General features: G+C 66.7%; 99 protein-coding genes and 5 pseudogenes. 55 read left to right on the top strand and 49 right to left on the bottom strand.

Annotated elements, in window-relative coordinates; translation table 11 throughout:
* The 5 genes from D000_RS0109245 to D000_RS0109225 form a co-directional block, all read right to left on the bottom strand.
* Positions 1-258: transposase family protein (locus D000_RS0109245; RefSeq protein ID WP_018873251.1), on the bottom strand; the 258-nt coding region annotated here is incomplete at its 3' end.
* A gap of 559 nt (positions 259-817) precedes the next feature.
* On the bottom strand, positions 818-1,492 hold the full coding sequence (locus D000_RS0109240; RefSeq protein WP_051074958.1) for a 2OG-Fe(II) oxygenase: 675 nt from the start codon (positions 1,490-1,492) through the stop codon (positions 818-820).
* 188 nt (positions 1,493-1,680) lie between these two features.
* Positions 1,681-2,424 carry a molybdopterin-binding protein gene (locus tag D000_RS0109235; protein WP_018873249.1) on the bottom strand — a complete coding sequence of 248 codons (744 nt, stop codon included), beginning with the start codon at positions 2,422-2,424 and terminating at the stop codon, positions 1,681-1,683.
* A gap of 14 nt (positions 2,425-2,438) precedes the next feature.
* Positions 2,439-3,533 carry a ferrochelatase gene (hemH, locus tag D000_RS0109230; RefSeq protein WP_018873248.1) on the bottom strand — a complete coding sequence of 365 codons (1,095 nt, stop codon included), beginning with the start codon at positions 3,531-3,533 and terminating at the stop codon, positions 2,439-2,441.
* Between the two features lie 113 nt (positions 3,534-3,646).
* Positions 3,647-4,228, bottom strand: a complete 582-nt coding sequence (locus D000_RS0109225; protein WP_018873247.1) for an HNH endonuclease — start codon at positions 4,226-4,228, stop codon at positions 3,647-3,649.
* 334 nt (positions 4,229-4,562) lie between these two features.
* Here D000_RS0109225 and D000_RS0109220 point away from each other — a divergent pair, with 334 nt between their 5' ends.
* From D000_RS0109220 to D000_RS0109185, 8 genes are all read left to right on the top strand, one after another.
* Entirely contained in the window at positions 4,563-5,696 is a 1,134-nt protein-coding gene (locus D000_RS0109220; protein WP_038047713.1) for an NAD(P) transhydrogenase subunit alpha, read from the top strand.
* Positions 5,693-6,004, top strand: a complete 312-nt coding sequence (locus tag D000_RS0109215; protein ID WP_018873245.1) for an NAD(P) transhydrogenase subunit alpha — start codon at positions 5,693-5,695, stop codon at positions 6,002-6,004. The genes D000_RS0109220 and D000_RS0109215 overlap by 4 nt, the downstream gene beginning before the upstream one ends.
* Complete coding sequence (locus tag D000_RS0109210; protein ID WP_018873244.1) at positions 6,001-7,389, top strand: NAD(P)(+) transhydrogenase (Re/Si-specific) subunit beta; 1,389 nt, start codon at positions 6,001-6,003, stop codon at positions 7,387-7,389. The genes D000_RS0109215 and D000_RS0109210 overlap by 4 nt, the downstream gene beginning before the upstream one ends.
* 398 nt (positions 7,390-7,787) lie before the next feature.
* On the top strand, positions 7,788-9,992 hold the full coding sequence (locus D000_RS0109205; RefSeq protein WP_018873243.1) for a primosomal protein N': 2,205 nt from the start codon (positions 7,788-7,790) through the stop codon (positions 9,990-9,992).
* 74 nt (positions 9,993-10,066) lie between these two features.
* Positions 10,067-11,830 (top strand): arginine--tRNA ligase, encoded by a 1,764-nt coding sequence (gene argS / locus D000_RS0109200; protein ID WP_018873242.1) that lies wholly within the window; start codon positions 10,067-10,069, stop codon positions 11,828-11,830.
* Between the two features lie 3 nt (positions 11,831-11,833).
* The gene (locus tag D000_RS0109195; protein WP_018873241.1) at positions 11,834-12,424 is read left to right on the top strand and encodes an SPOR domain-containing protein; all 591 of its coding nucleotides are present in this window, start codon (positions 11,834-11,836) and stop codon (positions 12,422-12,424) included.
* Positions 12,425-12,426: 2 nt separating this feature from the next.
* Complete coding sequence (gene hrpA / locus D000_RS0109190) at positions 12,427-16,353, top strand: ATP-dependent RNA helicase HrpA (RefSeq protein ID WP_018873240.1); 3,927 nt, start codon at positions 12,427-12,429, stop codon at positions 16,351-16,353.
* Positions 16,354-16,378: 25 nt separating this feature from the next.
* A complete protein-coding gene (locus D000_RS0109185) occupies positions 16,379-17,635 on the top strand; it encodes an FAD-dependent oxidoreductase (RefSeq protein WP_018873239.1) in 1,257 nt (418 codons plus the stop codon).
* Between the two features lie 64 nt (positions 17,636-17,699).
* On the opposite strand, the gene D000_RS0109180 is transcribed toward D000_RS0109185, so the two are convergent.
* Genes D000_RS0109180 through D000_RS0109170 form a run of 3 tightly spaced genes read right to left on the bottom strand, consistent with a single transcriptional unit; the run spans position 17,700 to position 20,099 of the window.
* Positions 17,700-19,034, bottom strand: a complete 1,335-nt coding sequence (locus D000_RS0109180; RefSeq protein ID WP_018873238.1) for an ATP-binding protein — start codon at positions 19,032-19,034, stop codon at positions 17,700-17,702.
* A 25-nt stretch (positions 19,035-19,059) separates the two neighbouring features.
* Entirely contained in the window at positions 19,060-19,776 is a 717-nt protein-coding gene (locus D000_RS0109175; RefSeq protein WP_018873237.1) for a response regulator transcription factor, read from the bottom strand.
* The gene (locus D000_RS0109170) at positions 19,773-20,099 is read right to left on the bottom strand and encodes a PepSY domain-containing protein (RefSeq protein WP_018873236.1); all 327 of its coding nucleotides are present in this window, start codon (positions 20,097-20,099) and stop codon (positions 19,773-19,775) included. Before D000_RS0109170 ends, D000_RS0109175 begins: the two co-directional genes overlap by 4 nt.
* Before the next feature lie 95 nt (positions 20,100-20,194).
* Between D000_RS0109170 and D000_RS0109165 the strand changes: the two genes are divergently transcribed.
* Both D000_RS0109165 and D000_RS0109160 read left to right on the top strand, forming a co-directional pair.
* Positions 20,195-20,506 carry a DUF2288 family protein gene (locus D000_RS0109165; protein ID WP_018873235.1) on the top strand — a complete coding sequence of 104 codons (312 nt, stop codon included), beginning with the start codon at positions 20,195-20,197 and terminating at the stop codon, positions 20,504-20,506.
* 11 nt (positions 20,507-20,517) lie between these two features.
* On the top strand, positions 20,518-20,919 hold the full coding sequence (locus D000_RS0109160) for a DUF3775 domain-containing protein (RefSeq protein WP_018873234.1): 402 nt from the start codon (positions 20,518-20,520) through the stop codon (positions 20,917-20,919).
* Between the two features lie 19 nt (positions 20,920-20,938).
* Here D000_RS0109160 and D000_RS0109155 read toward each other — a convergent pair whose 3' ends face one another.
* A complete protein-coding gene (locus D000_RS0109155) occupies positions 20,939-21,247 on the bottom strand; it encodes a PilZ domain-containing protein (RefSeq protein ID WP_081616658.1) in 309 nt (102 codons plus the stop codon).
* 222 nt (positions 21,248-21,469) lie between these two features.
* Between D000_RS0109155 and D000_RS0109150 the strand changes: the two genes are divergently transcribed.
* Positions 21,470-21,781 carry a c-type cytochrome gene (locus D000_RS0109150; protein WP_018873232.1) on the top strand — a complete coding sequence of 104 codons (312 nt, stop codon included), beginning with the start codon at positions 21,470-21,472 and terminating at the stop codon, positions 21,779-21,781.
* Positions 21,782-21,798: 17 nt separating this feature from the next.
* Complete coding sequence (locus tag D000_RS0109145) at positions 21,799-23,094, top strand: FCSD flavin-binding domain-containing protein (protein WP_018873231.1); 1,296 nt, start codon at positions 21,799-21,801, stop codon at positions 23,092-23,094.
* A gap of 316 nt (positions 23,095-23,410) precedes the next feature.
* Here D000_RS0109145 and D000_RS0109140 read toward each other — a convergent pair whose 3' ends face one another.
* Entirely contained in the window at positions 23,411-23,611 is a 201-nt protein-coding gene (locus D000_RS0109140) for a YdcH family protein (RefSeq protein ID WP_018873230.1), read from the bottom strand.
* 143 nt (positions 23,612-23,754) lie between these two features.
* Between D000_RS0109140 and D000_RS0109135 the strand changes: the two genes are divergently transcribed.
* Positions 23,755-24,528 (top strand): S9 family peptidase, encoded by a 774-nt coding sequence (locus D000_RS0109135; protein ID WP_018873229.1) that lies wholly within the window; start codon positions 23,755-23,757, stop codon positions 24,526-24,528.
* 114 nt (positions 24,529-24,642) lie between these two features.
* Here D000_RS0109135 and D000_RS0109130 read toward each other — a convergent pair whose 3' ends face one another.
* Positions 24,643-25,383: a ferredoxin--NADP reductase gene (locus tag D000_RS0109130; protein WP_018873228.1), complete on the bottom strand. Its 741-nt coding sequence runs from the start codon at positions 25,381-25,383 to the stop codon at positions 24,643-24,645.
* A gap of 118 nt (positions 25,384-25,501) precedes the next feature.
* Between D000_RS0109130 and D000_RS0109125 the strand changes: the two genes are divergently transcribed.
* A complete protein-coding gene (locus tag D000_RS0109125) occupies positions 25,502-26,083 on the top strand; it encodes a thioredoxin family protein (RefSeq protein WP_018873227.1) in 582 nt (193 codons plus the stop codon).
* A 69-nt stretch (positions 26,084-26,152) separates the two neighbouring features.
* Positions 26,153-26,683, top strand: coding sequence for a hypothetical protein (locus tag D000_RS0109120; RefSeq protein ID WP_018873226.1), 531 nt, complete (start codon positions 26,153-26,155; stop codon positions 26,681-26,683).
* A gap of 297 nt (positions 26,684-26,980) precedes the next feature.
* Here the strand turns inward: D000_RS0109120 and D000_RS0109115 are convergent, their stop codons facing one another.
* Positions 26,981-27,337 (bottom strand): hypothetical protein, encoded by a 357-nt coding sequence (locus tag D000_RS0109115; RefSeq protein ID WP_018873225.1) that lies wholly within the window; start codon positions 27,335-27,337, stop codon positions 26,981-26,983.
* Positions 27,338-27,708: 371 nt separating this feature from the next.
* Here D000_RS0109115 and D000_RS0109110 point away from each other — a divergent pair, with 371 nt between their 5' ends.
* The gene (locus D000_RS0109110) at positions 27,709-27,915 is read left to right on the top strand and encodes a hypothetical protein (protein ID WP_018649187.1); all 207 of its coding nucleotides are present in this window, start codon (positions 27,709-27,711) and stop codon (positions 27,913-27,915) included.
* An 88-nt stretch (positions 27,916-28,003) separates the two neighbouring features.
* Here the strand turns inward: D000_RS0109110 and D000_RS0109105 are convergent.
* From D000_RS0109105 to nadA, 3 genes and pseudogenes are all read right to left on the bottom strand, one after another.
* Positions 28,004-28,344: pseudogene (locus D000_RS0109105) on the bottom strand (DUF86 domain-containing protein).
* A 4-nt stretch (positions 28,345-28,348) separates the two neighbouring features.
* Positions 28,349-28,660, bottom strand: coding sequence for a nucleotidyltransferase family protein (locus tag D000_RS0109100; protein ID WP_026279885.1), 312 nt, complete (start codon positions 28,658-28,660; stop codon positions 28,349-28,351).
* Positions 28,661-28,704: 44 nt separating this feature from the next.
* Complete coding sequence (gene nadA / locus D000_RS0109095; protein WP_026279884.1) at positions 28,705-29,787, bottom strand: quinolinate synthase NadA; 1,083 nt, start codon at positions 29,785-29,787, stop codon at positions 28,705-28,707.
* Positions 29,788-29,924: 137 nt separating this feature from the next.
* On the opposite strand from nadA, the gene D000_RS0109090 reads away from it, so the two are divergent.
* From D000_RS0109090 to D000_RS0109065, 6 genes are all read left to right on the top strand, one after another.
* The gene (locus tag D000_RS0109090) at positions 29,925-30,356 is read left to right on the top strand and encodes a hypothetical protein (RefSeq protein ID WP_018873221.1); all 432 of its coding nucleotides are present in this window, start codon (positions 29,925-29,927) and stop codon (positions 30,354-30,356) included.
* Entirely contained in the window at positions 30,353-30,892 is a 540-nt protein-coding gene (locus D000_RS0109085) for a protein disulfide oxidoreductase (RefSeq protein WP_018873220.1), read from the top strand. The genes D000_RS0109090 and D000_RS0109085 overlap by 4 nt, the downstream gene beginning before the upstream one ends.
* Before the next feature lie 232 nt (positions 30,893-31,124).
* A complete protein-coding gene (locus tag D000_RS0109080) occupies positions 31,125-31,379 on the top strand; it encodes a type II toxin-antitoxin system Phd/YefM family antitoxin (RefSeq protein WP_026279883.1) in 255 nt (84 codons plus the stop codon).
* A gap of 262 nt (positions 31,380-31,641) precedes the next feature.
* On the top strand, positions 31,642-31,896 hold the full coding sequence (locus tag D000_RS0109075; protein ID WP_018873218.1) for a Txe/YoeB family addiction module toxin: 255 nt from the start codon (positions 31,642-31,644) through the stop codon (positions 31,894-31,896).
* Positions 31,897-32,099: 203 nt separating this feature from the next.
* Entirely contained in the window at positions 32,100-32,342 is a 243-nt protein-coding gene (locus D000_RS0109070) for a type II toxin-antitoxin system Phd/YefM family antitoxin (protein ID WP_018873217.1), read from the top strand.
* Entirely contained in the window at positions 32,342-32,722 is a 381-nt protein-coding gene (locus D000_RS0109065; RefSeq protein WP_018873216.1) for a type II toxin-antitoxin system VapC family toxin, read from the top strand. Before D000_RS0109070 ends, D000_RS0109065 begins: the two co-directional genes overlap by 1 nt.
* A gap of 326 nt (positions 32,723-33,048) precedes the next feature.
* Here D000_RS0109065 and D000_RS0109060 read toward each other — a convergent pair whose 3' ends face one another.
* A complete protein-coding gene (locus D000_RS0109060) occupies positions 33,049-33,915 on the bottom strand; it encodes an SUMF1/EgtB/PvdO family nonheme iron enzyme (RefSeq protein ID WP_018873215.1) in 867 nt (288 codons plus the stop codon).
* A gap of 205 nt (positions 33,916-34,120) precedes the next feature.
* Here D000_RS0109060 and D000_RS0109055 point away from each other — a divergent pair, with 205 nt between their 5' ends.
* From D000_RS0109055 to D000_RS13890, 7 genes are all read left to right on the top strand, one after another.
* Entirely contained in the window at positions 34,121-34,648 is a 528-nt protein-coding gene (locus D000_RS0109055; protein WP_026279882.1) for a GspH/FimT family pseudopilin, read from the top strand.
* Between the two features lie 166 nt (positions 34,649-34,814).
* Positions 34,815-35,303 (top strand): GspH/FimT family pseudopilin, encoded by a 489-nt coding sequence (locus tag D000_RS0109050; protein WP_018873213.1) that lies wholly within the window; start codon positions 34,815-34,817, stop codon positions 35,301-35,303.
* Positions 35,304-35,343: 40 nt separating this feature from the next.
* Positions 35,344-35,826: a type IV pilus modification protein PilV gene (gene pilV / locus D000_RS0109045; protein ID WP_038047707.1), complete on the top strand. Its 483-nt coding sequence runs from the start codon at positions 35,344-35,346 to the stop codon at positions 35,824-35,826.
* Positions 35,823-36,857 carry a PilW family protein gene (locus D000_RS0109040; RefSeq protein ID WP_018873211.1) on the top strand — a complete coding sequence of 345 codons (1,035 nt, stop codon included), beginning with the start codon at positions 35,823-35,825 and terminating at the stop codon, positions 36,855-36,857. The genes pilV and D000_RS0109040 overlap by 4 nt, the downstream gene beginning before the upstream one ends.
* Before the next feature lie 17 nt (positions 36,858-36,874).
* Positions 36,875-37,354: a PilX N-terminal domain-containing pilus assembly protein gene (locus D000_RS0109035; protein ID WP_051074956.1), complete on the top strand. Its 480-nt coding sequence runs from the start codon at positions 36,875-36,877 to the stop codon at positions 37,352-37,354.
* Positions 37,355-37,392: 38 nt separating this feature from the next.
* The gene (locus D000_RS0109030) at positions 37,393-40,851 is read left to right on the top strand and encodes a pilus assembly protein (protein ID WP_026279878.1); all 3,459 of its coding nucleotides are present in this window, start codon (positions 37,393-37,395) and stop codon (positions 40,849-40,851) included.
* Positions 40,852-40,934: 83 nt separating this feature from the next.
* Complete coding sequence (locus tag D000_RS13890; RefSeq protein WP_038047701.1) at positions 40,935-41,348, top strand: type IV pilin protein; 414 nt, start codon at positions 40,935-40,937, stop codon at positions 41,346-41,348.
* Between the two features lie 157 nt (positions 41,349-41,505).
* Here D000_RS13890 and D000_RS13885 read toward each other — a convergent pair.
* Positions 41,506-41,764 (bottom strand): annotated as a pseudogene (locus tag D000_RS13885) (GTP-binding protein TypA); the annotation flags it as partial.
* 300 nt (positions 41,765-42,064) lie between these two features.
* Here D000_RS13885 and D000_RS0109020 point away from each other — a divergent pair.
* A complete protein-coding gene (locus D000_RS0109020; RefSeq protein ID WP_018873207.1) occupies positions 42,065-42,862 on the top strand; it encodes an NF038132 family protein in 798 nt (265 codons plus the stop codon).
* A gap of 262 nt (positions 42,863-43,124) precedes the next feature.
* Here the strand turns inward: D000_RS0109020 and typA are convergent, their stop codons facing one another.
* The 3 genes from typA to speA form a co-directional block, all read right to left on the bottom strand.
* On the bottom strand, positions 43,125-44,945 hold the full coding sequence (gene typA / locus D000_RS0109015; RefSeq protein WP_018873206.1) for a translational GTPase TypA: 1,821 nt from the start codon (positions 44,943-44,945) through the stop codon (positions 43,125-43,127).
* Positions 44,946-45,364: 419 nt separating this feature from the next.
* Positions 45,365-45,613, bottom strand: a complete 249-nt coding sequence (locus D000_RS0109010; protein WP_018873205.1) for a YcgL domain-containing protein — start codon at positions 45,611-45,613, stop codon at positions 45,365-45,367.
* Positions 45,614-45,617: 4 nt separating this feature from the next.
* Positions 45,618-47,522 (bottom strand): biosynthetic arginine decarboxylase, encoded by a 1,905-nt coding sequence (gene speA, locus D000_RS0109005; protein ID WP_026279877.1) that lies wholly within the window; start codon positions 47,520-47,522, stop codon positions 45,618-45,620.
* Between the two features lie 107 nt (positions 47,523-47,629).
* Here speA and speE point away from each other — a divergent pair, with 107 nt between their 5' ends.
* From speE to D000_RS0108990, 3 genes are all read left to right on the top strand, one after another.
* Positions 47,630-48,481 carry a polyamine aminopropyltransferase gene (gene speE, locus D000_RS0109000; RefSeq protein WP_018873203.1) on the top strand — a complete coding sequence of 284 codons (852 nt, stop codon included), beginning with the start codon at positions 47,630-47,632 and terminating at the stop codon, positions 48,479-48,481.
* 186 nt (positions 48,482-48,667) lie between these two features.
* Positions 48,668-48,895 carry a ParD-like family protein gene (locus D000_RS0108995; protein WP_012981615.1) on the top strand — a complete coding sequence of 76 codons (228 nt, stop codon included), beginning with the start codon at positions 48,668-48,670 and terminating at the stop codon, positions 48,893-48,895.
* 22 nt (positions 48,896-48,917) lie between these two features.
* Entirely contained in the window at positions 48,918-49,190 is a 273-nt protein-coding gene (locus D000_RS0108990) for a type II toxin-antitoxin system RelE/ParE family toxin (protein WP_026279876.1), read from the top strand.
* A gap of 79 nt (positions 49,191-49,269) precedes the next feature.
* On the opposite strand, the gene fetB is transcribed toward D000_RS0108990, so the two are convergent.
* From fetB to folB, 6 genes are all read right to left on the bottom strand, one after another.
* Positions 49,270-50,076: an iron export ABC transporter permease subunit FetB gene (gene fetB / locus D000_RS0108985; RefSeq protein WP_018873201.1), complete on the bottom strand. Its 807-nt coding sequence runs from the start codon at positions 50,074-50,076 to the stop codon at positions 49,270-49,272.
* Positions 50,067-50,687: an ATP-binding cassette domain-containing protein gene (locus D000_RS0108980; RefSeq protein ID WP_018873200.1), complete on the bottom strand. Its 621-nt coding sequence runs from the start codon at positions 50,685-50,687 to the stop codon at positions 50,067-50,069. Before D000_RS0108980 ends, fetB begins: the two co-directional genes overlap by 10 nt.
* Positions 50,688-50,915: 228 nt before the next feature.
* Positions 50,916-52,169: an ammonium transporter gene (locus D000_RS0108975; protein ID WP_018873199.1), complete on the bottom strand. Its 1,254-nt coding sequence runs from the start codon at positions 52,167-52,169 to the stop codon at positions 50,916-50,918.
* A gap of 35 nt (positions 52,170-52,204) precedes the next feature.
* Positions 52,205-52,543 (bottom strand): P-II family nitrogen regulator, encoded by a 339-nt coding sequence (locus D000_RS0108970; protein ID WP_012981610.1) that lies wholly within the window; start codon positions 52,541-52,543, stop codon positions 52,205-52,207.
* A 67-nt stretch (positions 52,544-52,610) separates the two neighbouring features.
* Positions 52,611-53,324 (bottom strand): TorF family putative porin, encoded by a 714-nt coding sequence (locus D000_RS0108965; protein WP_018873198.1) that lies wholly within the window; start codon positions 53,322-53,324, stop codon positions 52,611-52,613.
* A gap of 244 nt (positions 53,325-53,568) precedes the next feature.
* On the bottom strand, positions 53,569-53,931 hold the full coding sequence (gene folB, locus D000_RS0108960; protein ID WP_018873197.1) for a dihydroneopterin aldolase: 363 nt from the start codon (positions 53,929-53,931) through the stop codon (positions 53,569-53,571).
* Positions 53,932-54,042: 111 nt separating this feature from the next.
* On the opposite strand from folB, the gene D000_RS0108955 reads away from it, so the two are divergent.
* Together D000_RS0108955 and D000_RS0108950 are read left to right on the top strand one after the other, a co-directional pair.
* Positions 54,043-55,035, top strand: coding sequence for an amidoligase family protein (locus tag D000_RS0108955; RefSeq protein WP_018873196.1), 993 nt, complete (start codon positions 54,043-54,045; stop codon positions 55,033-55,035).
* Between the two features lie 43 nt (positions 55,036-55,078).
* The gene (locus D000_RS0108950; protein WP_018873195.1) at positions 55,079-55,843 is read left to right on the top strand and encodes a gamma-glutamyl-gamma-aminobutyrate hydrolase family protein; all 765 of its coding nucleotides are present in this window, start codon (positions 55,079-55,081) and stop codon (positions 55,841-55,843) included.
* Positions 55,844-56,061: 218 nt separating this feature from the next.
* On the opposite strand, the gene msrA is transcribed toward D000_RS0108950, so the two are convergent.
* The 13 genes from msrA to def all read right to left on the bottom strand — a co-directional run bounded on the left by msrA (position 56,062) and on the right by def (position 70,135).
* Entirely contained in the window at positions 56,062-56,703 is a 642-nt protein-coding gene (gene msrA, locus D000_RS0108945; RefSeq protein WP_018873194.1) for a peptide-methionine (S)-S-oxide reductase MsrA, read from the bottom strand.
* Between the two features lie 30 nt (positions 56,704-56,733).
* Entirely contained in the window at positions 56,734-57,894 is a 1,161-nt protein-coding gene (locus D000_RS0108940) for a PQQ-dependent sugar dehydrogenase (protein WP_026279875.1), read from the bottom strand.
* 18 nt (positions 57,895-57,912) lie between these two features.
* Complete coding sequence (locus tag D000_RS0108935; protein ID WP_018873192.1) at positions 57,913-58,767, bottom strand: DNA-formamidopyrimidine glycosylase family protein; 855 nt, start codon at positions 58,765-58,767, stop codon at positions 57,913-57,915.
* A gap of 13 nt (positions 58,768-58,780) precedes the next feature.
* Positions 58,781-59,758, bottom strand: coding sequence for a lipid A biosynthesis acyltransferase (locus tag D000_RS0108930; protein WP_018873191.1), 978 nt, complete (start codon positions 59,756-59,758; stop codon positions 58,781-58,783).
* Positions 59,755-60,102, bottom strand: a complete 348-nt coding sequence (locus tag D000_RS0108925) for a tetratricopeptide repeat protein (RefSeq protein WP_018873190.1) — start codon at positions 60,100-60,102, stop codon at positions 59,755-59,757. Before D000_RS0108925 ends, D000_RS0108930 begins: the two co-directional genes overlap by 4 nt.
* Before the next feature lie 40 nt (positions 60,103-60,142).
* Entirely contained in the window at positions 60,143-61,597 is a 1,455-nt protein-coding gene (locus D000_RS0108920) for a TrkH family potassium uptake protein (protein WP_018873189.1), read from the bottom strand.
* Positions 61,598-61,606: 9 nt separating this feature from the next.
* On the bottom strand, positions 61,607-62,986 hold the full coding sequence (trkA, locus tag D000_RS0108915) for a Trk system potassium transporter TrkA (protein WP_018873188.1): 1,380 nt from the start codon (positions 62,984-62,986) through the stop codon (positions 61,607-61,609).
* A gap of 23 nt (positions 62,987-63,009) precedes the next feature.
* Positions 63,010-64,389, bottom strand: a complete 1,380-nt coding sequence (locus tag D000_RS0108910) for a sigma-54 dependent transcriptional regulator (RefSeq protein WP_018873187.1) — start codon at positions 64,387-64,389, stop codon at positions 63,010-63,012.
* Positions 64,386-66,596 (bottom strand): ATP-binding protein, encoded by a 2,211-nt coding sequence (locus D000_RS0108905; RefSeq protein ID WP_051074955.1) that lies wholly within the window; start codon positions 66,594-66,596, stop codon positions 64,386-64,388. The genes D000_RS0108910 and D000_RS0108905 overlap by 4 nt, the downstream gene beginning before the upstream one ends.
* Before the next feature lie 113 nt (positions 66,597-66,709).
* Positions 66,710-67,285: a DUF4390 domain-containing protein gene (locus tag D000_RS0108900; RefSeq protein WP_018873185.1), complete on the bottom strand. Its 576-nt coding sequence runs from the start codon at positions 67,283-67,285 to the stop codon at positions 66,710-66,712.
* Positions 67,285-68,643, bottom strand: a complete 1,359-nt coding sequence (rsmB, locus tag D000_RS0108895; protein ID WP_018873184.1) for a 16S rRNA (cytosine(967)-C(5))-methyltransferase RsmB — start codon at positions 68,641-68,643, stop codon at positions 67,285-67,287. The genes D000_RS0108900 and rsmB overlap by 1 nt, the downstream gene beginning before the upstream one ends.
* Complete coding sequence (fmt, locus tag D000_RS0108890; protein ID WP_018873183.1) at positions 68,643-69,608, bottom strand: methionyl-tRNA formyltransferase; 966 nt, start codon at positions 69,606-69,608, stop codon at positions 68,643-68,645. Before fmt ends, rsmB begins: the two co-directional genes overlap by 1 nt.
* A complete protein-coding gene (gene def / locus D000_RS0108885) occupies positions 69,608-70,135 on the bottom strand; it encodes a peptide deformylase (RefSeq protein ID WP_018873182.1) in 528 nt (175 codons plus the stop codon). Before def ends, fmt begins: the two co-directional genes overlap by 1 nt.
* 141 nt (positions 70,136-70,276) lie before the next feature.
* Here def and D000_RS0108880 point away from each other — a divergent pair, with 141 nt between their 5' ends.
* The 17 genes from D000_RS0108880 (at position 70,277) to D000_RS0108800 (ending at position 86,363) form a co-directional block, all read left to right on the top strand.
* Complete coding sequence (locus tag D000_RS0108880; protein WP_018873181.1) at positions 70,277-71,437, top strand: LysM peptidoglycan-binding domain-containing protein; 1,161 nt, start codon at positions 70,277-70,279, stop codon at positions 71,435-71,437.
* Positions 71,438-71,458: 21 nt separating this feature from the next.
* Entirely contained in the window at positions 71,459-72,598 is a 1,140-nt protein-coding gene (gene dprA, locus D000_RS0108875) for a DNA-processing protein DprA (RefSeq protein ID WP_018873180.1), read from the top strand.
* Positions 72,595-73,080 (top strand): DUF494 family protein, encoded by a 486-nt coding sequence (locus tag D000_RS0108870; RefSeq protein ID WP_018873179.1) that lies wholly within the window; start codon positions 72,595-72,597, stop codon positions 73,078-73,080. Before dprA ends, D000_RS0108870 begins: the two co-directional genes overlap by 4 nt.
* A gap of 141 nt (positions 73,081-73,221) precedes the next feature.
* Positions 73,222-75,771: a DNA topoisomerase I gene (locus D000_RS0108865; RefSeq protein WP_018873178.1), complete on the top strand. Its 2,550-nt coding sequence runs from the start codon at positions 73,222-73,224 to the stop codon at positions 75,769-75,771.
* Positions 75,758-76,351, top strand: a complete 594-nt coding sequence (locus D000_RS0108860; protein WP_018873177.1) for an L-threonylcarbamoyladenylate synthase — start codon at positions 75,758-75,760, stop codon at positions 76,349-76,351. The genes D000_RS0108865 and D000_RS0108860 overlap by 14 nt, the downstream gene beginning before the upstream one ends.
* 16 nt (positions 76,352-76,367) lie before the next feature.
* Complete coding sequence (gene hemF / locus D000_RS0108855; protein WP_018873176.1) at positions 76,368-77,297, top strand: oxygen-dependent coproporphyrinogen oxidase; 930 nt, start codon at positions 76,368-76,370, stop codon at positions 77,295-77,297.
* Between the two features lie 35 nt (positions 77,298-77,332).
* On the top strand, positions 77,333-78,349 hold the full coding sequence (gene hemB / locus D000_RS0108850; protein ID WP_018873175.1) for a porphobilinogen synthase: 1,017 nt from the start codon (positions 77,333-77,335) through the stop codon (positions 78,347-78,349).
* Positions 78,346-79,203 carry a shikimate dehydrogenase gene (gene aroE / locus D000_RS0108845; RefSeq protein ID WP_018873174.1) on the top strand — a complete coding sequence of 286 codons (858 nt, stop codon included), beginning with the start codon at positions 78,346-78,348 and terminating at the stop codon, positions 79,201-79,203. Before hemB ends, aroE begins: the two co-directional genes overlap by 4 nt.
* A gap of 103 nt (positions 79,204-79,306) precedes the next feature.
* Positions 79,307-79,969 carry an OmpA family protein gene (locus D000_RS0108840; protein WP_018873173.1) on the top strand — a complete coding sequence of 221 codons (663 nt, stop codon included), beginning with the start codon at positions 79,307-79,309 and terminating at the stop codon, positions 79,967-79,969.
* Between the two features lie 174 nt (positions 79,970-80,143).
* Complete coding sequence (gene aroQ, locus D000_RS0108835; protein WP_018873172.1) at positions 80,144-80,584, top strand: type II 3-dehydroquinate dehydratase; 441 nt, start codon at positions 80,144-80,146, stop codon at positions 80,582-80,584.
* 9 nt (positions 80,585-80,593) lie between these two features.
* Positions 80,594-81,055: an acetyl-CoA carboxylase biotin carboxyl carrier protein gene (gene accB / locus D000_RS0108830; protein WP_018873171.1), complete on the top strand. Its 462-nt coding sequence runs from the start codon at positions 80,594-80,596 to the stop codon at positions 81,053-81,055.
* A 49-nt stretch (positions 81,056-81,104) separates the two neighbouring features.
* Positions 81,105-82,451, top strand: coding sequence for an acetyl-CoA carboxylase biotin carboxylase subunit (accC, locus tag D000_RS0108825; RefSeq protein WP_018873170.1), 1,347 nt, complete (start codon positions 81,105-81,107; stop codon positions 82,449-82,451).
* 24 nt (positions 82,452-82,475) lie between these two features.
* The gene (gene prmA / locus D000_RS0108820) at positions 82,476-83,357 is read left to right on the top strand and encodes a 50S ribosomal protein L11 methyltransferase (protein ID WP_018873169.1); all 882 of its coding nucleotides are present in this window, start codon (positions 82,476-82,478) and stop codon (positions 83,355-83,357) included.
* Positions 83,358-83,411: 54 nt separating this feature from the next.
* Complete coding sequence (locus D000_RS0108815; RefSeq protein WP_018873168.1) at positions 83,412-84,131, top strand: DUF3426 domain-containing protein; 720 nt, start codon at positions 83,412-83,414, stop codon at positions 84,129-84,131.
* 3 nt (positions 84,132-84,134) lie between these two features.
* Entirely contained in the window at positions 84,135-84,947 is an 813-nt protein-coding gene (locus D000_RS0108810; protein ID WP_018873167.1) for a hypothetical protein, read from the top strand.
* 94 nt (positions 84,948-85,041) lie between these two features.
* On the top strand, positions 85,042-86,034 hold the full coding sequence (gene dusB / locus D000_RS0108805) for a tRNA dihydrouridine synthase DusB (RefSeq protein ID WP_018873166.1): 993 nt from the start codon (positions 85,042-85,044) through the stop codon (positions 86,032-86,034).
* Complete coding sequence (locus D000_RS0108800) at positions 86,031-86,363, top strand: helix-turn-helix domain-containing protein (protein ID WP_018873165.1); 333 nt, start codon at positions 86,031-86,033, stop codon at positions 86,361-86,363. Before dusB ends, D000_RS0108800 begins: the two co-directional genes overlap by 4 nt.
* Before the next feature lie 254 nt (positions 86,364-86,617).
* Here the strand turns inward: D000_RS0108800 and D000_RS0108795 are convergent, their stop codons facing one another.
* A complete protein-coding gene (locus D000_RS0108795) occupies positions 86,618-87,379 on the bottom strand; it encodes an inositol monophosphatase family protein (RefSeq protein ID WP_018873164.1) in 762 nt (253 codons plus the stop codon).
* A 162-nt stretch (positions 87,380-87,541) separates the two neighbouring features.
* Here D000_RS0108795 and D000_RS0108790 point away from each other — a divergent pair, with 162 nt between their 5' ends.
* Positions 87,542-87,859, top strand: coding sequence for a DUF2322 family protein (locus tag D000_RS0108790; protein ID WP_018873163.1), 318 nt, complete (start codon positions 87,542-87,544; stop codon positions 87,857-87,859).
* A gap of 13 nt (positions 87,860-87,872) precedes the next feature.
* Here the strand turns inward: D000_RS0108790 and D000_RS0108785 are convergent, their stop codons facing one another.
* The 3 genes from D000_RS0108785 to D000_RS0108775 are packed head-to-tail and all read right to left on the bottom strand — an operon-like array spanning position 87,873 to position 89,412.
* On the bottom strand, positions 87,873-88,457 hold the full coding sequence (locus tag D000_RS0108785) for a histidine phosphatase family protein (protein WP_018873162.1): 585 nt from the start codon (positions 88,455-88,457) through the stop codon (positions 87,873-87,875).
* A complete protein-coding gene (gene ampD / locus D000_RS0108780; RefSeq protein ID WP_018873161.1) occupies positions 88,454-89,032 on the bottom strand; it encodes a 1,6-anhydro-N-acetylmuramyl-L-alanine amidase AmpD in 579 nt (192 codons plus the stop codon). The genes D000_RS0108785 and ampD overlap by 4 nt, the downstream gene beginning before the upstream one ends.
* A complete protein-coding gene (locus D000_RS0108775; protein WP_018873160.1) occupies positions 89,029-89,412 on the bottom strand; it encodes a thioredoxin family protein in 384 nt (127 codons plus the stop codon). Before D000_RS0108775 ends, ampD begins: the two co-directional genes overlap by 4 nt.
* Before the next feature lie 86 nt (positions 89,413-89,498).
* On the opposite strand from D000_RS0108775, the gene D000_RS0108770 reads away from it, so the two are divergent.
* Positions 89,499-91,550, top strand: coding sequence for a UvrD-helicase domain-containing protein (locus tag D000_RS0108770; protein ID WP_018873159.1), 2,052 nt, complete (start codon positions 89,499-89,501; stop codon positions 91,548-91,550).
* Positions 91,551-91,622: 72 nt separating this feature from the next.
* On the opposite strand, the pseudogene D000_RS14395 reads toward D000_RS0108770, so the two are convergent.
* The 4 genes and pseudogenes from D000_RS14395 to D000_RS0108750 form a co-directional block, all read right to left on the bottom strand.
* Positions 91,623-92,264: pseudogene (locus tag D000_RS14395) on the bottom strand (methyl-accepting chemotaxis protein); the annotation flags it as partial.
* Between the two features lie 24 nt (positions 92,265-92,288).
* A complete protein-coding gene (locus tag D000_RS14390) occupies positions 92,289-93,503 on the bottom strand; it encodes a methyl-accepting chemotaxis protein (protein WP_018873157.1) in 1,215 nt (404 codons plus the stop codon).
* A gap of 110 nt (positions 93,504-93,613) precedes the next feature.
* Entirely contained in the window at positions 93,614-94,015 is a 402-nt protein-coding gene (locus D000_RS0108755) for a rhodanese-like domain-containing protein (protein ID WP_018873156.1), read from the bottom strand.
* 366 nt (positions 94,016-94,381) lie between these two features.
* Positions 94,382-96,103, bottom strand: a complete 1,722-nt coding sequence (locus tag D000_RS0108750; RefSeq protein ID WP_038047691.1) for a potassium/proton antiporter — start codon at positions 96,101-96,103, stop codon at positions 94,382-94,384.
* Between D000_RS0108750 and D000_RS0108745 the strand changes: the two genes are divergently transcribed.
* A complete protein-coding gene (locus D000_RS0108745) occupies positions 96,102-97,151 on the top strand; it encodes a lipid A deacylase LpxR family protein (protein ID WP_026279872.1) in 1,050 nt (349 codons plus the stop codon). The two genes, D000_RS0108750 and D000_RS0108745, sit on opposite strands and share 2 nt — an antisense overlap.
* 18 nt (positions 97,152-97,169) lie before the next feature.
* On the opposite strand, the pseudogene D000_RS13470 reads toward D000_RS0108745, so the two are convergent.
* Positions 97,170-97,595 (bottom strand): annotated as a pseudogene (locus D000_RS13470) (MBL fold metallo-hydrolase); the annotation flags it as partial.
* 287 nt (positions 97,596-97,882) lie between these two features.
* Positions 97,883-97,992 (bottom strand): annotated as a pseudogene (locus D000_RS14200) (MBL fold metallo-hydrolase); the annotation flags it as partial.

The raw sequence follows: 97,992 nt of genomic DNA, 5'->3' as shown, positions 1-97,992 counted from the left end.
GCAGTGCTCGCACCACACCCGGCGACGCGGCACCACCAGCACCACCCGGTACTCGAACAGGGGAAGATCCCGAACCCGCCGCAGCGTCGTCTCGTGCACCTGACGCGTCCGGTGCCCGCAGCGTTCGCAGTGCATCCACTGCCGCGTCGGCTTCAGGTGCAGCTCCAGCGTGCCGCCGGCCTCCTCCGGCCACACCGCACGTTCCAGCCGATAGCCTTCCCAACCGCCCAGCTTCTGCAACGTCTTCTTGTCCAGCATCCCGCTCTCCCGCGTCCAATCCGGCTCCACGCGAGATTACGATGCCATTCAACGCTCGAATACCTCCCCGGTATCCTTCGATGAACCAAAAAAATGGCCTCACCCTCCCAGCACGCTCGCGACGATCGCCCAAATCCGACAGACTCCTAGGGAGACGCTCGAGTCACTTTTGCGTGCGAACAAGGCGCGGTGACTGCCGTGCAGTCATTCTGCACAAGGGAACCGCAACGCAGTTCCCACGCCCGTTTTTGATCAACAACGGGCGGCCGAGCCCCTGCTTTCAATAGCTTGTGGGGTTGGTGCCCCCCCGATTCTGAATGAATATAGCCCGATCCTGCGTTGCGCCGCTTGCGGGTAGAACCACTACCCGCTGTACGACGCGCCTTGTCTCGGAAAACAGGGGGCACCAACGCGGACGTGCGATTAAATCAGTGTCTCCCTAGCACTTCGAGTAGCCGCAGTCGCGGCAGGTCGGGCAGACGTCGATGATCTCCAGGTGGCCATCGCAATGCCAGCGGCTGTGGCCACCACGGGCCGCCAGCGCGTGGCGAGATCGGCGTCAGAAGCGGTCGAGCCCGGCGAGAGGGTTGGCAAGCTCGCGCACGCGCATCCAGGAGGCGATGCTGGCGCGCCAGCGGTGGGTGGGCAGGACCGCGTGCGGCACGGTCTGGCTGAGGAACATAACAAGCGTGCCGGCCGTGGGCTGGATGCGCTGGCATTCGCAGCCCGCATCGTCATAGATCGCGAGCTGGCCGCCGTCCTGCTCGCGCCAGTCGCGGTTCAGGTAGAACACCAGTGACAGCCGGCGGCAGTTGCCGGCCTGGAAGGCATCCACATGCCGGGCGTAATGGGTGCCGGGCGGGTACAGGGCAAAGTGCGATTCGGTCTCGAACAGGCCCGGGATCAGCGACCGGCTCACCTGCAGCCGAATCTCTTCCAGGCGAGCCATGAACGCCTGTTGGGCCGGGCTGGCGCCATCCAGCCAGTGGATCCAGTCACCGCGAGTCGCCCGGTCGCGATGGCGCTCGCCACCACGACCAATCCGCGCCTGCGCCAGCTGCGCGGCATCGCGCAGGGCGTAGACCTCGTCGTGCAGCGCATCGACCGTGTCCGCCGGCAGGAAGTCGGGCCAGATCAAGCGCTGATCACGCGCCAGCGCATCCTGCCAGTCTGTCGGCTCGAAGGTCCCCAGGGGCGGATATTCACTTCCGACGGGATGTTTTGCACCCGGCAGGTCCGACACGAGGGCCGAAACCGTTTCGACAGCGTCCGGCGAGGCGAGACCGGGAACAGACGGATTCACTTGAAGATGTCTTCCATTCAGGCCGCCATGGCGGCGCTCAGGCGATTGGCTGCGATCCAGCAATATACCGCGGCCGCGCCGCCGCGCAAGCACTTTCGGAAAGCGTTTTTCGAACCCGGTCAGCGACCGAGAAAACCACCAGATATCAGGTGCTGGCGCAGCGCCGACTGGGCCTCGGTCACGCGGGCACGGGGACCGCGCAGGCCCAGCTCGACGCGGGGGCCGCTACGCTCCATGCGCGGCAGGCAGGAGATGCGCAGGTCGGGGAAGGCCGCCTCCATCGCCTCCAGCACCGGCACCAGGGCACTTTCCGCGGTGTTCTCCAGCACCAGGCTTTCCTCTACCGCGCCGGCCTCGGCATTGCGACCGGGGAAACGCTGTTCCAGCACCCAGCGCACCATCGGCTCCGCCATCGCCGGAAACCCGGGTACGCAGTGGTGACGCGCGCAGCTGAAGCCGGGGATGCCATTGACCGGGTTCGGGATCAGGCGGGCGCCTTCCGGCAGTTCGGCCATGCGCACGCGGTGGGGCCGGGCCTCCGCACCAAAGCGCTGCTCGAGGATGGCCATGAAATCCGGGTGCGGTCGCAGCGGGCGGCCCTGAGCCTCGGCCAGGCAGGCGCGGGTGCGATCATCCGGCGTCGCGCCGATGCCGCCAAAGCTGAACACCTCCGCCCCGGTGGCCAGCGTCTCGCGAAAGGTCTGTGTCAGGCGCCCGGCGTGGTCGCCGACGATGCGGATCCAGGCCAGCTCCAGCCCCTTCTCCGCCAGGGCCGCGGTGAGGTGTTCCTGATGGCGGTCACGGCGCTTCCCGCTGAGCAGCTCGTCACCGATGATGACCGCGCCGATCTCGATTTCCTCCATGGGGCCAGTCCGGGCTACTGCTCGGCCCCCAGGGCCAGGGCGCGTTCGCGCGCGGCGGCACGGGCCTCGGGCGCATTGTCCGGGTCATGCAGCCACGGCGCCAGATGCTGGTGCAGCAGTCCGGCCAGGAAGTCGAGGTGATCGTCGCGGTCGTTCAGCGCCGGGATGTAGTGGAAGCGCTCGCCACCGGCCTCCAGGAAGATCTCGCGATTCTCGTCGCCGATCTCCTCGATCGTCTCCAGGCAGTCGGCGGAGAAGCCGGGGCAGATCACATCCACCGAGCGCACGCCCTGCCCCGGCAGGGCCTCCATGGTCTTGTCGGTGTAGGGCTGCAGCCACTCCTCGCGCCCGAAGCGCGACTGGAAGGTGACCTGCCACTGATCTTCGTTCAGCCCCAGGGCCTGCGCCAGCTTGTGCCCGGTGGCATGGCACAGGCAGTGGTAGGGGTCGCCCTGCAGCAGGTAGCGCTTGGGGATGCCGTGGAAGGACATCACCAGGCGGTCGGCCTGGCCGTATTCCTGCCAGTGCTCGCGCACGCTGCTGGCCAAGGCCTCGATGTAGCCGGGCTGGGCGTCGTAGGCGGCAATGAACTGCAGGTCCGGCACCCAGCGCCAGCCCTTAAGCACGTCGGCCACGGCATCGAAGGTGGAGCCGTTGGTGCTGGCCGAATACTGCGGGTACAGCGGCAGCACCACCACGCGGCGCACGCCCTGGCGGCGCAGCTCGTCCAGCCCCGCGGCGATCGACGGGTTGCCATAGCGCATGCCCAGCGCAACCGGGATCTCCTCCCCTGCCTGCTCGGCCAGGCGGCGGCGCACACCCTCGGCCTGGCGCTTCGAGATCGCCAGCAGCGGCGAACCTTCGTCGGTCCAGACGGTGGCGTACTTGGCGGCCGAGCGCTTCGGGCGGATGTTGAGGATGATGCCGTTGAGGATCAGCCACCAGATCGGTCGCGGAACCTCGACCACGCGCGGGTCCCAGAGGAACTCCTTCAGGTAGCGCCGCAGCGCCGGGGCGGTCGGCGCATCCGGAGTGCCCAGGTTGGTCAGCAGGACGCCGACGCCGCGCGCCTGGCCGTGACGATAATCCGCTTCTCCGAAATACTTCATGCTGCTCCTTGCCGACAAGAGGGGACGCTGACCTCCTGTCGGAGTGGCGCAGCGCCATTTGGTTCAGCGGTCAAGGATAGCGCGGCGGCGGCCCGGGGGCAGCCAGCGCCGGTTCAGCCCAGACGGCCGCGCAGGGGGCTGGTGCGCGGGAAGTGCGCCTGCAGGAATTCCATCTGGTCGGCCAGCACGCGTTTGCCCTTGAGGAAGATGTATTCGGCGTGGGTTGGCGTGAACGGGATTGCGAGCAGCTGCATCCCGGCCTCTTCCGGCGTGAACCCGGCCTTGTGGTTGTTGCAGCGCTTGCAGGCGGTGACCACGTTGGTCCACGTGTCCTCACCGTTCTGGCTGATGGGGGTCACATGGTCGCGCGAAAGCTCTCGCTCGCAGAAGTGCTGGCCGCAGTACAGACAAAGATGAGCATCGCGGCGGAACAGGGTGGTGTTGTTGAGCGGTGGAATGTAGTCGTTGAAGCGGGACTGGCGAGTGCCGTGGGTCGCGATGATCGAGTTCACCTCGACCCGGGACTGCTGTCCGGTGCGCGCGTTGATGCCGCCGCGCATGCGGTACAGCGGACTGCCACAGGTGTAGGCCACCTGCTCGGTGTAGTAGAGGCGCACGGCCTGCTCCAGGCCGATCCACTCCAGCGGCATGCCAGCGGCATCCGTGCGCAGGACTTGATGCTCGGTCGGCAACATGACCTCGTCCCGTCTCAAGGAAACACGGATTTGCTCACGCGGTATGCGAGTGAACAAATCCATGCCCCCTCAGGCGCTTGAAAGACAATAAACAGCCTGCAGGAACAAAGCAATTACAACGCCATGACGCGCGGTGTCGTAAGCTGCCCCGGTTTGTGAACGCCACCCGGCGCGCTGGACACGGTTTATGCACGGGGCCGATTCCGCTACACTCGCGGGTCGTTTTTTGTGCGGCATGGCCGGATTTTGCGTGCCGTATCCGATTTCACCACCCGCGAGCGCGGCTGATCGTCCTGCCACGAGCATGGGGACGCTCGGCCCGGGGAGAGAGCGCATGGCAATCAAATTATCCGTTCCCAAGGAGTCTGCCAGCGGCGAGCGTCGCGTGGCGCTGGACCCAACGGTGGCGGCCAAGTTCAGCGATCTGGGCGTGACCGTACAGCTGGAGAAGGGTGCCGGCTCCGAGGCCCATTTTCCGGACGCCGCCTACGAAAAGGCCACCGTCGTCGACACCGAGACGGCCTACGGCCAGTCGGACCTGATGGTCCGCGTGGCGCCGCCGACGGTGGAAGAGGTCAACCAGCTGCCGGAAGGCTCCACCGTCGTCAGCCTGTTCCACGCCCACCGCAATCCGGACGTGGTCAAGGCGATGCAGGAACGCAAGATCCTGAGCTTCGCGATGGAACTGATCCCGCGCATCTCGCGCGCCCAGAGCATGGACGTGCTGTCCTCGCAGGCGGCCGTGGTCGGCTACAAGGGCGCGATCATGGGTTCGGATCTGTCCTGCCGCTTCTTCCCGATGCTGACCACCGCGGCCGGCACCATCCGCCCGGCCAAGGTCATCGTGATCGGCGCCGGCGTGGCCGGGCTGCAGGCGATCGCCACGGCCAAGCGCCTGGGCGCGATGGTCGAGGCCTACGATGTGCGCTCCGCGACCAAGGAGCAGGTCGAGTCGCTGGGCGCGAAGTTCCTGGATCTGGGCGTCTCCGCCGAGGGTGAGGGCGGCTACGCCCGCGAACTAACTGCGGAAGAGAAACAGCAGCAGCAGGATGCGCTGAGCGAGTTCATCGCCAAGGCCGACGTGCTGATCACCACCGCCGCGATCCCGGGTCGCCCCTCGCCGAAGCTCGTGCCCAAGACCATGGTCGAGGGCATGAAGCCGGGTGCGGTGATCGTGGATCTCGCGGCCGAGGGCGGTGGCAACTGCGAACTGTCCAAGCCGGGCAAGACCAGCAAGCACAAGGGCGTGGTGATCCACGCGCCGCTGAACGTGCCCTCGCAGGTGCCGCTGCATGCCTCCGAGATGTATGCCAAGAACCTGCTCAATTTCCTCACGCCGATGATCGCCGAGGGCGGCGAGTTCCAGCCCGACTGGGATGACGAGGTCATCGCCAAGAGCGTGCTGACCCGCGACGGCGAGATCGTGCACGAGGCCACCCGCGAGGCCCTGAAGGGAGCGAACTCATGATCATCGAAGGCTTTATCGCGCTGTACATCTTCATGCTCGCGGCCTTCACCGGCTACGAGATCATCTCCAAGGTGCCGGTCATCCTGCATACCCCGCTGATGTCCGGTTCCAACTTCGTCCACGGCATCGTGCTGGTCGGGACCATGGTCGCACTGGGCCATGCCACGACCCCGCTGGAACAGGCCATCGGCTTTGTCGCCGTAGTCCTGGCCGCGGGCAACGCCGTGGGTGGCTACGTCGTCACCGAACGCATGCTGGAGATGTTCAAGACCAGCAAGAAGGACGACAAGAAGGGAGATAACGCATGAGCCTGATCATCAACCTCGCCTACTTCGCGGCGGCGGTGCTGTTCATCGTCGGCCTCAAGCAGATGTCTTCGCCGACCACCGCGCGGCCGGGCATCATCTGGGCCGGCGTGGGCATGGTGATCGCCACGCTCGTGACCTTCGTGCACCCGGAAGTCTCCGGGGGCGTGAACTACACCCTGATCATACTGGGTATCGTGATTGGCGGCGGCCTCGCCTGGTGGAGCGGCAAGAAGGTCGCGATGACCGACATGCCGCAGATGATCGCGCTGTACAACGGCATGGGCGGCGGTGCCGCAGCCGGTATCGGTGCGATCTACCTGCTGCAGGCCACGCCGGAAACGGTCAGCAACACCGGCCTGGCGATCGCCGTGACCGGCTCGCTGATCGGCTCGGTGGCCTTCTCCGGCTCGCTGGTCGCCTACGCCAAGCTCGAAGGCCTGATGAAGAAGACCTTCACCTTCGGCGGCCAGCAGATCGTGAACATCGCGATCTTCGCGATCACCGTGATCCTCGGCTTCATGCTGGCGACCGGTGGCGGCGAGATCGGCTCGGCCACCCTGCTGCTGTTCTTCGTGCTGTCCCTGGCCTTCGGCATCCTGATGACCCTGCCGATCGGCGGTGCCGACATGCCGGTGGTCATCTCGCTGTACAACGCCCTGACCGGCCTCGCGGTCGGCCTCAAGGGGATCGTGCTCGACAACCCGGCCCTGATGATCGCCGGTATCGTCGTCGGCGCGGCCGGTACGCTGCTCACCCAGCTGATGGCCAAGGCGATGAACCGCCCGATCAAGAACATCCTCTTCAGCCAGTTCGGCAGCTCGTCGGGCGGGGCCGAGGAAGAGATCGAAGGCACGATGAAGGAGATCCAGGCCAACGATGCCGGGATCATGATGGCCTACGCCGAGAAGGTCATCATCGTGCCGGGCTACGGCATGGCCGTCGCGCAGGCGCAGCACAAGATCTGGGAATTCACCCAGCTGCTGCAGAAGCGCGGCGTGGACGTGAAATTCGCGATCCACCCGGTCGCGGGCCGCATGCCCGGGCATATGAACGTGCTGCTGGCCGAGGCCGGCGTGCCCTACGACATCATCTTCGATCTCGACGAGATCAACGAGGAGTTCAAGACCGCCGATGTCGCGATGGTGATCGGCGCGAACGACGTCGTGAACCCGGTGGCCCGGACCAATCCGGACTCGCCGATCTACGGCATGCCGATCCTGAACGCCGACCAGGCCCACAACGTCATCTGCGTGAAGCGCGGCAAGGGCGCCGGGTTCTCGGGTATCGAGAACCACCTGTTCTATGCCGACAACAACCAGATGCTGTACGGCGACGGCCAGAAGGTGGCCGCCGAACTGGTGGCCTCGGTCAAGGCGCTCGGCTAGGCGCCTCGACCCGCGAGGCCGCCTGGCGGCCTCGCCTGCAAGACCCGGTTCCGCTCGTCGGCGGCCCGGGTCTTTTTTTGTTCGCGGCCGCCCCCGCACCGCGGGTATCCGCGGTAATTTCTATACACACCCTGTACAGACTACCCACAAGAGACACCACAAGGCCGTGCTTAGAACAAATAGCGCCTATACGGTTTTACAAAGTAATCGTAAGTTACTGTTTTTTTGATAGTAAATGAATATGGTCGATTCTTGGCCAATCCAAGAGGCCCCTAGCAGTTACAGGCAGTTAGGGCCTCTCGGGGCTATTCACCCACAGAGTTATCCACAGCTTTTGTGGATAACCCGTGACCCCGCAGGCCAGCCCTGCACCCGGCCCAAAACAGTAGACTGTGGGCATGCCCGCCACGCCCCGTATCGCCCTCGTCGCCCTGGACCGCCCCCTCGACTGGCTGTTCGACTATCGCCTGCCCGAAGCACCGGACCTGCAACCGGGCCAGCGCGTTCGCGTACCCTTTGGCCGCGGCACGGCCATCGGCGTGGTAGTCGAGCTGACGACCTCCAGCGAGGTGCCCTCCGGGCGACTGCGCACCATCCAGGAGGTGCTCGACCGCGAACCCCTGCTCGACCCGCGCCTGCTCGAGTTGCTGCAGTTTGGCGCCCGCTACTACCATCACCCGATCGGCGAGGCCCTGGTGGGCGCCCTGCCGCCGGCGCTGCGCCACGGCGCCCCCCTGCCCGCGCTGACCCCCGAGACCCTGTGGCGACTTACTGCGCCCGGGCGTGAAGCCCTCGACGGCCACACGGTCCGCGGGCGGCGCCAGCAGGCCGTCCTGCGAGCCCTGGAACATGCCGGCGCCGACGCGGCCCTGGATCGTGCCACCCTCGCGGCAGCGACCGGGCTGCAGCTCGCCCCGCGCGAGCTGCGCGGCCTTGCCGAACGCGGCTGGCTGGAAGCGACTACCCCCGATCCCGAACACCCTCTACCGCCGACCTCCAGCGACCATGTGCTCACCCCCGAACAGCGCAACGCGGTGGCCGCGCTGGACCCGGACCATCCGACGCCACTGCTGCTCCAGGGCGTGACCGGCAGCGGCAAGACCGAGGTCTACCTGCAGATGGCGGAACGCGTCCTGGCGCAGCACCGCCAGGTCCTGTTCCTGATCCCCGAAATCGCCCTGACCCCGCAGCTCAGCGCCCGCATCCAGCAACGCTTTCCCGGACAGGTCGCTCTGCTCCACTCGGGGCTGGCCGAAGGCGAACGCCTGCGGGCCTGGGAGGCCGCACGGCGCGGCCTGCGCCGCATCGTGGTCGGGACCCGCTCGGCACTGTTCACGCCACTGCCGGATCTCGGGCTGATCATCGTCGACGAGGAACACGACGCCGCGTTCAAGCAGCAGGACGGGTTCCGCTACAACGCGCGCGATCTCGCAATCAAGCGCGGCCGCGTCGAGGGCGCCGCCGTCGTGCTCGGATCGGCCACGCCCACCCTGGAGACCCTGCATGCGGCCACCTGCGGGCGCTACGCCCAGGCGCGTCTGGACAACCGCCCCGATGGCAGCCACCCGCCACCTGTGGAGACCATCGACACCCGCGTGCATCCGGCCGACGAAGGCCTGACCGCGCCACTGCTGGACGCGATGCAGCAGACCCTTGCCGCCGACCACCAGTGCTTCCTGCTACTGAACCGCCGCGGCTTTGCCCGCGTCCTCTCCTGCGACGGCTGCGGCTGGGTCGCCGAGTGTCCCGACTGCGACGCGCGGCTGACCGTCCATGCCCATAACCCGCGCGCCGTGTGCCATCTCTGCGGCCATCAGGAGACCCGCCCCCAGCGCTGCCCCGAATGCGGCGAGCCCCTGGCCCAGCGCGGGCTCGGCACGCAGCGCCTGGAACAGGCCCTTGCGCGGCATTTTCCGACCACTCCGCTGATCCGCCTGGACCGTGACAGCATCCGCCACAAGGGCGCGCTGGAGGAGGCCCTGGAGCGCATCCGGCATCTGGGCGCGGCGATCGTGGTCGGCACCCAGATGCTGGCCAAGGGCCACGACTTCCCGCAGGTCGGCCTGGTCGGCGTCATCGACGTCGATCAGGGCCTGTTCTCGGTGGACCTGCGCGCGACCGAAAACACCCTGCAGCTGATCGTGCAGGCGGCCGGACGCGCCGGGCGCGGATCGGGTGGCGGTCGCGTACTGCTGCAGACCGGTCACCCGGATCACCCCCTGATCCGCAGCCTGGATGCCGAACAGTACCCGGCGATGGTCGCGCCCCTGCTGGAAGAGCGCGCCGCGGCCGGCATGCCGCCGCATGGATACCTCGCCCTGGTGCGGGTCGAAGCAGGCGCCGCCGAAGTCGCCCGCCACCATGCCGAGCGCGTGGCCGCTCACCTGCTGAGTGCCGCCACGGATGGCCTGCGCGTGCTGGGCCCGGCACCCGCCCCCCGACACCGCGTCAATCGGCGTTTCCGCGAACAGATCCTGCTGCAGTCCACCCGCCGCGCCCCCCTGCACGACACCCTCGGCCGCGCGCGTCACGCCTGGCAGGCGGACGAGCTGCCGCGCACCATCCGCATCGCCATCGACATCGACCCGGTATCCCTCGCCTGAGGAAAAGGCGAGGCGGCACGCGCAGGCCTGACGGGTTAGAATGCGGCCCTTTTTACACGACGGACCGGACCCCCTTGAAAGACGCCCTTGCCCAGGCCCTCGCGGCCGCCCTGGAGACCCTGGTGGCCGATGGCCGTGTACCCGCCGATCACGGTGTCGTGGTGCAGGTCACGCGTGCCCGCGACCGCGAGCACGGCGACTTTGCCAGCAACCTCGCCATGCAGCTCGCGCGCCCGGCGAAGAGCAAACCGCGTGACCTCGCCGAGGCCCTGTGCGCCGCGATGCCGGCCGTGCCCGGCCTGGCCGCCACCGAGATTGCCGGCCCCGGCTTCATCAACTTCCGCCTGGCCGCGGATGCCCGCACCCTGGTGCTGGGCCGCATTGCCACCCAGGGTGCCGACTTTGGCCGCTCGAGCGTCGGAAACGGCCGCCCGGTGCAGGTGGAGTTCGTCTCCGCCAACCCCACCGGCCCGCTGCATGTCGGCCACGGCCGCGGCGCGGCCTTCGGCGCCACCGTCGCCGACCTGCTGGATTTCTGCGGCTTCGATGTCACCCGCGAGTACTACGTAAACGACGCCGGGCGGCAGATGAACATCCTCGCCGCCAGCGTCTGGCTGCGCTATCTGGAACAGCACGGCGTGCAGGTCCCGTTCCCGGCCAACGGCTACCAGGGCGACTACATCTACCCAGTGGCCGAGGCCCTGACCGCGCAGATCGGCGAACAGGGCGTGCACCCGACCGAGGCCGTGACCCGCGACCTGCCGCCGGACGAGCCGGCCGGCGGCGACAAGGAGGTCTACATCGACACGGTGATCGCCCGCGCCCGCGAGCTGCTGGGCCCGGAGCTGTACCGCACGGTGTTCGACTGCGGCCTGAACGCGATCCTCGAGGACATTCGCGACGACCTGCGCGAGTTCGGGGTCGAATACCAGTGCTGGTTCTCCGAGCGCAGCCTGGCCGACTCCGGCGCGATCGATGCCGCGGTACAGGATCTCGAGGCACATGGTGCGCTGTACGAGAAGGACGGGGCGCTGTGGTTCCGCTCGACCGACTACGGCGACGACAAGGATCGCGTGGTGCGCCGCGAGAACGGCGACTACACCTACTTCGCCTCCGACATCGCCTACCACCGCGAGAAGTTCCAGCGCGGCTTCGAGCGCGTGATCAACATCTGGGGCGCCGACCACCACGGCTACGTCCCGCGGGTGCGCGCCGCCCTGCAAGCCCTGGGCCTGGAGGCCGACCGCCTCGACGTGCTGCTGGTGCAGTTCGCGATCCTCTACCGCGGCGGCGAGCGCCTGCCGATGTCCACCCGCGCCGGGCAGTTCGTGACCCTGCGCGAGCTGCGCGACGAGGTCGGCTCGGATGCCGCGCGCTTCTTCTATGTGCAGCGCCGCTGCGACCAGCACCTGGACTTCGACCTGGACCTGGCCAAGTCGCAGTCCAACGACAACCCGATGTACTACATCCAGTACGCGCATGCGCGTATCGCCAGCGTGCTGCGCACCGCCGCCGAGCGCGGCCATACCGCCAGCGCGCTGGACGACGCCGGCCTGTCCGCGCGCCTGACCGAGCCGCAGGAAGACGACCTGCTGGATCGCCTCGACCGCTTCCCCGAGGTGATCGCGGCGGCCGCCGAGGCCTGCGAACCGCACCAGATCGCCCAGTACCTGCGCGAGCTGGCCGCCGGCTTCCATACCTACTACAACGCCGTGCCGTTTCTGAATATCGAGGACGCCAACGTTATCGGCGCGCGCCTGGCGCTGCTGACCGGGGCCAAGCAGGTACTGCACAATGGGCTCCGCCTGCTCGGCGTCACCGCCCCCGAACGGATGTAGCCCATGGCCCAGGCCCGCCGCAAGCGCCGCAAGACGACCACCGCCCGCGCCTCGCGACCGATCCCGGGCTGGGTGTGGATGCTGATCGGCCTGCTGATCGGCCTGGGCATTGCCGCCGTGCTGTACCTGCAGGGGGCCGACCGCTCACCGGACCTGGGCGCGCTGTTCGGAGACCCCGAGACCGAGACCGCCGCTCCCGCCCCGACCCCGGCCCCCGTGGAGCGCGACACCGTACCGTCGGACGACGAACCGCGGTTTCGCTACTACGAGCTGCTGCCCGAGGACGAGATCCGCGTACCGGAGTCCGAGCGCGACACCCCTGCCCCGACCCTGCCGCCCGCCGCACCCCCCAGCGAGGGGGAGCCGGTGGTCCTGCAAACCGGGTCGTTCCGCCGCTTCGCCCAGGCCGACGAGATGAAGGCCCGCCTGACCCTGCTGGGCCTCGACCCGCAGGTGCACGAGGTCGAGATCCAGGGTGATACCTGGTACCGCGTTTACCTCGGCCCGTTCAGTGATGAGGACCGCGTGCGCCAGGCGCTGGAGCGCCTGCGCACCGAGAACATCGAGGCCCTGCGTCTGCGCTACCAGGGCTGACCGTGGAACCGGCCCCCGCACCGGATTTCGACGCCCTCGCCGCCCGCATCGAGGCGCTGCCCACCGGCCCCGAGCGCAAAGACCTCGCGGACCTGCTGCGCCGTGCCCGGCAGCGCCAGAAGCGCGGGCAGCCCTGCGACCGCTTGGCCCGCACCCTGACCGAACGCCTGGACCACGCCGAGGGAAGCAGCGACGAACGCGCCCGCCTGCGCCCGCAGCCCGTCTACGCCGGCGACCTGCCGATCCACGCCGAGCGCGAGCGGATTGTCGCCGCGATCCGCGAACACCCGGTGCTGGTGCTGTGCGGCGAGACCGGTTCCGGCAAGACCACCCAGCTGCCCAAGCTGTGCCTGGAGGCCGGGCGCGGCGAGGCCGGGCTGATCGGCCACACCCAGCCCCGCCGGATCGCTGCGCGCTCGGTGGCCAGCCGCATCGCCGAGGAGCTGGGCACCACGCTGGGGGGCGACAAGACCTCCACCGTCGGCTTCAAGGTCCGCTTCTCCGACCAGACCGGACCGAACAACTGGGTCAAGCTGATGACCGACGGCATGCTGCTGGCGGAGCTGGCGCATGACCCGGAGCTGCGCGCCTACGACACCCTGATCGTCGACGAGGCCCACGAGCGCAGCCTGAACATCGACTTCCTGATGGGCGTGCTCAAGCGCCTGTCGAAGAAGCGCCCGGAGCTGCGCATCATCATCACCTCCGCGACGCTGGACCCGGAGCGGCTGTCCGCGTTCTTCGACGACGCCCCGATCCTGACCGTGGCCGGGCGCACCTACCCGGTGGAGCTGCGCTACCGCCCGATCGAGCCGGAAGACACTGGCGAGGACGAAGACGCAGGCCGCGGCGAGCGCGACCTGTTCGACGGCATCCGCGACGCGGTCGCCGAATGCGAACGTGCCGGACCCGGCGACATCCTGGTATTCCTGCCCGGCGAGCGCGAGATCCGCGACGCCCACAAGGCCCTGCGCGGCCAGGTGCGCGCGGACACCGAGGTCCTGGCGCTGTACGCGCGCCTGTCCGCGCGCGAACAGTCGCGGGTGTTCCAGTCGCACCCGGGCCGGCGCATCGTGCTGGCCACCAATGTCGCCGAGACCGCGCTGACCGTCCCCGGCATCCGCTTCGTGATCGACTCGGGGCTGGCCCGCGTCTCGCGCTATTCCTGGCGCTCGCGGGTCCAGCGCCTGAGCCTGGAGCCGATCTCGCAGGCCGCCTGCGACCAGCGCGCCGGACGCTGCGGACGGCTGGGCCCCGGCATCTGCATCCGGCTGTTCGCGGAGGACGACTACCAACTGCGCCCGCCCTTCACCGACCCGGAGATCCAGCGCTCCAACCTCGCCTCGGTAATCCTGCAGATGGCCGCGCTGAAGCTCGGCCAGCCGCGCCAGTTCCCGTTCGTGGACCCGCCCGACCCACGTCTGGTCAAGGACGGCTACCGCCTGCTGGAGGAGCTGGGCGCGGTGGATGCGCGCGGGCGTATCACCCCGCGCGGCCGCCAGCTGGCGCGCATGCCCATAGACCCGCGCCACGGTGCGATGCTGCTGGCCGGGGCCGATCACGGCTGCGTAACCGAGACCGCGACCATCGCCGCCTTCCTGTCGCTGCAGGACCCGCGCGAACGCCCGGCCGAGGCCACGCAAGCGGCGGACCAGGCCCATCGGGAGTTTCAGGTCGAGGGCTCCGACTTCATGGGCATGCTGCGGCTGTGGGAGGCCTGGCACACCGCGCGCGAGGATCTTGGCTCGAATGCGCTCAAACGCTGGTGCCGCGAGCACTTCCTGAACTTCCTGCGCATGCGCGAGTGGCAGGAGCTGCGCGTGCAGCTGCTGCGCCAGGCCCGCGAGATGGACCTGAAGCCGAACCACCAGCCCGCCGACGCCGAGCCCGTGCACCGCGCGCTGCTGACCGGGCTGGTCAGCCAGATCGGACAGAAGACCGAGCGCGGCGACTACCTCGGCGCGCGCAACCGCCGCTTCCAGATCCATCCCGGGTCGGTCCTGGCGAAGAAGAAGCCGGCTTGGGTGATGAGCGCGGAGATCGCCGAGACCACCCGCGTCTACGCCCGCGACAACGCCCGCATCGAGCCCGACTGGATCCTGGCCGCGGCGCCGCATCTGCTCAAGCACCATATCTTCGAGCCGCACTTCCAGCGCCGCAGCGGGCGCGTCGGGGCCTTCGACCGCATCACCCTGTACGGCCTGGTCGTCGCCCCGAAAAAGCCGGTGGACTTCGCGAAGCACGACCCGGCCGAGGCGCGGCGCATCCTGATCCGCGAGGGCCTGGTCGGTGGCGAACTGCGCACCCGCTCCAAGGGGGTGCAGGCCAACCGCGAGGCGGTGGCCGAGATCGCCGAGCAGGAGGCGCGCGGGCGCCGGCGCGACCTGCTGGTGGAAGAGGATCGCCTGTTCGACTTCTATGATGCCCTCCTGCCGGCGGAGACCACCGACGGCACCCGCTTCGAGACCTGGGCGCGCAAGGCCGAGAAGCGGGACCCCGACGCCCTGCGGATCGACCGCGCGGAGCTCCTGAACGAGCCGGACACCACACTCCCGCAAGGGGCCTATCCCGACTACCTGGAGCTCGAGGGCCTGCGCCTGCCGCTCGCCTACCGCTTCGAGCCCGGCCAGCCGGACGACGGCGTGACCGTGACCATCCCGATCGCGGCGCTGAACGCGGTGCCCGACTGGCTGGGCGACTGGCTGGTGCCGGGGCTGCTGGAGGAGCGCGTGACCGGTCTCTTGAAGAGCCTGCCCAAGGGCCTGCGCCGCCAGTTCGTGCCCGCGCCGGACTTCGCGCAGGCGGCGCTGGCGCGCATCGAGCACCGCCAGGGCCCGCTGATCCCGGCGCTGGCCGAGGCCCTGCGCGCGATGACCGGCACCGAGATCCCGCTGGATGCCTGGCGCCCGGAGAACCTGGAGCCGCACCTGGTGATGCGCTTCCGCATCCTCGACCCGGAAGGCCAGGAGCAGGCCAGCGGCCGCGACCTGTCCGCGCTGAAGCGGCGGCTGGGCGACAGCGCCGAGGCCCACTTCGACGCCAGCCGCCCGGACGAGATCACCCGCGAGGGGATCACCGAGTGGGACTTCGGCGCGCTGCCGGAGAGTGTCGAGTTCGACCACCAGGGGGCGCAGTTGCGCGCCTTCCCGATCCTGGTCGATCGCGGCGACGCCGTCTCGCTGGAGCTGGAACCCGATCCGGGCCGGGCCGAACGCGCCCACCGCGCGGGCCTGCGCCGGCTGTTCCTGCTGGGCGCGCGCAAGACCGCCCGCGACCTGCGCCGCCAGCTCCCGGAGATCGAGCGCGCCTGCCTGAACTACTCGACGCTGGGCAGCTGCGAGGCCCTGCGCGACCAGATCCTGGAGGCCGCGGCCGACCGCGTGTTCCTGGCCGAGCCGTGGCCGCGCGATGCCGAGGCCTTTCAAGAGCGTCTGGAGGCCCGCCTGCCCGAGTTCTCGCCCACGGTGATGGAGCTCTCGCGCCTGGCCGCCGAGATCCTGCGCCACTGGCACGACCTGCGCACCCGGCTGCAGGGGGATCTGCCGCTGTCCTGGATCGAGGCCGCACGCGACATCCGCGGACAGCTCGAGGCCCTGGTCCCGGCCGATTTCCTGCTGCGTACCCCGCACGACACGCTGCCCGAGCTGCCGCGCTACCTGCGGGCGATCGACAAGCGACTGGAACGCCTGACGCAGGCGCCGGACAAGGACCGCGCCCGGCGCGTGGCCGTGGAACCGCTGTGGCAGCAGGCGCAGGAGCTGATCGCGCGGGCACCGGACCACCCGGATGTGCTCGCCTTTCGCTACCGCATCGAGGAGTTTCGCGTCTCGCAGTTCGCCCAGGAACTGGGGACCCGCGAGAAGGTGTCGCCGAAGCGGCTGGAACGCGAATACGCGGACGTGATCCAACGACTGGCCAGTGGCACATGAGCGTTCTTGATAGGGGAAGCAGCGGATGCGCGTAGTCGTGATCGGGGCCGGAGTCATCGGCGTGACCACTGCCTGGTACCTGCAGGAGGCCGGGGCCGAGGTCGTACTAGTGGACGCCGGCCCCGCCCCCGCCACCGGCTCCAGCCAGGCCAACGGCGGCATGCTGCATGCCAGCCACGCCGAACCCTGGAACACCCCCGGCGTCGGGCTGGATCTGCTGCGCTTTCTCGGCCGCACCGAATCGCCGCTGCTGCTGCGCCCGCGCGCCCTGCCGGGGCTGGCCGGCTGGGGCCTGCGCTTCCTGTGGCACAGCCGGCGTTCACTATTCGAGCAGCACACCCGCCTGAATGCCCGCCTGGCCGCGTTCTCGCTTCGGGAGATCGACCGCCTGCAGCGGGAACTGGCGAGCGAGGGGCTGAACTTCGACTTTCGCCGCTGCGGCATCCTGAAGCTGTTCCAGGACCCGGCCAGCCAGGCCCACAACCGCGCCGCCAGCGAGGCGATGCGTGATGAGGATGTCCGCTTCGAGGACTGGGACGTGGAGCGCATCATCGCGGAGGAGCCCGCCCTGGCGCCGGTGCGCGACCACCTGTGCGGCGGGCTGTTCTTCCCCGGGGATGCGATCGGCGACGCGGCACGCTTCACCGAGCAGCTGCTCGCGATCGGCCAGCGCCGGGGCATCCGCTACTACCCGAACGTCACCGTGCGGCGCCTGCGAACCCACCGCGGCCGCATCGACGCGGTAGAGACCTCCGAAGGGCCGATCGCGGCGGATGCCTGCGTGGTCGCCAACGGCTACCACGCGCCGGACCTGCTGCGCCCGCTGGGGTTGCATCTGCCCGTCGCCCCGGTAAAGGGCTACTCGCTGACCCTGCCGATGGACGCCGACTGCCGGCTGAACCTGCCGCTGATCGATGACGCCAACAAGGTGGTGATGACCCCGCTGGGAGAGCGCCTGCGCCTGGCCGGCACTGCCGAATTCGCCGGCCGCGACCGTCACTTGAACACCAAGCGCGCGGCCAATGTACTCGATCAGTGCCGGCGCACCCTGACCGCCCTGCCTGCAACCTTCGACCCGCAGACGATGGCGCCCTGGACCGGGCTGCGCCCGATGAGCGCTCGCGGCACGCCCATCCTCGGGCCGACCGCCATCAACGGGCTGCACCTGAACACCGGGGCCGGGCACCTGGGTTGGACCTTTGCCTGCGGGGCGGCGGCACTGGTGAGCGCAGGGATACTGGGCGAATCACCGGCACTACCGATGCGGGGGCTGGGTCTCTGATCCGGCCCGGGTCGGGCGCGGCGCGCTGTTCAACGCGCCATCGGGTGGCGACGGGCCACCGCGTTTACGAAGCCGGGAACACCATGCGGATGCGGGCGCCGTGCAGCTCCGGGGCTTGTTCGATAAACAGGGTGCCGCCGTGGTCCGTCACCAGGGTATGGATAATGCTGAGACCAAGCCCCTGCCCTCTGTCTCCTTCGCTGTCCTGCCCGCTGCGGGTATCCGCGCGCTGACCGCGCTCCAGTACCCGCGCGCGATCGGCCGGGGGGATGCCCGGGCCATCGTCGTCGATGATCAGCATCACCTCCCCCGGCTGGCAGCGGGTGGTAATCCGCACCCGGCTGGTCGCGTGGCGAATCGCGTTGTCCAGGGTGTTGCCCAGCAGCTCGAAGATGGCGCCGCTGTCCATGCGCAGGGCACAGTCCGGGGCCAGATCGGTCTCCAGCGCCACGCCCTCCTGCGCCGCCAGCCGGCCCAGGGCCTGGCCGGTTCGTTCGATGATCGGCGCCAGCGGCTCGCGGGCCTGAAACGGAGCCGGCCCCAGCCGCTGCGCCTGGTTCAGCTGGTGCTGGACGATCCCCTGCAGCCGGTCCACCTGGCGCTCCATGTCATCGCTGTCCGGGCGCGCGCTCTCCAAATTCAGGCGCAGCGCGGCAATCGGGGTTTTCAGGCTGTGGGCCAGATCCGCCAGGGCATTCTGCTGGCGCGCCAGCCGGGCGCGTTCGAATTCGACCAGGTCATTGATGCTCCCCGTCAGCGAGCGGACCTCGGTGGGATAATTCCCCTCCAGCCGCGCGTGATCGCCATGACGCAGGGCATCCAGGTCGCGGCGTACCTGGCGCAGGGGCCTAAGCCCCCAGAACCAGAGCGCCAGGGACAGCACCAGGATCATCGACACGGACATGGTCATCAGTCCCTGCCACAGACTGATGCGGTACTGTTCCACCTGCTCGTTGAAGGCCTCGCGGTCCTCCAGCATCTGGAAGGTGAGCCCGACCTGCGTGCCCTCCAGCTCCCACTGCACCGGCAGGGTGAAGCTGAAGTACTCGTCCTCCGACCAGCCGCGCAGCGACACCCCCACCGCCGAAGGCGACCGCCACAGGGTCTGCCCGTCGCCCCCCAGGATGCGCGCGTACAGGCCGCTGACCGGCAGCTGCAGCCGGCTTTCCGGCAGCATCTCGGGCACCCGCACGTCCGCCGGCCCGATCACCTCGGCCAGCCCCATCAGCAACAGGACCTGCGCCTCCAGACGGGTTTCCACGGCATCCGCGGCGTTGTCACGGAAGGCGGCCTCCAGCACCCAGGCCGTCAGCAACGAGAAGATCAGCACGGTGACCGCGGTGACTGCGGCCAGGCGCAGGATCAGGCTGCCCCGCAGCTTGCGCAGCCGGGAGCTCATGCCCGCCCCACCGCCAGCGGGCGGATCATCCGGATGTCGCCCCCCCGCCGTCCGGCGTGGCATCGGGCGTGCGCGCGAAGCGGTAGCCGCGGCCGCGCAGGGTCTCGATCAGCCCCAGACTGCCATCGGCGTCCAGCTTGCGCCGCAGGCGTCCGATCAGGACCTCGATCACATTGGACTCGCGGTCCTCGTCGTGTTCGTAGAGATAGTCGGCCAGCACTTCCTTGCTCAGCACGCGCCCCGGCTGTCGTACCAGCGTCAGCAGCAGGCGGTACTCGAAGGTGGTCAGGCTCACCGGCTCGCCATGCAGCCAGACATCGTCGCCTGCGGTGTCGATGACCAGCGGCCCGAACTGCAGGCGCTCCTGGCCCGACTGCAGGCTGCGCCGGGCCAGCGCGCGCAGACGGGCCACCAGTTCCTGGATATGGAACGGCTTGGCCAGATAGTCGTCGCCCCCGGCCTCCAGGCCCTCGACCTTGTCCTGCCAGCGGTCGCGCGCGGTCAGGATCAGGATCGGCAGGCGCGGCTTGGACTCGCGGGCCTTGCGGATTACGTCCAGCCCGTCCATGCCGGGCAGTCCGAGGTCCACCACTGCGATATCGCAGTGGTACTCGGTCAGCAGATACAGCCCGGTTTCGCCATCCGAGGCGGTGTCCACGCGACAGCCGCTGCGATCCAGTTCCTCGGCGATCTGGTTACGCAGGGCGACGTCGTCTTCGATCAATACCACCCGCAGGTTCATTCCGGCAGCTCCACCTCGGTTCCTTCCTCGATCCGGAGGGTACGCACCTGCTGGTCGTTCGTCAGGATGCGGATCACGAACAGGCGCGCACCGTACTGGCTCACGTCCTCGCGCGCATGGAGCACCCGTCCGGGATAATGGGCCTCGATCTGGGCGACGGCCTCGTCGAGATCCCAGACCGCGGCCTCCGGGTCATCCGTATTGAACTGGGCCTGGGCCGACAGTACGAACCCCAGCAGGACCGCCAGCACCAGCAGCGCACGCCGCGCCCGGGCGGGGGCCCGTCTGCCGCATCCGAACTGCAGATCCGGTGTCGGTCGCATATCGGTTCGTCTCCGGGGCGCGTGACTGGAAAAATCTTGAAGATGCAAGGGTATCGGCCTAGCCTGAACCATATCTGAAACCGAAGGAAACCGTCATGCACGACGCACCGGCCGAACAACCCGATGTCCCGCTGGAGGAAGAGGCTGGCCCGCTGCCCTGGAAGGATCTGATGCCGCATTTTGCCCGCGGCGTGGTGATCCGCGTGGCGCCGGAGCTGGACTTGATCGAGGTGGCACGCGCCTTCCGCGACGACGCCACCCACCAGGTCAGCGAATGGCTGGCGAACGACCAGGTGGCTCGGGCCTCGGATGACGATGCGCGCCGCTGGGCCGCGAACGACCCAATCTTCACCGCCATCGTGGCCGCGCCCTGGGTTCTTGCCCAGGAGCGGACCCGCGCCCACTAGCGATCGCGACGATGGCCACCTCCCTGGGTATCGACGACGCGACCATGGAGCGGCTGATACATGCCGCGCGCGAGTTCCACGCCAAGGAAGACGTGGTGTTCCCGGACACCGGGGCCGAGGGCAGTGACGATGACTGGGCGATGCAGATCCTGGCCGACCATGCCAGCGACCTGACCCTGCAGGAACTGGAGGGCACCCTGCGCGACCTGGGCCCCGAACAGCAGGCGGAACTGCAGGCGCTGAGTGGGATCGGTCGCGGCGACTACGCCGCCGGAGACTGGGACACGGCGCTAGAGGAAGCGCGCGAGGACTGGAGCCCGGACACCGTGCGCTGGCTGCTCACCAACCCGATCATCGCCGACGAATGGGCAGCCGGTCTGGAACAGCTGGAACGCGAGGGCAACACGGACTGAACCGTGCGGTCGCGGCCGGCTACTCCAGATCTTCTGGGTCGAAACGCACGGCGATACCGCCTTCCATCACGCGCACGACCTGAGCCTTGACCCGCGGCGCCTCGCCGCCATCTCCGAGCATCCCGAATACCTGCAGCATCAGCTCGTCGTCCGATGCGAGCTTCATCAAGTGCCCCACACAGGCATTGTCCGGATCGTCCCACTGCAGGAAGGCGCCACCGCCGGAGATATCGTTGGTGGTCAGGGTGATCTTTTCACCGTCCTCGATCTCGCACATGACCTCGACCGTCATCGGAATCCGTGGATGACGTCGTCGCTCCCCTGTCATGGCGCTCCTCCTGATCGCAGATGCCTTTTAGATGCATCGAAAAGGCCGGTTGTCTGTGCTATACGAAACCCATGATCGTTCCTTTATGCGATCAGGCGCAACTACCGGGCTCGAACCCGGTGGCGCAAAGACAACCCGGACTCTCGCACCGGGCCAGAGGATGAAGGCAGTACTCCACAGCTGTCGCTCGCAAAGCCACTTCCAACGGAGGAGTCCGTTTCAATGAAGAAATCGCATTTGTACCTGGTGGGGTTCGTAGCCTCGCTCGCGATGGCGGGCACAGCTACCCAGGCCATCGCCGACGACGAGATCACCCGGGGCCAGCTGATGGCCGCTTCCTGCAAGGCCTGCCACAACGCGGCCGGTGCCGATCAGGGCGTGACCGACCTGACCCGTCTTCCCGCTGAAGTCATCGCAAGCCAGATGAGGGCATTCCGCGACGGTGACCGTGACGCGACGATCATGGATCGTCACGCCAAGGGCTACACCGACGAGGAAATCGACGCGATGGCCGGCTACTTCAGCCGCTTCTGATCAGGGGGAACAACATCATGCATGACTTTTCGCGACGCAATTTCCTGAAGGTCGCCGGCATCACCAGTGCCGCCGCCTTCACCGGCATCGGCTGCGCAACCAACGGCATGCGCGGAGCCGACAAGGCCCATGTGGTCGTAGTCGGCGGCGGCTCCGGCGGGGCTACCGCGGCCAAATACATCAAGCAGTTCTCGCCCGGTATGCGCGTGACGCTGATCGAGCCGAACGCCACCTACTACACCTGCTACGGCAGTAACTGGGTGATCGGCGGCTTCGCCGGCATGGACGACATCGCGCAGGGTTACGACACCCTGCGCGACGAGTACGACATCGAGATCGTCCAGGACCGCGTCACCGCGGTGGATGCCTCCGCCCGCAGCGTGCGTCTGGAAGGCGGCGACAGCATCAGCTACGACAAGCTGGTGATGTCTCCGGGCATCGACTTCCGCTACGACGACATGCCCGGCATCTCGGAATCCGATGCCGACCGCATCCCGCACGCCTGGAAGGCCGGCTCGCAGACCGAGCTGCTGCGCTCGCAGCTGCGCGACATGCCCAACGGTGGCGTGTTCGTCATGGTCGCCCCGCCGAACCCGTTCCGCTGCCCGCCCGGGCCGTACGAGCGCGTATCGCTGGTGGCGCACTACTTCAAGCAGGAAAAGCCGCGCTCCAAGATCATCGTCCTCGACCCGAAGGACAACTTCTCCAAGCAGGGGCTGTTCGAGGAAGGCTGGGCCGAGCACTACGGCGACATGATCGAATGGCGTGCCGGCTCCGCAGGCGGCCGCGCCGAGGAGATCGACGTCGGCAACATGACCGTGCTGGCCGATAGCGGCTTCGAACGCGTCCGCGCCGACGTGCTGAACTTCATCCCGCCCCAGCGCGCCGGCCAGATCGCGCACGACGTCGGGCTGACCAACGACGAAGGCTGGGTCCCGGTGGATCAGCTCACCTTCAAGTCGGAGATGGACGACAACATCTACGTGCTCGGGGATGCCAGCGTAGCGGGGGCGATGCCCAAGTCCGGCCACTCGGCCAACAACCAGGGCAAGATCGTCGCCGCGGCGATCGTGCGGGAGCTGTCCGGGCATGACCCGATCAACCCCTCCTCGGCCAACACCTGCTACAGCCTGGTCACACCGGAATACGCCATCAGCGTGGCCGCGGTGTACCAGTACAAGGATGGTGCACAGGCGGGGGTCGAAGGTGCCGGCGGCGTCAGCCCGTCGGGTGCCAGCTCCAGCTTCCGCCGCCGCGAGGCGGGGTACACCCGCGCCTGGTACGACGGCATCACCCACGACATCTGGGGCTAGCACCCCGGCGTTCCATTAAGGAACACATTCGAACGGCGCCTCCGGGCGCCGTTTTTTTGTTCACCACAAAGCACACGAAGGCACGAAGAAGGTCAAGGTCAAGAGCGATTCACAGGAAGGTTGGAAGATCGGGAAGAAAAACAGATATTTCTATCAGGTGGCCGTGAGCCCCAGAGCTGACCGACGGGTAAACGCTTAACAGAACGATCTGGGCCCAAGGCCGATAGCCTTGCCTTTCTTCCTGCCTTCTAATCTTCCTGTCACGCGCTTTGCTCTCATGCGTGTCCCCGTGAGCTTCGGGGTGAAGACACCCGGGTCAGGCGTTGAGGTCGGGGATCAGCCGGCTGCGCAGGCGCTGAATGGAGTCTTTCAGCTGCAGCTTGCGCTTTTTCAGGCGCTGGATCGCAAACAGGTCCGGCGAGGACTGCTCGTGCATCACGCCAATCGCTGAATCCAGGGCCCGGTGCTCGGCCTCCAGCTCGGCCAGGCGTGCGCGAATCTGACTCTCGGTTTCCAAGTCGCCCCCTAACTACGTATGACCGTGAACGTATGGCCGTGATCTCGCGAGGCGACCCGCTTGGCCATCTGGATGCTCAAACCCGTATGATCGCAGACCGTCCCCTTCGGGACCATAGGAACCCGCGATCCGGAGCCCGGCCGATGCCCACCCAGACCACACCGCTGACCATCAAGACCCCGCGCGGGGTACACCTTGGCGGTGTTCTGGTCACGCCCGCATCGACCGATGCGATCCGCGGTCAGGCCTGCATCGCCCATTGTTTCGCCTGCTCCAAGGACTTCCCCGCTACGGTGCGGCTCGCGCGCGCACTGGCCGAGGAAGGCATCGCCACCCTGCGCTTCGACTTCATGGGGCTGGGCGACTCCGACGGCGAATTCCGCGACAGCACACTGGATACCTACTGCGAGGATCTGCATTCCGCACTCGAGGCTCTGGAGACCCATACCGGGAACCACACCAACCTGCTGATCGGGCACAGCTTTGGTGGCGCCATGGCCATCTACGTGGGGGCGCAACGCGAATCTCTCGACGGCATCGTGACCATCGCCGCCCCCAGTCGCCCGGGTCACGTGGCACACCTGTTCGGGGATACCACGGACACGATCCGGAACGAGGGCGCAGCCCGTATCAACATTGGCGGACGCCCGGTGGAGATCGGCCGCGCGTTCATCGAGTCGATCGAGGAACCCACGCTGGATACGGCACTGGAGACCCTGGAACGCCCCCTGCTGCTGCTGCACGCGCCGGGGGATACCGTGGTCAGCGTGGATCACGCCCGCAAGATCTTCCAGCAGGCCCGGCACCCGAAAAGCTTCGTGGCCCTGCATCAGACCGACCACCTGCTCTCGCGCCCGGAGCACACCCGTTACGTCGCCGGGCTGATCCGCGCCTGGTCGGCAAACCTGCTGGACTAGGCCCGGCGCGGCAGTAGCAACCACGGTGGGAGCCTGAGCGCAGGCGAAGCCCCGGCCAGCGCCCGATATGCGCAGGGATTTCGCCCGCAATCAGGGCCCGGCATGGACCCCGGCCTACCAGTAGTTCTCGGTGGTGATATGCCCGGGCTTGCGCCGCCGGTTCTTCTCCAGGCCACGCTCCTTCAGGATGGCGGTCGTGTCCTGCACCATCGCGGGGTTACCACACAGCATGACCTGCGAGTGCTCCGGCGTGATCTTCAGGCCCGCGTGGTGCTCCAGACGCCCCTCGGCAATCGCGGCCGGGACCCGGCCTTCCAGCCCCCCGGGAAATGGTTCCCGACTCACAAAAGGGATGTACTGGAACTGCTGCGGCGCGCGCTCCTGGAACTGCTGGATCGTGTCCTGGTAGGTCAGCTCCTCCGCCTGCCGGACCGCGTGGATCAGACGGATGTTCTCGAACCGCTCCCAGGGGGCCTCCGTCTTCAGCATGGAGAGAAACGGCCCCAGTGCCGTGCCGGTGGAAAGCAGCCAGAGATCGCGGCTATCCGGCAGCTCGTCCAGCGTGAAGAAGCCCGTGGCGCGCGGCATCACCTCCACCGTATCGCCGGGCTCCAGCGCGGCCAGGCGATTGGACAGCGGGCCGTTCGGCACCGTGATCAGGTAGAAATCCAGCGGCCGCTCGCCCGGCGCGTTCACGTAGGAATACGGCCGCCCCACCATCTCTCCGTCGACCTCCAGACGCAGGCGATTGAACTGCCCCGCCTTGAACGGCTCGACCGCGGCATCCACGCGCAGCGAGAACAGCCGGTCCGTCCACTGTTTGCGCTCCTGTACGACACCGGTTACCCAGCCCATATTATTCCTTACTCCATTACTCGGTTATTATGCGAAAGAGTGCTGGCGGGGCCGAAAGGTTTCAAGCACCCCCGGTCGGCACCGTATAATTCGTTCAAACTCGACCCCTGGAGCAGTCATGGCCCGAACCCCCTCGCAGATGATCGAACTCGGCACCGAGGCGCCGAACTTCTCCCTGCCGGACGTCGTCTCCGGCGACACCATCAGCCTGGACAGCTTTCCCGACGCGAAAGGCTACATGATCGCCTTCATCTGCAATCACTGCCCGTTCGTGCAGCTGATCCGCCACGAATTCGCGCGCTATGGCCGCGAATACTCGGGCAAGGGCATTGCGGTAATCGCGATCAACTCCAACGATATCCAGGCGGTACCGGACGACGCCCCGGACAAGATGCGCGACGACGCCCGCCGCTTTGGCTACAAGTTCCCCTACTGCCTGGACGAGGACCAGTCCGTGGCCAAGGCCTACCAAGCCGCCTGCACCCCGGATCTGTACCTGTTCGATGCCAACCGCAAGCTGTACTACCGCGGCCAGTTCGACGAGACCCGCCCCGGCTCCGACACCCCGGTCACCGGGCGCGACCTGCGCGCCGCCAGCGATGCCCTGCTCGCCGGCCAGCCGGCCCCCGAGCCGCAGCACCCGAGCCTCGGCTGCAACATCAAGTGGCGCCCGGGCAACGAACCGGACTACTACAGCTGACCCCGCCACGGCCGCGGACCCGCGGGGGCCGGCCGTATACTGCCCCGAAACCCCTTGGGATCGTCGCGCATGCCGCCCAGCAACATTGTTGAAGGCCCCCAGGTCGCCGACTGGCGCTGCCCGTCCTGTCAGGAGAAGGTCCCGCGTCTGCTGCCCAATGGCGAGCGCAACCGGATCGGCCTGTCACCGGAGCGCACGGCACTGCCCAACGAGACCATCCGCCTGGCCTGCGAGCGCGTGCAGGGGCTGCGCGCGCCGGAGATCTGCTACGCCTGCGATCAGGCCTACCAGGAGCTGCTGGGCACCCTGGTGCGCCCCCCGGCCGAGCTGGGCGATGCCCGCGGCGAACCCGGACTCAACGACACCGGCATCATCGGCGCCCTGCTGCCGATCGTCGACCAGGGCACGCAGATCCTGATCTTCAACGTCATCAGCGAAGAGCTGCGCTGTACCGAGATCGAACGCCTCACCAGCTTCAACCCCGACCGCCTGACCTACCCCGGCTCGCGCGGCGCAATCGCCCCGCGCATCTGGGCCCTGTACGAAGACCACCTGGCTCAGCTGCACGCCCGGGCGCCTGTCCCGTACCACCCCGAATAGCTCCGGCACCGCGCGGCACCCAGCGCCACCGCGATCTCCCGCAATCTCCCGGGAGCACGCCAATCGCGTGCCCCTCTCGATGTCATCCCGGAAACCGCGCAGCGGTTATCCGGGATCTCGGGCGTTGGTGCCGGGCAGGCGGTTGGGGCTTCCTGACGCCGTGGATCCCGGCTCTCCGCTGCGCTGCGGCCGGGATGACGATGGCAAGGCACGCACCGGCGCCGCGCGGGGACAGGGATGCGGGGCACTTCGGCCGGAATGACGCAGGATGCGCACAAACCGGAAGAACACAGCGCCTCAGGCGTCGTCTTCGGCGTCCACCCGCGCCAGCATGCGCATACCGCCGACCATACAGCGCAGTGCCTCCAGGGTCTGCAAGTCAAAGTCCGCCGCGGTCTCGCCGGGCAACTGCCAGTACTTCGGCCGGCAGGTCGCGGGGCGCTGCGCGGGCATGGCGCGTGCGGCGGCCGTATCGAGCGCCACCAGCAGATCGGCCCAGGCCAGATCAGCGTCCGCCACTGCGGCCATCGCACGCGCCGGGCGCACCTCGATCCAGTCCTCGAATTCGGCCGCCGCGGCCAGCTCCGCCACACGTGCGGCACGCCCGTCCGGACGTTCCGCCGCCACCAGCAGCCGCGCACGACGCTTATACATCTCCGCCTCCAAGGGAAACACTGATTAATGTACACGCTCGCGCTCGAGTCGCTTTTGCGTGCGAACAAGGCGCGGTGACTGCCGTGCAGTCATTCTGCACAAGGGAACCGCAACGCCGTTCCCACGCCCGTTTTCGACAACAACGGGAGGCCGAGCCCCTTCGGGGTTGGTACCCCAGGTTCCCCGATCCTGCGTTGCGGCCCTTGCCGGTAGAACCACTACCGGCTGCGCACCGCGCCTTGTCTCGGAAAACCTGGGGTGCCAACGCGAGTGTGTACATTAATCAGTGTTTCCCTGGTAGGTGCTTTTGAATGACACCGCCAACCGGCGGCAGGCTGTAACGCAATGGATCACAACGGAGAACGGACGGCATGGCCCACCTCGACTGGTCGCATTATCCGGTAAATGAACTCAAGCTCGTCTACAGCACGCTGCACGCGCAGCTGACGCTGGCGCCGGAGCTGATGGATTCCGAACTGATGGCCGACCTGCAAACACACCTGCAACAGGCCGCGAAGGCCGACGGCGTAGACGTCTCCACCCACTCCCAATGGGCCGCCTGGCTGAACGACCGCTGAGCCCCAAGGGCATCAGTGCGCACAAGTGCCCGACTGGCCGGAGGGCTGGCCCCCTACAACGGGGCCCGCCACGGAAAAGCACTGTCCACTACAACGCTCGCTGCATGTTCTCAAGGCGGCAGACCAAAGCGGGCAGGTGCTCATCTACCAGGTTCCAGATCGTGTCGCTGTCGATACCCAGATACGCGTGAATCAACCGGTTTCGGGTCGCGACAATCATGCGCCAGGGGATATCCGGGTGCGCCTCCCGCGCTTCGGAAGGAATATGCCCGGCCGCCTCACCGATCAGTTCGAGGTTTCGAAGCACCGCATCGTAGACCAGCTCGTTCTGTACGAACGCATCACGATCAAGGCCATCCGTATAAGCCATGGCCTTGCGTGCAAATCGAATCATGTCGTCAAGAAGAAGTGCCACTCGCGCACCGCCATTGAGTCAGACACGAATCGCCTCGCGCTCGACGTACGGACGCAGCTCGGCGCGCAGGGCCTTTTCGGAGATCAGATCCACCGGGTGTCCTAACAGGTCTTCAAGATAGAACTGAACGCCAAAATACTGCTGGGCTGAGGCCGGACCGTCGTAGCCGACAAGAATATCCACATCACTCTGCTCGCCGGCTTCGTCACGGGCCAGCGATCCGAACAACGCCAGCCCACGTACACCGAATTCACGCTCGAGATGGGCCCGATGCTCCCGTAGCGCCTGCAATACGGCAGAACGACTCAGCCTGCGAGATGGTTGATCCATTGCCTCGTCCTGTTGTTGCACAGCGGTCTTACCCATTCAAATATTCAGGCGTCGCCTTCGGTGGCCTTGCGGTGTTCGGCGGCGAAGTCGAGCATGCGCTGCGTGGCCACCAGGGCCTTCTGACGCGCAGCCTCGTCAACGAAGATCTCGTTTTTGGCTGGCTCGGCGTTGTCTTCCAGCGTCTCGGCCAGCGAGACCAGGTCGTTCATGGCCATCCACGGGCAGTGGGCGCAACTGGTGCAGGTCGCGCTGTGGCCGCCGGTGGGGGCCTCGATCAGGGTCTTGCCCGGGGCCGCCTGCTGCATCTTGTAGAAGATGCCCTTGTCCGTGGCGACGATAAATTCCTGTTCCGGGCGATTCTTGACCGCCGCGATCAGCTGGCTGGTGGAGCCGACCACATCGGCCTGATGGATGACCTCGCGCGGGGACTCCGGATGCACCAGCACCGCCGCACCAGGGTGGCGGCCGCGCAGGTCCTCCAGCGCCCAGGCGCGGAACTCGTCGTGCACCACGCAGGAGCCATCCCACAGCACCATGTCGGCACCGGTGGTGCGGCGGATGTAGTCGCCCAGGTGCTTGTCCGGGGCCCACAGGACCTTCTTGCCCTGATCGCGCAAGTGCTCGACCAGCGGCACGGCAATGCTGGAGGTGACGACGTAGTCGGCCTGCGCCTTCACGTCCACCGAGGTATTGGAGTACACCACCACCGTGTGGTCCGGATACTGGGCGCGGAACTTTGCGAACTCGTCGGCCGGGCAGCCGAGATCCAGCGAGCACTCGGCCTCCAGCGTCGGCATCAGCACGCGCTTCTCCGGGCTAAGGATCTTGGCCGTCTCGCCCATGAAGCGCACTCCGGCCACCACCAGCGTCTCGGCCGGGTGCTCCTTGCCGAAGCGCGCCATCTCCAGCGAGTCGGCCACGCAGCCGCCGGTCTCGTCCGCCAGGCGCTGCAGCGACTCGTCCACGTAGTAGTGCGCCACCAGCACCGCGTTGCGCTCGATCAGCAGGCGCTTGATGCGACGCACCATTTCGTCGCGCTGGGCATCGGTCAACGCATGCAGCGAGGCCGTCACGCGGGCCGTGGTCGGCACGTGAAAGATCGGCTTGTCGGCTACCGGTGCATTCATGGATTCCTCGCTCTCCGAGGCCATCGGAGGAGAATTACGGGTTGCTTATGGTACGACAGCCCTGCGCGCGGTGTCGTTCCTGCAGATTGTGGGGGCGCGGGACCCCAATCCGGTCATCTCCCTATAATGCCCACCCGATGGATGAACTTGCCCGCCAATACAAGGCGCTCTCCTTTGAAGCGCGCATGGACCTGGCCCTGTCCGCGGACCTCGAGGCGCACTGGCGCCCGCTGCTGGTGCGTGATCAGCACGCCCAGGTAAAGGCCTACTTCTCGCGCCGCATGGACCTGACGCCCGAGGAAGTCGCCCTGCTGCTGGCCGACCCCAACCAGACCGTGCGTCTGAACTGCGCCAAGCGCCCCGACCTGACACCGGACCAGGTCGAGGCCTGCGTGAACGATCGCGATCCAAACCTGCGCTATTTCGTCGCCCGCAACCCGCTCTTGACGCAGGCCCAGCGGGAACGTCTGATGGATGACGAGGACGAACTGGTGCGCATTGCGGTGCGCAAGGGCCCGAAGAAACGCGGGACCCGCGCCCGCCCCGGACAAGCCGAGATGATCCGTTGACCGATACCCGCCCCGAAAAACCGAAACGCCCAAAGCCTTCCCGGCGCCGCCGCGCCCTGAGCTGGGGCATCCAGATCGGGCTCGCACTGGTGATCTTTCTCGCCGTGCGCGCCTGGATGGCCCGCGACATGGTCGAGGGCCCGGCGCCCGAATTCGACGCCTACCTCCTGGATGGCACACCAGTCACCCTTGCCGACTATGCCGACCGGCCCATGCTGCTGCACTTCTGGTCCACCTGGTGCCCCATCTGCCGCCTGGAGGAAGGCGAGATCGTGCGCCTGTCGCAAGGCCACCCGGTCCTGACGATAGCCATGCAGTCCGGCACACCGGAGGAGGTGCTGGAGCACCTGAACGAACGCGAGCGCGAGCTGGCCGTCGTCAACGATCCCCAAGGCACCCTGGCCGCGCAGTACAACGTCCGCGGTGTGCCGGCCACGTTCATCATCAACCCCGACGGCGAGATCGTCTTCCGCAAGCAAGGCTACGCCCCGCCTCTGGAGCTGCGCCTGCGCCTCTGGCTCGCCCGCTGGCTGTAACAGCCTCCAGCAAACGGTGCAGTTCGCTGCGCTCAGTGCATCCTGCGCGCCGCAATCCAACCGTAGGATGCGGTTGAACGGAGCGACACGCATTACCCCCCAATGTGCGCCCCGGCTGGTACCGAGCAGCTCCCATAAGCGTCCATCAACGATGGTCCGTTCGCTTGCTATGGCTCACGCCGAATCGTACATTATCCCGTACATGTACAGATCCGGACCCAAGGGGTACTCCATGGACGCCATTAGCTACACCGCAGCGCGGAACAATCTGGCCAAGACGATGGAACAGGTCTGCGAAGACCATTCCACGATTATCATCACCCGCAACAAAGCCCCCTCCGTGGTCATGATGTCACTGGAAGACTTTGAGGCGCTACAGGAAACGGCCTACCTGCTTCGGGCACCAGAGAATGCTCGGCGCCTGCTTGCCTCGGTCGCCGAACTGGAGCAAGGGGGAGGCAAGGAACGGAGGCTAGGGGAACACTGATTAGTGTACACACTCGCGTTGGCACCCCAGGTTTTCCGAGCCAAGGCGCGGTGCGCAGCCGGTAGTGGTTCTACCGGCAAGGGCCGCAACGCAGGATCGGGGAACCTGGGGTGCCAACCCCGAAGGGGCTCGGCCGCTTTTGCGCGCGCACGGCGTTGCGGCTCCCTTGTGCAGGATGCTGCACGGCAGTCACCGCGCCTTGTTCGCACGCAAAAACGACTCGAGCGCGAGCGTGTACACTAATCAGTGTTCCCCTAGAGGAGTGAGGCTACTCTTTGCCGAACTTGCCTGGGAGGACTATCTCTACTGGCAACGACACGACAAGAAAACCCTTCGCCGCGTGAACGAGCTCATCAAGGCCATCCAGCGCGACCCGTTTACGGGCATCGGGAAGCCCGAACCCCTCAAGCACAACCTTGCCGGCTACTGGTCCCGCCGGATCGATAGCGAACACCGCATCGTCTACAAGGTGGACGACGGGACCCTGCTGATCGCCCAGATCCGCTACCACTACTGACCGGAAACATCGGACGCGCCACCGTTCGCGACCAAGCGAACGGTGCAGTTCGCTCCGCTCAGTGCTCCCTACGCCCAGGAAGCCCCTCGTAGGATGCTGTTGAGCGCAGCGAAACGCATCAAAATGATCGTGGCCGGCAACCCAGCTTCTTGACCACCAACGCACTTTAGTTACACTTCAAAGCGTAACCAGCGGAGGCCGTCATGGAAGCCACCACCAAGGACATGCGCCTACACAGCCGCGAACTGCTCGCCGCCGTGGACCGGGGCGAGGAGATCGAAATCACGTATCGAGGTCGCCTGCGCGCCAAATTGGTCCCATACCGAAGCACCTCGGCCCCGCAAACGCGCGCCGACCATAATCCTCTGTTCGGGCTTTGGCGGGACCAGCAAGGCTCGGTTGACGATCACGTCCGACGAATCCGGCAACCCAGGAACTTCAAGTAATGCTAGTGGACACGGATGTCCTGATCTGGAATCTGCGCGGAAATCAGCGAGCCAGCGAATGGCTCGACAGCTCGCCGGGATTCACAGTGTCCGCAGTAACCTACATGGAACTCGTCCAGGGGCTGCGCGACCAGTCCGAATTCCGCGCGCTGCGCCAGGCCGTCCAGTACTGGGATGCCCGCATCCAACCGGTAAGCGAAGCCATCTCGAACCGCGCAACCTTCCTTGTTGAGACCTACGCCCTCAGCCACAACATGCAGATGGCCGATGCGCTGATTGCGGCGACCGCCACACAGCTGGGCCTGCCACTCGTCACGGCCAACGATCGGCACTATCGGCACATCGAGGGCCTGGAGATCCACCTGTTCCGACCCGAATAGCGGCCCCCTTCACCCCGACCGTAGGATGCCGTTGAGTGAAGCGAAACGCATCGCTCCTACGAAAACTCGGTAAGGGTGCCCGGCCTGTGATTGTTCACCACAGAGGACACGGAGGGCACGGAGAAACCCTTCGACATTGCATTTCCCCGAAGATGGGGAGAGCGAAAGCAGGTGATGTTCGAGGGGGACAGTCGCCACCTCCTGATCCTGATCCGTTTCGTGTGGCTAGACGTGCCCCCCTTTGAAACCCGCCCTGCGATCTTCTCCGTGCCCTCCGTGCCCTCTGTGGTTCATCCCGACCCTGCAGGCCGCCGGGAAGCCGTGCCTCAATCGTCCAGCTCGCGCAGGACGCGGAATCCCAGGTTGGTATCCATCTCGTCGATATTGCGGCGACGCCGGGCAGCGCTGCGGGTGTTCACCGCCGGATCGAACCAGGAACCGCCCTTGGCGACCACCCACTCGTTGTCCGGATCGCGACGGTAGACGCCATCGCGCGGCAGGCTCGCATGGCTGTCATGCCATGGCGTGGAGGTGAACTCCTGCACATTGCCGTGCATGTCGTACAGCCCCCACAGGTTGGGCTGGAAACTGCCTACATCCAGCGGCCGCGACAGCGGGAAACACGCCGGGATGTACCACTTGCGCCGCTGGCGCCGCTCCTCGTACGGGAACAACGAATTGAAGTGCACGTCGCGACACCCCACCACTTCTCCGAAGGCAAACGGCGTGCGAGTACCGGCCCGGCAGGCATATTCCCACTCCGCCTCGGTCGGCAGGCGATAGCGCTTGCCCGTCTCCTCGCTCAGCCAGTCCAGGTACTGCTGGATGCTGTCCGGCTTGATATTGAAGATCGGCATGCGCGGCGTGCTGGGCCAGACCAGCCATTCCCAGGGCTCCCAGCCCGTCGCGGCCTGGAACGCCTCCCACTCCTCGCGCGTAATCGCATACCGCCCCAGCGCGAAGGACCGCTCCAGCGCCACGAAGCGCCGCGGCCCCTCGTGTGGCTGATGCCCGTATTCCGAGGCATCCGAACCCATCTCGAACTCCCCGGCCGGGATCACCCGCAGCTCCGGCGTCAGCGCGCCGGAACGCGCCTCGTCACGAAAACCGACGTCCAGCCTTGCGGCACGCGCCGCCTGCTGCTGCAAATCCAGCAGATCCGCCTGATCCATCCGCTGCACATCCGTCACCATGGGACTGCACACCTCCAGTTCCTGACCGTTGCCGGCGCTCGCCGCCTTCCGACTCCCGTCGTCGCACGCCGCCCGTATTAACAAGCCTGTAGGCAAGCGTTAGCGCCCGAGGTTCGCCACAGCCCGTTGTGGCTTGCGCAGGCCGCGAGGCCATTTTACGCTCCGATCCTTGTTTGGGCTCAGGGAGGAGTCAAACATGGAGCACATGGAGCGCTCGCGCGGCTTCACCCTGGTGGAGCTGATGGTCACCCTGCTGGTGGCCTCCATCCTGCTGGGGATCGGCGTGCCAGCTTTCGGCAGTCTCGTCGAGCAGACCCGCCTGACCACATCCACCAACCAGTTCCTGACCACCCTGCACATGGCTCGCAGCGAGGCCATTCGGCGCGGCCATCTGGTCACACTCTGTACCTCCAACGACGGCAACACCTGCACCAGCGGCGCGGACTGGGACGCCGGCTGGATCCTCTACGCCAATCCGGCGCGGACCGAACAACCGCCCGATCCCGCGAGCATCCTGCGCGCAGGCAACGCCTGGACCGACTCCAATGTGGCGGTGGCCGGCAACCAGCCGGTCAGCCAGCACATCTCCTACAACGCCCTCGGCCAGTCCGAGCGCCTGTCGGGTGCGCTGCTCATGGGCACGGTCACGGTTTGCACCGGCAACGGCGAGGGCCGCGCGATCATCATCAGCAGTACCGGTCGCCCCCGCGTCGACACCGCCGACTGCGCCTAGACCATCGGGCCCGGCCGATCCCGGCGCAGCGCCACGGCACCCCAGCGGATGCGACGGCTGCAACCGCTCGTCCGCGCGATTCGACCACTAACCCAATCGGACCTTGCAGTACAACCGCCGCGCGTTTATCTCTGAAATCACGAAACCCCAGAACGGCTGACGCTCAATGACCCGACTCCGCGGATTCACGCTCGTCGAACTGATGGTCACCATTGCGGTGTTCGCAGTGCTGGCGTCGATCGCCGTGCCCAGCTTTCGGTTCATCATCGAAAACAACCGTGTCACTGCCGCAGCCAACGAGCTGACCACCGCCTTTAACTATGCGCGAAGCGAAGCCGTCAGGAGAGGCTTGCCGGTATCCGTATGTCCGCTGGGTGACGGATGGGCAGACGGCTGGCAAGTCGTTCGCAGCGAAGGCTGCGGCGGAGACCAGCTTCGCGAGTGGACCGAGCTCCCGGCGCGGGTAACCATCGCCGCTTCGGGGGAAGATGACTTCCTAGCATTCGATGCCCTCGGCGGACGGATGGACACGGATGACGACGACGCCGAATTCACCTTCGTCATTCAACCCGAGGACTGTGCCGGAGGCGAGCGCGCGCGCGAAATATACGTCGGCCCCGGTGGCCGAGCATCCGTGCAGCGCATCGCCTGCTAGCAGCGCCCCGCACAACCGAGATTCAACCAGGGCCTTCTTGATGGACCGAGCACATAACAAACCGATACCCCCCCGCCACTCTACCGGTGTCACCTTGATTGAGGTACTGGTGGCCCTGCTCGTGCTATCCATCGGGCTCATCGGCGTAGCCGCCCTGCAGGCCAACGCGCTACAGGCCAACCATGGCTCCCAGATGCGATCGCAGGCGACCAACCTTGCCTACGACATTGCAGACCGGATGCGAGCAAACCGCCAAGAAGCCCTTAATAATGCATACGTCGGCCAATTTGACGCACTGGAATGCCCCGACGCCACCGAAGACATTCCGGAAACGACCGGCAATGTAACGGCAGACGATATTACCGAATGGCGTATTGCCCTTGCGTGCGGATTGCCAAACGGCCGCGCCCAAGTCAGCCGTAGCGGAGATGAATTCGTCATCCGTATCCGCTGGGACAACGGCCGCCTCGCCGAAGACGAGAGTCAAGAAGTCGAAGAATTCGTCACCAGGACCGAAATATGAGCACCCGCCGAACCCCGACAATTTCTCTTTCCCCTGTGGTCCGCGGTCTGACGTTGGTGGAGCTGATGGTCGCCATGCTCATCGGGCTGCTCCTGATCGGGGGCACGATCAGCATATTTATCAGTACCCAGCAGACCTATCGCACGCAGGAAGCGATGTCGCGCGTTCAAGAGTCCGGTCGCTTTGCGATCGAGCGTATCGCGCGTGATGCCCGCGAAGCCGGACATGTTGGCTGCCCCGGGGGGAACATCAACAACATTTTGAACGTGAACGACGCAGGCTATGATGCCTCTATTCACGATGACGTTCAGGCATTCGCCGCGGCGCCCAGCACGCTGCCTAACCGATATGTTAGAGGGGATTTCCTGACGATCAATCGCATGACTTCGTCTGGGCGAGACCTTGTTGCGGCTGGAAACGGCGCTGGAAACGTCCCACCCATCGTGCTTGATGGCTCCGAGGCTGGCATTCCAATGGGCACGATCGTCTTGGTTGTTGACCAAACCGGCAGCAGTTGTGAGCGATTTCAGCACAACGCCAATGAGAATGCTGCCAACCTGAACCGGTCCCAAAGTCCAGGCGGGCCGGGCAATCTGCCTCCACAGTCCGCAAATTACACGGAATTTTCAGGCCCCATTGACTTGCTGAGCCTGTCCACCACATCGTATTTCATAGGCGAAAGCACCGCTGATCCAGACCGAACGAGCCTCTTTCGAATGAACTTGTCAACAGGTGCACCACCCCGGGAAATTGCCGAAGGCGTCCACGATATGCGGATCGATTACGGCCTGGATGACAACGGAGACCGGCGGGTGGATCGATACGTAGCCGCAGATGACATGACGACCAATGACTGGCCAAACGCTGCGGCCGTCCGTGTTCATCTGCTGGTACACAACGGGGCCGAAGACAACGTGGTCGAACAGCCTCGAACAAATCTCTATTTTGGTAGCAGCTTGTTCGACGCGCCGGACCGGCGCCTCTACCAGACTTTCACCACCACCATCGCCGCGCGCAATCGACTCGAGTGACGCGAGGGATCAATCCTATGGCTTTTAATCATATTGGCAATCGTTCAGCAGGCTCCGACCGGCAAGGAGGCTCCGCTCTCATTGTTGCACTCATCCTGCTTTTGGTGATCACTCTTTTGGCCGTTGCAGGCATGCAGAACACCGTCCTGCAAGAGCGCATGGCTGGCAATATGCATGACCGCAACATCGCCTTTCAACAAGCAGAGCGGGGCCTCCGAGATGCACAGAGGGGACTACCCGGCAACACAAGTCCGATGGTGGACTTTCCCTCATGGGTTGCCTCGGAGTGGGACGAAGAATTATCCGCTTCCCCGCAGAGTTTCGCTTACTACGTGGAGCGCCTCGAGATCACTGGCGCCGAGTGCCCGCCAGGGCAAGTCTGTCCTGAAGACTTCGGCGCGGTGGTTACGGGGAATGCGTATAGGATCACCTCCAAAGGTGTCGGTGGCAGCCCAGAAGCGATCGTCATCCTGCAGGCCGTAATCCGATCAAACTAGTGCCACGGGCGTGATCCCGTCAAACAGAGAACAAAGCCATGGCTTCATATCGAACCAACACCCCACCGGCCCGTCCGCTTCGGCTCGCCCGCAGCCGCATCACCATTGCGGTTGCTGCAGCCACCATGGCGTTTTCGGGGACAGCACATGGCATTAACCTGGCCAATACGCCCCTGTTCCTGCAGGACTCCGCATTGCCACCGAACATCCTGTTCATTCCGGATACGTCCGAAAGCATGCAGGAAAGTCCCGACGGGCGTCTGGCCATGGATCAGGACAATCCGCTCTGCCAGCCGGGCCCAGATCTCGAACCGGATATCGACTACAACCGCGCCCCGGAAGATGACGTTTGCCCCGCAGGTGCCAGGCACCCCAACAGTAAGGGCAGTATCGTTAAGCGCGTGGGCCTCAACCTCGTCAATCAGTACGAAGGCCAGGTGAATCTGGGCCTGATGTCCTATCAACAGATGCCCGCCAGTAACAACCGCAACGCCTTTAACGCGGGCGGAACCGTGCGCTGGCGATTGGTGGAGCGTGCGATTGACACCCGCTTCAGCACTGACCCGGAACCGGACTGGTACGACCCGGACTTCGAAGGGGCTTGGGATTCCAGCACCAAGCGCTTTCGCGCACCTCACCCGACGCGTGACAACATCTGGATATTTTTCAACGATGGCGTCCCAGGATATTTCTGGGACACGGGTGATGGTTCTTTCGGGACCCCAACATCGGACCAAACTGAGTATCGGTGGTACACAGGTAACACGTCTCAAAACAACCCGCCCGATGGATTCCAGAACAATCGCTACGCAGACCTCCGTACATTCGGCGGCACACAAACATTCTTGGACCCAGACAGTGGGCTGTATTTCGCCAGTCCCACAGGGACAATTAACACTTTTCTGGTCGACAGCCAGCGGCAGCGAAATATCACTAGCTGGGGACAGCGTGCGGTGTTTTTTCAATATAACCAGCTAGAGTGGCGAAACACGCAATCACCCGGACTCGGATATCTGCACGTTCCCGTTGGCGGCCTGAACGAAGACGGAAGCATCGACAGCGACCATTGGGAGGCCATTCGCACCAAGCTGCAACCGCAGCGCCATGACTGGGATGGCACGGGCAACCCGATGTCCGACCCATCGTGGCCACTAATTGCATCAGGCCTGACGCCGCTCGAAGGCACCATGCAAACGGCTCGGGATTACTTCCTGCAGTTCGTGCACCCGGATGAAAGCGGAGACATGACGGGTACTCCCGGTAGCGCGCTGGGGAACAACCAAGGATCCGACAACGCGGCACAGATGCCGAGAAGCTGCGGTGTAAACGCGGCCATTTGGGTTACGGATGGTTTGCCTTCTGTGTCCGCCGATGGAATTGGCTTGGGCGCGGACCTGCCGCAGGCCCTCGAAGATGCCCAGCAGGCTGTTGCCAACTTCCATAACGACACGGGAGTGAGCACATACATTGTGGGGTTTGCCCTGCCTCCTGGCGTGTCTGGCATCCCGGGAATGCCTGAAAATCCACTGAACTTGCTGGCCGAGGCCGGCGGCACAGGCACGGCGTTCGATGCAACCGACGAGGAAGGCCTTGATCTCGCGATGAGCCAGATCTTCGAGGCCATCATCGCCGAGGCTACCGGCAGCGCATCCTCTGTGGCGGCCGCGTCAACCACCTACCAACCTGACGGGACCAACCTGGTGTATCAGGCCTCGTTCAACTCGGCCGATTGGTCGGGAGACCTTCGAGCCTTTGATTTCTTGCTGGACCAAGGTGTCTTCTCTGAACAGTGGGTCGCGTCCGAAGCTCTGCCTCAACCACAGAATCGCAACATTTTTTCCTATGACGGTAACGAGGGGATTTCCTTCGATTGGAACAACCTGAGTGCCACACAGCAACAAATCCTTTCCGACGCTCCGGTACTCTCTGGCGGGTCGAATCTGACCGGTCCCGACCTACTGGCATACCTGCGAGGCGATCCAAGCCACGAACTCCAAAACGGAGGCGAGTGGCGTAATCGCTCGAATCCCCTGGGCAACTTCATCAACTCGAGCCCGGCTGTCCAGACCCCTAATCTGAATTTCGGGTACTCACAGATGGACGGCTACACGCAGTTCCGGTCCGATAACCAGACTATCCCCGAGGTTGTCTACGTGGGAGGCAACGCCGGGATGCTCCACGCGTTTGACGGACAGACGGGAGAAGAACTTTTTGCCTTCGTACCCAACGCGGTGTTTGACAAGCTTCCGGATCTGGCCGATCCCAACTACAGCCACCAGTTCTTCGTGGACGGCCAGCAGACCATCGCTCACGCGCAGATCGACGGCTCGTGGCGCACGGTACTGGTCGGCACACTCGGCGCCGGGGGGCGCGGTATCTACGCACTGGACGTCACCGACCCCACCAGTTTCTCTGCCGACAACATCCTCTGGGAGTTGTCAGGCGACGACATTAGCGCACTGGGACATACGTTCGGGGCGCCAACGGTCGCCCAAACGGCCAACGGGCAGTGGTCAGCCCTCTTCGCCAATGGTTATGGGAGCGACGCCGACGAGGCGATCCTGATAGTTGCCAACCTGGCATCGGGCAGCGTTTTCGAGCTGGGAACTGGTGCCACTGGTGGCAATGGCCTATCCGAGGCGACCTTTCGGGCCAACGCGGAAGGCGTGATCCAGGACGGCTTCGCCGGTGATCTGCAGGGCAACCTTTGGAAGTTCGATATCAGCAACACGAACACGACCAACCAGTGGGGTGCCAACCTGCACTTTCAGGCAACGGCTCCAAATGGCGAGACGCAACCGATCACCGCCCGGCCGACGGTAGGCACCCACCCTGGTGGCGGGTCGATTGTGCTGTTCGGAACCGGCAAATACCTAGAAAACGCCGACAACCAGGTACCGAGCCCCGCACCGGTCCAGAGCTTCTACGGTATCCGCGACTATGACAGCATCTCGACCCCGGTGAGCCGCAACAACCTGTACCGCAATGAATTCATCGGTGAGGGTGTAATCGAAGGCTTCAATGTGCGCGCGACTTCCTCCGGTGAGGGCTTCGATTCCAGTGTGCATGAAGGGTGGTATATCGACCTGGATTATCCGAGCCCAGAAGGTGAACGTGTCGTTGAACGCGCCCAGATCGTTGGCGGGCGCGTTGAGTTCGTCACACTCACCCCTTCGGACGATCCGTGCGCAGGTGGCGGATCATCTTCGCTCGTTGCGCTGGATGCCGCGACTGGCGGCCGACCCAACGACCCGGTTTTTGACCTGAACAATGACGGCGACTTCGGTGTGGGCGACATGATTAACATTGATGGCGAAGACATTCCCGTCAGCGCCGTGGACCCCGGAATCGGGATCATGGCCACCCCAACCGTTGTGCAGAGCCCCGACGGAACCATCACTCGGATTCTTGGCGGCACTGACGCGGACGGCCCGGAAGAGCTCGCCGGCCCCGGGACTGGAACCATCCGCCCGCGTTCGTGGATTCAGCTTCGCTGATCTAGGGTTGCATAAATCAAGCCCGAGACCGACTCAGGCACGGACGGCCGGAGAACAGAACCGGCCTATAGGAGTATCGCGAAATGTACGCCCTACCAAGCGCACGCAGAGGCTTCACTCTGATCGAACTAATGATCGTGGTTGCGATAATTGCAATACTTGCTGCAATCGCTTATCCCGCCTATCAGCAATACGTGATCAACTCCTACCGCACGACCGCCGGCGCCTGTCTGACCGAGCTCTCTCAGGCGCTTGAGCGACGATACACGAGCACTATGAGCTACTCGGGTGCGCTACCTAATCGAGGCTGCATGAACGAAGGGGACATGAACAATCGATACGACTTTTCCCCTGACCCGATACCGAATACGCAGACCTTTACATTGACCGCATCCCCATTAGGCGCCCAACAAAATGACCGGCGCTCCTGCGGCGACCTCACACTAAACGAACGCGGCCAAAAGGGTGCCGAGGGTGACGTCAGTGACTGCTGGTGACTCGTAAAACCCTTGTTCTCACGAGCGCACGCGCGGGGGCAAACCTTGCCTTTTGCCTGACAGAAACACCGCCTACAAATAGAAAAAGTGCCAGACAGCAGGTGCGACCGGGCGCTTCTGGTCGCTTGGCCCACTGGCGGGGTGCTTGCGTCGATCATTACGCCGAGGCGGCGCGGACGGGCTTCTTTGAGTCGTGTTCGAGCTGGGACTTATGGCGAATGCGGATGTTTTCTAGAGCAATCTCGACCAGTTCGTCGTCGCCGATGAACTCGATAGCCTGCTCCAGCGTCATGTCGGATCGGCGGGGTCAGCTGGATGTTCTCGTCGCTACTGGCGGCGCGAATATGGGCTACCTGCTTGGCCTTGAGTGCGTTCACGACCAGGTCGTTCTCGCGCGAGAGCGGGCCGATCACCATACACGCAGGCGGATGCGGCGCGCTCTCGGCGCCGCATCCGCCAATTCGGTCATTTCAAAAGAGCGCTCTGTCAGTATGACCGGTTTAGCCGCTCGCCAAGACGACCCGCGCGGTATTTAGGCGCTGCTCCGGCTGTCGGCATTTTTTACAAAAGAGTAGCTGAGCGCTCGACCGATCGATTCTTTTTTATTTTATATCAATTATTTAAATTAAACCGGCATAACCTTTGCATATGATCCAGGCCATGGACGGAAACTGCCCGTCCTCGTCACAGACACCTGGCAAAGCAAAGGATAGGCAATGAAAACTTCGAGAAAGCTCCTGGTCATCGCGGGCGCACTCAGCCTGATGGGATGGGCCCACAGTGCACACAGCTCCCCGATCGACATCTCCGGCTGGACCTGCGAGGGCAACTGCGGCACCTCCGCCGCCGACGGGGACGTGACGCTCTCGCCCTTCGGCAGCTCCGAATACGGCTGGATTTCTACCGCCAATGGCATCGACACCGACGGCCTCGGTGTGGGATCTGAGACCACCGGAACGACAATCACATCGCCCCTGTTTCAGGCCAATCAGGGTGACGAGCTGAACTTCTTCTTCAATTTCGTCACATCGGACGGTGGTGGCTTCACCGACTATGCCTGGGCCCTGCTGCTGGACAGCAACATGGAGCCAACGCTCCAGCTCTTTACCGCCCGCGCCACCCCGGAGGGCGACACGGTGCCCGGGTTCAACCTTCCGGAACCGGACGCCGAGGTGTCGCTGAACCCGGCAGAAACCCCCGTCATTGCCGGCGCGCCGGAGTGGTCGCCGCTGGGCGCCAGCTCCGGGACCTGCTGGGACGACGGTTGCGGCTATACCGACTGGATTGAAAGCAGCTTCAGCTTCGACGAGGCCGGCACCTATGCCCTCCAGTTCGGCGTGGTGAACTGGTCAGATGAGGCCTTCCAGTCAGGGCTCGCCTTTGACGGCGCGACTATTGCGGGTCAGGACATCGGCGGCGACCCGACCGAGGTCCCCCTGCCGGCGACACTCGCGCTCTTCCTGACCGGACTGGTCGCCATGCTGGGTATCCGTCGCAAGCTCACGGCGCGGTAACCCTCGCGCTAAAACCCCGGCTCAGGCAATCGCCAGACCTCACGCCCGCCACACAACCTCTGGCGGGCGTTTTTTCTGCCCGCAAACGCGCCAGTTACTATGTGAGTCGCGGGGTCCGATCCTGTCTTTTGAACTCTGCGCATGCAGAGTTCGCCTCTGGCTTTTGCCTGCACACCGCCCATATACACAAAAAGCGCCCGGCGGATGATCCGACCGGGCGCTTTTTTGCCTTGCCCCTTGTGAGGGACGCGGGCGTCAGCCCTTACGCCGAGGCGGCGCGGGAGGCCTTCTTGCGTTCGTGCTCGAGCAGGAACTTCTTGCGGATGCGGATGTTTTCCGGGGTGACCTCGACGAGTTCGTCGTCGTCGATGAACTCGATGGCCTGCTCCAGCGTCATGCGGATCGGCGGGGTCAGCTGAATGTTCTCGTCCGTGCCGGCGGCGCGGATGTTGGTCAGCTGTTTGGCCTTGAGCGCGTTGACGACCAGGTCGTTCTCGCGCGAGTGCAGGCCGATCACCATGCCCTCGTAGACCTCGTCGCCGGGGCCGATGAACAGCTTGCCGCGATCCTGCAGGTTGAACAGCGCAAAGCCCAACGCCTTGCCGGCGGCATTGGCGATCAGCACGCCGTTCTGGCGCGAGGCGACTGCACCCGGCTGGTAAGGGCCGTAGTGGTCAAAGATGTGGTGCAGGATGCCGGTGCCGGATGTCGCGGTCATGAACTCGGTCTGGAAGCCGATCAGCCCGCGCGACGGGATGATGAAGTCCAGGCGCACGCGGCCCTTGCCGTCGGGCACCATGTTGGTCATGTCGCCGCGGCGTTCGCCGAGCTTCTCCATGATCGTGCCCTGGTGCTGCTCCTCGACGTCGACGGTGACGGCCTCGTAGGGCTCCTGCTTCACACCGTCCACTTCCTTGATGACCACTTCCGGGCGCGAGACGCCCAGCTCGTAGCCTTCGCGGCGCATGTTCTCGATCAGGATGCCCAGGTGCAGTTCGCCACGCCCGGAGACCCTGAACTTGTCGGCGTCGTCGGTCTCTTCCACGCGCAGGGCGACGTTGTGCTTGAGCTCTTCCAGCAGGCGGTCGCGCAGCACGCGCGAGGTCACGTACTTGCCTTCGCGCCCGGCGAACGGCGAAGTGTTGACCTGGAAGGTCATGGTCACCGTCGGTTCGTCCACGGTCAGCGGCTCCATCGCCTCGACGTTATTCGGATCGCACAGGGTGTCGGAGATGTACAGCTCGTCCATGCCGGTGAAGGTGATGATGTCTCCGGCACGGGCCTCCGCGACCTCGACACGCTCCAGGCCATGAAAGCCCATGATCTGCAGCATGCGGCCGTTACGTACCTTGCCTTCGCGGTCCACTACCTTGACCGGGGTGTTCGGCTTGATGCGCCCGCGCTTCACGCGGCCGATGCCGATCAGGCCCTGGTAGGAGTTGTAGTCCAGCGAGGAGACCTGCATCTGGAACGGGCCGTCGACGTCCACGTTTGGCGGCGAGACATGCTTGACGATGGTCTCGAACAGGCAGGTCATGTCGCCTTCGGTCACGCTGGAATCCATGCCGGCGAAGCCGTTCAGCGCGGAGGCGAACACGATGGGGAAGTCCAGCTGCTCGTCGGTCGCGCCGAGGCGGTCGAACAGGTCGAACACCTGGTCCACGGCCCAGTCCGGGCGGGCGCCGGGGCGGTCGACCTTGTTGACCACCACGATCGGCTTGAAGCCCATCGCGAAGGCCTTCTGGGTCACGAAGCGGGTCTGCGGCATCGGGCCGTCGACCGCGTCCACCAGCAGCAGCACGGAGTCGACCATGGACAGCACCCGCTCGACCTCGCCACCGAAGTCGGCGTGCCCGGGGGTGTCGACGATGTTGATGCGGTAGTCCTGCCATTCGATGGCCGTGTTCTTGGCCAGGATGGTGATACCACGTTCTTTCTCGATCGCGTTCGAATCCATGATCCGCTCGCCGTGGTCGCCACGCGCATCAAGCGTGCCGGACTGGCGCAGGAGCTGGTCGACCAGCGTGGTCTTGCCATGATCGACGTGGGCGATGATGGCGATGTTGCGAAGCTTCTCGGTCATGGAATACAAACTCTGGATACTGGCAAAAGGGCCGACACTATACAGACTTATTCATGACCGCGCTGCGACTCCCCTGTTTTATGCGCAGGCTCCTTCGCCGCCACGCGCCGCCAGCGCAGCAAAGCGGCCACCTGCCCTGCATCAGTAACCGGCGCCCCCGGCCGCAACCGTTTCGCCTCGTTACCCCTCCCACACACACCCACCCGCCCCGGTCATCCCGGCCGCAGCGCAGCGAAGAGCCGGGATCTCCAACACCGGATCAGCCCCAGGGCTTGGGAATGCTCCGACGCATGAGATCCCGGATAACCGCTGCGCGGTTTCCGGGATGACCGGGTGGAGGCTTCGAGGGGACGGGATGACCCGAGCAGGGGTCGGCTCTATGAGCCTGGCGGCGCGATGGGTGGCGACCGCGCGGGAGATCAGGTGCCGGGTTCGTCTTCCGGGGGCGGGAGCTGGAGGTGGAAGCCCTGCTCCTTGAGGTTGGCCAGGACCTTTTGCGGGTCTTCCTGGGCCAGGGCGCGCTCCGGGGTCAGTTCGAACTCCAGGGCGAACTCGAGGCGACCGAGTGCGCGGGTCAAGCCGTCGGGGAGCTCGGAGAAGTCGTCCTTCTGCGGCAGGTAGACGTAGGTATCGGCGCGCCGGGTCGCGCGGTAGACATAGCACTGCATGGGTTCAGTCCTCGAGATAGGTGTAGCCGGTCAGCCCCTGTTCCAGCTCGGCCAGCAACCGGCCCGCGGCCTCGCCGCGCAGGCCGGCGGCGTCGATCTTGGCGCGGAAGGCGCGGCGCAGGTCATCCGGGGCAAAGTGCACATAGGACAGCAGCTCGTCCACGGTATCGCCGCGCTCCGGGTCCACCAGACGGTAGCCACCCTCCGGCAGCAGCTCCACGTTTACGGTGTCGGTGTCCCCGAACAGGTTGTGCAGGTCTCCCAGGATCTCCTGGTAGGCACCGACCAGGAAGATGCCGAGGTAGTACGGCTCGCGGTCGTTCCACGGGTGCAGGGCGAGCGTGGTATGCGTGCCCTCGCGCTCCACGTAGTGTTCGATGTGGCCGTCGGAATCGCAGGTCAGGTCCTGCAGCACGGCGCGCCGGGTTGGCTGCTCGTCCAGCCGGTGCAGCGGCATGATCGGGAAGATCTGGTTGATCGCCCAGGTGTCCGGGATCGACTGGAACACGGAGAAGTTGCAGAAGACCTTGTCCGCAAGCTTGTCGGTCAGTTCCGCGTGGATCTCCGCCGGCAGGGCCTCCGGCCGCGCCAGCAGGCGCTGGCACAGGGCAAAGTAGATTGCCTCGGCACGGGCGCGGTCGGCCAGCGACAGCATCCCGCGGGCGAAGCGCGCCTGTACCTCGGACAGGCCATAGGCGGCATCGTGGTAGATCTCGGAGGCCGGGCGCTCACCATCCTCCAGCAAGGCGCGCATGGCGGCGATCTCCGGCAGCTCGCCATCTTCTGCGGGCGGCACGTTGCCATCCCCCGGGGCCGGCTCGCAGTCGATCACGTTGGTGATCAGCACCGCGTGGTGCGCGGTCAGGGCGCGGCCGGACTCGCTGAAGACCTCCGGCATGACCAGGCCCTGCTCCTCGCAAATGCGCTTGAGCGGGCGCAGGATGTTCAGCGCGTACTCCTCCACCGAATAGTTGATGGAACACTCGTTGCGCGAACGCGAGCCCTCGTAGTCGATTCCGAGACCGCCGCCGACATCCACCACCCGCAGGGCCGCACCGGCCTCGGTCAGCGCGGCGAAGTAGCTGGCCGCCTCGCCCATGCCATTCTGGATGTCGCGGATGTTCGCGATCTGCGAGCCCATGTGGAAGTGCAGCAGTTGCAGCCGGTCCAGCCAGCCAAGGCCCCGCAGGCGCTCGAGGATGCCCAGCACGTCCGCCGCCGACAGGCCGAACTTGGCCTTCTCGCCGCCGGTGTTCTGCCACTTGCCCTTGCCGATCGAGGCCAGGCGCACGCGCAGGCCCAGCAGCGGCTCGACCTGCATGGCCTCGGCCTGACGGATCACCTCCTCCAGCTCGGAGGGCTTTTCGATCACGATATACACGCGATGCCCGAGCTGCCGGCCGATCAGCGCCAGGCGCACGTATTCGCGGTCCTTGTAGCCGTTGCAGATGATCGCCGCACCCGGGCGCGACTGCGCCAGTACGGCCATCAGCTCCGGCTTGGAGCCGGCCTCCAGCCCCACGCGCGGGGTCAGGCCCCCGGCATCCGGCTGATCGCCGGCCGCCAGGATCTGGTCCACCACGCTGCGCTGCTGGTTGACCTTGATCGGGTAGATCGCGGTAAACGCGCCTTCGTACTCCAGCTCGCGCGCGGCGGTGTCGAAGGCCCGCGCCAGGCGGCGCACCCGGCCGTCCAGCACATCCTGGAACCGCACCAGCACCGGCGGGCCCACATGCTCCTCGCGCAGACGCCCCGCCAGTTCGTACAGGTCCACGCCGGGGTGATCCGGCCAGTCCGCGCGGCGCATCGCCACGTGGCCCGCGGCGTTCACCTCGAAGAAGCCACCGTTCCAGTGATCGATCCCGTAGGTGGCGCGGGCCTCATCCAGATTCCAGGGCGTGACAGACATGGCGATCCCGGGGTTGCGCATGAGTGTGACCAGTTGCCCGCAGCGTGCGGGGCACTATCATAGCGGCGCATCATACCGTCCACCGCACCGGCAAGGGGAGCCGCCCAATGGCACTCGACAACAACTGGTTCAGCGAACCGCACCAAGACATGGCGCTGTCCCTGCGCATCAAGCAGAAGCTGCACGAAGAACAGACCCCGTACCAGAAGATCGAGATCTACGAGACCGAGGCCTTCGGCAACCTGATGGTGATCGACGACTGCGTGATGCTCACCGGCCGCGACAACTTTATCTACCACGAGATGATGTCGCACCCGGTGCTGTACTCGCACAGCGCCCCGAAGAACGTGGTCATCATCGGCGGCGGCGACTGCGGCACCCTGCGCGAAGTGCTAAAGCACGACGAGGTCGAGCACGCCGTACAGGTGGATATCGACGAGCGCGTCACCCGCCTGTCCGAACAGTACTTCCCGGAGCTGTGCGACGCCAACGACGACCCGCGCGCCGAACTGCTGTTCGATGACGGCGTGCAGTACCTGAAGGACGCCGCCCCCGGCTCCATCGACGTGATCATTGTCGACTCCACCGACCCGGTCGGCCCGGCCGAAGGCCTGTTCTCCACCGCGTTCTACAAGGACTGCGTGAAGGCCCTGGGCCCGGACGGCCTGCTGGTGCAGCAAAGCGAATCGCCGCTGCTGCACACCGACAGCATCATCCGCCCAATGCACGACAGCCTGCGCGCGGCCGGCTTCATCGACGCGCTGACCCTGCACTTCCCGCAGGCCACCTACCCCTCCGGCTGGTGGACCTGCACCATCGCCGCGAAGGACGCCCCGGTGTCGTTCCTGCGCGAGGAGGCGGCCGAGGAGCTGCCGTTTGTCACGCACTACTATAACGCCGCGATCCACCGCGCCGCCGGTGCCACGCCGGAGTTCTTCCGCCGCAAGCTGTTCGCCTGATCGCGCGCCAGCACCGGGGCCACTCACGGAGAATCGCCACGGCGCGGCGCGCCTCGCGATGACGGGCACCACAAACTCCGCAGGGTGCATTGAGCGCATGCGAAATGCACCAATCCGCGCGTTTTTCTTGCTGGCAATTCGGGTGCGGGCTACAATTACTACAATTGTAGCAAAAAAGAGCAGGCCATGAGTTTGCCCGTCCGCATTGATGAAACGCTCTACCAGCAGGCTCGCGCCCACGCGAAGGCCGAGCACCGGACCATCGCCGGCCAGATCGAGTTCTGGGCCGAGGTCGGGCGTACCGCCATGGACAACCCCGACCTGCCCATCGACTTCATTTGTGAACTCCTGATCGCACGGGCCGAAGGCCGGGAGCTGGCCACGCCATTTACTCCCGAGGGCCAGCGCGACTGATGGCCCCCGAGAATTGAACGGCGTGGATGTGCTGCAAAGCACCCGATTCCGACGGGCTTACAAGCGCCTGCACCCCGCCCAGAAGGCCGACGTAGACGATGCGGTCGCCGAGATCATCCGCGACCCCGAGCTGGGCACCAGCAAGAAAGGGGACCTGGCGGGGGTCATGGTTTACAAGTTCAAGTCACGCGGGCAACTGATGCTGCTCGCCTATGAGTACGATCCCCGCACGCGCCACCTCCTCCTGCTGGGCACACACGAGAACTTCTACCGGGACCTGAAACGCGATTCTTAACGCCCGCACGTGTGTCTGGCCGATGCGGTTGGCAGCGCTCAGCGCATCCTACGGGGCATGGGTGCCCGGCTACGTCTCCCTAGGTGTGGCGGCCGGCCTTGAGGCGGTCGAGGCGCAGGCGCTCGCGGGTGTCGAACAGGCGGCGGGAAGCAAACCAGACCGCGCCCAGGGTGCCGAAGCCGGTACCGGCGGTGATCAGGAACATGATCAGGATCTGGTACTTCACGGCCTCCACTGGCGGGGCGCCGGCCAGGATCTGACCGGTCATCATGCCCGGCAGGCTGACGATGCCGGCGGCGGCCATGGCGTTGATGGTCGGCATCAGGCCGGAGCGCGCCGCCTCGCGGCGCATGGTCGTGACCGCCTCGCTCCACGAGGCCCCCATCGCCAGCCGTCCCTCGATGGTGCGCCGCTCGCGCCAGACGGTCTGGGTCAGGCGGTCCAGCCCCAGCGCGATGCCGGTCATGGTGTTGCCGAGCAGCATGCCCAGTAGCGGGATCGCGTACTGCGGCTCCCACCAGGGGGTGGGCCCGACCATGGTGGTCAGCGCCAGCACCGTGACCGCGAAGGCGGAGATGAACATGGTGGCAGTGCCGATCCCGTAGCCCCACAGGCCGACGAAGCGGCGCTGCTGGCGCGCCATCACCTCGTAACCGGCGACCGCCAGCATCACCACAGCCATCAAGGCGACCCAGCCCAGCTGCGCATGGTCGAACAGCGTCTGCAGGATCAGGCCGACCAGCAGCAGCTGGATCACGGTACGCACCCCGGCGATCACCAGGCTGCGCCCCAGCCCCATCCGTGCCCATACCGTGACCCCGGCCAGCGCAATCACCAGCAGCGCGGCGAGGGCGAGGTCGACCGCGGAGAGCGAGATCAGGTCCATGCCGGCGCCTCCAGCAGTCCTTCGCGGATGGTCAGGATGCGTCCGCCCAGACGCTGGCGCTGCAGGGTGTCGTGGCTGACCCAGAGGGCCGCGGCGTCCTGCTCGGCCAGATAGCTCCGCACGGCCCGCTCGATCCGTCGGGTGTTGTCGAGATCAAGGTTGGCGGTGGGCTCATCGAGCAGGAGGACACGCGGCTGGTTCAACAGCGCCCGCAGCAACCCCAGACGCTGCTTTTCGCCACTGGACAGGCGTTCGACCTCCCAGTGCAGGGCATCTTCCGGGAGGGCGACCTGCTCCAGCAGATGCAGCGCCGTATCGCGCGAGAATTCGCCGGGCAGGTGCTCGTCGACGCGCTCGCCCCACCAGGCCGTCTCGGCTGGCACATAGGCCACCTGGCAGCGCCACTGGACCGGGGGCATCGATTCGCGCGGCACGCCGGCCAGGCGGACCGAGCCGGTGTTCGGATCCAGATCCGCCAGCGCGCGCAGCAGCAGGGACTTGCCGGCGCCGGATGCACCGGTGACCTGTGCCAGCTCACCTGGCTGAAGCCGCAGATCCAGCGGGCCCAGGTGGGCGGTCTTGAGTTGCTGTACGTCGAGAAGGGGGTCCATGCGGGCATTTCCGGTCCGGCGATCAGGGAATCCTAACCGATGGGTGCGCGGCGGCCGGAAAAACCGGATCGGCGCGCGCAGGCGCCACATAAAAAAGGGCGCCCCGGGGGGGCGCCCAAATGCCAACATCCTCTAGTCCTGGGAGACTGTCTTGTCGGCTTCGGAGGAGACTTGTTCGGGGTTCGATCCGGCCGCACCGGACCGAACCCGCGTCAGGTTAACCGGGGATTATTGCTTCCCGGTGAACTCCGGATAGGCCTCGAGACCGCACTCGGCGATATCGGCACCGATATCCTCGTCCTCTTCGCTCAGGCGGATACCCATCACCGCCTTCAGGATGGCCCAGACGATCAGCGAGGCCACGAAGACGAACACGAAGATGGACAGCAGACCCAGCAGCTGAGCGACGAAGGTCGCATCCGGGTTGGACAGCAGCACCGCGAAGACACCCCAGATACCGGCGGTACCGTGCGCGGAGATCGCACCAACCGGATCGTCGATCTTCAGCTTGTCCAGCGCGACGATCGAGAACACCACGATCACGCCACCGACGGCACCGATGATGACGGCCAGGAACGGGCTGGGCATCAGCGGCTCGGCGGTGATGGACACAAGGCCCGCGACCGCGCCGTTCAGCGCCATGGTCAGGTCGGCCTTGCCGAACACCAGACGGGTGGTGATCAGGGCAGCCACCACACCACCGGCCGCGGCCAGGTTGGTGTTGGCGAACACGGCGGCCACGGCATTGGCGGATTCGACATCCGAGACCTTCAGTTCGGAGCCACCGTTAAAGCCGAACCAGCCCAGCCAGAGGATCAGCACACCCAGGGTGGCCAGCGGCATGCTGGAGCCCGGGATCGCGTTGATCTGACCATCCTTGCCGTACTTGCCTTTACGCGCCCCGAGGAGCAGCACACCGGCCAGCGCAGCAGCGGCGCCCGTGAAGTGGACAATGCCGGAACCCGCGTAGTCGAGGTAGCCGATCTGGTCGAGGAAGCCTTCGCCCCAGCTCCAGAAGCCCTGGATCGGGTAGATGAAGCCGGTCAGCACGACCGCAAAGGCAAGGAAGGCCCACAGCTTCATCCGCTCGGCCACGGCACCCGAGACGATGGACATCGCGGTAGCCACGAACACGACCTGGAAGAAGAAGTCGGCACGATCGGAGTAGTAGATGTCGCCATCGCTACCCAGCACGTCACCCACGGCGTTGTCGCCGGTGATCAGGAAGCCGATGCTCGGGATCACCGAGCTCAGGCCGTCGCCGTACATGATGTTGTAGCCAATCAGCATGTACATAATGCTCGCGATCGAGTAGAGCGCGATATTCTTGGTCGCAATTTCGGCCACGCTCTTGCTGCGGACCATACCGGCCTCGAGCATCGTGAAGCCCGCGGCCATCCACATCACCAGCGCGCCGGCCACCAGAAAGTAAAAGGTGTCCATTGCGTAGGCGAGTTCGACAACTTGCTGTTCAATTTCCATGATTGAAATTCCTCATTCGATGGAAGACGGAGGCCTTAAAGGGCTTCCGGGCCGGTCTCGCCCGTGCGAATGCGCACGACCTGCTCCACCGGTGTGATAAAAATCTTGCCGTCGCCGATCTTGCCCGTACTGGCAGACTTGGAAATGGCCTCGACGACCTGATCGACCAGGTTTTCGTCGACAGCCACTTCCAGTTTCACCTTGGGCAGGAAATCGACCACGTACTCGGCACCGCGATAGAGCTCGGTATGGCCGCGCTGACGACCAAAACCTTTTACTTCGGTCATGGTCATGCCCTGCACGCCGATCTCCGAGATCGCCTCGCGAACATCATCAAGCTTGAACGGCTTGATCACGGCGGTAATCATCTTCATGTCAGACTCCTGTGGGCGGACCCGCGACCATGCGGGCCCGCCTTAGCGTTAAGAGGTAGAGCAGGGATTAGAACGTCTTGGACCAGCCCACCCAGGCACCCAGGTCCTCGTCGGACTCATCGACGTATTCGAGGTTGAAGCTGAACTCGCCCCAGTCGCCCGCGTCACGGGTCAGGCTTGCGGTGTAATGGGTGTAGTTATCCAGGCTGGAGTCGTCGAACTTCGTGCGGCCGACCATGAACCCGGCGCTGTAGACATCCATGAACGGGATATCCAGACCGGCGTAGAAGTACATATCGTCATCTTCGAGAGCGGAATCATCGCTGTCGTTGACGACGTAGGCCATACCGCCGTAGAGACCGACCACACCGGTGTCAAAGCTGACTTCACCGTAGATCTCGCCGAAGTCGGCGCTCAGGGAGCCGGTGTCATCACGAGCATCGGGGTAGGCGTAGTAGATGTAACCGACGTCGTAGCCAAAGCCACTGTCGAATTCATCGGCAAAACCCAGGTAGAGATCGAGCTCGTAGCTGGTGTCATCGCCGAAATCGACATTGGACGCCCAGGTGCCTACGTAGAAGCCGGATTCATGTTCAAAATCGATGCCGCCCTGGATGGCCGCACCGCCGTCGGTTTCGGAAAAACCGCGGAAGTAATAATTGGAGACCGCGCCAATGTTCACGGACAGTTCCGCGGCGGCGGTGGAGGTAAAGGCAACGCCACCCGTGGAACCCACGGTGAGGACGGCGGCAGCCAGTGCGGAGCGGGTGAACTTCTTCATGTTGGTCTTCTCCCGGATTGTTCAATCAAGTGTCGCGTAGTCGACACCCGGTCCTTGCATGGGGCGTGCCACATGTAGAAACGCGGGAGAAATCGGGTACTCGCAACACCTGTTGCGGTAAAACCACGGGGGCGCGCACCAATGCAGTGCGCACTAAAAGTGCACACGCACCAGAAGGGTGCCAAACAGATACAAAAAAGCCGGCACAGGCCGGCTTCAGGGATGCAGGTTGTGTGCTGGCGACTCAGCCACCCGGGTGAACCCCGCGTTCAATCCGGATACCGACCTCGGCGACACCCGCGACCGCCCCCGGCTTGCCCAGATCGATGCGCACCCACGGGGTGCGGAACGCGGTCATCAGGGTCTCGGCGATCTCCTCGGCGAGGGATTCGAGCAGCGTGTGGGGCTCGCGCGTGACGATGGCGCGTACCGTATTCGCCACAGCCTCGTAGTCCACGGTGTCGGTGATCTCGCCGGAGTGCGCGGCCACCCGCGTATCGGTGGCCAGCTCGATGTCGAAGCGCAGCGGGCGCTGCTGGCGCTGTTCCCAGTCATAGACGCCGACCACGGCATCAATGCGCAGATCCTTGAGATAGATTCGATCCATGGTCCGTTCTTCCACAGCGGGGCGGTATTTGCCAGGCGCGCCAATCCTACCTGAGGCGCGACCGCGATACCGAACCGTTATCATGGGCACCACATTCCGACAGGCGGCGACATGAGCGAGCCCTTTCACGAATTGCCCTGGAACGAAGCCCCCGACGGCCAGCCCCGCCGTATCGGCGTCGAGATCGAGATGGCCGGCGTTTCACTCGAGACCATGGCCGCCGCGGTGCAGGAGGAGTTCGGCGGACACATCCAGCACGACAATGCCTTCGTGGCACAGGTGCAGGATTCCGAAGTGGGGGACTTCCAGCTGGAACTGGATGCCCGGGTACTGAAGGATCGCGCCTATCGCGAACACCTGCGGCGACTCGGGATCGAGCTGGACGACTCCGACGAGGCCGCGCTGGACCGCTGGCTGGCCGATGCCGCCGGCCACCTGGTACCCCACGAGATCGTCGCCCCGCCCATCCCCGCCGCGATGCTGCCGCGGCTGGACCGGGTACGCGCTCAGTTGCAGCAGGCCGGTGCCCAGGGCACGGAGACCTCCCTGCTCTACGCCTTCGGACTGCAGCTGAACATCGAGATCCACCGCACCGATGCGCGCTGGATTCTGGCCGTGCTGCGGGCCTTCCTGCTGCTGTACGAGGCCCTGACCGCGGCCGGCGCCATCAACCTGGCACGCCGGCTGTCGCCGTACATCCGGGCCTTTCCCGGGACCTTCGTGCGCGCCATGCTGGACCCGGATTTCCAGCCCGACCAGGCCGCGCTGATCGACGCCTACCTGGAACACAGCCCGACCCGCAACCGCCCGCTGGACCTGCTGCCGCTGTTCGCCCACCTGGACCCGGACCGAGTAGCCGCAGCGCCGGTGGAACACGAACTGATCAAGCCCCGCCCGGCGTTCCATTACCGCCTGCCCAACTGCGAAATCGACGACCCCGACTGGAGTCTGGCCCGACCCTTCAATGGCTGGGTGGAGGTCGAGCGACTTGCGGCCAACCCGGAACGCCTGGACCGGCTGACCCGGGAATATCTCGAACGTCCCGGGCAGGCCCTGGGCCGCTGGGCAGACGACTGGAGCCAGCGCATCCGTGAGTGGTTCTGAACACGCCAGCGCGGACCCGCTGACGCCGCCGCCCCGGCGCCCAGTGATCGCCATCACCGGGCCGGACCACGGCGGCGGCCCCGCCTGGCTGTTTACGGCCCTGGCCGTCTGGCGCGCCGGCGGGCGGCCCTTGCGACTGCGCCCGGGCAAGCCCCGCAGCCACTGCCACTTCGATGGGCTGATCATCGGCGGCGGCGCCGACGTCGACCCGGAACTCTACGGCGAGACGCTGCCCGAGGGGCCGGATGCCGATGCCATCCGCGCGGCCGAACGCCGCCTCTCCCAGCGCCTGATTGGCTACCTGTTCTACCCGGCGCTGTGGCTGCTGCGGCGGCTGTTCCAGTCGCACGGGGGCGTGCTCGATATCGACCGCGACCGGCTGGAAAAGGCCCTGATCCACCGCGCCCTGGACGACCACTGCCCCATCCTCGGCATCTGTCGCGGCATGCAGCTGGTCAACGTGGTCTGCGGCGGTACGCTGCAGCGCGACCTGACCGACTTCTACGTGGAAACGCCCCAGGCCCGCAGCCTGCTGCCGGTGAAACCGGTCACACTGGAACCACGCAGCCACCTGGCGGACATCCTTGGCGACACACCACTGCACGTAAACGCCCTGCACAACCAGGCCGTGGACACCCTCGGTCGCGGCTTGCGGGTGGCCGCGCACGAGGGATCCGGGGTGGTGCAGGCGATCGAGGCCGAGCACGGCTGGTGCGTGGGCGTGCAGTGGCACCCCGAATACCTGCCGCAAAAGCACCGCCATCAGCGCCTGTTCCACGCACTCGTACACGCCTCCACGAAACCCTGATCCATCACGGAGTGGATGAGCAAGGCAGGCCCTAAGCGATTCACAGGAAGTTTGGAAGATGGGAGGGTTTTTTTGGGTGACGAGCTGAGGCAGCGTTTATCGCACTACACACAACGTGGACGGTGGCTTGTCGCGGTCAACAGGATCTGTCTTCCACTCTTCACGTCTTCCTGTGAATCGCCTTTTTAGCCCCACGGCCACCCTGGCCGGACGGATACTCAGGCGGGATAGGGCACGGACAGGCCGCCAAGGCCGCAGTAGCCGTCCGGGACGCGGGCGAGGTACTGCTGGTGGTAGTCCTCAGCGAAGTACCAGGCGTCCAGTGGCCGGATCTCCGTGGTGATGGCGCCGCGCCCTGCGGCGTCCAGCGCGGCCTGGTAGCGCTCGCGGCTGACCTCGGCGGCCGCCTGCTGCTCGGCCGAGTCCACATAGATCGCGGAGCGGTACTGCGTGCCGACATCATTGCCCTGGCGCATGCCCTGGGTCGGGTCGTGCCCTTCCCAGAACACGCGCAGCAGCGTCTCGAGCGGGACCCGGGCCGGGTCGAACACGATACGCACCAGCTCCGTATGCCCGGTCTGCCCGGTCTGCCCGGAACAGACCTCCCGATAGGTCGGGTTGCGGGTGTAGCCACCGCCATAGCCCACACTGGTCGAATACACGCCATCGGTCTGCCAGAACAGCCGCTCCGCGCCCCAGAAACAGCCCATGCCCACATGCAGTACCTGCATGCCATCCGGATAGGGCGGCGCCAACGGCGTGCCCAGTACCATGTGCCGCGGCGGGACCGGCAGCGGCTCGTCGCGCCCGGGCAGGGCCTCCTCGGGCGCGGGCATGCGCGGTTCGGAAAACGCAAACATCACAAAGGCTCCTTCCGGAAACGGGGTTCGTCAGCCGGGATCGGTCGGGGTCAGTCGGATCAGCTCACCCGGGTTGTGGTCGGTCAGTACCCATATCGCACCGTCGTGCACGCGCACATCGCGAATACGGCGGCGAAGCTCGGGCAGCAGGTCTTCCTCGTTGACCAGCTCGCGGCCTTCGAAGGTCAGCCTGCGCAGGGTCTGGCCCCGGAGCCCGCCGACCAGAAGATCACCATCCCAGTCGGCGAAGGCCGGGTCGCGCAGGATCGCCATGCCGGACGGGGCGATGGCCGGTGTCCAGTAGTGGATCGCGGACTCCATGCCCTCCTTCTCCGACTCGCCCGTGCCGATCGGGCCACCGGAGTACGCCCCACCATGCGAGATCACCGGCCAGCCATAGTTCAGGCCGCGCTCGATGATGTTGACCTCGTCGCCACCACGCGGGCCGTGCTCGTTCTGCCAGAAGGTGCCGGTCTCGGGATCGATCACCATGCCCTGCGGGTTGCGCACACCGATCACCCACAGCTCGGGGTGCGCGCCGTCCGTGTTCACGAACGGGTTGTCGTCCGGCACCGAGCCGTCATCGTGCAGGCGCACGATGCTGCCGGCGTGGTCATCCTTCTGCTGGGCGCGGTCATCATCGCCGCGATCACCCACGCTGACGTAGACATGGCCCCGATCGTCGAACGCGATACGCGAGCCGAAGTGGCGCCCGCCCCGCGCCGCCGGCGCGGCCGAGAACAGCACCTCGACCGCCTCCAGTGCCCCGTCCGTGAACTGCCCGCGGGCGAGCCGCGTGGTCTGTCCGCCCTCCACCCGCGCGGAGTAGGTGAAGTACAGCCAGCCGTTCTCCGCGTAGTCCGGATGCAGCGCGAGATCCAGCAGCCCACCCTGGTTATTCGCAACCAGGTCGTCCGGAAGACCGGACACCAGCTCGCCCCGACCGTCGAAGTCCTTCGCATCGGGGAAGTAGCGCAACTGCCCCGGCCGCTCGCTGATCAGCGCCCCGCCATCCGGCAGAAAGGCCATCGCCCAGGGGTGATTCAGTCCCGAGTGCAGCACCTCGCCCCGCAGTTCACCGTTCGCGGTGGAGAACTCCTCGGCGGCAACGCCGACCGCGCCCCCGCAGGCCACCAGGAATCCGCCCAGCAGGGGGGCTGCCAGCAACCGCCCCGAATATCGCCTGACCATGTTCGCGCCTCCTCGGTGTTATCGCCGTCCCCTTTGGTGCCCCGCAGTCGGCGCCGGGTTCCCTGCCTGGCAGGACGGGCACCAGTAGGTGGAACGCAGGTGTTCGCCCGCCAGTGCCCGCTCGATGGCTGTGCCGCAGACCCGGCAGGGCTGGCCGCGACGCCCGTACACGTACAGGTACTCGTCGGTCTCGGCCCGCTCGCGCGTGATGCGCGGCCCCGGCTTCAGGTTGCGCCGCAGCAGGCGCGCCGCGTCTCGATACATCGCCTGCAGGGCGTCATCCGCGATCGCGGCGACCGGATCGAGCGGGTGGCGCCGGTGCAGGAACAGTACCTCCGATTTGTAGATGTTCCCGATGCCGGACGCCAGCGACTGATCCAGCAGCACATCCAGAATCGGGCGCGGCGGCGGGCTGCGGTCGCGAACGCGCCGGACCACCGCGGCCAGGTCCAGACCCGGGTCCAGCAGGTCCGGCCCCACACGCGAATCCAGGCGTTCCGGGTCGGCGCGCGCCTCTGAGCGGGGCTGCCAGGCCAGTTCACGTGGATGGAAGCAGACCAGCACCCGGTCCGGCAGCCGCAGCACGGCCCAGGCCTGCTGCACGGGCTTGTTCCAGGCGGCTTCGGGCGCGTATTGATGCCAGGTTCCGTACATTCCCAGGTGGGTGCGCAGCTGCCAGGCGTGACCCGCGGCGTCGTCCAGCGCGATCAGCAGGTGCTTGCCGCGCGCGCTTACGCCCCGTGCGGCCATGGCCCCGTGTTCCACCAGCGCCGCACCGCGTCGCGATCGAGTGGCCACGGCCTCCAGCGCGGCGGTACCCAGCACCGGGCCGAGCGCCCGCGCCAGCTTGTGGATGGTATCGCCCTCGGGCATCGCGGAAGGTCGATCAGCGCCTGCGGTCGGGGTAGAGCGAGGCCTCGCCGTCGGGGCGGGTGCGGAACAGCCGCAGGCTCCACAGGTATTGCGCCGGTGCCTGTTCGATGCCGCGTTCCACGGCCACATTCATCTGGCGGGCATCCACTGCATCGTCACCGGAGGGATAGCCGTCCATGGGCGGCCAGAGCCGCATCACGTACTGGTCCGCCGCGCCGTCATACCAGGCGAAGCTCGGCAGCACCGCCGCCTTCGACATGCGCGCCAGCCGCGCCAGGGCTGTCAGCGTGGCCTTCTTCACACCGAAGAAGTCCACGAAGACCGCGCCCTCGGCGCCCAGGTCCTCGTCCGGCAGGTAGTAGAAGAAGCGACCGCGCCGCAGCTGGCGAATGGCCGGGCGCAGCCCCTGCTCGCGGGCGAAAATGTCACCCGAGTAGCGGGTGCGGCTGCGGTGATTGATCCACTCCAGCACCGGGTTCTTCATCGGCTTGGCGAACGAGACGCCGTCGTGCATCTGGCTCATGCGCACGCCGCCGTAGTCCAGCGCCAGCGAATGCGGCGCGAGGATGATCACCGGCGTGCCGGCATCGCGCAGGCGTTCGTAGTGCTCGAGGCCTTCGATACGGATCCGCGCGGCGTGCTGCCCGGGCTTGCCGAACCACAGCAGCCCGTAATCCAGCACGGTCTGGGCCTGATAGCGGTAGTAGGCCTCCAGGCGCTGGGCACGCTCGGCGGGGCTCAGCTCCGGGAAGCACAGTTCGAGGTTGCGCTCGGCGATCACGCGGCTGCGCCCGGCGAGACGGCGGATCAGACGCCCTAGGCCGCGCGCCATTACGCGCACGGCCGGGCGCGGCAGTTCCTGCAGCACCCAGGCCAGCCCCAGCAGCAGCCAGCTGCCCCAGTAGCGCGGCGCGAAATGGGCCGCGGTCAGGGGTGCCTGGTAGGCACCGGCATCGGTGCCGCGCGCGGCGCGCTCGTCGCTGGAACTCATGCGTCCCCGGGCCCGTCCGCAGCCGCCTGCTGCTTGCGGGCGCGCCTGGCGAAGACTTCCATCTCCTTCGCCGCCTGCAGGTCGCCTTTGTCCGTGGCGACCCGGATACCCTGCTCGCAGGCGGAGAGGGCCGCCTCCGGGCGCTCCAGCTCGACCAGGGTCCTGGCCAGCAGCTTCCAGGCCGCGGAATAGCCACCATCCAGCGCGAGTGCCCGCTCCAGATGCGGGACCGCCGCCTCCAGCTGGCCGTCAGTCGCCAGGGCATTCCCCAGCGAGAAACGCAGCATCGCGGAATCCTGTCCGCCATCCAGCATGTTCTGGAAACGCTCAATCATGTCGCTCATGGGGCACCTCCCGCGCCACGCCGCTTTGCATGCTTTCAGGCTAACGCCGCCAGAAGGCGGGCGACAGAAGCACCAGCACGGTAAAGATTTCCAGCCGTCCCATCAGCATGGCCAGCACCAGCACCCACTTGCTGAAGTCGTTGATGCCGGCATAGTTGGCCCCGACCTCGCCCAGCCCCGGGCCCAGATTGTTCAGCGTGGCCGCAACCGCCGAGAACGCAGTGACCTGGTCCAGCCCAGTCACCATCAGCAGGAGCATCATCACGACAAACACCATCACGTAGGCGGCGAGAAAGCCCCACACGGCCTGGACCACGCGGTCCGGCGCCTCCTTGCCATTCACCTTCACAGTGATCCGCGCGTGCGGATGGATGAGCCGTTTGATCTCGCGCTGCCCCTGTTTCATCAGAAGCAGGACGCGCACGACCTTCATCCCGCCCCCCGTGGAACCGGTGCAGGCCCCGATAAACGACAGGAAGATCAGCAGCACGGGAAGAAAACCCGGCCAGAGATAGAAGCTGTCCGTGGTGAAACCGGTCGTCGTCGCGATCGACACCACATGGAACAGGCCCTTGCGCAGGGCCTCCGAGGGTTCGCTGGCAAAGCCGCTCCAGAGCATGAAGGCCACCACGATCACGCCGGCACCCGCGAGCAGCAGCAGATAGGTCCGCAACTCCTCGTCACGGCGGTAGGGGCCCGCGGAGGCGCGGTGAAACGCGAGGAAATGCAGGGCGAAGTTCATGCCCGCCAGCACCATGAAGACAATGGCCACGGCCTCGATTCGCGCGCTTTCGAAGTGGCCGATACTCGCGTCGTATGGCGAAAATCCGCCAATCGCGACGGTCGAAAAGGCATGCGCGACGGCATCGAACGCCTCCATGCCGGCGGCCCAGTAGGCCAGTGCGCAGGCCACGGTCAGGCCCAGGTAGATGTACCAGAGGTTGCGTGCGGTCTCGGCGATGCGCGGGGTCAGCTTGTTGTCGCGGATCGGGCCCGGGGTCTCGGCCTTGAACAGCTGCATGCCGCCGACGCCCAGCAGCGGCAGGATGGCCACGGCCAGCACGATGATCCCCATGCCGCCCATCCACTGCAGCTGCTGGCGATACCACAGCAGGGCCCGCGGCAGGTCGTCGAGTCCGGTCAGCACCGTGGCCCCGGTCGTGGTCAGGCCGGACATGGACTCGAACGCGGCGTCGGTGAACGAGACCTGCAGGTTCGGGTCCAGGAACAGCGGCGTGGCCCCGGCGATCCCCAGCCCCAGCCAGAACAGCACCACCAGGATGAAGCCGTCGCGTGCCTGCAGTTCGCGCCGCGCCCGGTACAGCGGCCCCCACAGCAGACCGCCGATCAGCAGCAGCAGCGCGAACGCCTGCAGGAACACCCAGGCGGTAGCCTCGCCGTACAGGAAGCCGATCGCCGCCGGCGGCAGCATGGACAGGCTGAAGAGGGTCAGCAACATCCCGAGCAGGCGGGCGGTGGACGCGAGATGCAGCATAGACGCCGCCTAGAAGAACAGCGCCGTCGGCTGGAACAGGCGCTGGACCTGCTTCACTTTGCGGCGGTCGGTCACGAACAGGATCACGTGGTCACCGGCCGCGATCAGCGTGTCCCGGTGCGGGATGATGACCTCCTCGTCGCGCACCACCGCCCCGAGACTGGTGCCCTCGGGGAAATCGATCTCGTCGATCCGGCGGCCGACGACCTGAGAGGTGCGGGCATCGCCATTCACCACGGTCTCGATCGCCTCGGCCGCACCGCGACGCAGGGTATGCACGGTGGCGGTACCGCCCTCGCGCACCCGCGCCAGCAGCGCGCTTATGGTCGCCTGCTGCGGCGAGATCGCGACGTCGATCGCGCCGCTTTGCAGCAGGTCCACGTAGCTCGGCCGATTGATCAGCGACATCACCTTGCGCACGCCCCAGCGCTTGGCCAGCATCCCGGCGAAGATGTTGGCCTGGTCGTCGTTGGTCACCGCGCAGAACACGTCGCTGTGTTCGACATTGATGGATTCCAGGAAACGGTCGTCCGAACTGTCCCCCTGCAGCACCAGCACGTTGCCCGGAAGGGAGCGCGCCAGGTAGTCGGCGCGTTCGGAATCGCGCTCGATCACCTTGACCCGGTAGCGCTTGCTGAGGGTCTCGGCCAGGCGTTCGCCGATGTTGCCGCCGCCGGCGATCAGGATGCGCTTGTACGGCTTTTCCAGCTTGCGCAGCTCGGACGTCACCGCGCGGATGTTCTTCTTCGCGGCCACGAAGAACACCTCGTCGTCGGCCTCGATCACCGTCGAGCCGTCGGGCTGGATCGGACGGTCCTTGCGAAAGATGGCCGCCACCCGGGTCTGGATCCCGGGCATGTCGCTTTGCAGGTTCTTCAGCTCGTGCCCCACCAGCGGCCCGCCGTAGTAGGCGCGCACGCCCACCAGCGAGACGCGGCCCTCGGCGAACTCCAGCACCTGCAGCGAGCCGGGGTGCTCGATCAGACGCTGGATGTGGCTGGTCACGATCGCCTCGGGCGAGATCAGCATGTCCACCGGCATCGCGTCCTGCGCGAACAGCGCCGGGGTCTCGTGATAGTCCCGGGCGCGGACGCGGGCGATCTTGGTCTCGATGTTGAACAGAGTGGAGGCCACCTGACAGGCGACCATGTTGGTCTCGTCGGAGTTGGTCACCGCGATCAGCATCGACGCATCCTGCGCCCCCGCCGCCTCCAGCACCGAGGGGTGCGCGGCAAAGCCGTGGATGGTCTTGATGTCGAAGCGGTCTTCCAGCTCGGCCAGCATCTCGGCACGGTAGTCGACCACCGTGATGTCGATACCGTCGGCGCTCAGGGCCTCCGCCAGCGACTGCCCGACCTGACCGGCCCCCAGAATGATGATGTGCTTCATGCGACTCCCGTGGCGGCGCGGGTTCAGCCTTCGGACTTGACCCGCTTGGGATCGATGCCCAGCGCCTTGAACTTGCGGTACAGGTGCGTGCGTTCCAGCCCGACCCGCTCGGCCAGGCGGGTCATGTTGCCTTCGGACCGCTCCAGCTGCTGCTGCAGGTATTCGCGCTCGAACTGCTCGCGAGCCTCGCGCAGCGGCAGGTCGGGGATCGCCAGCACGCCCTCCCCGGCCTCCTCGCCGCGCTGCGGCTGACCGGTCAGGGTACGCTCCACCTCGTCACGGGTGATCTCGTCGCCAGAGCCCAGGATCATCAGCCGCTGCACCAGGTTGCGCAGCTCGCGCACATTGCCCGGCCAGTGATACTGCTGCAACCGCTCCAGGGCCGGGCGCTGAAACGCGCGCACCGGCAGCCCCTCCTGCTGATGCAGGTGGCGCATGTGGCATTCCAGCAGTTCCGGGATGTCCTCCGGGTGCTCGCGCAGCGGCGGGATCGTCAGTGGCAGGACATTGAGCCGGTAGTACAGGTCCTCGCGGAAGTGGCCCTGCGCCACTGCCTCCGCCAGATCATACTGGGTTGCCGCGATCACGCGCACGTTTACACTGATCGGCTGGTTGCCACCGATACGGGTGATGCGCTGGGTGTCCAGTGCGTGCAGCAGGCGGCCCTGGGTCTGCAGGTCCATCTCCGCGACCTCGTCCAGGAACAGCACCCCCCCGGCGGCCTGCTCCAGCAGCCCGTAGCGCACGTGCTCGCCCTGCTCGCTGCCGAACAGCTCGGCAATCGCCTCCTCGCCGGACAGCGAGCCCACCGAGACCACGATGAACGGGCTCTCGCGCCGCGCGCTGCGCGCATGCAGCAGGCGCGCGAAGGTCTGCTTGCCCACCCCCGGCTCGCCGGTGATCAGCACCCAGGTATCGTGCTGCGCCATGCGCTGCACCTGGTCGCGCAGGTTCACCATGGTGGCGCTGCTGCCCACCGGGTCGTGGACCGTGCCCGCATGCCGCTTCAGGCCCACGTTCTCGCGCTGCAGGCGCGCGGCCTCCAGGGCGTTGTGCAGGGTAATCAGCAGCTTGTCGATGGACAGCGGCTTCTCGATGAAATCGTAGGCCCCGAGCCGCGTGGCATCCACGGCGGTCTCGACGTTGCCATGGCCGGAGACCATCACCACCGGGCATGGCAGGCCCTCGTCGTCGCTCCACTCCTTGAGCAGCGAGATGCCATCGCCATCCGGCATCCAGACATCCAGCAGTATCAGGTCGGGGCGCCGGCTCCGGCGCTGCGCCTTGGCCTCGGTCACCGATCCGGCCAGCGCCACCTGGTAGCCCTCGTCCTCCAGTACATCCTTCAGCAGCATGCGGATGTCCGGCTCGTCATCGACAACGAGAATGTAGGCTTCGCTCATGCGGGCTCCTCGTGAACCACCGGGCCATGCTCCACCGGGATGCGGATGCGGAACACCGCCCCGCCGGGACCGGATTCCGCATTATGGCACTCAATCAGCCCGCCATGCTCCTCCACGATCTTCTGGGCGACGGCCAGACCCAGCCCGGTCCCGCGCGGCTTGTCCGTGGTGTAGGGCTCGAAGATGCGCTCCAGGAACTCCGGCTTGATGCCCGGGCCGGTATCGGTCACCCGCATCTCGATGTGCGGCCCGGCGGGATCGTCGAGATAGGCGGTCACCACATGCACCTCCATGCCGTCGGTACCCGCACCCGCCTCCAGGGCGTTCTTGATCAGGTTGTGCAGCAGCTGCCGCAGCCGCCCGGCATCGCCCTGGATGGGCGGCAGCGCTGGGTCGAGGGTCACATCCACCCGCGAACGCCCGTCCTGGTCCCGGTACAGTTCGCAGACATCGCGGATCAGCTGGTTCAGATCCACCGCCGCGCGCTCCAGCTGCGGTGCCTGGGCATAATCACGGAAGGCGTTGACCAGGGTCTTCATCGCCTCCACCTGCTGCACGATGGTACCCGTGGCACGGTCCAGCACCTCGCGATCGGCCCCCTCCAGTACCTTGCCCAGACGCCTCGAAAGGCGCTCGGCGGAGAGCTGGATCGGGGTCAGCGGGTTCTTGATCTCGTGCGCCAGACGCCGGGCCACCTCGCCCCAGGCCGCGTCGCGCTGCGCCTTCAGGAACTCGGTCATGTCGTCGAACACGATCGCGTGCAGGCCGCGACTGGAACCGGACGTCGGCAGCCAGACCGCACGCGTCATCAGCACCTTGCGCCCGGTACGGGTGAACACCACCACCTGGCGCGACCACTCCTCCTCCTGACGCACCAGGGCATCGCTGATTGCCTCGAAGAACTGCGCCACCAGCGGACAATCGTCCCCCAGCTCCGACATCACCCGGGTACGCCCGCCCTGGAGGTCACATTCCAGGATCTCGCTGGCTGCGGCGTTGGCGGTACGCAGACGCAGGCTGCCGTCCAGTGCCAGCACCCCGGAACGCAGGTGCTGCAGCACGCTTTCCAGATAGGCGCGCTCGGCATCCAGCAGACGGCGGTTGCGCTCGGCCTCGTCGCGCGCCTCGTTCAGGGTGCGCGTCATGGTGTTGAACGACTGCACCAGGAAACCCAGCTCGTCGGCGCGCTGCACCGCGAGGCGGGTGCTGTAGTCGCCCTGCGCCACCATGCGCGTGCCCTGCACCAGGTCGGAGATCGGGCGCACCATGCGCCGCGCCACCAGCAGCCCGGCCCACAGCGCCGCCATCAGCGAGATCGCCAGCGCCAGTGACAGGGTAAACACGAATCCCTGGATCATCGGTCCGCGCAGGTAGGCAAATTCGCGGTAGTCCGCAAACGCATCCTGAACGCGCAGGGACAGAGCGCTCATGCGCGGATCCACCGGGTAGATACCCTGCAGGATGCGGTTCTCGGAACCCGGCCGGCGGCTGCTGGTGGTGGCTACGACGCGGATAATCAGCGACCCGTCGGAACGCGGCTCCAGACGCGAGTACGGCTGCTCCGGGCGCACTCGCATCAGTACGTCGGAATCGGGCGGGGTGGGCAGGCGCCGGATCGGGCTGTCGGTGCTGGAGGCAATGATGCGGTTGTTGGAGCCCACCAGCGTGAGCTCCTGGGCCCCGACCTGACGCCGGTAGTCATTCAGCGCCAGCGGCACCAGCCCCTCGGAGACGCCCTCCAGTTCGGCCATCAGTTCCTGCGTCTCGGTCGCCAGCTGGCGCACGCGCAGATCCAGCGAGGAACGCGACAACTCCAGTGCATCCTCCAGCGCCGACTCCACGCGCACGTCGAACCAGGAGTCAACCCCCTCGTTCAGGAACTTGAAGGAGAAGTAGTAGACCACCGAGACCGGCAGCACCGCGACCAGCATGAACACCGCGACCAGCCGCAGCGTCAGGCGGCTGCCCGGCACGCCCCGGCGATACTGGATCGCCATGCGCACCAGCTGAAAGATGATCAGGCCGCCCAGCACCACCAGAATGGCGGCGTGGAACACCAGCAGCCACAGGAACAGCTGTTCGAAACGCGCCTGATCCTGAGCGGCATTGCCCATGACCACCAGCGAGGTCAGCAGCAGCGCGAACAGCAGGCCGATCCCCAACAGCCCCCAGGGGAACCCCCTCAGTCCAGGGAACGACTGATTCATTCACACACCCGCGCTCGAGTCGCGTTTGCGTGCAAACCACGCGCGGTGACCGCCGTGCAGTCATTCTGCACAAGGGGACCGCAACGCCGTGCCAACGCGAGTGTGTACATAAATCAGTCTTCCCCTAGCGGCCATCGCAACCATTCCTGGCGCGTGGTCAGGTCGCCGCGCAACCCGGCGTCGAGCTGCAGCGGCAGCGGCAGCGCGGAATACACCAGCACCAGCCGCGCGGCCAGCTCCAGCTCCCCCGGGCTGGTGCGCACCGACGGCGGTACGTCGGTCAGGCGCAGACGCCCGAGCCGGCGGGCGACCAGCTCCAGGGCATCACCCAGGGTCGGTTTCAGATCCATGCGCTCGTCGGCCACCGTCGTCACCAGGTAATGCCGGTTCAGCGCAAAGTATTGCAGCTGCACGCGGCGCGTCTCGGCGGCCAGGGTATCGCGCCCGACCCGCCGGCTGTGCTCCAGGCGCGCATCCGCCTCGAACTCCAGGGTCACCCCGTTGGCCAGGGCATCCTCCAGTACGGCGGGCAGACGCATGTCGATATCCAGCCGCACCAGCAGCGTGTGCTCATCCAGCCAGAGGTGGTTGGCGCCACGGACCTCCACCGCCGAAGCCGGGCCGGTCCAGGCCAGAAGCAGGCACAGCAGCGCGAGCGGCCAGCCCCTTGAGAGCACACAGGCCGACATCAACGGGCCTGCTTCTCCAGAAGCGCGTAGTAGAAACCGTCTCCTCCCTCGAGCCCCAGCGGCAGCGATACGCCGACACTGCGCGCCACGGCGCCGGGGATGCCCTCGGTGCCGTTCACCGGCAGGACGCGCGCATCCGCGGTGGCCGCGACGAACGGCGCCACGACGGCATCGTTTTCCGGCGACAGCAGCGAACAGGTGGCGTACAGCAGTCGACCACCGGGGCGCAGCAACGGCCAGGCCGCGGCCAGCAGTCGGGCCTGCTCGGCGGCCAGGCGCGGGATGTCCTCGGGCCGGCGCAGGGTCTTGATATCCGGGTGGCGGCGCAGGACACCGGTGGCCGAGCAGGGCACGTCCAGCAGGATCGCATCGAAGGCCTGACCGCCCCACCAGGCATCCGTCGCCTCCAGGTCCGCGGCCACCAGCTGCGCCGGGTAGCCCAGCCGGTCGAGGTTCTCGCGCACCTGCCCGAGGCGCTCCGGATCGTTGTCCAGCGCGGTCAGGTCCAGCTGGCCCACGGCATGCTCCAGCAGGTGGCCGGTCTTGCCACCGGGGGCCGCGCAGGCATCCAGAACGCGCTCGCCCGCGCGCGGCGCGAGCAGCGCCGCCGCCCACTGCGCCGAGGCATCCTGCACCGACAGCCGTCCGTCGAAGAACCCCGGCAGGGCCCCGACGTCGGCTGGCTGTTCCAGGGTCAACGCGCTGGCCAGCGCGGGGTGGGGCCGGGCCGGGAGTCCCGCCTCTGCCAGGGCCTCCAGGGCCGCCTCGCGGGTGCCATGGTGCAGATTCACGCGCAGCGTCATCGGGGCCGGCCGCGTCGAGGCCTCCAGCAGCGCCTCCCAGTCTTCCGGCCAGGAGGCACGAACCGCGTCCAGCAGCCAGGCCGGGACGGCATAACGCAGCACCGGGTCCGCCGCGATGCGGCGCCCCAGGGCTTCCTGTTCGCGCTGCGCACGCCGCAGAATCGCATTGACCATGCCCACCGCACCGGGGCGGTGGATCTCCCGGGCCAGTTCCGCGTTCTCGCGCACGGCAGCGTGATCACGGGTGCCGAAGTGCAGTAACTCGGCAAGCCCCTGCGCCAGCAACACTCCGATCACCGCGTCCTTCCTGCGCAGCGGACGGTCGAGAAACCCGGATACCAGGCCCTCGAGCTGCGGATACCAGCGCAACGTGGTGTAGGCCAGTGCCTGCACCCAGGCCGCATCGCGTGCCTCCAGGCCCTCGGTCACCAGATCCACGGCCTGGGTCAGCGACTGGCCCTGCAGCACTACGCGCTCGGCGGCCTCCAGCGCCCGCTGGCGCGGCGACCGCGAGTCAACACGGGACGGCACCACGCGCTTCGCACGGGTACCCATCAGACAGCCCCCGTCAGGATCTGCCCGACCAGGTCCGCATTGCGCGCCCAGTCGGCGGCCGCCACTGGACGCCGCCCGGGCAGCTGCACCGTGAGCAGGCGCAGCAGGCCGTCCCCGGTGACCACATCCACGCCCTCCGGCCCGGCCGCGAGGATAGTCCCCGGCGTGGCCGTGCTCGAACCCGCCAACGGGACAGCCGCATGGACCCGCACCACCTGGTCCTGCCAGCCGGCCTGAGCCACCGGCCAGGGATTGAAGGCGCGGACCTGCCGATCCAGGGCCGCGGCCGAACGCGACCAGTCGAGCCAGGCCTCCTGCTTGTCCAGCTTGTGTGCATAGGTCGCCTGCGCATCATCCTGCGGTTGCGGCACGGACGCCCCCCGCGCGATCGCCGGCAGCCGCTCCAGCAGGAGCTCGGCACCCTCGCGGGCAAGTTCATCGTGAAGCGTGCCGGTCGTCGTCTGCGCGGTGATCGCGACCCTGCGGCAGGCATGCACCGGTCCGGTATCCAGCCCCGGTGCCATCTGCATCAGGCAGACCCCGGTTTCGTGGTCACCGGCGAGGATGGCGCGGTGGATCGGGGCTGCCCCGCGCCAGCGTGGCAGCAGCGAGGCATGGATATTGAGCCCGCCCAGCGGGGGCAGCTCCAGCACGGCACGGGGCAGGATCAGCCCGTAGGCCGCCACGATCAGCACATCCGGGCGCCAGCCCGCGAGTTCCGCCCGGGCCTCGGGCGACTTCAGCGATTCCGGCTGCACGACCGGCAGCCCCGCGGCCTCCGCGACCACCTTGACCGGACCGGGGCGCAGCTTGCGCCCGCGGCCGGACGGACGGTCCGGCTGGGTATACACCGCCACCGGCGCATGACCCGCGGCGATCAGCGCCTGCAGGGCTGGAACGGCAAAGTCCGGGGTCCCCGCGTAGACGATGCGCAGGGACGCGACTTCCGTGTCCGTCACCCCCATCAGACCGCGGGGACCGCGGCCTTGTCCCCCGCGCGGGCGCCCTGCTTCTCCAGCTTCTTGCGAATACGGTTGCGCTTCAGGCTGGACAGGTAGTCGACGAACAGCTTGCCGTCGAGGTGATCGATCTCGTGCTGGATGCACACCGCCAGCAGGCCGTCGACGTCCAGCTCGAAGGGCTTGCCGTCGCGTCCCAGCGCGCGCACGCGGATGCTGTCGGCACGCTGCACCTTTTCATAGAAGCCGGGCACCGAGAGGCAGCCCTCATCCATTGCCTCTTCGCCCCGGGTCTCGAGGATCTCGGGATTGATCAGGGCATGCGGCTCGCTCTGGTCCTCGGACACGTCGGCCACCAGCACGCGCTTCTGCACGTTGATCTGGGTCGCCGCCAGGCCGATGCCGGGAGCGGCGTACATGGTCTCGAACATGTCATCCACCAGGGTGCGGATCTCGTCATCCACATCGGTGACCGGTTCGGCCTTCAGGCGCAGCCGGGGGTCGGGGAAGTGCAGGATTTCACGCTTGGCCATGAAAAAACCTCAAACTTTGTACTGTACAGACGTCGCAATTCTGCTAACGTTGGACCGCAATATCCGCGGAATTGCGTCATCCGACTGGGGCCGGGCCACAGGAAGGCTCGGGGAGCGCGCGGACCTGACAGGGGACATTAAATGTACAAGACCCGGGCCACCACGACCTTCGTTCTTCCGAGCATTCTGTTCAGTGTAACGCTGTTGCTGGGCGCCTGCGCGGCGACCCCGGAAAATGGCGGCGCCGACGCCAGCGCGACCGAAAGCGGCGAAACCCGCAACGCGCCGCGCACCGCCGCCGACGCGACGCAGGAACGCCAGACCACCGAGGCGGAACCCGAGATCCGTGATTCCGCCCCCGAACGCTACGTGGTGAAAAAGGGCGACACGCTCTGGGATATCTCCGCGATGTTCCTCGAAGACCCGTGGTACTGGCCGGAGATCTGGCTGGTCAATCCCGAGATCGAAAACCCGCACCTGATCTATCCGGGTGACGTCCTGAGCATCTACTACGTGGATGGCCGCCCGCGCATCACGGTCGACGGCGGCCCGCGCGTGCGCCCAACCCACCGCCTGTCGCCCGAGGTCCGGGTGGTGGAACGCGACCGTGACGTCTCCCCGATCTCCACCCTGCAGTCGTTCATGTTCCGCCCGCAGGTGCTGGACGAAGAGACCCTGGAAAACGCCCCGTACATCCTCGCCTCGCAGGACGAGCGCGTGATCTTTGGCCCGGGCGACCGCGTCTACGTGCGCAACGCCGAGGACACCGAACGCTACGAGCTCTATCACATCGTGCGTGACGACGGCATGCTGATCGACCCGGATACCGGCGAGGACCTGGGTGTCGCCACGCTGCCGGTGGGCGAGGCCGAGATCCTTGAACCCGGCAACGTCGCCCGCGCCGACATCCGCAAGGGCGAGCGCGAGGCGATCCGCGGCGACCGCCTGGTGCCCTACGCCGAGGAACAGGACATGCTGTTCGACATCGGTCGTCCGCCCGCCGGGACCGAAGGCACGATCATCTCGCTGTTCGACGCCATCAGCCAGATCGGCCAGTTGCAGGCGGCCATCATTAACCGCGGCGCGCGCGACGGCATCGAGAACGGCCAGGTCTTCACCGCTTTCTCCGCCGGCCGCGAGGTCCGCGACCCGATCAGCGATCGCGCCAACGATGTGGTCACCCTGCCGGAAGAGGAAGTCGGCACCGTCATGGTCTTCCAGACCTTCGAGAAGGTGTCCTACGTGCTGGTGACCGAGGCCGAGCGTACCCTGCGCGAGGGCGACAAGGTTCGCACCCCCTGATCGGGACTGCGACCGGGCGGCATGCGTGATGCCGGCGCGGCAGCCGCCCCGCACGAGGACTGGCTGCAACTGATCAACACCCCCGGCCTCGGCCCGCGGCGCCTGCTGCAACTGGTCGAGGCCTTCGGGTCTCCAGGCAATGCCCTGGCCGCCCCTGCGGCCGAATGGCAGCGCGCGGGCGTCGACCTCAAGCTGGATACCGCCGCCCACAAAGCCCGCGAGGCCGGGGCGCAGGCCGACCAGGCCTGGCTGGATGCCGACCCCCGGCACACATTGCTGTGCCTGGACGACCCTGACTACCCGCCCCTGCTGGCGGAACTCCCCGACCCACCCCCGGTGCTATACCTGAACGGCGCGCGCAAGCTGCTGCGCAGCCCACAGGTGGGCATCGTTGGCAGCCGCGAGGCCACCCCGCAGGGCGAGCGCCTGGCCACCGAATTCGCGCGCGAGCTGGCCGGGGCCGGACTGACGGTCACCAGCGGCCTGGCGCGAGGCATCGACGGCGCGGCCCACGAGGGTGCCCTGGCCGCGTCCGGCGGGCGCACCATCGCGGTCGTGGCCACCGGGCCCGACCGCATCTACCCCGCCCAGCATCGGCGCCTGGCGCACCGCATCGCGGACCACGGCCTGGTGGTCTCGCTGTGGCCTACCGACACCCGCCCACTGGCACGCAACTTCCCGCAGCGCAACCGCGTGATCAGCGGCCTGTCACTGGCGACCCTGGTCGTCGAGGCAGCGCTGAAGAGCGGATCCCTGATCACCGCGCGGCTCGCCGCCGAACAGGGGCGCCAGGTCTACGCCGTACCCGGCTCGGTGCTGAGCTCGACCAGCCGCGGCTGCCACCGGCTGATCCGCGATGGCGCCCAACTGGTGGAATCGGCCGAGGAGATCCTGGATGACCTCGCGGACTGGCTGGGCGTCGCGCCCGATGCGCCTCCGGCCGCGACCGAACCCGCCTCCGACCCGCAGGATCCGGAGCAGGAACGCGTACTGCAGGCGATGGGTTTCGACCCGGTGGCACTGGAAACCCTGCGCGAACGCACCAAATTGACCATCGAACAGCTTTCATCCATGCTGGTTTTGCTGGAACTGAACGGCCGTGTGGCCGCCCTCGACCACGGGCGCTACCAGCGCCTCGACGCAGGATCCCCCGAATCATGAACGAAAGCGTGCTGGATGTGCTCATGTACCTGTTCGAGCACACCATCGACGAGGAATCCGACGAGGAGCCGGACCGCTCGGAACTGGAGCGCCATCTGGTGGAGGCCGGTTTTGCCCGCCGCGAAATCGACCGCGCCCTGGGCTGGCTGGATCGCTTGATGAGCGAATCCCCGCTTGCGGGTCGGGGCGGCGACGGTGCCGCGCACCGCATCTATGCCCCCGAGGAACGCAAGCGCCTGGACATCGAGGCGCACGGCTTCCTGCTGCACCTGGAACAGAACGGACTGCTGACCGCCGGCACCCGCGAGCTGGTGCTGGACCGCGTGATGGAGCTGGACGCCGAGGAGATCGACCTCGACCAGCTGCGCTGGGTGGTGCTGATGGTGCTGTTCAACCAGCCCGACGACGCAATCGCCTACTCCCGCCTGGAGGAGGTCATGCGCGACGATTCGGGCCCTGCGGCCGTGGATTATCTGCACTGATTCCTCCGTCTTCCGGTGGATACACGGTAGCCACAGACATTTTCCTCATCTAGTCTTTAGCGCCCGTGAACCCGGTCGCTGTCATGCGACCGCGATCGCCCCGATACGGAACCCGCTGCCACGGAGACGGTCCCGAGCGACATGAGCAAGCACCTCGTCATCGTAGAGTCGCCCGCCAAGGGCAAGACCATCGAGAAGTATCTCGGCCCGGACTACCAGGTCATGGCCTCCTATGGCCATGTACGCGATCTGGTCCCCAAGGAGGGCGCGGTGGACCCGGAAAACGGGTTCCGCATGAAGTACGACATCATCGAGCGCAGCGAGAAGCAGATCGAGGCGATCGCCAAGGCGCTGAAGAAATCCGACGACCTGATCCTCGCGACTGACCCCGACCGCGAAGGCGAGGCCATCTCCTGGCACCTCTATGAGGTGCTGCGCGACCGCGGCCTGCTGGACGATCGCGGCGTGCACCGGGTCGTATTCCACGAGATCACCAAGAAGGCGATCCAGCAGGCGATCGAGGAGCCGCGCGACCTCGCCAAACCCCTGATCGATGCCCAGCAGGCGCGCCGCGCGCTGGACTACCTGGTCGGCTTCAACCTCTCGCCGCTGCTGTGGCGCAAGATCAAGCGCGGCCTGTCCGCCGGGCGCGTGCAAAGCCCGGCACTGCGCATGATCTGCGAGCGCGAGAACGAGATCGAGGCCTTCGTCCCTCGCGAATACTGGACCCTGGATGCGAAGGTCGAGCGCCAGAGCCAGCCGTTCACCGCGCGCCTGACTTACCTGGACGGCAACAAGCTGGACCAGTTCGACCTGAACAGCGCCGAGCTCGCGCACGACGCCCAGAAGCGCCTGACCGAGGCCGCGAACGGCGCACTGCGCGTCGCCAAGGTCGAGAAGAAGCAGCGCCGCCGCAACCCGGCCGCGCCGTTCACCACCTCGACCCTGCAGCAGGAGGCCTCGCGCAAGCTGGGCTTTACCGCATCGCGCACCATGCGCACCGCGCAGCAGCTGTACGAGGGGATCGATCTGGGCTCCGGCGCGATCGGCCTGATCACCTACATGCGTACCGACTCGGTGGCCCTGGCCGGCGAGGCGATCGGCGAGATCCGCGGCCTGATCGAGGAGCGCTACGGGGCCAACAACGTCCCCGACAGCCCGCGCCAGTACAAGACCAAGTCGAAGAACGCGCAGGAGGCCCACGAGGCCATTCGCCCGACCTCCGTGCGCCGCCTGCCGAACGAGGTCCGCGAGCGCCTGAGCAGCGACCAGGCCCGGCTGTACGACCTGATCTGGAAGCGCACCGTCGCCTGCCAGATGATCCACGCGACCTTCGACACCGTCGCTGCCGACCTGGTCCCGGGCGACAGCCGGCACCAGTTCCGTGCCACCGGCTCCACCCTGGTCGACCCCGGCTTCATCGCGGTCTACCAGGAGGGCCGCGACGACGCGCAGGATGACGACGAGGACAAGCGCCTGCCGGAGATGGCCGAGGGCGACACGGTCAAACTCGAAGAGGTCACCGCCGACCAGCACTTCACCGAGCCGCCGCCGCGCTACACCGAGGCCAGCCTGGTGAAGACGCTGGAGGAATACGGCATCGGCCGTCCGTCCACCTACGCCAGCATCATCTCCACGCTGCAGTCGCGCGAGTACGTGGAGATGGACGGCAAGCGCTTCATCCCGACCGACACCGGCCGGATCGTGAACAGCTTCCTGACCCAGCACTTCGACCGCTACGTGGACTACGACTTCACCGCAAAGCTCGAGGACGAGCTGGACGCGATCTCGCGCGGCGAGAAGGACTGGGTCCCGGTGCTGGAGGATTTCTGGGGCGACTTCCGCGACCGGGTGAAGGAGAAGGAAGAAAACGTCACCCGCGCCGAGGCCGTGCAGTCGCGCGAGCTGGGCACCGATCCACAGAGCGGACGCCCGGTCAGCGTGCGCCTGGGTCGTTTCGGCCCGATCGTGCAGATCGGCACCAAGGACGACGAGGAGAAGCCGCGCTTCGCCGGCCTGCTGCCCGGGCAGAAGATGGACAAGATCACCCTCGACGAGGCGCTGGAGCTGTTCAAGCTGCCGCGCGACCTCGGCGAGACCCCCGAGGGCGAGCCGGTGATGGTGAACATCGGCCGCTTCGGGCCGTACGTGAAGTACGGCTCCAAGTACGCCTCCCTCGGCCCGGATGACGACGTCTGGACCATCGAGCTGCCACGCGCGCTGGAGATCGTCGCCGAGAAGAAGAAAAAGGACGCCGAACGCTTCATCAAGAGCTTCGACGCGGAGGGCATCCAGGTCCTCAACGGCCGCTACGGACCGTATGTGACCGACGGCAACAAGAACGCCAAGATCCCCAAGGAGACCGATCCCAAGTCCCTGACGCTGGAGCAGTGCCAGGAGCTGATCGCCGCCGCCCCGGAACGCAAGGGCCGCGGCCGCAAGGGGGCGGCCAAGTCGACCGCCAAGTCGTCGACCGCGAAGAAGACGACCACGAAAAAGGCGGCCACCACCAAGAAGGCCGCCAGCAAGACGGGCACGAAAAAGACCGCCGCCAGGAAGATCACATCGAAGAAGGCCCCGACGAAGAAGGCCTCGACCGCCAAGTCGGGTAGCACGAAGTCCGGCAGCGGCGACAGCGCCGGCGACAGCCGCCTGAGTGCCCAGCCTTCCGGCGACCGTGGATCCGAATAGCCAGCCGCTGCTGACCCCCGAGATCGAACCCGTCGCGCAGTGCGTGCGCGACGGCGGCGTGATCGCCTACCCCACCGAGGCGGTCTTCGGCCTCGGCTGCCGGCCTGATGCTTCCCAGGCGATCGATCGCATCCTCGAGATCAAGGGCCGGCCGGCCGCCAAGGGGCTGATCGTGGTCACCGACCGGCTGGAGCGCCTCGCGCCCTGGCTGGCGCCGCTACCGGCCGAGCGCCGGGCCGAGGTCGACGCCAGCTGGCCGGGGCCGACCACCTGGCTGCTGCCCGTCACCGATACCTGCCCGCCGCTCCTGCGCGGCGAACACGACAGCCTCGCGGTACGCGTCACCGCCCACCCGGAGACGCGCGCGCTGTGCGCGGCCGCCGAAAGCGCGCTGGTCTCCACCAGCGCCAATCGCGCGGGCGCGGAGCCCTGCCGAACCTGGGATTGCGTTGCCTCACAACTCGGCGCGGGCATCGATGCGATCCTGCAGGCAGAATGTGGCGGGCGCACCGCACCCAGCGCGATCCGCGATGCCCGCACCGGGGCCTGGCTCCGGGGCGCGCCGGACACCCACGAATAACCAACCGGGACGCAGCATGACCCAGGACCACGTCTCCATCGACCGAGTGATCGACTACCTGCAGGGCCTGCAGGACCGCATCTGCCAGGGCCTCGAGGGTCTGGATGGCCAGGCCCGCTTCCAGGAAGACGCCTGGGAACGCCCGGCCGGCGGCGGCGGCCGCACCCGCGTGCTGCGCGAGGGGCGGGTCTTCGAGCAGGCCGGGGTCAACTTCTCCCACGTAATGGGCGACAACCTCCCGGCCTCGGCCACCGCACACCGCCCGGAGATGGCCGGGCGCTCGTTCCAGGCCACCGGCGTGTCGCTGGTGATCCACCCGCACAACCCGTATGTGCCGACCTCGCACGCGAACGTACGCTTCTTCATCGCGGAGAAGCCCGGCGAGGAACCGATCTGGTGGTTCGGCGGCGGCTTCGACCTGACGCCCTACTACGGTTTCGACGCGGACTGCATTCACTGGCACCGCACGGCCGAGGCTGCCTGCCGCCCGTTCGGCGAGCACCTCTACCCGGCGCACAAGAAGTGGTGCGACGAGTACTTCCACCTCAAGCACCGCGACGAGCCGCGCGGCGTCGGCGGGCTGTTCTTCGACGACTTCAGCGAGGGCGGCTTCGAGCACGCCTTCGGCTACATGCAGAGCGTCGGCAACGCCTATCTGGACGCCTACGCCCCAATCGTCGAGCGTCGCCACGCGACCGAATACGGCGAGCGCGAGCGCCAGTTCCAGCTCTACCGGCGCGGGCGCTATGTCGAGTTCAACCTGGTCTACGACCGCGGTACCCTGTTCGGCCTGCAGTCGGGCGGGCGCACCGAGTCGATCCTGATGTCGCTGCCGCCACTGGTGCGCTGGGAGTACAACTACCAGCCGGAGGCCGGCACGCCCGAGGCCGAACTCTACGAACGCTACCTGAAACCGCGCGACTGGCTGGCCGAGGCCGACCAGTAACAAGGCCCGCAACAAGACCCACGCAAGGATCTGGTATGACCGCACCGATCGCCCCCTATCCCGCCGGCCGCCCGCGCCGCATGCGTCGCGACGCCTTCTCCCGCCGCCTGATGCGCGAGCATCACCTGCGCGCGGACGACCTGATCCTGCCGGTGTTCGTCACCGAGGGCGAGGGGGTGCGCGAGGCGGTACCGTCGATGCCCGACGTGGAACGCGTCAGCATCGACCTGTTGCTGGAGGAGGCGGCCGCGGCCGTGCGCCTCGGCATCCCGGCCCTGGCCCTGTTCCCGGTGGTCCCGGGCGAGAAGAAGAGCCTGGATGCCGCCGAGGCCTGGAACCCCGACGGCCTGGCCCAGCGCGCGGTACGCGCCCTGAAGCAGGCCCACCCCGAGCTCGGCGTGATCACCGACGTCGCCCTGGACCCGTTCACCACCCACGGCCAGGACGGCATCATCGACGACGACGGCTTTGTTGTGAACGACATCACCGTCGAGGCCCTGGTGAAGCAGGCCCTGTCGCATGCCGCGGCCGGGGCCGACGTGGTCGCCCCCTCCGACATGATGGACGGGCGCATTGGCGCGATCCGCACCGCACTGGAGGACGGCGGGCACGTACACACCCGCATCCTCGCCTACTCCGCCAAGTACGCCTCGGCCTTCTACGGGCCGTTCCGCGATGCGGTGGGCTCGGCCGGCAATCTGGGCAAGGGCGGCAAGGAGACCTACCAGATGGACCCGGCCAACGGCGACGAGGCCCTGCACGAGGTCGCGCTCGACCTGGCCGAGGGCGCCGACATGGTGATGGTCAAGCCGGGGATGCCGTATCTGGACGTGGTCCGCCGTATCCGCGACGCGTTCCAGCGCCCGACCTTCGTCTATCACGTCTCCGGCGAGTACGCGATGCTCAAGGCCGCCGCCGAACGCGGCTGGCTGGACGAACGTGCCTGTGTGCTGGAGGCCCTGACCGGCATGAAGCGCGCCGGGGCCGACGGCATCCTCACCTACTACGCCCGCAGCGTGGCCGAATGGCTGGCGGAGGACGCGGCCCGATGAGCGAGCCGCGCCCGGATCGCCCCGATCGTTATGGCGTGGTCGGCAACCCGATCCGCCATTCGCTGTCGCCGCGCATCCACGCCCTGTTCGCCGAACAGACCGGGCAGCACCTGACCTACGAAGCCCTGCTGGGCACCCCGGGGCAGTTCGCCGAGGAGGTCTGGGCGTGGTTCTCCTCCGGGTTCCGGGGCCTGAACGTGACCGTCCCGTTCAAGGAAGAGGCCTTCGCCCTGGCCCGGGTATTGACCGGCCGTGCCCGGCGCGCCGGCGCCGTGAACACCCTCTGGCGCGACGACGAGCGCCAGCTCCACGGCGACAACACCGACGGCATCGGCTTCTGCCGCGACCTCGACCGCCTGGGTGGCGAGGTGCCCGGCCGGCGTATCCTGATCCTCGGGGCCGGCGGCGCAACCCGCGGGCTGCTGCAGCCCCTACTGGAGCGCCGCCCCGCGGAACTGGTGATCGCCAACCGCACCGCGGCGCGGGCCGAGGCGCTGGCCGAGGACTTCGCCGACCTGGCGATCGAGACCGAACTCTCCGCCTGCGGCCTCGACGCCCTGCCCGCCGGCCCGTTCGACCTGGTCATCAACGCCACCGCCGCCGGCCTGTCCGATGAGGGCCTGGCCCTGCCCGCGACGCTGGTGCACCCGGGCAGCCTGGCCTACGACCTGGTCTACGGCCCGGGTGCGGCCCGGTTCCTCGACTGGGCCAATGACGCCGGCTGTCGGCAGACGGCCGACGGCCTGGGCATGCTGGTCGAGCAGGCCGCCGAGGCCTTCGCGATCTGGCGCGGCGTCCACCCCGACACTGCATCGGTTTTGCGCCAACTACGTCACGAAAGCGCCGAGCAATAGCACAGCCTGATTCCGGGTTCATGGACGGTTCACGCGCCTGACCGCAAGCTGGCGGGTATCCATCGCGCCATTTGGCCAGCAACACGAACACGGGAGAAACACCATGCAACGCATCCTCGCCCTGGCCGCCACCAGTGCTCTTGTCCTGGTAATGGGCTGCACCACCATCGATCCATATACCGGGGAGGAACGCGTCTCGCGCGCCACCATCGGGGCCGGCATCGGCGCGGCCACCGGCGCCGTGCTCGGCAGTGTCACCAGCAGCCGTAACCGCACCCAGCGCGCGATGATCGGGGCCGGCATCGGCGCCCTCGCCGGCGGCGCCATCGGCAACTACATGGATCAGCAGGAGGACGCTCTGCGCGAGCAGCTGCGCGGGACTGGCGTCAGCGTGACCCGCGACGGCGATAACATCATCCTCAACATGCCGAGCAACATCACCTTCGATTTCGACCGCAGCGACATCAAGCCGGAATTCGGGGATGTACTGGACTCGGTGGCCCTGGTCCTGGAGGAGTTTGACCAGACCGGCATCGAGGTCGCCGGTCACACCGACAGCACCGGGCGAGTCGAATACAACATGGATCTGTCCCAGCGCCGCGCCAACAGCGTGGGCCAGGCCCTGATCCGGCGCGGCGTGCAGCCGGTGCGTGTGCACACCATTGGCTTTGGCCCGCACCAGCCGGTGGCCACCAACGACACCGACGCGGGCCGCCAGCAGAACCGCCGGGTGGAACTGACCCTGTTCCCGCTGACCGCCGACTGATCGTCACCCGCACGCAGGCACCGCTCCCGGCGCGGTGCCTGCGTGCGTCCGGGGCGCTCTCCGCGCTGGACACCCCCACCCTTCCTGCGGCAGAATCCCGATCATTCGTCGCACCGTCATTTTTCGGTGCAATCGCGTCCATTCTCGTCAGGATCGCTACCGATTCCCGCTGCCATGGCGTCCATACTGCTGCTCAACGGCCCCAATCTGAACCTGCTGGGACAGCGGGAGCCAGAGCGTTACGGCGCCCAGACCCTCGCGGACATCGAGACCGATCTGGCAACCCGCGCGCGTGACGCCGGGGTCGCGCTCGATTGCTTCCAGAGCAACCACGAGGGCGCGCTGATCGACCGCATTCATGCCGCCCCCGGCGAGGGCGTGCAACGCATCCTGATCAATCCGGGCGGCCTGACCCACACCAGCGTCAGCCTGCGCGATGCCCTCCTGGGTGTTGCCATCCCGTTCTACGAGATTCATATCAGCAACATTCACGCCCGCGAGCCCTTCCGCCAGACGTCACGCCTGAGCGATGTGGCCGCCGGCCTGGTCAGTGGCTTCGGCGTCATGGGCTACCGGCTGGCGCTGGACGCGGCGCTTGCAGCCATCACGGAATAAGAGGCTTCCATGGACATTCGCAAGGTCAAGAAACTGATCGACCTGCTCGACGAGAGCGGCATCCACGAGATCGAGATCCACGAAGGCGAGGAGTCGGTCCGTATCACGCGCTCGGCCAGCGGCACCGCCGTTGCCGCACCGGCCCCGGCGCCCCTGCCCGCCACGGCACCGGCACCAGCCGGCACACCGCCCGCGGCCGCCCCGGCCGACGTGGCCAGCGCGCCCCCGGAGATGGACGGTCACCGCGTCACCGCCCCGATGGTCGGCACGTTCTATCGCGCCCCCAGTCCTGGCTCGAATCCATTTGTCGAGGTCGGGCAAACGGTAGAGGTCGGCGAGACCCTGTGCATCATCGAAGCGATGAAGATGCTCAATCCGATCGAAGCCGACCAGGCAGGGACGGTCCGCGACATCCTGGTCGAGAACGGCAACCCGGTGGAATACGGGCAGCCGCTGTTCATCATCGGATGAACCCATCCGCCGGGCTGCACGCCCGGCTTCGCTGGAAACAGGTTCGAGCATGTTTGAAAAAATTCTGATCGCCAACCGCGGCGAGATCGCCCTGCGGGTCCTGCGCGCCTGCCGCGAGATGGGTATCGCCACCGTCGCCGCACACTCCAGCGCCGATCGCGACCTGAAGCATGTCCGCCTGGCGGATGAATCGGTCTGCATCGGCCCCGCAGCCTCCGGCGAGAGCTACCTGAACATCCCCGCGTTGATCGCCGCAGCCGAGGTCACCGACGCCGGCGCGATCCACCCCGGCTACGGGTTCCTGTCGGAGAACGCCGACTTCGCCGAGCGTGTGGAATCCAGCGGCTTCGCCTTTATCGGCCCGCGCGCCGAGACCATCCGCCTGATGGGTGACAAGGTCTCCGCCAAGCAGGCCATGCTGGAGGCCAACGTGCCCTGTGTGCCCGGCTCCGGCGGCGCGATAGGCGACGATGCGGACACCAATCTGGCCCTGGCACGGGAGATCGGGTATCCGGTCATCATCAAGGCCGCCGCCGGCGGGGGTGGTCGCGGCATGCGCGTGGTGCACACCGAGGGCGCGCTGCTGAACGCGATCTCGCTGACCCGCAACGAGGCCCAGCAGGGCTTCGGCAACGACACCCTGTACATGGAGAAATACCTGGAGCATCCGCGTCACGTGGAGTTCCAGATCCTCGCCGATACCCACGGCAACGCCGTATGCCTGGGCGAACGCGACTGCTCCATGCAGCGTCGTCACCAGAAGGTGATCGAGGAGGCCCCGGCCCCGGGCATCAGCGACGAACAGCGCCAGACCATGGCGGAACGCCTGATCCGCGCCTGCCGGGACATCGGCTATCGCGGCGCCGGCACCTTCGAGTTCCTGTACGAGAATGGGGCGTTCTACTTCATCGAGATGAACACCCGCCTGCAGGTCGAACACACGGTCACCGAGCAGGTCACCGGCATCGACCTGGTGCGCGAGCAGATCCGCATCGCCGCCGGCGAGCCACTGGGCTACACCCAGGACGACGTCCACATCAACGGCCATGCGATCGAGTGCCGCATCAACGCCGAGGACCCGAGCACCTTCATGCCCAGTCCCGGCACCATCCAGCAGTACCACGCCCCCGGCGGGCCGGGCATCCGCATGGATACCCACATCTACAACGGTTACGCGGTGCCGCCCTACTACGACTCGATGATCGGCAAGCTGATCGCCCACGGGAACAGCCGCGAGATCGCGCTCGCGCGTATGCGCGGGGCCCTCGGCGAGATCGTGGTGGATGGCATCCAGACCAATGTCGCCCTGCACCACGACCTGATGATCGACGCCAACTTCCAGCGCGGCGGGACCGACATCCACTACCTAGAGAAAAAACTGAAGGCACAGGCCTGACGGCCCGCGTCATCCGGAGTCCCCATGAGCCTTGCCGAACTCGAATGCCAGATCCGTCCGGAGCAGGCCGAGCCGCTGGAAGATACGCTGTTCGAGCTGGGCGCGGTCAGCGTCGAGTTGTTCGACGCGGCCGACGAACCGCTGTTCGAACCGCCACTGGGCACCCACCCGCTGTGGTCCACCGTGCGCCTGAAGGCGGTGTTTCCCGACACCACCCGGGCCGATCTCGCGGCCGCCGCCCTGCAACGCCAGGCCGAGGCCCCCGAGGCCATCCAGGTCCAGGCCATCGAGGACCAGGACTGGGTGCGTGCCGGCCTTGACGGGCTGGGGGCCATCCATTGCGGGGGTTCGCTGTGGATCGTCCCGTCCTGGGAGGACGAGCCCGCCATCGAGGAAGGCACCTTTGTGCGTCTGGACCCCGGGCTGGCCTTCGGGACCGGCAACCACCCGACCACCGCCATGTGCCTGGCGGCGCTGGCCCAGCAGCCCCCCGTCGATCAGGACGTGCTCGACTATGGCTGCGGCTCCGGCATCCTCGCCATCGCCGCCCTCAAGCTGGGGGCCCGGCATGCGCTGGGGATCGACATCGACGAACAGGCCGTGCAGGCCACCCGCAGCAATGCCGACGTCAACGCCATCACCCCGGAGCAACTGGACATCGGGCTGACCGATCACCCGGTGCCAGACGCCGGCTACGACCTGGTACTGGCCAACATCCTCGCCAAGCCTCTGATCGACCTCGCCCCGGAACTGGCGCGGGCCGCGAAACCGGGTGCCCGAATCCTGCTGGCGGGCCTGCTGGAACGGCAGGCGGACGAGGTCATCGCGGCCTATTCCGACGCCTTTGACATCGGGGTCGAGGACTGCCGCGAAGGCTGGGCCCTGCTCGGCGGTCGCCGGCGCTAGGCGCGGTCACGCGCCCCAGCGCGCGCGGCCGGCAACGGACCCTCACCCCACGACATGCTGGCCCGCTGCCCCGAATGCCAGGTCACTCACGCCATTGCCCGCGGCGACACCCTGCGCCTGCAGCGGGTGCGCTGCGACAACTGCGGTGCCGAATTCGACCTGTTCCCGAGCCTCGAGATCGGCGGGGCCGGGGCGCCGGTCCGTGGCCGCGGCCTGACGCCGGCCCGTCACCGGCCGGCCGTGCGAATCGATACTCCGCGCCAGGAGGCGGTCCCTCTGAACATCGAGGCCGCCCCCGACGCCACAACCCTTGCTGCGCCCGCGGCCGCCCGCCGCGCGCCCGCGCTGGCCCTGACGGCGGCGCTGCTCGCGCTGCTGGCCCTGCAGCTGCTGCTCGTACCCCCGATTGCCCCAGACGAACACAACACACTCGATCAGGCCCGCGGCGAACTGTGCGCACGGATCCCCTGCCCGGCCTGGCACCCGCTGCGGGCACCGGAGCGCATCCGCACCTCGACACCGGACTTTTTTGCCGCCGCCGATGGCAGCCTGCATCTGCAATTCTCGCTCGAAAGCCCGGTGCAGCAGGCCTGGCCGGTGCTGGACATTCACCTGAGCGACCGCCTGGGGACCGCACTCGGGCGTCTACGCCTGACCCCCGATGACTATGCCGACGCCGGCTCCCTGCTGGCCGCGAACCGGGACACACCGGTACGCGTGACCCTGGCCAACCCGCCCGCGCCGGTGGCCGGCGTCGATATCCGGACCCGCTGAGCCATGCGCGCAGAATCTCCGGACCCGGCACTGATCAGGGCTGCCGAGGCACGCCTGGCGCAGGACCCGGGGCGTATCCTCGGCCTCGAATTCGACGGCCGGCGCTATGTGCTCAAGCGTGTGCGCGAGAAGGCCCGGAGTCGTCGCCAGCAATGGGCGATCCGACTGCTTTGCCGGCTGTTCTTCCCGTTCCTGACCGCGCCCGGCAATGCACCCCCGCGCGACGGCTGGTACGAGATGGAACGGGTGCGCATGCTGGCGTCCGCAGGGCAGAACGTGCCCCGCGTGGTGGCCACGCTTTCCGACGCGGTGATGTACACCCACTGCGGCGAGACCGTGGAACAGCACCTGCGCGCCCGGGACCCGGCCGCGCGGCGGCAAACCCTGCACGCGGTTACCCGCAACCTGGCGGCCTTCCACCGTGCCGGCTACTGGCATGGCGGGGCCCAGCTGCGCAATGTCCTGTTCGATGACGGGCTCTACTACCGGGTGGATTTCGAGGAAGACCTCGAACAGGTCCTGTCGCTGGAACTGGCGCAGGTATATGACCTGTTCCAGCACCTGGCGGACGCGACCGCCTGGGCGCAGCACGAGGACCAGGCCGAGGCACTGGGGCTGGAACTGCTGCAAACCTACCAGGAGCTGCACTGGAGTCCGCGGCAAACGCGGGCACTGCGGGGTGTGGCGCGTCTGCTGGCACCGTTTCGCTGGCTGGGGCACCGGCTGCAGCATGCCCGCAGCCGCGATATACGCCGCAGCGTGGCGATGGCGCGCGTGACCCATGCCGGCTACCGACAGGTCCCGCCATCCTTCTAGGAGCACACGGAGAGCCGAACCCTACCGATCCCGGCACCCCGAGCCCCGACCTGCTAGACTCGCGGGCCTTCCCCGTTCCTCCGTTCCGTGTCCGATGCAGCTTGGCGCCCACCATTTTCCGGATCCCGCCGTATTTCTGGCCCCGATGGCCGGCGTCAGCGACCGCCCGTTCCGGCTGCTGGCGCGGCGTCTGGGGGCGAGTGCGGCGGTCTCGGAAATGGTGACCTCCGACACCCGGCTGTGGTCCAGCGACAAGAGCCGGCACCGGCTCGACCACCGCCAGGAACCGCGGCCGCGCATCGTGCAACTGCTCGGCAACGAGCCCGACGCGCTGGCGGCCGCGGCGCAGGAGAACGTGCTTCGCGGCGCCGACGTGATCGACCTGAACCTGGGCTGTCCGGCGAAGAAGGTCTGCAGCAAGGCGGCCGGGTCCGCGCTGCTCGGCGAACCGGAACGGGTCCGCGATCTGCTGCAGGCACTCACCGCCACGGTGGACGTCCCCGTAACGCTGAAGATGCGCCTGGGTCTGGATCGCGAGCGCATCAACGCCGAGACCATCGCGGCGATCGCACAGGACTGCGGCATCGCGATGCTCACCGTGCACGGCCGCACCCGCGCCGATGGCTACCGCGGCCAGGCCGACTATGCGGCCATCGCGCGCGTAGTACGCGCGGTCTCGATCCCCGTGCTGGCCAATGGCGATATCACCTCCCCCGAGCAGGCCCGGCGGGTACTCGAGACCACCGGCGCCGCCGGGGTGATGATCGGCCGTGCAGCCCAGGGCCAGCCCTGGCTGCCGGGACAGATCCGCGCCGCCCTTGCCGGAGAACCGGTTCCACCTGCGCCGGATCCGGCCGCCCGACTGGCCCTGATCGAGGAACACATCCGCGGGCTGCACGCCCAGTACGGGGAGCCGCAGGGCGTGCGTATCGCGCGCAAGCATCTGGGCTGGTATCTTCTTGGGCTGGGTCTCGACGAGGCCCGCACCCGGGCGGCACGGGCTGAACTTCTCGCCGCCCCTACGGCCAGCGAACAGCTGCGGCGCCTCCGCGCCAACCTGACGGGAATCGCAAGCGAGGCTGCATGAGCACGAACCTGCCACTGCAACGGGAAACGGATGCAGGCGCGACCACGCAGGTCGGCCCGCTGGCGTCGGACTGTGTGCTGGCCGATTCCGTGCGCCGCGCCCTGGACCAGTACTTCCAGACCCTCGACGGCCAGAGCAGCCATGACCTCTACGCGCTGGTGATGAACGAGGTGGAGCGCCCGCTGCTGGCCAGCGTTCTGGAGCGCTGCGGCGGCAACCAGAGCCGCGCCGCCGCCCTGCTCGGGCTCAACCGCGCCACCCTGCGCAAAAAGCTGCGCGCCCACGGGCTGGTGGAACCCAACGGAAACGGGAACGGCGCCGCGACCTGACGTTCGGTTCTGGTCACAGGAAGCCAGGAAGGCCGGAAGAATGACTTCGGTTGCCGACACGGATGCCATTTACGGCCAGCTGGAAAAACCAACAGGTTACTGATGCAGGGCCCGGCCAATGATGGCCCCGAAATGCGCGGCATCACCAGCCAGCCTGCAACCACTCACAGCTTTCCCCTTCCAGTCTTCCCGTCTTCCTGTAGACCGCCCTTCTCTACGCCCCCTGTGTCCTCAGTGGTTCAATCAGTCCCCGGCTAGCCCTTCCAGGCGAGGCGGTTCAGGGCCGTCCGGTGCAGATCGGGCGTGGCCGCCGCCAGGACACTGGTGGTCTCCAGATCCAGCTCGCCACCGGACAGGTTGGTGAAGGTCCCGCCCGCCTCGCGCACGATCACGGCCAGCGCCGCAATATCGAGGATGTTCACGTCCGATTCGATGATCAGGTCGATGCTGCCGCGCGCCAGCAGGTGGTAGTGGTAGAAGTCGCCATAGCCGCGCGTGCGGTTGACCTCGGCCATGATCCCGCCCAGCGCCCTCCAGCCCTCGGCATGCTGCGCCAGGGTCTTCAGGTTGCCGGTAGACAGGGAGGCGCGCGCCAGATCCGTTGTCTTTTCGACCGAGATCGGGTCGCCATTCAGGAACGCACCCTGGTCCTTTTCCGCCCAGGCCCGCTCGCCGAACTGGATGCCGTTGGACAGCCCCAGGATCAGCTCGCCCTTGTACATCAGCGCGATCTGGGTGGAGAAGAACGGATAGCGGCGCACGAAGCTCTTGGTGCCGTCGATCGGGTCGATCAGCCAGACGTAGTCCGAGTCCATGTCCGACTGGCCGGTCTCCTCGCCATAGAAGCCATGATCCGGGAAGCGCTCGCGAATCACCTGGCGGATCGCCTGTTCGCTCTCCACGTCGGCCCGGGTTACCGGGGTATCGTCGGGCTTGGTTTCGACGTCGACACCCGCCTCGTAGTAGTGGCGGATCACCTTCTCGGCGGCATCGGCGGCGGCCTGGGCCGCCTCCATGAACGCACTTTGCGACATGTTCGTGTCCCCTCGACAAAAGCCGCTATCCTACCACGGGCCTCACGCCAGGCCGCCCCGGCCTCGTCCCTCCCGCCCGCGCGGGTTGGTTGTCGTGCCGCGGCCGTGCCCCGATAATGCCGCGATTCTTTCGAGGAGCCCGACATGTCCAAGAAGCTGCCCGACGTCAGCAAGATCGAACGCCTGGAATTGTTTGGGGAGGACTACAACCCCACGGCCACCATCGAGAATCGGGACGGCCAGATCCTGTCGCTGCAGATCTATTACCAGCTGGCCCTGGACTACGGCGGCATCGGACCGAAGGCGGCCAACTCGGGGCTGCTGATGTACGGCAGCCATGCCGATGACGCCCGCGCCAACCCCGGCAAGCACCCCAACATCGATCGTCTGATCGAGGTGCTGAACAACGACTACTACCTGTCGGTGAAGGCGGTTCCGCGGCGCGACACGCAGGCCGGCTAGGGGCTGGACCGGCTCAGACCCGGTTGGCGTAAAGCAGCCGCCAGCCGCGGGTCGGATGCCGATGCAGGCGGGTGCGGCTGGCGTACTCGCACTCGAGCTGGTAAAGGCGATCGTCCGGCACGCCCAGCACCCAGCCGACCAGCGCCCGTATAACCCCCGCGTGCACCACCATCAGCACCCGTTCCGACTGCAGCGGCCGCAAAGCCGCATCGAAACCGGCCTCGACCCGGCGGCGAAAGGCCGCCAGCGGCTCCGCCCCGGCCGGGCGCGCGTGTACCGGGTCGGCATAGAAGGCGCGGTATTCCTCCGGTCGGTCCCGCTGCAGCTCGACCCGGGTGCGGCCCTCCCAGTCGCCAAAACCGATCTCGCGCAGGTCCGGCTCCAGGATCAGCGGCAGGTCCTGGGTGGACGCGTAGTGCTCGGCGAAGGTGCGGCAGCGCCGCAGCGGCGAGCTGACCACGAACTGCCATTCGGACTCGCCGCGAACCGCGCGCTCCATCTGGCCCCAGCCGCGCGCGCTCAGCGGATCATCGCAGCCATGGCCGCGGTAGCGCTGACCACCCTCCGGCTCGCCGTGGCGCAGGAGATCGACAATCACGCGCCGGCCTCCCGCAGGTGGTCCGCCAGCGTTTGCCAGTCGAAGTACGGGCCCGGATCGGTCTTGCGACCGGGAGCGATGTCACTGTGCCCCGCCAGGGCCTGCGGGCCGATCCCCGGGAAATGCGACCGCAGCCACTGGATCAGAGCCGCCAGCGCCGCGTACTGCGCCGGGGTGAAGGGGTGATCATCCGTCCCTTCCAGTTCAATGCCAATCGAAAAGTCGTTGCAGCGTTCCCGCCCATCCCAGCACGACACCCCGGCATGCCAGGCGCGGCGGGAAAACGGCACGTACTGGACCAGATCACCCTCGCGGTCGATCAGCACGTGGGCCGATACCCGCAGCGCCGCGACCTCGGCAAAATATGGATGTGCCGCGGGGTCGAGGCGGTTGCGGAACAGCTCGCTGATGTGGGGGCCCCCGAACTCGCCCGGCGGCAGACTGATCGCGTGCACCACGATCAGCTCCGGCTCCTGACCGGGCGGGCGGGCGTCCTGGTTCGGGCTCTCGACCCGCCGCGCTGGCGGGTACCAGTCCCGCTGCGCGGGGGCCGTGGCGGCGGGCCGGGCGGTCACGGCGCCTCCTCCGGCGGCCGCGCGAGTACGGTGGTCAGGGCCTCGCGCAGCAGCGGCACGCGCGGCGGGGCCTCCAGACGGCCGTGATAGTCGCCGGCGCGAAAGACGAACAGCGCCGGCAGATGAAACACCTCGAACTCCCGTACCAGGGCGGTATCGGTCTCGGCATCCACCACGAACAGGGCGGGTGCGTCTGCCTCGTTCCGCCAATCGGCCAGGACCCGCCCCATCACCTTGCAGGCACCGCAGCCCTGACGCGTAAACAGGATCACCGCCGCCCCGGGGACATCCATCAGGCGCTGGTGAAAATCGAACTGGGTCAGGCGCGGGAGCTGGACCCGTTGCGCAGCCGCCGCTGCGGCCGGCGGTACATTGGTCAATGGATTACCCTCACCGCTGCAGTCTTTATGAATCGGGTTGCGTGGGTTAGTTTACGCGCCCCGCTGCGAAGGAATCGACCGCCCCGGTGTCCGAACTCAACCCGCAACAACAGGCCGCCGTGACCACCACGGACCGCCCCCTGCTGGTACTGGCCGGGGCCGGTTCGGGCAAGACCCGGGTGATCACCGAGAAGATCGCGCATCTGATCGAGCAACGCGGGCTGGACGCGCGCCGGATTGTCGCGATCACCTTTACCAACAAGGCCGCGCGCGAGATGCGCGAGCGCGTCCAGGGACGCCTGTCGAAGGACCAGGCACGCGGGCTCGGCGTCTCCACCTTCCACACCTTCGGGCTGAACTTCCTGCGCCGCGAACTGGCTGCGGCCGGGCTGCGCGCGGGCTTCTCCATCCTCGACCCGGGCGACTGCCGCTCGCTGCTGCGCGAGATCACCTACCGCGACGATACCGGCTCCGAGGTCGATGCCCTGATTGGCCACATCAGCCGCTGGAAGAACGACCTGATGACGCCGGAGGAGGCTCTGCACGAGGCCAGCCAGATGAGCGACACCCCTGAGGCGATCGCCGCGGCCAACCTCTACCCGCGTTACGAGGACGCCCTGCGCGCCTACAACGCGGTGGACTTCGACGACCTGATCAAGCGCCCGGTGGACTGCCTGCGCACGGACGCCGAGCTACGCAACCGCTGGCAGGACCGCATCCGCCACCTGCTGGTGGACGAATACCAGGACACCAACTCCGCGCAGTACCAGCTGGTGCGCCTGCTGGTCGGCGTCAGTGACGGCCTGACGGTGGTCGGCGATGACGACCAGTCGATCTACGCCTGGCGCGGCGCCCGCCCGGAAAACCTCGCGCGCCTGCAGCAGGACTTCCCGCGCCTGGAGGTGATCAAGCTGGAGCAGAACTACCGCTCCACTAACCGCATCCTGCACACCGCGAACGCGCTGATCGCCAACAACCCGCATGTGTTCGAGAAACGCCTGTGGAGCGCGCTCGGCGAGGGCGAGAAGATCGAGGTCATCGGCTGCTCCGACGCCGACACCGAGGCCGCGCGCGTGGTCTCCGAGCTGATGCGCCGGCGCTTCCGCCTGAACGCGGGCTGGGGCGACTTCGCGATCCTCTACCGCAGCAACCACCAGTCCAGGCTGTTCGAGAAGCTCCTGCGCGAGCAGGGCATCCCCTATCGGCTGAGCGGCGGGCAGTCGTTCTTCGAGAAGGCCGAGATCAAGGACCTGGTCGCCTACCTGCGCCTGCTCGCCAACCCGGACGACAACACCGCCTTTCTGCGCGTGGTCAACGTGCCGCGGCGCGAGATCGGCCCGGCGACGCTGGAGAAGCTGGGGCACTACGCCAACCAGCGCGGCACCTCGCTGCTGCAGGCCGCGCGCGGGGTCGGCCTGTCCGAGTACATGGACGCCCGCGCACAGGCACGCCTGGAGCGCTTTACCGACTGGGTCGACGGCTTCCAGCGCCGCGGCGCGGAGGAGGCCCCGGACGCCCTGCTGCGTGCCCTGGTCGAGGACATCGACTACGAGTCCTGGCTGCTGGAGAACAGCCCCAACCCGCGGGCCGCGACCCGGCGCATGGAGAACGTGCGCGAGTTCATCGACTGGGTCGGGCGCATGGGCGGCGGCAACACCACCGCCGAATACGGCGATGACCAGGCGGACGACGAGCAGACCATGGACCTGGCCGATATCGTCAACCGCATCAGCCTGATGGACATCCTCGACCGCAACCGCGATGCCCAGGACGGCGGCGAGTCGGTGCAGCTCCTGACCCTGCACACCGCCAAGGGCCTGGAGTTTCCGCATGTCTGCCTGGTCGGCTTCGAGGAGGAGCTGCTACCGCACCGGGTCAGCGTGGAGGACGATTCCATCGAGGAGGAGCGCCGCCTGGCCTATGTCGGCCTGACCCGCGCCCGACAGACCCTGCTGATCACCTACGCCCAGCAACGCAGCCGGTACGGCGAGAGCATCGAATGCGAACCCTCGCGCTTCCTGGACGAGCTACCCGAGGAACACCTCGAATGGCCGGACGCCCGGCCGCCGGACCCCGAGACCCAGAAGCTCACCGCCCAGGCCCACCTGGCCGGCCTCAAGGCCATGCTGGAAAAATAGCGGACCAGCGGGCCCGGGAGCCTTCCGTGTTGAGGACGGATCAGCTGCGGACGATGGAGGACGGCGCACCGACTACAGACGGAAGCGCGCGGTCAGCTCCTGCAGCTGGGCCGCCAGCCGCGCCAGTTCCTCGGTGGCCGCAGTCGTGTTTTCCGACGCGCGCGAGGTCTCCTCGGCCACATCGCGAATATTCGTCACACCCTCGTCGATATGCGAGGCGGTCGCACTCTGCTCTTCGGCGGCGCCGGCGATCTGGTGATTGACGTCGGTGATCTGGTCCACCGATGCCTTGATGCCGGAGAAGGCCTCTTCGGCCCCCCGAGCGTCCGCGACCGTGGTCGATACCCGTTCCATACCGACCGCCATCGATTTCGACGACTGCCCTGCGCGGTCCTGCAGCTTGGTGATGATTTCCTGGATCTCTTCGGTGGAGTGCTGGGTGCGGCTCGCCAGTGTCCGCACTTCGTCGGCCACCACCGCAAAACCACGTCCCTGCTCGCCGGCCCGCGCCGCCTCGATCGCCGCGTTCAGCGCCAGCAGATTGGTCTGTTCCGCCACACCCTTGATGACATCAAGCACCACCGTGATGTTCTCGACATCCGCCTGCAGGGCCTGCACCGATTCGGAGGTCTCGCCCACGGAGGTCTCGAGCGAACGGATGGACTGCACGGTCTTCTGCAGCGCCGACTGACCTGCATCGATATCCTTCTTCGCGCTGTCCGCCGAAGCCGCCGCGCCCTAGGCACTACTGGCCACTTCACGGGTGGTCTGCGTCATCTCGTTCATCGCGGTGGCGATCTGTTCGATCTCCTGGTGCTGCCGGCGCATACCCGAGTCGGTCTGCTGGGTGGTCGCGGAAACCTGCTCCGCCGCGGAGGCCACCTGACGCGTCGCATCGTTGATCGCCTCGATCATCGACCGCAGCTGCGTGAGCATGGCCTGCATTGCATGGGACAGACGCCCGGTTTCGTCATTGCGAGTCGTGTCCGCCAGTTCCTGGCTGAGGTCGCCCTGAGCAATGGCATCGGCTGCGCTGACCGCACGCAGCAATGGCGCAAACGAACGCTGGGTGTACCAGTAGATCAGGATAGCGAGGGCCAGCAGCACGATGACCGAACTGGCGACGGCAATACGGTTGATGACGGCCTGGCGGCCGAAACTCTCGGTAAAGTCGCTCACGCTGACGAAATGCGCGAGGGCCTCGCCATCTGGCGCACGCACCGGGTGGGTCACGACCGAATAGGCACGCTCATCGCCCAAGGCGCGAGCCACGCGCTGCTCACCCAGTGCGGGCAGGTCCAGCTCGATACGGTCGAGCAACCGATTTTCTTCCGGGTCGTAGGAACGGTGTTCCACGTTGCCACGACCGTCGAGCAGCAGATTGAGGGAGCCATCCGCGGCCGCCATCTCTGCCAGCGGGGCATCCATGTGGCGCATGAACACAGTGGCGCCGACGACCTGACCGCGGTCATACATCGGGAACACCAGGGTCGAGACCAGGGTCCCGTCCTCGTCGCGCTGTACCCCGCGCATCACGTTGCGCTCCTCGAGCACGGCCCTCACCAGTGGCTTGGTGGTCCTTCCGGAAAAGTCGCCGGTGGTGGAAAACAGGATGCGGGCGTCGCCATCGACCACCTGCATGCCGGTGAGGGTCCCGGAGGAACTCAGCCGGTTGAAGGTCGGGCGAGCTTCGTCCTGCAGCGCCTGGCGGTCGCCTTCGTAGAGCGCGGCGATGGCGCCACGGTTGCGGGTCATGCTCTGCACGCCTGCCTCCATGCGCTCCATCTCGGTGGCGATGATTCGGTCCCAGAGCTGCGCCTTGCTGGCGAGCATCAGGTCCTCGAACCGTGTCTCCGAAACGTCCTGGGCAACCCGCGCCAGCCCGATCAGGACAATCGATGCCAGCAGCAGAGCCCCCAGGGCCAGCAAGGTCAGACGAAGCTTCAGAGACATGTTTCCCCCGCGCGATATTGTTTTTTTCGATCTGGCAGGCCTGTCGGGCGGTGATGAAGGGATCAGCACCCGACAGGTCTTTTAGCGGCTTTTCCGGGGATTACTTGAGATCACTCGACCGGGTAGCCGGCGTCCTGCCAGGAGGGGAAGCCCAGACGGTAGTAATGGACGTTGGTGAAACCCCACTCCACCGCGCGCTCGGCGGCCACGGAGGTACGCCAGCAAGGGGTGCTGTTGCAGTAGAGCACGACCTTGGCGTCCTTGGAGCCGATGAACTCCAGCAGCGACGCCTCGGTGAAATCGCTATCCGCCTGGTCGCGATGGACCACCAGATTGATCGCGCCGGGGATCCGGCCGGCCTCGTAGTCGGACGCCACACGGACATCCACAAACGGCACACGCTGATCGAACAGGGCGCGGGCCTCCTGCGGTCCGGCGTAGGTCGTGCCGTCGACGCGCTCGGGCGAGGCGTAGTCAGCTAGCAGGGCTAGCGGAAACAGAAAGGCCAGCACAACGGCAAAACGGAAAAGCGGAAAAGCTGAAAAGCGGGCGAAATACAGTCATGGTTACAACTCCTGATGGAAACGGGATGCGCGCACAACGTGATAAAAATCACGCTTTGCACTTACAGATAACCAGAGTATTCGCCACCTGGCAAGATTTTTGTTGTCGGTTTTTTTTACACAACGATTCGCTTTATGAAGGGGTTCACCAGTACCGGGCACCAACTTCGTGCACCCTAACGCCCCAGAACGGCGCAGTACGCCCGACCCTCAGGGGCCGCCAGGCGGCAACGATCAAACGGCTCGTCAGGGGGCGGTGGCGGCTCGCGCTCCGGCACGGTGAAGTGCCCCGCCGGGCGCGCCGGTCAGGACGCCTTACCTCAGGAGTTTCAGGCCCACGCGGGTGATGCGGGGGCCGTCCATTTCCCGGATGACCAGGCGCATCGGCCCGAGGTCGACGGCATCCCCCACCACCGGTTCGGCCTGGAGTTCGCGGCGCAGGTAGGCCTCCAGGGTCTCGCCCTGGCGCTCCGGCGGGACCGGGGCACCGTAGGCCATGCCGACCGCGCCCAACTGCGCCCCGCCGTTGAGCGCGAATTCCCCGAACACGCTGCGTTCGGTCAGGCGCTCCGGCACCTCGTCCTGCGGCACGAACAGGCGATCCAGATCGTGCAGGTCAGCCGGCGCGACCATGATGTAGAGGTGGTCGCCGGCATGCAGATCCAGCATCTCCAGGGTCTCCAGCAGCCTGCCGTCGCGCAGGTGGGCCACGACGCGCGCGGTCCCCGGCAGGCGAAAGTTCGACCATGCCTCGCGCACCACCGGTGTGGTCTCGGCCAGGCGATAGCCCACCAGCTCCATCTCCTGCTGGCCGGGGATATCCAGTTCGGTGCGCTGGACCCGGGCGGTCGTCGGCGGCAGCTCCAGGCCCAGCCAGCGCGCCGACGGGGCGACGGTCCAGCCCTGTACCAGCAGCGAAATCAGCACCACGAAGAACACCACGTGGAAGAAATATTCCGCCAGCTCCAGCCCGGCCAGGAGCGGGAACAGCGCCAGGATGATGGGGACCGCACCGCGCAGCCCGACCCAGGCGATGAACAGCTGTTCGCGCCAGGGAAAGTGGAAGGGGTACAGGCAGATCCAGACGGCCAGTGGCCGCGCAAGCAGGATCAGAACGGCCGCGACCAGGCCGGCATCCAGCGCCACCGGCGGCAGGTCCGAGGGGGTCACGATCATGCCCAGCATCAGGAACATGCCGATCTGTGCCAGCGACGCGATGCCATCGTGGAAGCGCTTGATGTTCTGCGAGGCCTCCAGCGGGCGGTTGCCCAGCAGCAGGCCGGCCAGGTACACCGCGAGGAAGCCGGAGCCCCCGACCAGCCCGGTCAGGCCGAAGATCGCCAGCGCCCCCGCCATCGCGAACAGGGGGTACAGTCCCGCCGCCATCGGCACCCGGTTGATCAGCGCCAGCAGCGCCAGACCTCCCCCGACCCCAAGCACCGCGCCCAGGCCCATCTGCTGCACAAATTCGATCAGCACCACCAGGCCGAAATCACGCTCGGGCATCAGCAGCAGTTCGATCAGGACGATGGTCAGGAAGATCGCCATCGGATCGTTGGAGCCGGACTCGATCTCCAGCGTGGCGCCGACGCGGCTTTTCAGCTCCAGCCCGCGCGAGCGCAGCAGGGAGAACACGGCGGCGGCATCGGTGGAGCCCACGATCGCCCCCAGCAGCAGGCCTTCCAGCCAAGACAGCCCCAGCCACCACACGGCGAACAGCCCGGTCAGGCCGGAGGTCACGAGCACTCCGACGGTAGCCAGCCCCAGCGCCGGCTTCAGCCCGATCCGGAAATTGCGGGCCGGTGTGCGCATCCCGCCGTCGAACAGGATGATCGCCAGGGCGGCCGAGCCGACCAGATACGCAAGGGTGATATTCTCGAAGACCAGACCGCCCGGGCCTTCCGGGCCCAGCAGCATCCCGATCACGAGGAACACCAGCAGCAGGGGCACCCCCAGCCGCGAGGTGATCACGCTCGACAGGATGCTCCCCAGCAACACGATCGCGGCCAGGAAGATGATCTGGTTGGAGAGGTCCATGCACCAATCATACCGGAACACCATTGCCCCTCGAGGACGGTCATCCAACCGCAGGATGCGGGCGTGGCTGGCCGCGGCGGCCCTTGGTTTGGCGGCTGCAGGCCCGACCGCCGGTGCGGAAACCGGCGTGGATGCCCTGCACTTCGAGTTCGAGAACGACCTGTTTGCCGGCGAGGACCGCTACTACACCAACGGCGTTCGCATCGGCTGGACCCGCAGCGGGGAAAAGGTCCCCTCGTGGCTGCGAAGCGTGGCCGACTTCCTGCCCTATTTTGTGGAGCGCGAGGAGCGTGGAAGGCTGAAATCCGCCATCCACCTGGGCCAGAACATGTACACACCGGAGGACATCGAGCGCTCGCCCGCGGACCCGGACGACCGCCCCTACGCGGGCTGGCTGTACCTGAACTTCAGCCTGGCCGAGGAGCACGGCGACCGCCTGGACCGACTGCAGGTCACCCTCGGCACCGTGGGGCCGGCCTCCCTGGCGGATCGCACCCAGAAAGAGGTCCACAGCTGGTCCAGCGCGCCGCAACCCCAGGGCTGGGACGACCAGATTGGCAACGAACCGACCCTGATGGTGGGCTACGAGCGCCAGCTACGGGGCTACACGCGGCATGCCGCGAGCGGTTGGGGCTGGGATCTGACCCCGCACTGGGGCACGACCGTCGGCAGCCCGTTCACCTTCGCCAACGCCGGGGCGATCATGCGGGCCGGGCGCAACCTCCCGCGCGACTACGGCCCGACACGGGTCAACCCTGCCCTGTCCGGCTCGCATACCTTCGAACCGACCAGCAGGGTTGGCGGCTATTTCTTCGCCGGGGTCGACACCCGCCTGATGGCCTACGACCTGTTTCTCGACGGCCCGCTGTTCCGCGACGGCCCCTCGGTGGACAAGCACCCGCTGGTCGGCGAGCTCACCGCCGGCGCGGTCTTTCATGTGGGCGGCGTGCGGGTCGGCTACACCCACGTGTGGCGCTCGCGCGAGTTCAGCGGCCAGGCCAAGGGCGCGGCCGAGTTCGGCTCGCTGCATGCCACCTGGCAGTTCTGACCGCGCCCGCGGGCGGCTTCAGAACACCGCCGCCTCGACATCCGGGTACGTGGTCGCCACCGAACGGTCGATCTTGTCCTCGAACCCCGGATAGGCCTCGACCAGGTCGCCCATCCGCTCGCGCACCAGGGGCACGGTCTCGAAGTCAGCCAGTCCCTGTTCCACGCCCTCCTCGATGGCATCCCACAGCGTGACCAGATAGCGCTGCAGCCGCTCCAGGGTGGCGGCATCCTCGATCCGGCCGTGACCGGGAACCACCACGGTTGGTCGCAACGCGATCAGCTCGTCCAGAAGATCGATCCACCGCGCGACATCGCCATCCCACACCGAGGGTGCGCGATCGCTGTAGACCACGTCCCCGGCCAGCAGGACGCGCTGCCGTGGCAGCCATACACTCAGGTCACCCGGCGAATGGGCGCCCGCGGACGGGATGATCACGACCTCTAGGGAGACGCTGATTTAATCGCACGTCCGCGCTCGAGTCGCTTTTGCGTGCGAACAAGGCGCGGTGACTGCCGTGCAGTCATTCTGCACAAGGGAACCGCAACGCAGTGCGCGCGCAAAAGCGGCCGAGCCCCTGCTTTCAATGGCTTGTGGGGTTGGTGCCCCCTGTTCCCCGATCCTGCGTTGCGCCGCTTGCGGGTAGAACCACTACCCGCTGCACGACGCGCCTTGTCTCGGAAAACAGGGGGCACCAACGCGGACGTGCGATTAAATCAGCGTCTCCCTAGCCCGCCCAGGTCACGGGTAACGCGCTCGTCCACGGACGTATCCGGCAGGCGCAGCACGGAGTCACCGGTCGCCCCCTCGGTCATCTCGCGGAAGTTCTCGACCCAGCCCT

Source organism: Thioalkalivibrio sp. ALJ16, from assembly GCF_000377345.1.
Taxonomy (GTDB): Bacteria; Pseudomonadota; Gammaproteobacteria; order Ectothiorhodospirales; family Ectothiorhodospiraceae; genus Thioalkalivibrio.
This window is presented reverse-complemented; position numbering and strand designations above follow the sequence as displayed.

Coding starts and splice junctions, on each gene's coding strand:
- D000_RS0109235 (WP_018873249.1), bottom strand. CDS start 2,424: ATGGAGGAAATCGAGATCGGCGCGGTCATCATCGGTGACGAGCTGCTC.
- hemH (WP_018873248.1), bottom strand. CDS start 3,533: ATGAAGTATTTCGGAGAAGCGGATTATCGTCACGGCCAGGCGCGCGGC.
- D000_RS0109225 (WP_018873247.1), bottom strand. CDS start 4,228: ATGTTGCCGACCGAGCATCAAGTCCTGCGCACGGATGCCGCTGGCATG.
- D000_RS0109220 (WP_038047713.1), top strand. CDS start 4,563: ATGGCAATCAAATTATCCGTTCCCAAGGAGTCTGCCAGCGGCGAGCGT.
- D000_RS0109215 (WP_018873245.1), top strand. CDS start 5,693: ATGATCATCGAAGGCTTTATCGCGCTGTACATCTTCATGCTCGCGGCC.
- D000_RS0109210 (WP_018873244.1), top strand. CDS start 6,001: ATGAGCCTGATCATCAACCTCGCCTACTTCGCGGCGGCGGTGCTGTTC.
- D000_RS0109205 (WP_018873243.1), top strand. CDS start 7,788: ATGCCCGCCACGCCCCGTATCGCCCTCGTCGCCCTGGACCGCCCCCTC.
- D000_RS0109195 (WP_018873241.1), top strand. CDS start 11,834: ATGGCCCAGGCCCGCCGCAAGCGCCGCAAGACGACCACCGCCCGCGCC.
- D000_RS0109185 (WP_018873239.1), top strand. CDS start 16,379: ATGCGCGTAGTCGTGATCGGGGCCGGAGTCATCGGCGTGACCACTGCC.
- D000_RS0109180 (WP_018873238.1), bottom strand. CDS start 19,034: ATGAGCTCCCGGCTGCGCAAGCTGCGGGGCAGCCTGATCCTGCGCCTG.
- D000_RS0109175 (WP_018873237.1), bottom strand. CDS start 19,776: ATGAACCTGCGGGTGGTATTGATCGAAGACGACGTCGCCCTGCGTAAC.
- D000_RS0109170 (WP_018873236.1), bottom strand. CDS start 20,099: ATGCGACCGACACCGGATCTGCAGTTCGGATGCGGCAGACGGGCCCCC.
- D000_RS0109165 (WP_018873235.1), top strand. CDS start 20,195: ATGCACGACGCACCGGCCGAACAACCCGATGTCCCGCTGGAGGAAGAG.
- D000_RS0109160 (WP_018873234.1), top strand. CDS start 20,518: ATGGCCACCTCCCTGGGTATCGACGACGCGACCATGGAGCGGCTGATA.
- D000_RS0109155 (WP_081616658.1), bottom strand. CDS start 21,247: ATGACAGGGGAGCGACGACGTCATCCACGGATTCCGATGACGGTCGAG.
- D000_RS0109150 (WP_018873232.1), top strand. CDS start 21,470: ATGAAGAAATCGCATTTGTACCTGGTGGGGTTCGTAGCCTCGCTCGCG.
- D000_RS0109145 (WP_018873231.1), top strand. CDS start 21,799: ATGCATGACTTTTCGCGACGCAATTTCCTGAAGGTCGCCGGCATCACC.
- D000_RS0109135 (WP_018873229.1), top strand. CDS start 23,755: ATGCCCACCCAGACCACACCGCTGACCATCAAGACCCCGCGCGGGGTA.
- D000_RS0109130 (WP_018873228.1), bottom strand. CDS start 25,383: ATGGGCTGGGTAACCGGTGTCGTACAGGAGCGCAAACAGTGGACGGAC.
- D000_RS0109125 (WP_018873227.1), top strand. CDS start 25,502: ATGGCCCGAACCCCCTCGCAGATGATCGAACTCGGCACCGAGGCGCCG.
- D000_RS0109120 (WP_018873226.1), top strand. CDS start 26,153: ATGCCGCCCAGCAACATTGTTGAAGGCCCCCAGGTCGCCGACTGGCGC.
- D000_RS0109115 (WP_018873225.1), bottom strand. CDS start 27,337: ATGTATAAGCGTCGTGCGCGGCTGCTGGTGGCGGCGGAACGTCCGGAC.
- D000_RS0109110 (WP_018649187.1), top strand. CDS start 27,709: ATGGCCCACCTCGACTGGTCGCATTATCCGGTAAATGAACTCAAGCTC.
- D000_RS0109100 (WP_026279885.1), bottom strand. CDS start 28,660: ATGGATCAACCATCTCGCAGGCTGAGTCGTTCTGCCGTATTGCAGGCG.
- nadA (WP_026279884.1), bottom strand. CDS start 29,787: ATGAATGCACCGGTAGCCGACAAGCCGATCTTTCACGTGCCGACCACG.
- D000_RS0109090 (WP_018873221.1), top strand. CDS start 29,925: ATGGATGAACTTGCCCGCCAATACAAGGCGCTCTCCTTTGAAGCGCGC.
- D000_RS0109080 (WP_026279883.1), top strand. CDS start 31,125: ATGGACGCCATTAGCTACACCGCAGCGCGGAACAATCTGGCCAAGACG.
- D000_RS0109070 (WP_018873217.1), top strand. CDS start 32,100: ATGGAAGCCACCACCAAGGACATGCGCCTACACAGCCGCGAACTGCTC.
- D000_RS0109065 (WP_018873216.1), top strand. CDS start 32,342: ATGCTAGTGGACACGGATGTCCTGATCTGGAATCTGCGCGGAAATCAG.
- D000_RS0109060 (WP_018873215.1), bottom strand. CDS start 33,915: ATGGTGACGGATGTGCAGCGGATGGATCAGGCGGATCTGCTGGATTTG.
- D000_RS0109055 (WP_026279882.1), top strand. CDS start 34,121: ATGGAGCGCTCGCGCGGCTTCACCCTGGTGGAGCTGATGGTCACCCTG.
- D000_RS0109050 (WP_018873213.1), top strand. CDS start 34,815: ATGACCCGACTCCGCGGATTCACGCTCGTCGAACTGATGGTCACCATT.
- pilV (WP_038047707.1), top strand. CDS start 35,344: ATGGACCGAGCACATAACAAACCGATACCCCCCCGCCACTCTACCGGT.
- D000_RS0109040 (WP_018873211.1), top strand. CDS start 35,823: ATGAGCACCCGCCGAACCCCGACAATTTCTCTTTCCCCTGTGGTCCGC.
- D000_RS0109035 (WP_051074956.1), top strand. CDS start 36,875: ATGGCTTTTAATCATATTGGCAATCGTTCAGCAGGCTCCGACCGGCAA.
- D000_RS0109030 (WP_026279878.1), top strand. CDS start 37,393: ATGGCTTCATATCGAACCAACACCCCACCGGCCCGTCCGCTTCGGCTC.
- D000_RS13890 (WP_038047701.1), top strand. CDS start 40,935: ATGTACGCCCTACCAAGCGCACGCAGAGGCTTCACTCTGATCGAACTA.
- D000_RS0109020 (WP_018873207.1), top strand. CDS start 42,065: ATGAAAACTTCGAGAAAGCTCCTGGTCATCGCGGGCGCACTCAGCCTG.
- typA (WP_018873206.1), bottom strand. CDS start 44,945: ATGACCGAGAAGCTTCGCAACATCGCCATCATCGCCCACGTCGATCAT.
- D000_RS0109010 (WP_018873205.1), bottom strand. CDS start 45,613: ATGCAGTGCTATGTCTACCGCGCGACCCGGCGCGCCGATACCTACGTC.
- speA (WP_026279877.1), bottom strand. CDS start 47,522: ATGTCTGTCACGCCCTGGAATCTGGATGAGGCCCGCGCCACCTACGGG.
- speE (WP_018873203.1), top strand. CDS start 47,630: ATGGCACTCGACAACAACTGGTTCAGCGAACCGCACCAAGACATGGCG.
- D000_RS0108995 (WP_012981615.1), top strand. CDS start 48,668: ATGAGTTTGCCCGTCCGCATTGATGAAACGCTCTACCAGCAGGCTCGC.
- fetB (WP_018873201.1), bottom strand. CDS start 50,076: ATGGACCTGATCTCGCTCTCCGCGGTCGACCTCGCCCTCGCCGCGCTG.
- D000_RS0108980 (WP_018873200.1), bottom strand. CDS start 50,687: ATGGACCCCCTTCTCGACGTACAGCAACTCAAGACCGCCCACCTGGGC.
- D000_RS0108975 (WP_018873199.1), bottom strand. CDS start 52,169: ATGGAAATTGAACAGCAAGTTGTCGAACTCGCCTACGCAATGGACACC.
- D000_RS0108970 (WP_012981610.1), bottom strand. CDS start 52,543: ATGAAGATGATTACCGCCGTGATCAAGCCGTTCAAGCTTGATGATGTT.
- D000_RS0108965 (WP_018873198.1), bottom strand. CDS start 53,324: ATGAAGAAGTTCACCCGCTCCGCACTGGCTGCCGCCGTCCTCACCGTG.
- folB (WP_018873197.1), bottom strand. CDS start 53,931: ATGGATCGAATCTATCTCAAGGATCTGCGCATTGATGCCGTGGTCGGC.
- D000_RS0108955 (WP_018873196.1), top strand. CDS start 54,043: ATGAGCGAGCCCTTTCACGAATTGCCCTGGAACGAAGCCCCCGACGGC.
- msrA (WP_018873194.1), bottom strand. CDS start 56,703: ATGTTTGCGTTTTCCGAACCGCGCATGCCCGCGCCCGAGGAGGCCCTG.
- D000_RS0108940 (WP_026279875.1), bottom strand. CDS start 57,894: ATGGTCAGGCGATATTCGGGGCGGTTGCTGGCAGCCCCCCTGCTGGGC.
- D000_RS0108935 (WP_018873192.1), bottom strand. CDS start 58,767: ATGCCCGAGGGCGATACCATCCACAAGCTGGCGCGGGCGCTCGGCCCG.
- D000_RS0108930 (WP_018873191.1), bottom strand. CDS start 59,758: ATGAGTTCCAGCGACGAGCGCGCCGCGCGCGGCACCGATGCCGGTGCC.
- D000_RS0108925 (WP_018873190.1), bottom strand. CDS start 60,102: ATGAGCGACATGATTGAGCGTTTCCAGAACATGCTGGATGGCGGACAG.
- D000_RS0108920 (WP_018873189.1), bottom strand. CDS start 61,597: ATGCTGCATCTCGCGTCCACCGCCCGCCTGCTCGGGATGTTGCTGACC.
- trkA (WP_018873188.1), bottom strand. CDS start 62,986: ATGAAGCACATCATCATTCTGGGGGCCGGTCAGGTCGGGCAGTCGCTG.
- D000_RS0108910 (WP_018873187.1), bottom strand. CDS start 64,389: ATGAGCGAAGCCTACATTCTCGTTGTCGATGACGAGCCGGACATCCGC.
- D000_RS0108905 (WP_051074955.1), bottom strand. CDS start 66,596: ATGAATCAGTCGTTCCCTGGACTGAGGGGGTTCCCCTGGGGGCTGTTG.
- D000_RS0108900 (WP_018873185.1), bottom strand. CDS start 67,285: ATGTCGGCCTGTGTGCTCTCAAGGGGCTGGCCGCTCGCGCTGCTGTGC.
- rsmB (WP_018873184.1), bottom strand. CDS start 68,643: ATGGGTACCCGTGCGAAGCGCGTGGTGCCGTCCCGTGTTGACTCGCGG.
- fmt (WP_018873183.1), bottom strand. CDS start 69,608: ATGGGGGTGACGGACACGGAAGTCGCGTCCCTGCGCATCGTCTACGCG.
- def (WP_018873182.1), bottom strand. CDS start 70,135: ATGGCCAAGCGTGAAATCCTGCACTTCCCCGACCCCCGGCTGCGCCTG.
- D000_RS0108880 (WP_018873181.1), top strand. CDS start 70,277: ATGTACAAGACCCGGGCCACCACGACCTTCGTTCTTCCGAGCATTCTG.
- dprA (WP_018873180.1), top strand. CDS start 71,459: ATGCGTGATGCCGGCGCGGCAGCCGCCCCGCACGAGGACTGGCTGCAA.
- D000_RS0108870 (WP_018873179.1), top strand. CDS start 72,595: ATGAACGAAAGCGTGCTGGATGTGCTCATGTACCTGTTCGAGCACACC.
- D000_RS0108865 (WP_018873178.1), top strand. CDS start 73,222: ATGAGCAAGCACCTCGTCATCGTAGAGTCGCCCGCCAAGGGCAAGACC.
- hemF (WP_018873176.1), top strand. CDS start 76,368: ATGACCCAGGACCACGTCTCCATCGACCGAGTGATCGACTACCTGCAG.
- hemB (WP_018873175.1), top strand. CDS start 77,333: ATGACCGCACCGATCGCCCCCTATCCCGCCGGCCGCCCGCGCCGCATG.
- aroE (WP_018873174.1), top strand. CDS start 78,346: ATGAGCGAGCCGCGCCCGGATCGCCCCGATCGTTATGGCGTGGTCGGC.
- D000_RS0108840 (WP_018873173.1), top strand. CDS start 79,307: ATGCAACGCATCCTCGCCCTGGCCGCCACCAGTGCTCTTGTCCTGGTA.
- aroQ (WP_018873172.1), top strand. CDS start 80,144: ATGGCGTCCATACTGCTGCTCAACGGCCCCAATCTGAACCTGCTGGGA.
- accB (WP_018873171.1), top strand. CDS start 80,594: ATGGACATTCGCAAGGTCAAGAAACTGATCGACCTGCTCGACGAGAGC.
- accC (WP_018873170.1), top strand. CDS start 81,105: ATGTTTGAAAAAATTCTGATCGCCAACCGCGGCGAGATCGCCCTGCGG.
- prmA (WP_018873169.1), top strand. CDS start 82,476: ATGAGCCTTGCCGAACTCGAATGCCAGATCCGTCCGGAGCAGGCCGAG.
- D000_RS0108815 (WP_018873168.1), top strand. CDS start 83,412: ATGCTGGCCCGCTGCCCCGAATGCCAGGTCACTCACGCCATTGCCCGC.
- D000_RS0108810 (WP_018873167.1), top strand. CDS start 84,135: ATGCGCGCAGAATCTCCGGACCCGGCACTGATCAGGGCTGCCGAGGCA.
- dusB (WP_018873166.1), top strand. CDS start 85,042: ATGCAGCTTGGCGCCCACCATTTTCCGGATCCCGCCGTATTTCTGGCC.
- D000_RS0108800 (WP_018873165.1), top strand. CDS start 86,031: ATGAGCACGAACCTGCCACTGCAACGGGAAACGGATGCAGGCGCGACC.
- D000_RS0108795 (WP_018873164.1), bottom strand. CDS start 87,379: ATGGAGGCGGCCCAGGCCGCCGCCGATGCCGCCGAGAAGGTGATCCGC.
- D000_RS0108790 (WP_018873163.1), top strand. CDS start 87,542: ATGTCCAAGAAGCTGCCCGACGTCAGCAAGATCGAACGCCTGGAATTG.
- D000_RS14390 (WP_018873157.1), bottom strand. CDS start 93,503: ATGTCTCTGAAGCTTCGTCTGACCTTGCTGGCCCTGGGGGCTCTGCTG.
- D000_RS0108745 (WP_026279872.1), top strand. CDS start 96,102: ATGCACCAATCATACCGGAACACCATTGCCCCTCGAGGACGGTCATCC.
- D000_RS0108750 (WP_038047691.1), bottom strand. CDS start 96,103: ATGGACCTCTCCAACCAGATCATCTTCCTGGCCGCGATCGTGTTGCTG.